The 100,688-nt window shown below is 68.6% G+C and carries 87 protein-coding genes and 1 tRNA gene; 54 read left to right on the top strand and 34 right to left on the bottom strand.

Annotation, left to right across the window (positions count from 1 at the left end; translation table 11 throughout):
* Nucleotides 1–154 precede the first annotated feature (154 nt).
* The 3 genes from AD72_RS11695 to AD72_RS11685 are packed head-to-tail and all read right to left on the bottom strand — an operon-like array spanning nt 155 to nt 2,688.
* Nucleotides 155–589 (bottom strand): contact-dependent growth inhibition system immunity protein, encoded by a 435-nt coding sequence (locus AD72_RS11695; protein ID WP_037345456.1) that lies wholly within the window; start codon nt 587–589, stop codon nt 155–157.
* A gap of 6 nt (nt 590–595) precedes the next feature.
* Nucleotides 596–1,759 (bottom strand): o-succinylbenzoate--CoA ligase, encoded by a 1,164-nt coding sequence (gene menE, locus AD72_RS11690; protein WP_031466497.1) that lies wholly within the window; start codon nt 1,757–1,759, stop codon nt 596–598.
* A gap of 26 nt (nt 1,760–1,785) precedes the next feature.
* The gene (locus tag AD72_RS11685) at nt 1,786–2,688 is read right to left on the bottom strand and encodes a 1,4-dihydroxy-2-naphthoyl-CoA synthase (protein WP_031466496.1); all 903 of its coding nucleotides are present in this window, start codon (nt 2,686–2,688) and stop codon (nt 1,786–1,788) included.
* Nucleotides 2,689–2,706: 18 nt separating this feature from the next.
* Between AD72_RS11685 and menD the strand changes: the two genes are divergently transcribed.
* Complete coding sequence (menD, locus tag AD72_RS11680; protein ID WP_231644795.1) at nt 2,707–4,440, top strand: 2-succinyl-5-enolpyruvyl-6-hydroxy-3-cyclohexene-1-carboxylic-acid synthase; 1,734 nt, start codon at nt 2,707–2,709, stop codon at nt 4,438–4,440.
* On the opposite strand, the gene AD72_RS11675 is transcribed toward menD, so the two are convergent.
* Nucleotides 4,430–5,449 carry a cation diffusion facilitator family transporter gene (locus AD72_RS11675; protein ID WP_031466494.1) on the bottom strand — a complete coding sequence of 340 codons (1,020 nt, stop codon included), beginning with the start codon at nt 5,447–5,449 and terminating at the stop codon, nt 4,430–4,432. The genes menD and AD72_RS11675 overlap by 11 nt on opposite strands.
* A gap of 108 nt (nt 5,450–5,557) precedes the next feature.
* Here AD72_RS11675 and AD72_RS11670 point away from each other — a divergent pair, with 108 nt between their 5' ends.
* From AD72_RS11670 to AD72_RS11655, 4 genes are all read left to right on the top strand, one after another.
* Nucleotides 5,558–5,932 carry an ArsR/SmtB family transcription factor gene (locus AD72_RS11670; protein WP_031466493.1) on the top strand — a complete coding sequence of 125 codons (375 nt, stop codon included), beginning with the start codon at nt 5,558–5,560 and terminating at the stop codon, nt 5,930–5,932.
* Nucleotides 5,933–6,029: 97 nt separating this feature from the next.
* Nucleotides 6,030–7,535 (top strand): M1 family metallopeptidase, encoded by a 1,506-nt coding sequence (locus AD72_RS11665; RefSeq protein ID WP_051898514.1) that lies wholly within the window; start codon nt 6,030–6,032, stop codon nt 7,533–7,535.
* 34 nt (nt 7,536–7,569) lie between these two features.
* Nucleotides 7,570–8,439 (top strand): 1,4-dihydroxy-2-naphthoate polyprenyltransferase, encoded by an 870-nt coding sequence (locus AD72_RS11660; protein ID WP_031466491.1) that lies wholly within the window; start codon nt 7,570–7,572, stop codon nt 8,437–8,439.
* A 47-nt stretch (nt 8,440–8,486) separates the two neighbouring features.
* Nucleotides 8,487–8,921 carry a VOC family protein gene (locus AD72_RS11655; protein ID WP_031466490.1) on the top strand — a complete coding sequence of 145 codons (435 nt, stop codon included), beginning with the start codon at nt 8,487–8,489 and terminating at the stop codon, nt 8,919–8,921.
* Nucleotides 8,922–8,925: 4 nt separating this feature from the next.
* Here the strand turns inward: AD72_RS11655 and AD72_RS11650 are convergent, their stop codons facing one another.
* The 7 genes from AD72_RS11650 to AD72_RS11620 all read right to left on the bottom strand — a co-directional run bounded on the left by AD72_RS11650 (nt 8,926) and on the right by AD72_RS11620 (nt 18,665).
* On the bottom strand, nt 8,926–11,649 hold the full coding sequence (locus AD72_RS11650) for a LuxR C-terminal-related transcriptional regulator (RefSeq protein ID WP_031466489.1): 2,724 nt from the start codon (nt 11,647–11,649) through the stop codon (nt 8,926–8,928).
* Between the two features lie 152 nt (nt 11,650–11,801).
* A complete protein-coding gene (locus AD72_RS11645; RefSeq protein WP_031466488.1) occupies nt 11,802–14,174 on the bottom strand; it encodes a WXG100 family type VII secretion target in 2,373 nt (790 codons plus the stop codon).
* Between the two features lie 48 nt (nt 14,175–14,222).
* Nucleotides 14,223–14,717, bottom strand: coding sequence for a YbaB/EbfC family nucleoid-associated protein (locus AD72_RS11640; RefSeq protein ID WP_031466487.1), 495 nt, complete (start codon nt 14,715–14,717; stop codon nt 14,223–14,225).
* 31 nt (nt 14,718–14,748) lie between these two features.
* Nucleotides 14,749–15,537, bottom strand: coding sequence for an ESX secretion-associated protein EspG (locus tag AD72_RS11635; RefSeq protein WP_156365141.1), 789 nt, complete (start codon nt 15,535–15,537; stop codon nt 14,749–14,751).
* 18 nt (nt 15,538–15,555) lie between these two features.
* Nucleotides 15,556–17,172, bottom strand: coding sequence for a PPE domain-containing protein (locus AD72_RS38045; protein WP_031466485.1), 1,617 nt, complete (start codon nt 17,170–17,172; stop codon nt 15,556–15,558).
* Nucleotides 17,169–17,618, bottom strand: coding sequence for a hypothetical protein (locus AD72_RS11625; protein ID WP_156365140.1), 450 nt, complete (start codon nt 17,616–17,618; stop codon nt 17,169–17,171). The genes AD72_RS38045 and AD72_RS11625 overlap by 4 nt, the downstream gene beginning before the upstream one ends.
* A 165-nt stretch (nt 17,619–17,783) precedes the next feature.
* Complete coding sequence (locus AD72_RS11620; protein ID WP_031466483.1) at nt 17,784–18,665, bottom strand: class I SAM-dependent methyltransferase; 882 nt, start codon at nt 18,663–18,665, stop codon at nt 17,784–17,786.
* A 130-nt stretch (nt 18,666–18,795) separates the two neighbouring features.
* Here AD72_RS11620 and AD72_RS11615 point away from each other — a divergent pair, with 130 nt between their 5' ends.
* The 4 genes from AD72_RS11615 (at nt 18,796) to AD72_RS11600 (ending at nt 21,820) form a co-directional block, all read left to right on the top strand.
* Nucleotides 18,796–19,188 carry a hypothetical protein gene (locus AD72_RS11615; protein ID WP_031466482.1) on the top strand — a complete coding sequence of 131 codons (393 nt, stop codon included), beginning with the start codon at nt 18,796–18,798 and terminating at the stop codon, nt 19,186–19,188.
* Nucleotides 19,189–19,230: 42 nt separating this feature from the next.
* Nucleotides 19,231–20,463 (top strand): sensor histidine kinase, encoded by a 1,233-nt coding sequence (locus AD72_RS11610; protein ID WP_031466481.1) that lies wholly within the window; start codon nt 19,231–19,233, stop codon nt 20,461–20,463.
* Nucleotides 20,460–21,089: a response regulator gene (locus AD72_RS11605; protein WP_031466480.1), complete on the top strand. Its 630-nt coding sequence runs from the start codon at nt 20,460–20,462 to the stop codon at nt 21,087–21,089. Before AD72_RS11610 ends, AD72_RS11605 begins: the two co-directional genes overlap by 4 nt.
* Before the next feature lie 122 nt (nt 21,090–21,211).
* Nucleotides 21,212–21,820 (top strand): snapalysin family zinc-dependent metalloprotease, encoded by a 609-nt coding sequence (locus AD72_RS11600; RefSeq protein WP_425480763.1) that lies wholly within the window; start codon nt 21,212–21,214, stop codon nt 21,818–21,820.
* Nucleotides 21,821–21,875: 55 nt separating this feature from the next.
* On the opposite strand, the gene AD72_RS11595 is transcribed toward AD72_RS11600, so the two are convergent.
* A complete protein-coding gene (locus tag AD72_RS11595) occupies nt 21,876–22,298 on the bottom strand; it encodes a helix-turn-helix domain-containing protein (RefSeq protein WP_231644794.1) in 423 nt (140 codons plus the stop codon).
* A 111-nt stretch (nt 22,299–22,409) separates the two neighbouring features.
* Between AD72_RS11595 and AD72_RS11590 the strand changes: the two genes are divergently transcribed.
* A complete protein-coding gene (locus tag AD72_RS11590) occupies nt 22,410–23,243 on the top strand; it encodes a cytochrome P450 (RefSeq protein ID WP_031466477.1) in 834 nt (277 codons plus the stop codon).
* A 3-nt stretch (nt 23,244–23,246) separates the two neighbouring features.
* On the opposite strand, the gene AD72_RS11585 is transcribed toward AD72_RS11590, so the two are convergent.
* A complete protein-coding gene (locus tag AD72_RS11585; RefSeq protein ID WP_031466476.1) occupies nt 23,247–24,362 on the bottom strand; it encodes an FAD-dependent monooxygenase in 1,116 nt (371 codons plus the stop codon).
* A 125-nt stretch (nt 24,363–24,487) separates the two neighbouring features.
* On the opposite strand from AD72_RS11585, the gene AD72_RS11580 reads away from it, so the two are divergent.
* The gene (locus AD72_RS11580; protein WP_051898512.1) at nt 24,488–25,177 is read left to right on the top strand and encodes a GntR family transcriptional regulator; all 690 of its coding nucleotides are present in this window, start codon (nt 24,488–24,490) and stop codon (nt 25,175–25,177) included.
* Between the two features lie 85 nt (nt 25,178–25,262).
* On the opposite strand, the gene AD72_RS11575 is transcribed toward AD72_RS11580, so the two are convergent.
* The gene (locus AD72_RS11575) at nt 25,263–25,880 is read right to left on the bottom strand and encodes a hypothetical protein (protein WP_031466474.1); all 618 of its coding nucleotides are present in this window, start codon (nt 25,878–25,880) and stop codon (nt 25,263–25,265) included.
* A gap of 150 nt (nt 25,881–26,030) precedes the next feature.
* Between AD72_RS11575 and AD72_RS11570 the strand changes: the two genes are divergently transcribed.
* Nucleotides 26,031–26,513, top strand: coding sequence for a DUF6292 family protein (locus AD72_RS11570; RefSeq protein WP_051898511.1), 483 nt, complete (start codon nt 26,031–26,033; stop codon nt 26,511–26,513).
* A gap of 101 nt (nt 26,514–26,614) precedes the next feature.
* Nucleotides 26,615–27,151, top strand: coding sequence for a hypothetical protein (locus AD72_RS11565; RefSeq protein WP_031466472.1), 537 nt, complete (start codon nt 26,615–26,617; stop codon nt 27,149–27,151).
* Here AD72_RS11565 and AD72_RS11560 read toward each other — a convergent pair.
* Nucleotides 27,135–28,676 (bottom strand): ABC-F family ATP-binding cassette domain-containing protein, encoded by a 1,542-nt coding sequence (locus AD72_RS11560; protein ID WP_031466471.1) that lies wholly within the window; start codon nt 28,674–28,676, stop codon nt 27,135–27,137. The genes AD72_RS11565 and AD72_RS11560 overlap by 17 nt on opposite strands.
* A 107-nt stretch (nt 28,677–28,783) precedes the next feature.
* A complete protein-coding gene (locus tag AD72_RS11555) occupies nt 28,784–29,623 on the bottom strand; it encodes a S1 family peptidase (RefSeq protein WP_031466470.1) in 840 nt (279 codons plus the stop codon).
* A gap of 363 nt (nt 29,624–29,986) precedes the next feature.
* On the opposite strand from AD72_RS11555, the gene topA reads away from it, so the two are divergent.
* Genes topA through AD72_RS11530 form a run of 5 tightly spaced genes read left to right on the top strand, consistent with a single transcriptional unit; the run spans nt 29,987 to nt 36,751 of the window.
* A complete protein-coding gene (topA, locus tag AD72_RS11550; RefSeq protein WP_031466469.1) occupies nt 29,987–32,812 on the top strand; it encodes a type I DNA topoisomerase in 2,826 nt (941 codons plus the stop codon).
* A gap of 26 nt (nt 32,813–32,838) precedes the next feature.
* On the top strand, nt 32,839–33,348 hold the full coding sequence (locus tag AD72_RS11545) for a hypothetical protein (protein WP_031466468.1): 510 nt from the start codon (nt 32,839–32,841) through the stop codon (nt 33,346–33,348).
* Nucleotides 33,345–35,303 carry a bifunctional MFS transporter/dTMP kinase gene (locus AD72_RS11540; RefSeq protein WP_037345449.1) on the top strand — a complete coding sequence of 653 codons (1,959 nt, stop codon included), beginning with the start codon at nt 33,345–33,347 and terminating at the stop codon, nt 35,301–35,303. Before AD72_RS11545 ends, AD72_RS11540 begins: the two co-directional genes overlap by 4 nt.
* Nucleotides 35,275–36,456 (top strand): DNA polymerase III subunit delta', encoded by a 1,182-nt coding sequence (locus tag AD72_RS11535; protein WP_031466466.1) that lies wholly within the window; start codon nt 35,275–35,277, stop codon nt 36,454–36,456. The genes AD72_RS11540 and AD72_RS11535 overlap by 29 nt, the downstream gene beginning before the upstream one ends.
* Before the next feature lie 7 nt (nt 36,457–36,463).
* Complete coding sequence (locus AD72_RS11530) at nt 36,464–36,751, top strand: glutaredoxin family protein (protein WP_037345443.1); 288 nt, start codon at nt 36,464–36,466, stop codon at nt 36,749–36,751.
* On the opposite strand, the gene AD72_RS11525 is transcribed toward AD72_RS11530, so the two are convergent.
* Complete coding sequence (locus AD72_RS11525; protein WP_037345477.1) at nt 36,748–38,427, bottom strand: hypothetical protein; 1,680 nt, start codon at nt 38,425–38,427, stop codon at nt 36,748–36,750. The genes AD72_RS11530 and AD72_RS11525 overlap by 4 nt on opposite strands.
* A gap of 130 nt (nt 38,428–38,557) precedes the next feature.
* On the opposite strand from AD72_RS11525, the gene AD72_RS11520 reads away from it, so the two are divergent.
* The 3 genes from AD72_RS11520 to AD72_RS11510 all read left to right on the top strand — a co-directional run bounded on the left by AD72_RS11520 (nt 38,558) and on the right by AD72_RS11510 (nt 41,589).
* Nucleotides 38,558–38,634: transfer RNA gene (locus tag AD72_RS11520), tRNA-Thr, on the top strand.
* 440 nt (nt 38,635–39,074) lie between these two features.
* The gene (locus AD72_RS11515) at nt 39,075–40,190 is read left to right on the top strand and encodes an MFS transporter (RefSeq protein ID WP_051898510.1); all 1,116 of its coding nucleotides are present in this window, start codon (nt 39,075–39,077) and stop codon (nt 40,188–40,190) included.
* A 133-nt stretch (nt 40,191–40,323) separates the two neighbouring features.
* Nucleotides 40,324–41,589 (top strand): GGDEF domain-containing protein, encoded by a 1,266-nt coding sequence (locus AD72_RS11510; protein ID WP_156365139.1) that lies wholly within the window; start codon nt 40,324–40,326, stop codon nt 41,587–41,589.
* A 5-nt stretch (nt 41,590–41,594) separates the two neighbouring features.
* Here the strand turns inward: AD72_RS11510 and AD72_RS11505 are convergent, their stop codons facing one another.
* Nucleotides 41,595–42,383, bottom strand: coding sequence for a class I SAM-dependent methyltransferase (locus AD72_RS11505; protein ID WP_031466462.1), 789 nt, complete (start codon nt 42,381–42,383; stop codon nt 41,595–41,597).
* Between the two features lie 68 nt (nt 42,384–42,451).
* On the opposite strand from AD72_RS11505, the gene AD72_RS11500 reads away from it, so the two are divergent.
* The gene (locus tag AD72_RS11500) at nt 42,452–43,027 is read left to right on the top strand and encodes a TetR/AcrR family transcriptional regulator (protein ID WP_031466461.1); all 576 of its coding nucleotides are present in this window, start codon (nt 42,452–42,454) and stop codon (nt 43,025–43,027) included.
* Nucleotides 43,028–43,035: 8 nt separating this feature from the next.
* On the opposite strand, the gene AD72_RS11495 is transcribed toward AD72_RS11500, so the two are convergent.
* The 5 genes from AD72_RS11495 to AD72_RS11475 are packed head-to-tail and all read right to left on the bottom strand — an operon-like array spanning nt 43,036 to nt 49,066.
* The gene (locus tag AD72_RS11495) at nt 43,036–44,757 is read right to left on the bottom strand and encodes an acyl-CoA dehydrogenase family protein (protein ID WP_031466460.1); all 1,722 of its coding nucleotides are present in this window, start codon (nt 44,755–44,757) and stop codon (nt 43,036–43,038) included.
* Nucleotides 44,754–46,808 carry a beta-ketoacyl synthase N-terminal-like domain-containing protein gene (locus AD72_RS11490; RefSeq protein WP_082468884.1) on the bottom strand — a complete coding sequence of 685 codons (2,055 nt, stop codon included), beginning with the start codon at nt 46,806–46,808 and terminating at the stop codon, nt 44,754–44,756. Before AD72_RS11490 ends, AD72_RS11495 begins: the two co-directional genes overlap by 4 nt.
* A gap of 11 nt (nt 46,809–46,819) precedes the next feature.
* On the bottom strand, nt 46,820–47,584 hold the full coding sequence (locus tag AD72_RS11485; protein WP_031466458.1) for an SDR family NAD(P)-dependent oxidoreductase: 765 nt from the start codon (nt 47,582–47,584) through the stop codon (nt 46,820–46,822).
* 18 nt (nt 47,585–47,602) lie between these two features.
* Nucleotides 47,603–48,832 carry a beta-ketoacyl-[acyl-carrier-protein] synthase family protein gene (locus AD72_RS11480; protein ID WP_031466457.1) on the bottom strand — a complete coding sequence of 410 codons (1,230 nt, stop codon included), beginning with the start codon at nt 48,830–48,832 and terminating at the stop codon, nt 47,603–47,605.
* 3 nt (nt 48,833–48,835) lie between these two features.
* Nucleotides 48,836–49,066 carry an acyl carrier protein gene (locus tag AD72_RS11475; protein WP_031466456.1) on the bottom strand — a complete coding sequence of 77 codons (231 nt, stop codon included), beginning with the start codon at nt 49,064–49,066 and terminating at the stop codon, nt 48,836–48,838.
* A gap of 320 nt (nt 49,067–49,386) precedes the next feature.
* On the opposite strand from AD72_RS11475, the gene phoA reads away from it, so the two are divergent.
* The 3 genes from phoA to AD72_RS11460 all read left to right on the top strand — a co-directional run bounded on the left by phoA (nt 49,387) and on the right by AD72_RS11460 (nt 52,336).
* Nucleotides 49,387–50,730, top strand: coding sequence for an alkaline phosphatase (phoA, locus tag AD72_RS11470; RefSeq protein ID WP_425480762.1), 1,344 nt, complete (start codon nt 49,387–49,389; stop codon nt 50,728–50,730).
* 90 nt (nt 50,731–50,820) lie between these two features.
* A complete protein-coding gene (locus AD72_RS11465) occupies nt 50,821–51,642 on the top strand; it encodes an MBL fold metallo-hydrolase (RefSeq protein WP_031466454.1) in 822 nt (273 codons plus the stop codon).
* A complete protein-coding gene (locus tag AD72_RS11460) occupies nt 51,635–52,336 on the top strand; it encodes an ArsR/SmtB family transcription factor (RefSeq protein ID WP_037345436.1) in 702 nt (233 codons plus the stop codon). The genes AD72_RS11465 and AD72_RS11460 overlap by 8 nt, the downstream gene beginning before the upstream one ends.
* Before the next feature lie 5 nt (nt 52,337–52,341).
* Here AD72_RS11460 and AD72_RS11455 read toward each other — a convergent pair whose 3' ends face one another.
* Both AD72_RS11455 and AD72_RS11450 read right to left on the bottom strand, forming a co-directional pair.
* Entirely contained in the window at nt 52,342–53,814 is a 1,473-nt protein-coding gene (locus AD72_RS11455) for an amidohydrolase family protein (protein ID WP_031466452.1), read from the bottom strand.
* Nucleotides 53,804–55,093 carry an MFS transporter gene (locus AD72_RS11450; RefSeq protein ID WP_063890736.1) on the bottom strand — a complete coding sequence of 430 codons (1,290 nt, stop codon included), beginning with the start codon at nt 55,091–55,093 and terminating at the stop codon, nt 53,804–53,806. The genes AD72_RS11455 and AD72_RS11450 overlap by 11 nt, the downstream gene beginning before the upstream one ends.
* 62 nt (nt 55,094–55,155) lie before the next feature.
* Here AD72_RS11450 and AD72_RS11445 point away from each other — a divergent pair, with 62 nt between their 5' ends.
* From AD72_RS11445 to AD72_RS11425, 5 genes are read left to right on the top strand one after another with little or no spacing between them, the layout of a single operon-like run.
* Complete coding sequence (locus tag AD72_RS11445; RefSeq protein ID WP_051898508.1) at nt 55,156–56,190, top strand: Lrp/AsnC family transcriptional regulator; 1,035 nt, start codon at nt 55,156–55,158, stop codon at nt 56,188–56,190.
* Between the two features lie 13 nt (nt 56,191–56,203).
* The gene (locus AD72_RS11440) at nt 56,204–56,902 is read left to right on the top strand and encodes a dienelactone hydrolase family protein (RefSeq protein ID WP_031466449.1); all 699 of its coding nucleotides are present in this window, start codon (nt 56,204–56,206) and stop codon (nt 56,900–56,902) included.
* Between the two features lie 10 nt (nt 56,903–56,912).
* Nucleotides 56,913–58,841: an FUSC family protein gene (locus AD72_RS11435; RefSeq protein ID WP_037345433.1), complete on the top strand. Its 1,929-nt coding sequence runs from the start codon at nt 56,913–56,915 to the stop codon at nt 58,839–58,841.
* A gap of 11 nt (nt 58,842–58,852) precedes the next feature.
* Nucleotides 58,853–59,896, top strand: coding sequence for an alpha/beta fold hydrolase (locus AD72_RS11430; RefSeq protein ID WP_031466447.1), 1,044 nt, complete (start codon nt 58,853–58,855; stop codon nt 59,894–59,896).
* A 56-nt stretch (nt 59,897–59,952) separates the two neighbouring features.
* Entirely contained in the window at nt 59,953–61,095 is a 1,143-nt protein-coding gene (locus AD72_RS11425; protein ID WP_082468881.1) for a DUF222 domain-containing protein, read from the top strand.
* A gap of 308 nt (nt 61,096–61,403) precedes the next feature.
* Here AD72_RS11425 and AD72_RS11420 read toward each other — a convergent pair whose 3' ends face one another.
* Together AD72_RS11420 and AD72_RS11415 are read right to left on the bottom strand one after the other, a co-directional pair.
* The gene (locus AD72_RS11420) at nt 61,404–62,414 is read right to left on the bottom strand and encodes a serine hydrolase domain-containing protein (RefSeq protein WP_031466445.1); all 1,011 of its coding nucleotides are present in this window, start codon (nt 62,412–62,414) and stop codon (nt 61,404–61,406) included.
* Complete coding sequence (locus tag AD72_RS11415; RefSeq protein ID WP_031466444.1) at nt 62,411–63,223, bottom strand: IclR family transcriptional regulator; 813 nt, start codon at nt 63,221–63,223, stop codon at nt 62,411–62,413. Before AD72_RS11415 ends, AD72_RS11420 begins: the two co-directional genes overlap by 4 nt.
* A 97-nt stretch (nt 63,224–63,320) precedes the next feature.
* On the opposite strand from AD72_RS11415, the gene AD72_RS11410 reads away from it, so the two are divergent.
* From AD72_RS11410 to AD72_RS11390, 5 genes are read left to right on the top strand one after another with little or no spacing between them, the layout of a single operon-like run.
* Nucleotides 63,321–64,853, top strand: coding sequence for an ABC transporter substrate-binding protein (locus AD72_RS11410; RefSeq protein ID WP_031466443.1), 1,533 nt, complete (start codon nt 63,321–63,323; stop codon nt 64,851–64,853).
* Nucleotides 64,850–65,776 carry an ABC transporter permease gene (locus AD72_RS11405; RefSeq protein ID WP_031466442.1) on the top strand — a complete coding sequence of 309 codons (927 nt, stop codon included), beginning with the start codon at nt 64,850–64,852 and terminating at the stop codon, nt 65,774–65,776. The genes AD72_RS11410 and AD72_RS11405 overlap by 4 nt, the downstream gene beginning before the upstream one ends.
* Entirely contained in the window at nt 65,773–66,642 is an 870-nt protein-coding gene (locus AD72_RS11400; RefSeq protein ID WP_031466441.1) for an ABC transporter permease, read from the top strand. Before AD72_RS11405 ends, AD72_RS11400 begins: the two co-directional genes overlap by 4 nt.
* Entirely contained in the window at nt 66,639–67,439 is an 801-nt protein-coding gene (locus AD72_RS11395) for an ATP-binding cassette domain-containing protein (protein WP_051898505.1), read from the top strand. Before AD72_RS11400 ends, AD72_RS11395 begins: the two co-directional genes overlap by 4 nt.
* Entirely contained in the window at nt 67,436–68,227 is a 792-nt protein-coding gene (locus AD72_RS11390; RefSeq protein ID WP_031466439.1) for an ATP-binding cassette domain-containing protein, read from the top strand. The genes AD72_RS11395 and AD72_RS11390 overlap by 4 nt, the downstream gene beginning before the upstream one ends.
* On the opposite strand, the gene AD72_RS11385 is transcribed toward AD72_RS11390, so the two are convergent.
* Complete coding sequence (locus tag AD72_RS11385) at nt 68,224–69,123, bottom strand: ROK family protein (protein ID WP_031466438.1); 900 nt, start codon at nt 69,121–69,123, stop codon at nt 68,224–68,226. The genes AD72_RS11390 and AD72_RS11385 overlap by 4 nt on opposite strands.
* A 36-nt stretch (nt 69,124–69,159) precedes the next feature.
* Here AD72_RS11385 and AD72_RS11380 point away from each other — a divergent pair, with 36 nt between their 5' ends.
* Together AD72_RS11380 and AD72_RS11375 are read left to right on the top strand one after the other, a co-directional pair.
* Complete coding sequence (locus AD72_RS11380) at nt 69,160–69,894, top strand: creatininase family protein (RefSeq protein ID WP_231644792.1); 735 nt, start codon at nt 69,160–69,162, stop codon at nt 69,892–69,894.
* 10 nt (nt 69,895–69,904) lie between these two features.
* Nucleotides 69,905–71,014, top strand: coding sequence for a mandelate racemase/muconate lactonizing enzyme family protein (locus AD72_RS11375; RefSeq protein ID WP_031466436.1), 1,110 nt, complete (start codon nt 69,905–69,907; stop codon nt 71,012–71,014).
* 4 nt (nt 71,015–71,018) lie between these two features.
* On the opposite strand, the gene AD72_RS11370 is transcribed toward AD72_RS11375, so the two are convergent.
* The gene (locus AD72_RS11370; protein WP_031466435.1) at nt 71,019–71,594 is read right to left on the bottom strand and encodes a TetR/AcrR family transcriptional regulator; all 576 of its coding nucleotides are present in this window, start codon (nt 71,592–71,594) and stop codon (nt 71,019–71,021) included.
* 90 nt (nt 71,595–71,684) lie between these two features.
* On the opposite strand from AD72_RS11370, the gene AD72_RS11365 reads away from it, so the two are divergent.
* Complete coding sequence (locus tag AD72_RS11365; RefSeq protein WP_031466434.1) at nt 71,685–72,737, top strand: alpha/beta hydrolase; 1,053 nt, start codon at nt 71,685–71,687, stop codon at nt 72,735–72,737.
* A gap of 13 nt (nt 72,738–72,750) precedes the next feature.
* On the opposite strand, the gene AD72_RS11360 is transcribed toward AD72_RS11365, so the two are convergent.
* Both AD72_RS11360 and AD72_RS11355 read right to left on the bottom strand, forming a co-directional pair.
* Nucleotides 72,751–73,140 (bottom strand): aminoglycoside phosphotransferase family protein, encoded by a 390-nt coding sequence (locus tag AD72_RS11360; protein WP_051898504.1) that lies wholly within the window; start codon nt 73,138–73,140, stop codon nt 72,751–72,753.
* 32 nt (nt 73,141–73,172) lie between these two features.
* Nucleotides 73,173–73,538, bottom strand: coding sequence for an aminoglycoside phosphotransferase family protein (locus AD72_RS11355; protein ID WP_082468878.1), 366 nt, complete (start codon nt 73,536–73,538; stop codon nt 73,173–73,175).
* Between the two features lie 539 nt (nt 73,539–74,077).
* Between AD72_RS11355 and AD72_RS11350 the strand changes: the two genes are divergently transcribed.
* From AD72_RS11350 to AD72_RS11325, 6 genes are read left to right on the top strand one after another with little or no spacing between them, the layout of a single operon-like run.
* Complete coding sequence (locus AD72_RS11350; protein WP_082468877.1) at nt 74,078–80,716, top strand: type I polyketide synthase; 6,639 nt, start codon at nt 74,078–74,080, stop codon at nt 80,714–80,716.
* Nucleotides 80,717–80,724: 8 nt separating this feature from the next.
* Entirely contained in the window at nt 80,725–84,852 is a 4,128-nt protein-coding gene (locus AD72_RS11345; RefSeq protein WP_051898502.1) for a type I polyketide synthase, read from the top strand.
* A gap of 27 nt (nt 84,853–84,879) precedes the next feature.
* The gene (locus AD72_RS11340; protein WP_031466431.1) at nt 84,880–85,194 is read left to right on the top strand and encodes an acyl carrier protein; all 315 of its coding nucleotides are present in this window, start codon (nt 84,880–84,882) and stop codon (nt 85,192–85,194) included.
* A gap of 3 nt (nt 85,195–85,197) precedes the next feature.
* Nucleotides 85,198–86,040, top strand: a complete 843-nt coding sequence (locus AD72_RS11335; RefSeq protein ID WP_031466430.1) for an alpha/beta fold hydrolase — start codon at nt 85,198–85,200, stop codon at nt 86,038–86,040.
* On the top strand, nt 86,037–87,209 hold the full coding sequence (locus AD72_RS11330; RefSeq protein ID WP_031466429.1) for a glycosyltransferase: 1,173 nt from the start codon (nt 86,037–86,039) through the stop codon (nt 87,207–87,209). Before AD72_RS11335 ends, AD72_RS11330 begins: the two co-directional genes overlap by 4 nt.
* Nucleotides 87,206–88,273, top strand: a complete 1,068-nt coding sequence (locus tag AD72_RS11325; protein WP_031466428.1) for a class I SAM-dependent methyltransferase — start codon at nt 87,206–87,208, stop codon at nt 88,271–88,273. The genes AD72_RS11330 and AD72_RS11325 overlap by 4 nt, the downstream gene beginning before the upstream one ends.
* Before the next feature lie 58 nt (nt 88,274–88,331).
* Here AD72_RS11325 and AD72_RS11320 read toward each other — a convergent pair whose 3' ends face one another.
* Nucleotides 88,332–89,213, bottom strand: a complete 882-nt coding sequence (locus tag AD72_RS11320) for a MurR/RpiR family transcriptional regulator (protein ID WP_037345429.1) — start codon at nt 89,211–89,213, stop codon at nt 88,332–88,334.
* A gap of 145 nt (nt 89,214–89,358) precedes the next feature.
* On the opposite strand from AD72_RS11320, the gene AD72_RS11315 reads away from it, so the two are divergent.
* From AD72_RS11315 to AD72_RS11275, 9 genes are all read left to right on the top strand, one after another.
* Nucleotides 89,359–90,132: an amino acid ABC transporter ATP-binding protein gene (locus AD72_RS11315; RefSeq protein WP_031466426.1), complete on the top strand. Its 774-nt coding sequence runs from the start codon at nt 89,359–89,361 to the stop codon at nt 90,130–90,132.
* On the top strand, nt 90,129–91,055 hold the full coding sequence (locus tag AD72_RS11310; protein WP_031466425.1) for a transporter substrate-binding domain-containing protein: 927 nt from the start codon (nt 90,129–90,131) through the stop codon (nt 91,053–91,055). Before AD72_RS11315 ends, AD72_RS11310 begins: the two co-directional genes overlap by 4 nt.
* A gap of 11 nt (nt 91,056–91,066) precedes the next feature.
* Nucleotides 91,067–91,705 (top strand): amino acid ABC transporter permease, encoded by a 639-nt coding sequence (locus AD72_RS11305; RefSeq protein WP_051898501.1) that lies wholly within the window; start codon nt 91,067–91,069, stop codon nt 91,703–91,705.
* Complete coding sequence (locus AD72_RS11300) at nt 91,702–92,526, top strand: amino acid ABC transporter permease (RefSeq protein WP_031466423.1); 825 nt, start codon at nt 91,702–91,704, stop codon at nt 92,524–92,526. The genes AD72_RS11305 and AD72_RS11300 overlap by 4 nt, the downstream gene beginning before the upstream one ends.
* A gap of 8 nt (nt 92,527–92,534) precedes the next feature.
* Nucleotides 92,535–94,016, top strand: a complete 1,482-nt coding sequence (locus AD72_RS11295) for a serine hydrolase domain-containing protein (protein WP_051898500.1) — start codon at nt 92,535–92,537, stop codon at nt 94,014–94,016.
* Complete coding sequence (locus AD72_RS11290; protein ID WP_051898499.1) at nt 94,013–94,855, top strand: alpha/beta hydrolase family protein; 843 nt, start codon at nt 94,013–94,015, stop codon at nt 94,853–94,855. The genes AD72_RS11295 and AD72_RS11290 overlap by 4 nt, the downstream gene beginning before the upstream one ends.
* The gene (gene menC / locus AD72_RS11285; RefSeq protein WP_031466420.1) at nt 94,852–95,958 is read left to right on the top strand and encodes an o-succinylbenzoate synthase; all 1,107 of its coding nucleotides are present in this window, start codon (nt 94,852–94,854) and stop codon (nt 95,956–95,958) included. Before AD72_RS11290 ends, menC begins: the two co-directional genes overlap by 4 nt.
* A 98-nt stretch (nt 95,959–96,056) precedes the next feature.
* Nucleotides 96,057–96,344: a putative quinol monooxygenase gene (locus AD72_RS11280; RefSeq protein ID WP_031466419.1), complete on the top strand. Its 288-nt coding sequence runs from the start codon at nt 96,057–96,059 to the stop codon at nt 96,342–96,344.
* A gap of 18 nt (nt 96,345–96,362) precedes the next feature.
* On the top strand, nt 96,363–96,833 hold the full coding sequence (locus tag AD72_RS11275) for a GNAT family N-acetyltransferase (RefSeq protein WP_031466418.1): 471 nt from the start codon (nt 96,363–96,365) through the stop codon (nt 96,831–96,833).
* A 311-nt stretch (nt 96,834–97,144) separates the two neighbouring features.
* Here AD72_RS11275 and AD72_RS11270 read toward each other — a convergent pair whose 3' ends face one another.
* Both AD72_RS11270 and AD72_RS11265 read right to left on the bottom strand, forming a co-directional pair.
* Nucleotides 97,145–98,164, bottom strand: a complete 1,020-nt coding sequence (locus AD72_RS11270) for a hypothetical protein (protein ID WP_156365137.1) — start codon at nt 98,162–98,164, stop codon at nt 97,145–97,147.
* A complete protein-coding gene (locus tag AD72_RS11265) occupies nt 98,161–98,628 on the bottom strand; it encodes a hypothetical protein (RefSeq protein WP_156365136.1) in 468 nt (155 codons plus the stop codon). Before AD72_RS11265 ends, AD72_RS11270 begins: the two co-directional genes overlap by 4 nt.
* A gap of 537 nt (nt 98,629–99,165) precedes the next feature.
* Here AD72_RS11265 and AD72_RS11260 point away from each other — a divergent pair.
* Complete coding sequence (locus AD72_RS11260) at nt 99,166–100,368, top strand: MFS transporter (protein ID WP_231644790.1); 1,203 nt, start codon at nt 99,166–99,168, stop codon at nt 100,366–100,368.
* The last annotated feature ends 320 nt before the right edge of the window (nt 100,369–100,688 follow it).

Raw genomic sequence — 100,688 nt, 5'->3', positions numbered from 1 at the left:
CACGGCCTGCTCGCTGAGCCGATCAAGCAACTCCCGATTCGACAACATCGCCGAACACTCCCCAGCGTTCATGACATCTATAATACCGCAGTACGCCATGATTTCCCAGGAACAGCACCAAGAATCGCCTCAACGGAGTAACGCGGCAAGGCCATCATGTCCACAGCCGGGCTGCCCTCTTCCGGAAATCCACGATCTCGTCCAGGAGCCCTGACACGGCGAACTCGTCGGCACGCAGCAACTCCTCGGCCAGATCGATGACCGGACACAGACGTTCGAGCTGTTCCGGGTGTGTTTTCCAGTACTCGTCCGGGGTCCGCAGCACGGAATGCAGTACGTCGCCGGGATAGAAATCGCCTTCGCAGAGCGGATTCTCCGCGAGCCGGTCGAGCGCACGCGGCAGGAGGGCGGCGATTCCGACTCGCTGACCGAGCAGTATTCGCAAAGCTTCGTCATCGAGTCGATCGACGGGCAACCGACGGAGGCGGTGCACGGTGCTGATCAGCATCGTGGTGTCCTCCGGCGGATCACCCCAGTCGTCCCGCTCGATTTCTTGGAGGCTGCGCGGTTCCGGCGCCAGCTCACCCATCCACGCTCAGCTTTCGCCCATGGCCTCACGGACCGCGCCGCGGTCGACTTTTCCGGGGCCGCGCATCGGGAAAGTCGGCAGTCGCTCGAAGCGTTTCGGTACGGCGGCCTTGCCGAGTTCGGCGCGCACGGCGGCGGCGAGCTTGGCCTCGTCGGGCCCGCCGACCCCGCTGGCGGGCACGATCGCGGCGACGACGGCCTCTCCCCAGTGTTCATCGGGCATCCCGACGACGCAGGCCTGGGCGACCGAGGGCTGGGCGAGCAGCACCCGTTCGATGAGCGCGGGAGCGAGTTTGACCCCGCCGGAGTTGATCATGTCGTCGGCACGGCCGAGCACTTCGAGCCGTTCACCGTCGAACCGGCCGAGATCCCCGGTCCGGAACCAACCGTCCACAAAGGACTCGGCGGTGTGTTCGGGTGCGCGCCGGTAGCCGTGCGCGAGCACGCTCCCGGACACCTCGATCACCCCGATCCCATCGCTTTCCCCGGCGAGCCGCACGCCGACCCCGTCGAGCGGGATCCCGTCGTAGACGCAACCGCTCGCGGTCTCGCTCATGCCGTAGGCGGCGACCACCCGCACCCCGGCGTCGACGGCCCTGGCCCGCAGGCTCGGCGAGGTCGCCGCGCCGCCGAGCACGATGGCGTCGAACCCGCGCAGCGCCTCGCAGGCGGCCCCGTCCTCGAGCAGTTTGGCCAGCTGGGTGGGCACCAGCGCGGTGTAGTGCCGCCCCGGCTCGTTGAGCACTCCCGCGGCAGCGGCGGTGAACGCCTCCGGGACGAAGCCGCCGCGGGTCTCCACGATCCCCGGTTCGGTGTCCGCAAGCAGGGCGCGCACGAGCACCTGCACCCCGCCGATGTAGCAGGCGGGGGTGGCGAGCAGCCAGTGGCCGTCCCCGCCGAGCCGCTCGTGGGTCGCGGTGGCCGAGGCCCGCAGCGCCGTGGCGGAGAGCAGCACCCCCTTGGGCTCACCGGTCGATCCGGATGTGGCGATCAGGACCGCGGTTTCCGGTTCGACGGGATCCTCGGGCGCCATGGCCGCGCGCAGTGCGGCGCAGCTGGGGTCGGTGCCCGCGAGCGGGAGCACGGTTTCCCCGTCGTTCAGCGCGGCGTGCAGGGCCTCGGTCAGTTCGAGTACGGGTTCGGGCGACCCATCGAGAACGATCTCGCGCACGGTTGTCTCTCAGCTTGTCGTAGGGCTCAGTAGTAGTACGGGAACGCCGACCAGTCGGGCGAGCGCTTCTCCAGGAAGGCATCCCGCCCCTCGACCGCCTCGTCGGTCATGTAGGCCAGCCGTGTCGTTTCACCGGCGAACAGCTGCTGGCCGACGAGCCCGTCGTCGATCGCATTGAACGCGTATTTCAACATGCGTTGCGCTGTCGGGGATTTCCCGTTCACCTCGCGCGCCCACTGCAGCGCCGTTTGCTCCAATTCCGCATGCGGGACGACGGCGTTCACCGCGCCCATTTCGTGCGCCTGCCGCGCCGTGTACTCCCGGCCGAGGAAGAAAATCTCGCGGGCGAATTTCTGCCCCACCTGACGGGCGAGATAGGCGGAACCGAATCCACCGTCGAAGGAGCCCACATCGGCATCGGTCTGTTTGAATCGCGCGTGTTCCTCGGAAGCGATGGTCAGATCCGCGACCACATGCAGCGAATGCCCGCCGCCGGCCGCCCAGCCGGGCACGACGGCGATCACCACCTTGGGCATGAACCGGATCAGCCGCTGGCATTCCAGGATGTGCAGCCGCCCGGCGCGGGCCTTGTCCACGGTCTCCGCGGTCTCCCCGGAGGCGTACTGATAACCGGTGCGGCCACGGATACGCTGGTCACCGCCGGAGCAGAAGGCCCAGCCCCCGTCCCGTGGGGACGGCCCGTTCCCGGTGAGCAGCACACAACCGACGTCGGCGGAGGTGCGGGCGTGTTCGAGTGCGGTGTACAGCTCGTCGACCGTGTGCGGGCGGAACGCATTGCGCACCTCGGGCCGGTTGAATGCGATGCGCGCCACTCCAGGCTCGACACTGCGGTGATAGGTGATATCGGTGAATGCGAAATTGTCGACTGGCGCCCAGCGTGACGGGTCGAACAGCTCGGAGACCTCCATAACTGGGAGGATAGAACCATGAGTCTGAACCCGTCGACGGCGCAGGCACGAGTCATCGTCGACGAACTGATCCGCTGCGGAATCGGTGACGTCGTACTGTGTCCCGGATCCCGTAATGCCCCGCTCTCCTTCGCACTGCACGACGCGGAGCGGGCCGGCCGGATCCGGCTGCACGTGCGCATCGACGAGCGCAGCGCGGGCTTCCTCGCGCTCGGCCTCTCCCGTGGGTTCGGCCACGGACCGGTTCGCACCGGACGAGTGGCGCTGACCTGCACTTCCGGTACCGCGCTCGCCAATCTGCACCCCGCGGTCCTGGAAGCGGCGCACTCCGGGGAACCACTGGTACTGCTCACCGCGGACCGTCCCGCCGAGCTCGTCGGCAGCGGGGCGAACCAGACCACCCAGCAGCACGGGCTTTTCGCCCCGCACGTACGCACGGTGGATTTTCCGCTCGCCGAACACAAATCCGGGCAGAACAAGGTGTGGCGCGGAATACTGTGTCGAACTCTTGCCGGGGCGAGGGGTCCGCTGCACCTGAACATTCCGTTCCGCGAGCCACTGGTCCCCGAGGAGGGGGACTGGCCGGAATCCCTCGAGGGCCGCGCGGACGGGGCGCCGTGGACCGCGATCACCACCCGCGGGGCACCCGATTCGGGGGGAACCGAACTGCTGCGCGCGTGTTCGAGCAAGACGCTGGTGATCGTCGGGGACGCGCCCTGGCACGCCGCTTCGGCCGCAGGCGAGGTGGCCCGGCGGATGGACTGGCCGCTGCTGGTCGAACCGCCAGGGGTCGGTCCGCGGCACGCCATCTCCTCGGCCTCGCTGATCCTCAACAGCGTGGCCGAGCTGCCCGCGAAACTGCAGCCGGAGACGATCGTGCTCGTCGGGCGGCCCACGCTGTCCCGAGGGGTGAACCGGCTGCTGCGCTCCGGCCCGCCGGTGCACCTGGTGTGCACCCCGGAACAGTGGGCGGACGCGCAGTATCTGGCCGAATCGGCCACGGAGCACCTCGACCCGTCCGCGATCGCCGAACTCACCGAGGCCGAGGTGGATGTGCGCGCCGGCGGCCAGTGGAGTGCACAGTGGCGCAAGGAGAATTCCCGCGTCACCGAGGTCATCAAATCCTGGTTGGCACATTGCACCTGGCCGAGCGGGGCGCACGTGGCACTCGATCTGCTCGCCGCGCTGCCCTCCCCGGCGACCATGTTCCTGGGTTCCTCCAACGCGATCCGGGATGTCGACCTGGTCGCCGAGCGCCGGGGCGACCTGACCGTGCTGGCGAACCGCGGACTGGCCGGGATCGACGGGAACGTGTCCACGGCCATCGGGGCCAGCCTCGCGGTCGCCGCCAAACGCGGGCGCGCGGTCCCCGGTTACGCCTTCCTCGGTGACCTGACCTTCCTGCACGACGTGAACGGGCTGCAGCGCGCGCCCGGCGAACCCGAGCCGGATCTGACGATCGTGGTCAACAATGACGACGGCGGCGGCATCTTCGGCCTGCTCGAACAGGGCCAGCCCGAGTACACCGAGTCCTTCGAGCGCGTGTTCGGTACCGCGCACCGGGCCGATATCGGCGCGCTGTGCGCCGGATACGGGGTGCGCCACACCATCGCGCAGGACCGCGCGACGTTCGCCGAGGCCGTGCGCCCCGCCCCCGGGCTGCGGGTGATCGAGGTGCGCACCGATCGCGAGCGGCTGCGCGCCGAGCGGGCCCGGCTGCGCGCGGGAGTGGCCGCCGCGCTCAACGAATAGCGGCTCCGTGGTACTCGGCCCCGCCGGGATGGGCGTGGATGAGGGCCCGGCCGAGCCGCGGCAGGGTGCCGAGGAGCCGATGCTCCGCCTCGTGCGCGATCGTGTGGGCCGCGACGAGACTGAGTCCGGGGTCCACGTCGAGTTCGGATTCGGCGTGCAGGGTGTGCCCGACCCAGCGCAACCGAATGGCGTCGACGCCGCGCACACCCGGGGTCCCGGCGAGCGCCCGCTCGGCGGTGTCCACCAGCTCCGGATCGACGGCATCGAGCATGCGGGAGAACACCTCCCTTGCCGCTCCCCAGAGCACGGTCAGGATCGCGACCGTGATCAGCAGGCCGACGACCGGATCGGCCCAGCGCCAGCCCGACCAGGATCCCGCGGCGGCGAGCAGCACGGCGAGGCTGGTGAATCCGTCGGTGCGCGCGTGCAGGCCGTCGGCGACCAGGGCGGCGGAACCGATCCGGCGGCCGACGGTGATCCGGTACCGGGCGACGAGCTCGTTGCCCAGGAATCCGATGCCCCCGGCCGCCGCGACCCAGCCGATATCGGTCATCTCCCGCGGGTTCAGTAGCCGGTCGATCGCGGTCCACGCCGCCAGTACCGCGGAGGCCAGCATGACGAGCAGGATCACCAGCCCGGCGAGGTCTTCGCTACGGCCGAGCCCGTAGGTGAATCGCCGCGTAGCCGCCCTGCGCCCGAGCAGGAACGCGATCGCGAGCGGCACCGCGGTCAGGGCATCGGCGAAGTTGTGCAGCGTGTCGCCGAGCAACGCCACCGAACCGCTGACCGCCACGACGGCCAGCTGCGCGATCGCGGTGACCAGCAGACCGGCGAACGACACCCACAGCGCCCGCATCCCCCGCGCGCTGGCTTCCAGGGTGGAATCCACGAGCTCGGTGCTGTCGTGGCTGTGCGGGGTCACCGCGTGCGCGAGCCGCCGCCGGATCCGGGACAGTCCGCCACCGCCGTGGTCGTGACCATGGCCGTGGCCGTGCTGGTGTTCGGTCATGGCGGAGACTCCTGCCGGTTCCGGATGAATACCTGGCCGAGCTTAGCAGCTTATCTGCGTATACATGCAGATAAGCATCCAATAGAGCAGGCGGGTAGGCTGATCCGCATGCACACCAGCCAGCCGGAGTTCCCGATGCCCGCGGACGAACAGGTCCAGTTGGCGGCCGAATCGTTCCGCATGCTGGCCGACCCGACGCGCATCAAGGTGCTGTGGGCCCTGCTGCACGGTGAGTCCTCGGTGGCCTGTCTGGCCGAATTGGCCGGCGCCGCACCGGCGGCGATCAGCCAGCACTTGGCGAAGCTACGACTGGCCGGCCTGGTCACCGGCCGCCGCGAAGGGACCTTCGTCTACTACTCGGCCGCCAACGAACATGTGCGGCGGCTGCTCTCCCAGGCACTGTTTCACGCCGACCACGTCGACCGCGGCATCCTCTCGGACAGCACGCCGCACACCCATACGCCCGGGCCGTCTTCACGGTGAATGGCAAGGGTTCCCAGATACTGCGATGCCCGCCGAACGGCGCTGTTCGAAACCGTCCGTGCTGACTAGCGTGCCCTCCATAATGAATGGAGGGTTCATGTTCAAGGCAGGAAGAGCCGCGGCGACCACGATCGGTGCCGTCTGCGCGGTCGCATTGTTCGCCGGTAACGCGGCCGCCGCGGGTTCACCGGGTGGGTCGAGCATCGGTGACTCGTACTATCCGAACGACGGCAACACCGGTTACGACGTCGGGCATTACGATCTCCGCTTGAATTACCAGCCCAAGGGGGACCAGCTCGCCGGGACGGCGACCATTCTGCTGACCCCGACCACGGACCTCTCCTCGTTCTCTCTCGATTTCGGGCTGCAGACCGATTCGGTGCTCGTGGACAACGCGAAAGCGGAATTCGCCAAGAAGGACGCGAAACTGCGCATCACCCCGAAGACCGATCTGCCGAAGGGCAAACAGGTCACCGTGGTGGTGCGCTATCACGGTGTGCCCTCGCAGGTGTCGATCAACGGGGAAAAGGACTGGGTGGCCGGTCCGGACGGGGCACTTGCCGCACAGGAACCGCACATGGCCGCGTTCTGGTACCCGGTCAACGACCATCCCCGGGACAAGGCGAGCTACGACATCTCCGTCGCGGTCCCCAAGGGACTGCAGGCGATCAGCAACGGCGATCTGGTCGGCGAGTCCAACCCGACCGCGGACACCACCCGGTACAGCTGGCGCCAGCCCAAACCACAGGCCCCCTATCTGACCCTGCTCGCGATCGGGAAATACGAGATCGACAAGGGCAAGACCCCGGGCGGGCTGCCGTTCATCACGGCGTACCAGAAAACCCTCGGCGATTCGCTGAACGCGGCCAAGGCGAGTGTGCAGCGCACTCCCGAGGTGCTCGATTTCGAGGCGCGGAATTTCGGGAAGTACCCGTTCGAGGCGCAGGGCGGCGTGGTTTCCAGTCAGCTGAGTTTTTCCCTGGAAACCCAGACCCGGCCCATCTACGGGGCGAAGAATTTCGCGAAGGGAACGAATCTCGGCCTGATCGCGCACGAGAACGCGCACCAGTGGTTCGGGGATTCCACCTCGGTACACGACTGGCGCAATATCTGGCTCAACGAGGGCTTCGCCACCTACGCTTCGTGGCTGTGGTCCGAGCACTCCGGTGAGGGGACCACCCAGCAGCTGATGGACTCGCTGTACGCGGAAACCCCGGCGGGCGACAAGAAGTGGGACATCCTGCCCGGGAACCCGGGGCCGGACAACCAGTTCGACAGCTTCGCCGTCTACGACCGGAGCGCGATGGCCGTGCAGGCGCTGCGCAATGTGGTCGGGGACAAGGCGTTCTTCGCGATCCTGCACGCCTGGACCGCGAAACTGCGGTACAGCACCGGAACGATCCCGCAGTTCACCGCGCTCGCCGAGCAGATCTCCGGGAAACCGGTCAAGCGGCTGCTCGACACCTGGCTGTTCACCGCGGGCAAACCGGCGCACACCGCACAGAACGGGTTCCCCGCGACACAGCGAGTGAGCACGCAGGCGCCGAAATCCCTTCCGCAGATCGAGCGGAACAACCGGCTGCTCGCGAGCCAGCACCACTGATCCGGTCGCCGCGCCGTAGAGCAGAATGGGCGGTATGGCAACAACGGCGCAGTGGGTTGAGGGTGCGCGGCTGCGTACCCTGCCGAACGCGATCGCCCCAGTGCTCGTGGGCACCGGGGCCGCGGTCGGTATCGGCGGTTTCCAGTGGTGGGCGGCGTTGTGCGCGCTGATCGTCTCGCTCGCGCTGATCGTCGGGGTCAACTTCGCGAACGACTACTCCGACGGGGTGCGCGGCACCGATGACGAGCGGGTCGGCCCGCTGCGGCTGGTCGGTTCCGGCGCGGCGAGCGCGAACACCGTGCGTGCGGCGGCATTCACCAGTTTCGGGATCGCCGCGGTCGCCGGGCTGGTGCTGGTGATCGGCACCGGGCAGTGGTGGCTGCTCGCGGTGGGCGCGGTGTGCATCCTCGCCGCCTGGTTCTACACCGGCGGTTCGCATCCCTATGGCTACGCGGGCTTCGGGGAACCGGCCGTGTTCCTGTTCTTCGGCCTCGTCGCGGTGCTCGGCACCCAGTACGTGCAGGCCGGGCGGATCAGCTGGCCCGCCATCCTGTGCGCGGTCGCGGTCGGCTCCTTCTCCGCGGGTGTGCTCATCGCCAACAACCTGCGCGATGTGCACACCGATCCGGACTCCGGCAAGGTCACCCTCGCCGTCCGGCTCGGCGCCGAGCGCACCCGGATCGCCTATGTGATCGTGGTCGTCGCGCCACTGGTGATCAGCGTGGTGCTCGCGCCATGGCACCCCTTCGTGCTGCTCGGCCTGTTCGCCGCGGTCCTGGTGGCGCGCGGCGTGCGCACCGTGGCCTCGGGCACCGAGGGACCCGCGCTGATCCCGGTGCTCAAGGACACCGGGCTGGCCATGCTCGCGTGGTCGGTGCTGACCGGAGTCGGCCTGGCCCTCTAGCGGAAAACCACTAGGTACCGGCGATCGCGCGCGTCTATGGTGGGCCGGTGACATCGGTCAAACAGGTACAGATCACCTTCGACTGCGCGGAGCCCGAACGCGTCGCCCGGTTCTGGTGCGAGGTGCTGGGATATGTCGTCCCGCCGCCCCCGGAGGGGTTCGCCGACTGGGGCGAGTTCAATCGCGCGCTGCCGCCGGAACGCCAGGATTCCGCGTTCGTCTGCGTCGATCCCACCGGCGCCGGTCCACGCCTGTTCTTCCAGCGCGTTCCCGAAGGCAAGACCGTCAAGAACCGGGTACACCTCGATGTGCGCGCCGGAACCGGGCTCGAAGGCGCGGAACGCCTCGCCACACTCGAGGCCGAATGCGCGCGGCTGGTCGCACTCGGCGCGACCCGGCTGTACCTACTGCCCGCCGATGGCGAAGAGGAATCCTGCCTCGTGATGCAGGACGTCGAGGGCAACGAGTTCTGCCTGGACTGAGCCTTCAGTTCGCCCGCGGTTCGGGGACCGCGTTCGGCAGCAGCCGCACCGCGAGCTGGGTGCGTGAGTGCACCCCGAGTTTGCGGTACACGGCCTGCACGTGGCTTTCCACGGTGCGCACGGAGACGAACAGCGCGGCGGCGACCTCCCGGTTGCTGGCCCCGGTCACCACGAGTTCGGCGACCCGGCGTTCGGCGGCGGTGAGTTCCCGGGAGTCGCGCACGGAGGCGAGCCTGGCGAGCTCGGCCTCACCCTGCCTGATGAGCGGGACATCGCCGATCTCGGTGAGCAGTCCGGTGGCGCGTTTGAGGGTTTCCCGCGCGGACCGGCGGGCCCGTTTGCGCCTGCGCACTCTGCCGAGTTCGAGCAGGCTGCGCGCGTACGCGGGGCGGAACGGGCTGTCCCGCAGCTCGGTAACGGATTCGGTGAGCAGTTTCTCGGCCGCTTCGAGGTCTCCCTCTGCGGCGCGCAACATGCCGTGCAGCCTGGAGCGCACCCCGGGAAGCACGACCCGTTCGGCGAATTTCCCGGCCTCGGCGAACCGCCCGGCCCCGATGAGCGCCTCGGTGAACTCGGTGTCGATGGCGAGCTCGGTGATCGGGTCGAGTTTGCCGAGCCACGGCACGAGTCGGGCCGCCGCGGCGAGCGCTTCGGTGGCATCGGCCCAGCGCAGTTCGCGGTTGGCGGCCATTCCGGTGAGGGTGTGCGTGTACACCTGGCGGTAGTGCTGGTCGCCGTGCCCGGAACCGGCCTGTTCGGCGAGATAGCCGTGCAGCGCGGCGATCCGGCCCTCGGTGATCAGCAGTCGTCCCTTGGCGGCGAGCAGTACCGGCGGGGTGCCGTCCCCGAACGGGCGGGTGTCGAGCTCGCGGAGCAGTTCGGCGGCCCGCTCGGTGTCCCCGAGCACGAGCTCGTTCGCGGCGAGCTGCACCCGGTACTGCGCGGCGAGGTAGTCCTCCCCGCGTTCGGTCGCGGTGGCCAGGCGGGTGCGGAAGGCGTCCCTCGTCCGTACCGGATCGAGCCCGATCCGCAGGCAGTACGCGGTGCGTACGGTGGTCGCGTGCTCCCCGTATCCGGCGGCGAGCAATCCCTTGCGCACCTGTTCGTGCCGCTCGGCGATCTCCGGATCGGGCTCCAGTCCGCGGCGCACCCGCTGCTCGACGAGTTCGCCGAGCGCCCGGTACAGCGCGGTATCGGCGAGCCCGGTGGAATCGAGCACCGAGACGGCGTGTTCGGCCATGGTCCGGGACTGGCCGGGGAAGAAGTCCGGGTCCGCGCCGATCCCGTCGACAACGGCGAGCCGCAGCGGATCCTCGCGCATGGCCGCGCGCAGTTCCCCGATCACCTCGGCGGTGATCTGGTTTCCCCTGATCAGCGTGGTCGCCTCGATGAGCAGGGGCAGCCCGCGATCGAGCAGGCCGATGGGCAGTTCGGTGAACTCCACCGCCGCCAGCAGTTCGCACACCCGGTTGAAGGCACCGATGGAGAACTGCATGGCCGCGGTTTCCACCAGCCACACCGCGGTCTGCAGGTGCGCGGGCACATGGGCGAGCGCGCGTTCGGCGATGCGCGCGGCGGTCCCGATCTCCCCGCGCGCCCGCGCCCGCCGCGCCACACCCATCAGCGCGTCCGCGGTGCGCTCGTCCGCCCCGGGTTCGGCGGACAGCTGCAGATGCCGCGCCTGCTCGACGGGTTCCTCGACCACACCGGCCAGGCGCGCGTGCAGCTGCCGTCGCGCTCCCGGGGCCAGTTCCACCAGTGCGGCACTGCCCAGCATCGGGTGGCTCGGCTGCAGTTCCCCGTCCCGCTCCACAATGGCCAGTTCGGTGCTCGCCGCGTCGATCGCTTGCTGTGGTTGACATTCCCCGTCCAGCGCGCGCCGCACCTGATCCACCCGGGCCCGCCCGAACGCGGCGGTCGTGGCGAGTACATCCCGCGCGGGTTCACTGAGCCCGCCGAGCCAGGCGCGCACCTTGGCGGTGATGGATCGCGGTAGCGTGCCCGGTTCGCGCATCTCCAGTGCCCAGCCGGGATTGCCCCCGGTTTCCGCGCGCAACCGCTCGATGTCCGCGCCGTCCAGTTCGATTCCGTTGTCCCGCAACAGGTTCCCGAACTCCTGCGGGCCGAGCCCGTGCAGCTCCACCCGGCGCGCCCAGCTGAACGGGAGCGCGGTGGTGTGCGCGCCGAACGGTGCCGGGTACACCAGACCGGTGCCGAGCAGCGCGACCGGTGCCTCGCTGATCCGGCGCAGCCCGTAACCGAGCGCGAGCACCGATTCGGCGTCCATCCAGTGCACATCGTCGATGGCGAGCAGCAGCGGGCCACGGGCGGCCAGTTCGCGCAGCAGCATCGCGATCCCGGTGACCACGGCGAGCTGGCGCGGTTCGGCCGGCGCGCTGCTGCGCAGGAACACCACCTCGACCGCGGCGCGCTGGAGCTCCGGCAGGGTGGCGAGCAGTTCCTCGTCGACCACCTCGCCGAGCAGATCGTTGAGGCTCCCGTAGGCCATGCCCGATTCCGGGGCGGCCGCGGAGGTGCGCAGCACGGTGCGCCCGAGCGAACGCGCGTGCGCCACCGCCTCGTCGAGCAGCGTGGTCTTGCCGATGCCCGCTTCACCGGTGATCAGCAGCGGTGTGTCCGGCCAGTCCCCCTCGGCGAACGCCCGCAGCTCGGCGCGCTTGGCGATGCGTCCGGCAGGCTCGGGAATCTCCCTGCCGGAAACGGGCATGCTCTCACTCCGTGGATGGGCGTTATTTCGCAACGCTCACTTTACCGAGAAAGCCGTCCCCGGGTGGGCCGGGCTTGACCTCGGTCACGGTCATAGCGGAAGGATGCCTGTTATGAGCCTATCTGGCTGATTCGCCCCGTTTCCTGGTCGAGCTAACCTTGCTGCTTCTTCTTCGGCGGACGTTCCCCGATCACCGGCGGCGGCAGGTGTTCGTCCTCGGCGGCGAACAGCTCGGAACTGCGCGGCATCAGCTTGTTGCCCTTGTGCTCCTTGTCGCCGCCCTGGCCGCCGCCTGCGCCGCCACCCATACCGCCGCCACCCATCGGGGCACCGCCGGTCTGGCCGCCGCCGGAACCGCCGCCGGGACCACCGGCTCCCGGGGCACCACCCTGGTTGGGCATGCCCTGCGCCGGTGTCGGGCTGGCCCCGCTGACCGGCCCCTGGCCCGGGGTTTGCGCGTCGACCTGCTGACCGGTCGGCGCGCTGCCGCCTCCGGTCGCACCGCCACCGGCACTGCCCGCGTCGTAGCCCTGCGCCGAAGGCATCGTGTGCTGCGCCGAGCTGACGTGCGTGGGCGAAAGCCCGTGCTTCATCGGCTCGGAATGCGTCGGCGAAAGCCCGTGATGGCTGGGATGCACCACCGGACCATGGCCGCCTTCGGCCGGATTGTGCAGCGGGTTGTGGTCGGAGGGCATCACCGGCCCTGGCCCCATCGGGATGTGCGGCAGCTTCGGCTCCGGCGCATCCGGGATGTGCGGGGTGTACGGCGCGGGCTCCTGCGGTTTGGACGGCCGCACCGGACCGGGCCCGCCATCGGGCACCTGCGGCGAACCGTGGTGCTGCGGGGTCAGCGGATCCGAGCCCTGCGGGGGCGGAGCGATCGGTGGCTTGGGTGGTTCCGGGGCGTCCGGGATCACCGGCTTGTAGGGCGCCGGTTTCTGCGGACGGCCACCCGCGGGACCGCCACCGCCACCGGGACCACCGCCGCCCGGTCCACCCATCGGCGGCATCGGTGGCTGAGGTGGTGGCGGGGTCGGCGGGTTGGCGCCGCCGGGCGACTGGCCCGGTCCGGTCGGCGGGATGTTCACGCCCTGCGGCGTCGGGGTGTCCGGAATGTTCGGCACGTAGCCCTGCGCCGAAACGCCCTGCTGCGGACCGTTGCCGAGGTTCGGCGGAGCGCCGGGGGACTGTGGCGGCGAAACCGGTGGTGGCTGCATCCCGGGCGGTTGCCCGGCGGGATCGCCCTGCCCCTGGCCGAATCCGGCGTACTGGTACTGCTGCCCGCCGCCCGGAGCACCCTGCACTCCCGGAGGGGGCGCGCCCTGATCGCCGCCGCCCTGGAAACCCTGATAGCCGTACTGGGCCGCCGCTCCGCCCGGGGCCTGCGGGGGTACCGGCGCACCGCCGCCACCGCCTTGGAAACCCTGGTAAGCGGGGCCACCGACCGGGGCGCCGCCGTTCTGCAGCGCGGGATCCTGACCGCCACCGCCGCCTTGGAAGCCCTGGTAGCCGTACTGGGTCGCGGGCCCGCCGCCGTTCTGCAGTGCCGGATCCTGACCGCCGCCACCCTGGAAACCCTGGTAGCCGTACTGCGGCCCGGGCCCGCCGCCGTTCTGGAAGGCGACGTCCTGGGCGTCCCCGCCCTGGAAGCCTTGATAGGTGTTGTCCACGGGCGGTCCCCCGCCGTCCTGCAGCTGGACGGAACCGTCACCGCCCTGGAAACCCTGATAGCTGGTGCCGGATTCGCCGCCCGGGGCGCCGTTCAGATCCGGCTCGGAGTCACTGCTGTTGAACCGTTCCGTGGCGCTGGCCAGCTCCTGCACGATCGAGACCAGGGTCTCCAGCCGCTCCGCCATCCGCGCGAGTGCCGCGGCGAGCTTGGCGATCTTCGCGGCGAGCTCGGCAGCCTTGGCCGCGGCCCTGCCGACCGCGACCCCGATGTAGATCGCCTCGGAGGCACCGAAGGTGATCGGCATCGCCGCCGCTGCCGCGATCGCGCCCTCGATCAGCTGCGAGATCAGGCTGCTGATCGCTTCCTTGACGATGTCGTGCATCGCGGTGACCAGTCCACCGGAGATGGAGGTGACCGATCCGCAGGCCTCGACCGCATTGCTCAGGGTGCGCAGTTCCTCGCCGAACTGGTCCATGCTCGAACCGAAGGCCTCGGAGGCGTCTCCGGACCACTGCGAGCGCACATCGCTGACATCGGAGTCATTGGTGTCGGCGAGCTCACCGAGCTGCTGGGAGAGCTGCTTGAGCTGGTCCACACTGGACTGCACGGCGTTCGCGTCACCGAGCAGTTTGTCCAGCGGCTCCTTGAGGAAGCTGATGTGGTCGAGCAGCCAGCCGACCCCGGCACTGAGCACCGAGCCGAGTGGATCGGCCATCGAGGAGGCGATATCGGCGACCTGGGAGACGTCGTCGATCACCTGACCGACGACATCCGGGCCCTCACCGCGCGCGCCCTGCTTGACCTCGTCGATCTTGCTGTTGTGCTGCGCGGTGGCGCCGCCGCCCTTAGCCATTCCGGCCTCCCCGATCGGTTATCCCACAAGGCTTCTCGTGTGCCCGGTTCACCATGGCGCGTTGTCTTCCTCGTCCTCGTCGTCCTCGACCACGCGCGGGCGCACGGGAGGCGCCGCGGCCGGGGGCGGTGCCGCCTCCTCCGCCTCGACCTCGGTGTTCACCCCGAAATCGGCGTTGTCCGCGTCGAGTTCGGCGAGTTCCTCCTCGTCCAGCGGAGGCTGGTAGCTCACGAACCGCGCCATGGCCTCGCCCTCGATGCCGAACTCGGTCATCGCCTGGGTGGCCTGTTCCGCTGCCTGGCGCTGGGCCGTGTGCACCGTCTTCATCACGAGCGCGCTGAGCTGGGTCGGGGTGTGTTCGCTGATGTCCTTGACGAACTCGATGCTGTGCAGCGCACCACTCGCGCCGACCTCCACGCGCACCGAACCGTCCGGTGAGCTGGCCCGGCCACTTGCCGTGCTGAGGTTCTCGGTCAGGGTTTCCGAGCGCTTCTGCAGATCCTGCATGCGCGCGGTGAAATCCTTGCTCCAGTTGTCTTCCACGGATTGACTCCTCTGGGTCTCAGGCTGCGGTTCAGGCGGCTTCGGCCACGGCTTCTTCGATCCGGCGCGCGATGCGGTTCGCATCGGCCGGGGTGATGCTCACCCATTCCCCGTCGTTGATCATCAGATAGCGGCCGGATTTCGTGTCGAAGAACGAGAGCACCATGCCCTCTCTGCTCTGCGTGCCGCGCCGGGGCAGCCGGGTGGACACCCCGAACTGCCCGCCGCGGACCCGTTCCTCGGCGATGGCGCAGACCCGGACCGCGTCCATCGCGGAAAGGCCGTAGCGCTGCAGTATCCGCGTCGCCTCGTCCTCCTGCCCCATGGCGAACGGATCCGGTGGCGCCTCCCCGGATTCGGCCTCGGCGATCTCCAGGAAAGCCCGCAACGGCACGGGAAAACTCTGCCCGGGACCGGCCGGGGTCTCCGGGAACAGGGACAGCAGCACCGTGCCCAGCGGCAGATCGATCGAGCGGACGATCACCTCCCCCGCGTCGATCATCACCAGCAGGCAGTGATCCCCGTCGTGCGCGGCCACCGCGCGCACCACGCCGCCGTCGAAGGCGAGCACATCCACGAGATGGCGCGCCGAGGACACCTCGGAGAGCAGCCTGGCCAGCGTGCCGTCGATCCCGTCCGGATCGGCGAAGCCTTTGCCCACAAGGGATTCCCTGGCCTGTTCGAACAGTTCGGCGCGCTCGGCCATGGTCTTGCCGTGGCGCACCAGTTCGACCGGGTAGGGCATTTCCCCGATTCCGAGCTCTTCGCACACGTAATCGTATTCGAGGAAGGAGAGCACGTACTCCACACCGCGAGGCACCAGGAACTCCTTTACCGATCAGGCATTCGGCGCCGGCGGGCGCTTCTTCTTGGGGGTTCCGCCGATCACCGGGGGCGGCAACCGATCGGCTTCGGGTACGGCGAACACGTCGTCTTCTTCCTGCAGGTACCCCTTGCGCTTGTGCTCGGCATCCCGTTCACCGCGCGCGCCGCCGGTACCGGGCGCACCGGCCCCGGTTCCCTTGCCCGAACCGCTGCCCTGCGCAGAGTTCGCCTGACCGCCCGGTTCGGAGACGCCACCGCCGCGTGCCCCGGTCCGCTGCCCGGGTTCGAGCGCTTCCCGCGCGCCCCCGTTCGCGGCGGAACCGCCTCGCGCCACTCCCTCACGCGGAGCGTTCGCCGTGCGCGCCCCTTCTTCTCCCGGTGGCACCGCGCCGGGACGGCCGCCCGGCCGGGGCGCTCCGCCACGCGAACCCGGACCGCTCTCCGAGCTACCGGGCCCGGTTCCGGACGTGCCCGGCCGGGGTCCGTATCCGGGCCGCGGGCCGGAACCCGGGCGCGGACCGTACCCGGGGCGGGGACCGGAGCCCGGCTCGCCGGGACGCGGTCCGTAACCGGGGCGTGGGCCGGAACCCGGGCGCGGTCCGTAACCGGGGCGCGGTCCGGAACCGGGCCCTCCGGGACGGGGACCGCCGCTGGGACCGGTTCCTCCTGGGCCGGGCAGCATCGGCCCCGGCCCCCCGAAGGACGGTCGCGGCGCCGGATTCGGTTGTTGCGGGCCGGGTCCGGCAGGTGGCGTCCCGGTCGGCGGTGCGGTACCGGTCGTCGGGGTTCCCGAGGTGGTCGTGGTGCCCTGCGGGCCACTGCCCTGTCCGGGCTGCGGGTTCGGATCGGGGGCCTGATTCGGGTTCGGATTCGGTTCCGCGCCCGGTCCGGCCGGTGGCTGGTGCGCCGCGGGCGCGGCGGGGTCACCGTGCTGCCGCGGGGTAGGAGCGGCGGGTCCGGTGTTCGGCGGCGCGGACTGCGCGGAGAGCGGGGTGCCCGCCTGCCGCGCCTCCTTGTGCACCACCGGGCGCGGCGGGATGTACTGCGGCACCGTGGAATCGACGTGTTTGGAGCTCTCCTCCATGGTGTTCATGACGTCGACGGCCTGCTGGTGCGCGGTGTTCGCCTGCTGCACCTTCGCGTGCATATCGGTCAGCCCACCCGCGAGGTCACCGATCCCGCCACCGCCGAAGGGCTGGGCGAGCTGCTCGTAGTTCACGTTGACCGGCTCGGGCATCTTGGCGCGCGCGGTGGCCACGATCTCGGCCTGTTTGCGGACGGGTTTGGCCATCGCGACCGAGGTGCGCGCGGCCTGGTTGCCCCAGTTGATCAGCTCGTCGATCGCGAACCGGGCCGACTCCGCCGAGGACCCCTTCCAGTTCTCGGTGTGCTTGCGCACGGTCGAGGCGAGCGAATCCATGTGGTCGGTGATCTCGTTGCCGAGCTTCTCCCACTCCACCGCGCGGTCATAGGCCTGCTGCGGGTCGCTGTTCTGGTGCACGCCGTTGTACAGCTCGGCGTGCGACATCGCGGCCCAGTTGCCCTGCTGGTTGACCACCCGGTCGGGGCCGACCACGATCGATTCGAGCAGATGACCCCAGAAGCCCTGATTGCCTTCGGGATCGGTCATGCCTGTTCACCCACGTTCGGCACCTTGTTCAGCATCGCGCGGTTCTGGTCCTCGGCACCCGCGTAACCGTCGAGCACCGCCTGCAGCGCGGCGACCGCGTCCCCGACCGAGTCCCGGTACTGCGCGAGCACCGCAACGAGGGCGGTCTCGGTGCCGTCGGCGCGGCCGGAGAATTTCCCGGACATCGCCTCGCCGACCCACTGCGCGCCGAACGGAAGCGGTGCGGCGAGCTGCTTCCCCCGCTCGATCCAGTCGTTGATCCGGTCCATCTGCGCGGAAAGGGTCCGGTGCAGCGCGCGGCCGTCCTCAAGGTCGATGCGCAGGTGTCCCGATTCCGCCTCGGCACGCATCTGCTTGGTCCGCTGCTCGAGCGCCGACGCCGCCGAGGACAACCGGTCTATGGCGTCCTCGGCCGCCACAGTCCTCGACGAGCCCGGTTCAGCCATCACAGTCCTCCCCTGCCAGTCGTCACCATCAGTGATCGTAAGCAGGGTGCCAACCGCCCAGCATCGGAGAAACTACCGAGATCGCCGAGGCAGCCCCTCACGCCGGACCGCGCACGAACCGGGAAACTACGGAGATCCCAGTGTGCTGACCTGTGAGTTCATTACCTATCCGGTCAGCTCGAAGTGCCAGACCACGGTCACCGGACTGCCGTACCGCGCCGCGCTCGCGGCTTCCGGGACGAGCGCGGCGAGGCTCCACGGCCACAGTTCCCACGGGCCGAGCTCGGTCGCCGCCTCCGGAGCCGGTTCCGGATAGCCACGCGGCTCCACGCAGTCGAGCACCCCGAATCCCTGTGCGAGCGCGGCGCGCAGATAGTCCCCGGTCAGGTGCTGGTGTGCGGGCAACCGGCCGCGGGCACCCCGCTCATCGCGCACTTGGGGCACCAGAACGCGAAACACCGATTCCTGATGCAGATCGGAAATGATGAGCCGACCACCTTTCCGGAGCACCCGCGCGAATTCCGCGAACACGGGTTCGAGATCCGGAACGTGCACCAGGGCGAGCGCGCACACCACGGTGTCCACGGAATTTTCGGCCAGCGGAATTCCGTCCACCGAGCCGAGGTGGAATTCCGCTCCCGGAACACGCTTCCGCGCGTGTTCGAGCATTTCCGCGGAGCTGTCCACCCCGATCACCCGATGCCCGAGACCGGTGAGATGCTCGGCATAACGACCGGTTCCACAGGCCGCATCCAGCGCGGTTCCCGGATCCCGGTCGGCGAGGAAGCCGTGCACGATGGGCTCCTCGAAATCGAAGAGCGTATTCGGTTTCGCATCGTAGGTCTGCGACCAGATCCGGTAACCGGAATCGGAATCGACTCGTTCCACCGGAACCGCGGAATCGGCCAGCCGCTCATCGGCGAGCAGTTTCCGCACCTCGGCGATCCGGGCCTCGGTGAATTCCTTGTCGTATTCCCCGCCGAAAGAACGCAACAGGGCGATTCCCTCGATTCCCAGTAGATAAGCGAGTGGGTGCTCGTAGATCATGGGAGCACGGTAGCCAGCAACGCATCCCCGGACCACCGGATTTCCGCTGCCCACTCCACCGATCGGTGGAGCCGGGAAACCGGAGGATCGGTCGATGCGCGCACCCGCGCCGGGCAGCAGAATCGACGGCATGACCGAGATTCATCGTGCACTGCGCCTGCCGAAAGCGCTGGTGGGCACCTATCTCGCGATCAGCGTGCTCACCGTGATCGCGGCCGTGGTGCTGCGCGACAATCCGGCGCTGGTCACCGATGCGGTGTGGATTCGCACGATCATCGTGGTGCTGACCGGGGCCTTGATGCTGAGCTTCGCGGTCGGCGCGACCCGTGGTTCGGCGAAGTCCTACCTGCGACTGCGCGTCTCCTCGGCGGTCATGGTGGTCGCGATCGCGGTGCTCGTCGCGCTGCCGGGCTTTCTCCCGCTGTGGGTGCGGATCGAACAGGGAGTCTGCGGGCTGCTCCTGCTCGGCGTGGTCGTCCTGGTCAACGGCCAGCGCGTGCGCGGGCTGTTCGCGCGCACCTGAACTACATTGGCCGGGTAGCCGGGTTCGGGGAGGAGTGGCGCGATGCGATCTTGGGAGGAGCACCGGCATCCCGTGATCACGGTGCTCCCGTGGGCACTGCTTGCCGCGCTCGCCGGGTTCACCGTTGCCGAGAAGCACGGGGAGCCGGGCTCGCTCGCCGTGGATCTCGGGCTGTGCGGACTGGCCGCGCTGTGGATGCTCGTCCTGTTCGCCCTGCGTCCCGCCTGGCGGCTGCGCCCGATCCTGATGACCGTGTTCGTGTCCGGCCTGCTCGTGATCATGGCGGCGCTCGTGGTCCGGGATCCGTGGTTCGGGGCGTTCGTGCCCGCCGCGTACGTCTACGCGTTCCGCCTGATTCCGTGGCCGTGGCAGCTTCCGCTGATCGCCGCGGTCGCGCTGATCGCAGGAACCGCGCAGGCCGCCGAGATCGACAAGAGCACCACACTCGGCATGCTGAGCTTTTTCGCCGTACTCCTGGTGAACGTGGTGCCGATGTGTGTGTTCGCCTGGCTGGTCTGGCTCAGCGCGCGGCGCAGCGCGGAACGGGAGAAGGCACTCGAGGACGTGCGCGAGGCCAACCTCCAGCTCGGGGCCACCCTCGCGGAGAACGAGCGGCTGCACGAACAACTGCTCGACAAGGCACGCGAAGCCGGAGTACACGACGAACGCCGACGCATGGCACGGGAAATCCACGACACGCTCGCTCAGGGACTCACCGGGATCATCGCCCAGCTGCGGGCCGCCGAACAGGTGCCGGAGAACCAGCGGGAGTGGCGCCGTCACCTGGCGTCGGCGACCGACCTGGCACGGGAAAGCCTCGCCGAGGCACGGCGTTCGGTGCACGCGCTGCGCCCGGAACCACTGCGCACCGCGCGGCTGGACGAGGCGCTCGCCGAGGTCACCGAACGGTGGTCGGCCCGCACCGGAATACCGGCCGAACTCACCACGACGGGCACCGCGCGAGCGCTCGGCGCCGATACCGAGACCGCGCTGCTGCGGGTGGCCCAGGAAGCGCTCGCGAACGTGGCCAGGCACGCGCGGGCGAACCGGGTCGGGGTCACCCTGTCGTATTTCGCCGAGGAGGTCGCCGTGGACGTGCTCGACGACGGCCGCGGTTTCGAACCGGGCGCCCGGAACGGGGAAACCGGATTCGGCCTTTCCGGGATGCGCCAACGAGTCGAGGGAGTCCGCGGCACACTGCAGGTGGAATCCAGGCCGGGTGCCGGGACCGGGATCTCCGCCCGGGTTCCGGCAGGTACAGAGGAGCGGTCGTGACCACAGCCATCACCCTGCTGATCGCCGACGACCACCCGGTCGTGCGGGACGGGTTGAGCAGCATGTTCGACCGTGATCCCGGGTTCACCGTGCTCGGCCAGGCCGCGGACGGCGCGGAGGCGGTGCGGCTGGCCAGCACGCTGCGCCCCGATGTGGTGCTGATGGACCTGCGCATGCCGGGAACCGACGGGATCACTGCCATCACCGAACTCGCGCGCGCCCGCGTTCCGGCGCGGGTATTGGTGCTCACCACCTACGACACCGACAACGACGTGCTTCCCGCGATCGAGGCGGGCGCGACCGGTTACCTGCTCAAGGACGCGCCGCGCGAGGAATTGCTGCGCGCGGTCCGGGCCGCGGCCGCGGGGGAGTCGGTGCTGTCCCCCTCGGTGGCCGCACGGCTGATGAACCGGGTGCGCGCCCCGGAGACCGGGCCGCTTTCCGCGCGCGAACGCGAAGTCCTCGGCCTGATCGCGCAGGGCAACACCAACCGCGAGGCCGCGGCGCGGCTGTTCATCACCGAGGCCACCATCAAGACCCATCTGCTCAACATCTACGCCAAGCTCGGGGTCGGTGATCGCGCCGCCGCGGTCGCCGTGGCCTACGAGCGCGGGCTGCTCGGCTGAGCGCCCACGGCACCGGCCGATCGGCGGGGCACTGGAAATGGCGCGTCAATCGGCGTGGGAGCGATTCTCCGGCAATTGTTAATGCGATTCACCCGACGAAAGTAAGTTGATGGTCACGCTTCGTGTCAATATTCTCGATCGTCACGCAGACTGATTTACCGGACCATTCTGGAGTGACTATCATGCGCTTCCGCAGAACCGCGTTCACCGCCGCCACGGTCGCAGCAATCGCGATTCCGGTATCCATCGGTGCGCCGATGGCTTCCGCGGCCTCCCCCTCGGTCAAGGAAGTCACCATCACTTACAACGTTTCCGCCGCACCGACTTATGCTTCGGTGATCCGCGAAGGTGTCTCGCACTGGGGCGCGCTGCACAATGTGCGTTTCTCCGAGTCCTCGGGCGGCGCGATGCTGAACTACCACGAAGGAAATTTTCAGCAGGGCTCCTACTACACCGGGAACGGGCACGGCAACGGTGATATCTACATCGACAACCGGCAGGCCCAGCAGTTCGACCAGACGCGTATCACCGCGCACGAGACCGGGCACGATCTCGGCCTTCCGGACGACTACCAGGGTCCGTGTTCGGAACTGATGTCCGGCGGCGGCCCCGGGCCGAGCTGCACCAACAGTTACCCGAATCAGCAGGAGCTCGCCCAGGCGGACGCCAACTTCGCGAACGGGATCACGAACGGCGCCCGGGATCGTAAGATCGTCGTCGTCGGCTTCTGAGCCCGAACCCGCCCGAGATCACGGAAACCCGCGGCACCGCTCCCCGGAATACCGGTCAGTCCCCGAGTATTCCGGGGAGCACCTCGTCGATCAGCCGAAGCACTTCGGCGGTCGTCGCCGGAGCACCGAACAACACGATCTTCAGCCGGTCACGTCCGGGATCGTGCACCGTCTGCACCTGCAGCGGATCGCCCTGCCCGCGCCCGGTGTTCACCGCGGTGAGCACGAGGGTGCCGATCCGGTCCGCGGCATCGGCGTCCACGCCTTCGAGCTGCACGATGCTGGACACCTCGACCGAGGAATCCGGCCGCGCACCGGTCCGGCCGGTCAGCGCCTCGAGGTCGGCGCGCGCGATCCGGTACTGCTTGCCGATGCGCACCGCCGCGAGTTTGCCCGAGCGGATGTAGGCGCGCACGGTACGCACATGCAGGCCGAGGCGTTCCGCGACCTGCTCGACCGAATACATTTCCTCCGTCATCGCCGTCCAATATAGGCACCCGGGTAACTGTTCCGTGGAGCAGAACGCGCGGTTGCCCCGGCGGCGTCCGCGCGGGCACGGTCGAGGCGATCCTGCGAAGGAGGCGCCGCCGTGCCCGGGCAGTCGACCATTCCCACCGCGGACGGAGCGGTTCCGGTCCTCGGTCACCTGATGCCGCTGCTGCGCGACCCGTGGACGTTTCTGCGCGCCCTTCCCGAACAGGGCGATCTGGTGCGAGTGCGGCTCGGGCCGGTGCACGCGGTCCTGGTGTGCGATCCGGGGCTGGCCACCCGGATGCTGGACGACCCGGCGTTCCGCGGGAGTGCGCCGGATCCGGGGGTACTGCGCTTTCCCGAGGCCGCGCGCCGGCGCAGCGCACGGATCGAGGAGGTGCTGGATTCCTGGTCCGCCGGGCAGATCATCGACGTGTTCCCGGAAATGCGGCGGATGGCCACCTCGGAGACGATCGCCGCCGCGGTGACCTCGGCGCTGTACCTGCTGACCCGCGATCACGAGGCCCGCGCCCGGATCCGCGCGGAGCTCAACGCGGTGCTCGCCGGGCGCGTGGCACGCGATACCGATCTGCCGTACCTGGAGCACACCGGAAGGACGGCCGGGAAGACGCTGCGGCTGTGGTCGCCCGGCTGGTTCGTGTCCCGGATCGCGGAGACCGGCACCCGGCTCGGCGGCTACCCGGTCCCCGCGCACACCCGGCTGCTCTACAGCCCCGCGCTGCTGCAGCACCGGATGAATCTCGATCCGGACAGCACACCGCGCCACCGGGACACACCCGAGACCACGCTCGTGCTGGCCTCGGTGCTCGCGCGCTGGTCCCCGAAGCCGATGTCCGCGATCCCGCCGCGCCCGCGCCTGACCCGGGCTCCGCGTCCGGACGGACTGCGGATGCGGCTGCGCCCGGCACCCGTTACGGTGCCGCACCGCTGAAGCTCAGCCGAGCTTGGGCGGCCACTGCCGGTTGCGCTCCTCGATCGCTTCCCAGCTCGCTGGGACGACCCGGTCGCGCGCCTCGGGGACCCCGTCCTGAGCGACGGCCACCAGCGGGCGCATCACTTCCTCGTAGCGGCCGAACGCCTTCTCCAGCTCACCGGCGCAGCTCGCCCATTCGGCGGCCAGGATGTCCGCGCCGATCATGGCAAGCGGGGTTCCCTGGCCGGAGAAGAACGACGGGGCGAAGGCCGAGTCGCCGAGCAGCACCACGCGTCCACGGGACCAGCCGTCCAGGTGGATCTGGCTGGCCGAGTCGAAGTAGAAGTCCTCGGACTTCTTCAGCACCTCGAGCATTTCGGGAACCTTCCAGCCACGCACCTCGGCGTAGGCGTCCAGCACGATCCGCCGCTGCTGCTCCACATCGTGGTAGTCGTGCGGGATTTCCGGGGACAGGAAGGTGAAACCGCCGCCCGTCCAGCTCGGGTAGTCACTGACGAGGGCCGAACGGCCGGGCTCACTGTACACATAGGACTCACCATCGGCGCCGAGTTCGTCCGGGAGGGAGAGGATCCCGTAGTACACGCCGAGATGGCGCCGGTACCGGTCCTCCGGCCCGAACACCAGTCGCCGGGTGTTGGAGTGGATCCCGTCCGCCCCGATCAGCAACTCGTAGCTGCCCGTGCGACCGCTGGCGAACCGAACTTCCACGGCCGCACCGGTATCGGTCAGCTCCTGGATCGAATCCTCGAACACGAAGGTGACCTCGGGATCGATCGATCCGTACAGGATGTCGATGAGGTCCTCGCGGAACAGCTCCAGATCGTCCGAGCTCAGCTGCGGGAGCTCGGTGGGCAGCGTGCCGACCCTGGCCCCTTCCGCGTTCACGAGATGAGTGAACGCCGTCCGCTGTGCCGCACCGGTCTCGTGCGCGACCAGCGCGTCCCGGATGCCCATCCTGGCCGCCACCTCCAGGGCGTCGCCACGCACGTCGATCGGCGCCCCGTGCCTGCGCAATTCCGGCGCCCGCTCCACGACGGTGACCTCGGCGCCGTGCGCGGCGAACCGCTGCGCCGCGCTCAGGCCCGCGATGCTGGCCCCGCTGATCAGGATGCCCATGGCGATCACTCCTCTCGAGAAATTGCATGCAATCAACTTCAGTGTGCATGAAATCTTGCCCGTGTTCGACTATCGATGATGTGATCTCCGTCCGGCACCGAACGAACGGCGAATGGGAGGCGGCAATGGCGGAAAGCGGCCACACCCCGCAGGTCGTCGAAGAGCTGACGGTCTCGCTCGGCGACCGGATCGCCAACGGGGAGATCCCGCTCGGCGGCTGGATCCGCCAGGCGAAGGTGGCCGCGGAACACAACGTGAGCCGGACCCCGGTGAGCCTCGCGCTGAACCGGCTCGAGGCGATCGGCGTCCTGGAGCGGGTGCCCAATCGCGGATTCCGGGTCCGTTTCCCCTCTTATCGGGAGATCATGGAAGTGGTCGAGGTGCGCGAGCTGCTGGAAGGGCGCGCCGTCGCGCTCGCCGCGGAACGGATCACCGAGGCGCAGTTGCGGCAACTGCGGGACTCGGTCACCGAGCTCCGCGAGGTCGTGCGGATGATCCGGGACGGCGAGGATCCCGAGGCCGCGGCCGCGCAGTGGCAGCACTCCTACGGGAGCTTCCACCGCACGATCTTCGAGGCGGCGGGCAACAGTCAGCTACAGGGGATCTCCGATGCCCTCTACCGCAAGGTGCCGCGCGGCATCACCTGGCGGGCGCTGCAGAACGATCCGCGCATGCTCACCCGGATCGCCGACGAGTGCGAACACATCGCCACGGCCATCGACAACCGCGACGCGATCTCGGCACAGGAACTGACCGTGGCGCACATCGAGGCGGTCCGCGACTTCACCCTGGCCCACCTGCCGTCCCCGGACTGAGCCGTGCCGGTTCCGGGGTGAACCATGCCGCCCCGGAACGGTCCTCGCACGGGCGGCGCATCGGCGCGTCTGCGGGGCCGGGCCCTCACGGCGAACCGGGCTGGTTGCGTTGCCTGCGGCCGTTGACGGTGTCCCGGCGGAGCTGACCGGCGTGGTTGGTGAGGTCTTCGATTTCACGCGCCAGCTCGGTGTGCTCGGTCAGATAGGGCCGCGTTTCGGCCAACGGGGTGAGGAGATCGGCGGGATCGTCGCTGCCCAGGGCCGCTCCGAGCAGATCGGCGCGGGCGCGCCCCTGCTCACCGAGTCCGTCGAGCGCGTTGACCTGACCGGCGATCGAGCGCAGCAGGCCGGCGTTGTCCCGGGCCCAGGCGTGCACGGCTCGATCTCCCGCGCGTTTCTCGCGTCGTTCCGTGACACGTGCCTCGCGATTGGTTTCACCGGTGCCCGTGGGCTGGACACGAAGGTAGCGTCGTTCGGCGGCCTGCCTGCTGGCCACACCGAGGGCGGGGGCGAGCTCGACCCAGCTGGCCCCGCGATCCCGGGCGGCCCTGATCAGTTCCGGCTCCCAGCGGCCGAGGTGTTCCCGCAAAGCGCGCAGCCGGATCAGCGCTTCGAACAGCCGCGGAGTGGACGCCCCGCCACTTTCGGCGGCCGCAAGCGTTTCCGCGATCGAGCTCGCCAGCTCCGCCGGATCGTCATCCATACTCGTCATCCTCCTGACGACGATCTACTTGTCGTCATGACGATGACATGCTACAGATGGAGACGCAAGCACAGGCGAGGGCCCACCGCCCGACCAGAGAGCCGTGATCATCGGATAACAGCACGCGAACCGGAAAGGGTTGTTCGGAAAGTGAACCTCTCGATCCATCCTCCGCTGAATCACCGTCACCCCGCTCATCGGGCATTACGCCAGTACCTCGCGGACGTCGCCGCCGAATTCGGCATCGGGCTGGAATCGGCCACCATCGAGGAACACGCACCCGTCTCGGCGTATCTGGCACTGGACATCCACCTCGGCGCCCAGTCCTCCGGATTCGCCGCACTGCTCTGGGACGAAGAACGCGGATGGGCCCTGGCGGCCGAATCCGCCGATGGCCGCACGCTCACCCCGATCGCGCAGCTCGACAGCGACACGATCGCGCCCGGCCCCACGGAGGTCGCCGCCTTCGTGCGCAGCGCAAGCCGCGCCGTACGGCGGGAACACGGCAGACCGCCGAACCGGATCCGTCGCGCCAACGGTGCCGATGCCCTGCTCGCCGAACTCGACGGCTACCTTCCCGCCGAACAGTTCCCCCGCATCACACCACTTCCCGGGCTGCTCGCGGTGTCGTGAACGCCCGTCCGGCGGCGAGACCGCGCTGGGCCGGGCGAGCAGGGAACGCCGCTCCGAAAGCTTGACTGATCGAACGTATGTTCTAAGCTGCCCGCGTGCAGATGTCGTTGTTCTCCGCGGAGGCCAACCCACCGCGCCCCGCCGATCTGGCCGGGGTGCTGTGCGGGGCGGGCACCGCGGAGCTGTTCGGCAAGGGCACGGCGGGCCGGTTGTCGGTCCCGGTGGATCAGCGCTGGCGGCTCTCCGCGCTGCGCGCCGAGTTCGCGGCCCGCGGGGTGACCAGCGCGAACGACGGAGACAAGCGTTTGCGCACCCCGTTTCGCACCGATCTGGCCACCCTCGCGGCCAGCTGGTGCGAGGGCGCGCACAAGTCCGTCCCCGACCAGTTCCGGCTGGACGGGGCCGCGCTGCGGCTGTGGGCGCTGGCCGCGGGCGCGGAGACCGAGCGCGGCTACCGGCTCACCCTGGACCCCGAGGCGCCGCAGACCCACGAACCATTGGCGGCCGCGCTGCGTGAGCTCGGCGTCGGCAGCCGCCCGGTGCACCAGCAGGACGGCAATCCGGCGCTGCTGGTGCAGGGCAGGCGGCGGCTCGAACGGTTCCGCGAGCTGATCGGCGCGCTCAGCCCGAATCGCTGACCCGGCCCGCGCGCACGCACCACCGCCGGGTCACCCCGATGTCCTCGAGGAACGCCTCGTCGTGACTGGCCACGAGCAGCGCGCCGCGGAACCCGGCCAGCGCCTCGGTCAGCTGCTCCACGCTGGCCAGGTCCAGGTTGTTGGTCGGCTCGTCGAGCAGCAGCAACCGGGGCGCGGGCTCGGTGAGCAGCAGGCAGGCCATGGCCAACCGGAAGCGTTGCCCACCGGAGAGCGCGGCCGCGGGCAGTTCCACCGTGCCCCCGCGCAGGTGGAACCGGGCCAGTCCGGCGCGCGCCTGCCGCGGGCTCAGCTCCGGGACCGCCCGCCGCAGGGTGTCCAGCACGCTCGGTCCACTCGACACCTGCGCCTCGGGCAACTCCAGCCGCTGCGCCAGGTACCCGGCAGGCACCGGAACACCGGCAGCGAGGATCGCGCGCAGCAGCGTGGTCTTCCCGGAGCCGTTCGGGCCGAGCACCGCGATCCGTTCGGGCCCGCGTACCAGCAGCCCGCCATGCCGGAGCACGACCTGCCCGCTGGGCACCTGCGTCTCGGGCAGGTCGACGCGGATGCGCTCCTGCTCGCGCACCCCCGATTTGGCGCGATCCAGCTCGGATTCGGCCTCGGCGAGCTTGCCCTCCTGCATGATCCGGTGCTTGCCCGCGGACACCTGCGCCTCCTGGGCGCGCAGCTTCATGATCACCTTCGGCCTGCGCTTGTTCACGAAATCCGCATGGGCATACCGCTGCCTGCGGGCCAGCTTCGTGCGAGCCTCGATGAGCTGGCGTTTCTCCCGGCGCACCTCGGCCCTGGCATCGCGCACCCTGCGCCGCGCGGCCTCCTGCTCGGCCTCGACGGCCGCTCGGTAATCGGTGAACGTCCCGGCGAAGGTGCGTAACCGCCCCGCGCGCAGTTCGGCGATCCGGTCCACCCGGTCCAGCAGTTCCCGGTCATGACTGACCACCAGCAGCACCCCCGGCCACTCGGCGACCGCGGTATAGAGCCGTTCCCGTGCCTCCCGGTCCAGGTTGTTGGTGGGCTCGTCGAGCAGGGTGATCGCGGGACGGCGCAGCAGCAGGCCCGCGATCCCGGCGAGCACCGTCTCCCCACCGGAGAGGGTGGCCACGGTCCGGTCCAGCTCGGCGGGCACCCCGAACTCGCGCAGCATCGCCGCGGCGCGTTCCTCGACCTCCCAGTCCTCCCCGAGCTCCCCGAGCGCACCGGCATCACCGCGCTCGACCGCCCGCAGCGCCGCGCGTTTCCCGGCGATACCGAGCAGTTCGGCGAGGGTGGCCGCGGGATGCGGTTCCTGGGGCAGCTGACCGACATCGCCCGCCACGCGCACCGAGCCCGAACCGGGCGTCAACTGACCGGCGATCAACCGCAGCAGGGTGGTCTTCCCGGAACCGTTCTCCCCGATCAGGCCGGTGCGCCCGGAGCCGAAGGCGGCATCGAGCTCGTGCAGCACCCGGGTCCCGTCCGGCCAGGCGAACCCCAGCCGGGAACAGACGACAGCATTCGTAGACATGACAAACCTCCGCGAAAACGTGCGATTCGGCGCGTTGTTCAGCGGAGGTTGTCCATGCCCTGCAGGCTACGTCCGCCGCGGCGCGGACGCATCCGGTTTTTCCCGGCTCAGCCGGCGTGCGGTTTGGTCAGCGTGCAGCCCTGCTTCGACAGGTTCAGCTTGGATCCCTCGAAGCATTTCGGCAGCGCATCGGTCTGCTGGCCGTAGTTCTGGCCCTTGTGCACCGTGATGTTGCCCTGCTTGTCGACCTCGCACGGGTTGTTCAGGGTGCAGCGCTGCCCGTCGTCATTGCCGGTGTTGTTGATCCCGACCATGCTGGTGCCGTCCGCGGCGATGATCGGCGAGCCCGAGGTGCCGTGCTTGGTGGTGCACTCCTTGGTGTAGCGAATGGAGTTCTTCCAGGTCCAGTCCGCCTCCTTGAGCTGGGGCACGAACCCGTCCACCGAGCAGTTCCACTTCTCGGTGAAGTACCCGGAGGCCACGGTGATCGGGTCACCCTGCTTGGCCTGGTTCGCGGACAGATTCAGCGGCTCGATCCCGGTCTGGGACTTGATCTGGTCGTAGGTCTTGTCCAGCGAGTACAGCGAGACATCGGTATCGGTCATGGTGGCGTACACCAGAGTGGTGGCCTTCAGCGTCGCCTTCTGCGCGCCCGAGGCGTCGAGCAGCCCGAAACTCCGGGCATCGGGCTTGTTGACCAGCGCCACCCCCGGTTTGAGCGCATCGATGTCGTAGCAGTGCCCGTTGGAGATGGCCAGCGCCTTGTCCGTGCCCTTCGACTCGGGCATGCGCACCAGCGCGCCCGAGCAGTTGGACAGCTTCAGCGTGGCGTGGAAGTCGGGCGCGGCGCTCGGGCCGGTCGCGGCACCCGCGGGAACGGCGAGGGCGAGCGCGAAGCCGGTACCGGCCAGCACCGCGGTCGCCGTGGCGAGCAGGCGTTTCAGCATGAAGAAGCCTCCTGATCTACACATGGGGTGCACTTATCATGCGCTGTCCGGCACCGTGCGTCGTTCGTTCACTCTTCACGGTTAATTCGAAGGCGGTTTGCTGTGATTTCGGTCACGCCTCCGCAGGGCTGTGCTTGACGAACGGCGTTAACGCGAGTGAGCGCTGCCACGAAACGTGGGTAGCATCCGTGACCGGGACGTTTACTGTGTCGCGGTGGCATCGGCCGACTGGGGCGACGCGGCACCGAGGGGCAACCCGAATCGGTGACACACCGGGTCGTCCGAATGAGGTCGGCTCCGCGTGTTCGACTGGACCGGGTGCACACTGGCGTGCCGGAGGACCATACGGAAAGCAGGGGAGCTGTGGCAGGGACCAAGAGCGAGGCCGGTACCCGGCGACTCGTGATCGTCGAGTCACCGACGAAGGCGCGCAAGATCGCCCCGTATCTCGGCAACGGGTACATCGTGGACTCGTCCGCGGGTCACATCCGGGATCTGCCACGCGGTGCCGCGGACGTGCCCGCCAAGTACAAGGGCGAGTCCTGGGCGCGGCTCGGGGTCGACGTGGACAACGACTTCGCCCCGCTCTACATCGTCACCCCGGACAAGAAGTCCAAGGTCACCGAGCTCAAGGGGCTGCTCAAAGAGGCCGACGAGCTCTACCTCGCCACCGACCCCGACCGCGAGGGCGAGGCGATCGCCTGGCACCTGCTGGAGACGCTCAAGCCCAAGATCCCGGTCCGCCGCATGGTGTTCCACGAGGTCACCGAGGGCGCGATCCGCGCGGCGGCGGAGAACACCCGCGAGCTGGACAACGACCTGGTCGACGCGCAGGAGACCCGCCGCATCCTGGACCGGCTCTACGGCTACGAGGTCTCCCCGGTGCTGTGGAAGAAGGTCATGCCGAAGCTCTCGGCGGGCCGGGTGCAGTCCGTGGCCACCCGCATCGTGGTGCAGCGCGAACGCGAGCGGATCGCGTTCGTCTCGGCCAACTACTGGGACATCGCCGCGCAGCTCGACGCGGGCGCCGAGGCCGAGCCGCGCAACTTCGGGGCCCGGCTGGTCTCCATCGACGGGCAGAAGCTCGCCACCGGGCGGGACTTCGACGAGCGCGGCCAGCTCAAGGGCGAGGCAAGGGTGCTCGACGAGGCGGGCGCGCGCACCCTCGCCGAGGCGCTCACCGGGGCGGCGCTGCAGGTCTCCAGCGTCGAGTCGAAGCCGTACACCCGCAAGCCGTACGCGCCGTTCATGACCTCGACCCTGCAGCAGGAGGCGGGCCGCAAGCTGCGGTTCTCCAGTGATCGCACCATGTCGATCGCGCAGCGGCTGTACGAGAACGGCTACATCACCTATATGCGTACCGACTCCACGAACCTCTCGGAGACGGCGCTGACCGCGGCCCGTTCCCAGGCGCTGGAGCTCTACGGCAAGGACTACGTGCCGAACTCCCCGCGCCAGTACGCCAAGAAGGTGAAGAACGCGCAGGAGGCGCACGAGGCGATCCGTCCGGCGGGCGAGGCGTTCCGCACTCCCGGCCAGGTCGCCAAGGAACTGTCCCCGGACGAGTTCCGCCTCTACGAGCTGATCTGGCAGCGCACCATCGCCTCGCAGATGTCCGATGCGCGCGGGAACACCACCTCGGTGCGCATCACCGGGACCGCGAGCACCGGTGAGCAGTGCACCTTCGCCGCTTCCGGGCGCACCATCACCTTCCCCGGCTTCCTCAAGGCCTACGTGGAATCGGTGGACACCGAGGCGGGCGGCGAGGCCGACGACAAGCAGTCCCGGCTGCCCCAGCTCGCCGAGGGCGCCGCGGTCACCGCGACCGAGCTCACCCCGGACGGGCACAGCACCAACCCGCCCGCCCGCTACAGCGAGCCGAGCCTGGTCGGCAAGCTCCAGGAGCTCGGGATCGGGCGCCCCTCGACCTACGCGAGCATCATCAAGACCATCCAGGACCGCGGTTACGTGTGGAAGAAGGGTTCCGCGCTCGTGCCGAGCTGGGTCGCCTTCTCCGTGGTCGCGCTGCTCGAGCGGCACTTCGAGCGGCTGGTGGACTACGACTTCACCGCGGCCATGGAAGACGAGCTGGACACCATCGCCACCGGCTCGCAGCGCGGCGTGAACTGGCTGAACTCCTTCTACTTCGGCGGCGAGACCGGACCGGCCGGTTCGATCAGCCGCTCCGGCGGGCTGAAGAAGCTGGTGGGTACCGGGGTCGAGGACATCGACGCCCGGGAGATCAACTCCATCCCGATGCTCACCGACGAGGCCGGGCGCACCATCTACGTCCGGGTCGGCCGGTATGGCGCCTACCTGGAGCGGGACGGGGACGACGGCAACGCGCAGCGGGCGAACCTGACCGACGACCTTGCCCCCGACGAGCTGACCACCGAGATCGCCGAGAAGCTCTTCGCCACCCCGATGGAGGGGCGGACGCTGGGCACCGATCCGGTCACCGGGCACGAGATCGTGGCCAAGGAGGGCCGGTTCGGTCCATACGTGACCGAGATCCTGCCCGAACCGGCCGAGCCGGAGGAAGCTCCCAAGAAGGGCACCAAGAAGGCCGCGAAGCCGAAACCGCGCACGGGATCGCTGTTCAAGTCGATGAGTGTGTCCACGGTGACCCTGGACGAGGCGCTGAAGCTGCTCTCGCTGCCCCGCGTGGTGGGCACCGATCCGGACACCGGTGAGGAGGTCACCGCGCAGAACGGCCGCTACGGCCCTTATCTGAAGCGGGGCACCGACTCACGCTCGCTCACCGACGAGGAGCAGATCTTCACCGTCACCCTCGAGGAGGCGAAGAAGATCTACGCCGAGCCCAAGCGCCGTGGGCGCCAGGCAGCGGCGAAACCACCGCTCAAGGAGCTCGGCGAGGACCCGGCGACCGGTAAGCCCATGGTGGTCAAGGACGGCAGGTTCGGCCCCTACGTCACCGACGGCGAGTACAACGCCTCGCTGCGCCGCTCGGACACGGTGGAGGATTTCACCGCGGAACGGGCCGCCGAACTGCTCGCGGAGAAGCGCGCCAAGGGCCCCGCGCCCAAGAAGCGCTCCACCGCGAAGAAGTCGACCACCACCAAGTCGAGCACGAGCAAATCGGGCACGGGCAAGTCCACCGCGAGCAAGTCCACGGCGGCCAAGTCCACCGCGAAGTCCAAGGCGACCTCCTCGAAGTCCAGCTCCTGAGCCGGACTGGCGTTAGGCTTGGATTCGTGACGGACCCGCACGTGGCCGAGGACTACGACTCCCCGTTCGGACCGGACGGGACTGCTGCGCCACCGCCCGGTCTGCGTTTCGCCGACCCGTTGGCCGGGCTGGTCACCAGCAACGAGTATCAGGACACCCGCGAGGATTCGTACGGCCGGTACACCGACACCGGCTTGCCCGACCCGAAGTCGTTGCAGGCGACGGTGGAGGCCAAGCTCGCCGAACAGAAGCGCAGGGCGCGCGAAGAGGCCGAGCAGGCGGGGCCGGTGTTCGCCCCCGCCGAGCAGGCCGATGAGACCGAGAAGCCGCGCCAGCGCAGGCCCGCCCGGCCCCAGACCAGGGCCGCGCAGCCGCAACAGCAGCAACGGCGCCCACAGCAGCGCGGTCAGCAACAACAGCGGAACCAGCAGCAGAAGAAGAAGTCCGGCGCTGCGGGCTGCATCATCCCGCTGATCATTTTCGTGATCATCATCCTGTTCAACTTCTACGACAAGATCAGAGCGCTCTTCGAGTGAGCGTGACCGCGGGGCAAGCCACATCCACGACAAGGCGGGTACGCAGTGTGCTCGCCATCAAGCCGTTCCGCAGGCTGCTCGCCTCCTCGTATCTGTGCAGCGTCGGGGACTGGCTGGGGTTCCTCGCCCTCTCCGGGCTGGCCAGCCAGCTGCTGCACGGTTATTTCGCGCAGAACTTCGCGTTCGCCGGGGTAGTGCTCACCAACCTGCTGCCCGGGCTGATCTTCGCTCCCATCGGCGGGGTGCTCGCGGACCGCTTCGACCGGCGCACCGTCATGGTGGTCACCGATCTGGTGCGCTGTGCCCTGTTCGTCTCGATCCCGCTGGTCGGCACGGTGTGGTGGCTGTTCGGGGCGAACTTCCTGGTCGGCTGCATGTCCATGCTCTGGGTGCCCGCCAAGGACTCCAGCGTGCCGAACCTGATGCGCCACCGCGCCCAGATCGAGACGGCGAACCAGGTCGGGCTCGTGGTCACCTACGGCTGCGCGGTGCTCACCGGTGCCCTGCTCTACGCCGTGCTCTCCGGGATCTACACCTCGCTGCGGGTCGGCCAGTCGCCGATGGAGATCAGCGGGCTGATCGTGATGATCAGCGGCTGCTGCTACGCGGTGAGCGCGATCATCATCCGCACCCGCATCCCGGAGATCTCCGGGCGCACCGGAAGGCGCGAGCGCACCGGGGACGGCGAGGGATTCCTGCGGATGCTGCGCGAGGGGCTGCGCATCGCCGGGGCCACCCCGCTGATCCGCGGGCTGCTGCTGGGCATGGTCGGCGCCTTCGCCGCGGCCGGTGCGGTGATCGGGACCGCGCGGCAGTACGCGCAGAGCCTGCTCTCCGGGGAGTCGGTGCTCGGGGTGCTGTTCGTGACCCTGTTCTGCGGGCTGGCCACCGGGATGGTGCTCGCCCCGCGGATCGCGCACCGGATGACGCACAACCGGCTGTTCGGGGTGGCGATCGTGGTGGCCGGGCTCGCCCTTGCCGCGTCCGCGATCTCCCCGCACCTGGTGATGTCGCTGATCACGGTGTACATCGTGGGCGCCGCGGCCGGGATCGCCTTCCTCACCGGGATCACGATCATCGGCGCGCAGGTCGAGGACGAGGTGCGCGGCCGGGTCAACTCGGTCTATCAGTCGCTGATGAAGGTCATGCTCTTCGGCTCGACGGTGGCATCGCCGATCCTGGTCGGGCTCACCCAGCAGCACCGGATCGAGCTGTTCGGCCGGGAGATGATCATGGACGGCACCCGTCCGGTGCTCGGTGGCGCCGGGTTGCTCGCCGCGCTGTTCGGGGTGATCGCCTACCGGCAGATGGGCGACCGGTCTACCGAGTCCATCCTGGCGAACCTGGTGCGCATGGTGCGCGGGCGCGGGGCACGCACCAGCGGGCTGCTGCTGACCGTCGAGGGTGGCGGGGACGCGCTGGTGACCGAGCAGGCCACGCGCATCGCCGAGTGGCTGCGCGCCCGCGGCATGACCACCGTGTTCGTCGGGGACCACGAACAGCGCGCAGGCACCATCGCCGAGACCGCGCAGCTGCGCTCCGCCAAGGCACGGGCACTGCTGGCCGCCGCGGTCCGCGCGGAGGCGGGCGAGCGGGAGATCCGGCCCGCGCTGCAGCAGGGCGCGGCCGTGGTCACCGTGCGGTTCGCCGAGACCGGAGAACGCGAACTGGACGCGCTCACCGACTGGGCGACCGAGCGACTGCGCCCGGACGTCACCGTGCTGCTGGACAACGCCACGGAGACCGGTGCGGAGAATCCATGGCGGGTTTCCACGACCGTCGCCGAGCTCGCGGCCGCCGACCCGGACCGGTACGTGGTGGTGGACGCCGAACAGGAACCGGAGGCGCTCACCGCGGAGATCACCGGCAGGCTCGAAGCGCTCCTTGGTACAACTGAAGAAGACGAACGTGGGAGGAGCGAGGGCAGTGACGAACCGGACCGGCGTCTGGGTTGATCTCGTCGGGCAGACCGAGGCCGTCGCGGAACTGTCCGCGGCCGCGAGCGCCGCGGCGAACGGCACCGGCGGCATGACCCATGCCTGGCTGTTCACCGGCCCACCGGGATCGGGGCGCTCGGTGGTCGCCCGGTCCTTCGCCGCCGCACTGCAGTGCACCGAGGGCGAGGGCTGCGGGGAATGCTCCGGCTGTCACACCGCGATCGCCGGAACCCACGCCGATGTGCACATCGTGGAACCTGAGGGGCTGTCCATCCCGGTCGCCCAGATGCGCTCGCTCGTGCAGCTCGCCGCCCGGCGCCCCTCGGCGGGACACTGGCAGGTGGTGATCATCTCCGATGCCGACCGGCTCACCGAGGGCGCGGCGAACGCACTGCTCAAGGCCGTGGAGGAGCCACCGGACCGCACCGTGTTCCTGTTGTGCGCCCCCTCCGACCATCCCGATGATGTCTCGGTGACCATTCGCTCCCGGTGCCGGGTGATCAATCTGCGCACCCCGCCCGCCGAGGCCATCGCCGAAGTGCTCACCAACCGGGACGGCATCGACCCGGAGACCGCGAGCTGGGCCGGTTCGGTGTGCGGCGGGCACATCGGGCGGGCGCGGCGGCTCGCCAAGGACCCCGAAGTCCGCGAACGGCGGGAATCCGTGCTGCGCATCCCCGGCTCGCTGCGCAGGCCCGCCGATGTGTTCGCCTGCGTGGACCAGCTCGTCGGCGCCGCCGAGTCCGAGGCCAGCAGCATGAGTGCGGCCCGGGACGACGCGGAGAAGGCCGCGCTGCGCACCGCCATGGGCGCGGGCGGTTCCGGAAAGGGCACCGCCGCCGCCGAACGGTCCGCCAAGAGCGCCGAACGCGACCTGGAGAAGCGGCAGAAATCCCGCGCCACCCGGGCCCAGCGGGACAGCCTCGACCTCGCGCTCGTCGACCTCGCCGGGTTCTACCGGGATGTGCTCGCCACCAAGGCCACCGGCGCACACGTCACGCTCAACCACCCCGACCGGGCCCGCGACTCCGCGGCGCTGGCCGGGCAGCTGAGCGCGGCGGGCGCGCTGCGCAGGATCGAGGCCATCCTCGACTGCCGGGAAGCCATCGAACTCAACGTCAAACCGCGGATCGCCGTCGAGGCGATGCTCACCACCCTGCAGAGAGGATGATCCGCACGTGACCATTCAGTACTACTGGCGGCCCGGCTGCCCGTTCTGCATGATGCTCACCCCGAAGATCCGCGGGCTCGGTGTCCCGGTCGAGGAGCACAACATCTGGGAAGATCCCGAGGCCGCCGCGCAGGTGCGCGCGGTCGCCGACGGGAACGAGACCGTGCCCACCGTGATCATCGGGGAGCGCGCCATGGTCAACCCGAGCATCGGCCAGGTCCGCTCCGCGCTCGCCGAGGCGGACCCCGAGTTCACCCCGAAGCCCAGCCTCTGGCAGCGGATCACCGGCAGCTAGCGCTTGGCCCTGCGGCGCGGCAGCGCGGCCATCAGCACCGCGCCCGCGAGCAGCAGACCGGTGCCCGTCCAGAACAGCGGCACCGATTCATAGGCGCCATTGGTGTAGGCGAGCTGCTTGGCCTGCGGCTTCGGTTTGGCGGGCGCGCCACCGCTCGGTTTCGCCGCCCCGCCACCGGGGTTCGTGGTGCCGCACTCCACCCCGCCCGTCGGCGCGTAGGCGCGGGCCACCTGCTTCCCGAGCGTCGCCGTAGCCAGTGACTTCGGGCCGTCCTTCAGCTTGAGCAGATCGAGCGGAAGGATGTCCAGGCTGGCCATGTTCGCGCTCGCACCGAGCTGGTACCCGGAGAACGGTGCCCCGCCCTTGCCCTTCGTCTGCACCTGACCGCTCTGCTTGAAATCCCCGACCTTGAGCCGCAGCAGGCCGAGATCCAGGGAGAACCCGTTGCCGCCCTTGTCATCGAGGAACTTCGCGGCCTCGCCGAGCACCGGGACATTGCGCATCTGATCCAGGTTCATCCCGAACTTCTGCGTGAACTCCTGCTTCACGTTCGGCGGGATCAGGTTCGGCAGCGGAAGCGCGAGCGGCGCCTGGAAGGGGTGCCGCGCGTCCACCTTGATCGGCGGCAGGAACGGCAGCTGCACCTCCAGCATCGGGGCCGTGTACTCCACCTTCGAGGTGTCCTTCTTGCCCGTCGAGGTCACCGTCAGCTTCGGCTGGCTGGCGATCTTGATCTTGGTCTGGATCGGCAGGCCCTTGAACAGGGTCACATCGGCGAACTGGAACGTCGTCGCCGAGCGGACCGCCTTGTTCTTCGTGCCCGGCATGTCCACCAGCTTCACCTGAGACCGCGAGCTGATCAGGTTCGGCGCGCTGATCAGCGAGATCCCCGGGTCGCCATCCTTGAGCTGATCGCCCTGACTCGCCTTCGGAGTCAGCACGGACAGCGCCTGCTTCGGGTCGATGCCACCCTTGGCCGGGTCCGTGCTCACCGCCTTGCGCACCTGATCCGGCAGTGCCGCCAGCTTGCTCGGGTTCAGCACATCCGCGAGCGGACCCGAGCTGCCCGGCAGATTCAGGTTCACCGCGGACAGATTCGCCACCGAGGTCGAGGAGTCCGAGATCGGGCCGTCCGTGCACGGGCCGAGCGTGGGCGAATAGCGCGCATTCGCCGAGCCCTGCAGCAGGCCCACGTTCAGCAGCGGATTCTTCGGCAGCTGCAGACCACCGTGCACCGCCTGCGGATTGTCCGGAAGCGCGGTCTGGCTCAGCGCACCGGGCAGCCGCGGCGAATTCCCCCCGAACGCGAAGCCCAGCGGCGAGGACTCCGCGATCGAACGCTCATAGTTCAGATACGACTCCGAGTTCACCTGCGCACTCGAGGTGCCGAGGCCCGCCTCCAACAGCGGTTGCTTCGGCAGCTGGTCACCCATGCCCGGCATGATCGTCGTGGTGTCCACCAGACCGGGGAGCACCTGCAGATCACCGACCGCCGCGCCCGCGTCCCCGACCGCGTGGCCCAGCGGTTGCGGACCCTGCGTACCCACCACCGGCGGATCGGCCGGATCCACCGGGTGCGGGACCGGAGTCGTCGGGATCGACACATCGGCCGCCGCGGGCAATGCCGTCAGCGAGCACACCAGCACCACCGCCGGCACCGACAGAGCTCTCGGCAAGCGTCCCCTCATCTGCAGTAATCCTCCTCCGCGTGCACAGGGCGACATCGACGCACCCCGCGTCACATCCGAAGTAACGAGCAGGGGCCGCAAGAGTGACGGCGATCATATGAGTACACTCAGCGGTGCTGCCGCCTTAGCTCAGTCGGCCAGAGCGACGCACTCGTAATGCGTAGGTCGGGGGTTCGATTCCCCCAGGCGGCTCCACACACGACCAGGCCCTTTCCGGAATCCGGGAAGGGCCTGAGTCGTGACGTTCGGAAACGTACGAATTTCCGATCGCGAGATTTCGGCCGAGCCCTCGACGATCGATGTGGAACGGTTCTTACACCTTTTCGGAATTCTGAGGACCAGCACGTAACAGAATCCGGCAATACGGGCGAACCGCACCTTGTTTCCACACGTCTCGCGGCTACCGGTGCGGCTTAAACCGAATAGAGCAATTGCTGAGACCGTTTGGCCCGTCTCCAGCGGGCGTACCGCTGAAATGCGCTGGTGCACGAAATCGCATGCTGTTGTTCGCACTGCTGTCCGGCTAGGCTGTCCGCGAGCGGCTGCTACTTACCGTGGGGGTTATGGCGCGTTCGGTCGCCACGCGGTGTTCGGCTGCTGGATCGTGCTTTGATCTGGAGCGGGAGTGATGGGGCATGGCGGCAACGATGCTGGGGGTGTTCGCCCGCCGCGAGTTCCGTGGATTGTGGACCGCAGAGCTGCTGTCGACCTTCGGGGATCAGATGGCACGGGTGGCGTTGTCGGTCCTGGTGTACGGACGCACCGGCTCGGCCCTGCTGACCGGGGTGGCATACGCGGCAACCTTCGTCCCGACGCTGATATCGGGCATGTTCCTCGGGCGGATCGCGGACCGTTGGCCCCGTCGCCGGGTGCTGATCGTGGCCGATCTGGTCCGGGCGGTCCTGGCCTCGGTGATGGCGATTCCCGGCATGGCATGGGCCTGGTTGATCGGATTGATCGCGGTGATCACCGCGATCGGACCGGTGTTCAAAGCAGCTCAGACAGCGATCACGGCCGAGGTGCTTCCCGATGAGTCCGAGTTCAAACTGGCACAGGGGCTCCGGTTCGGCACGGTGCAACTCGGTCAGCTCGGCGGGTTCGCGGTCGGCGGGGTGATCGCGTTGAGTGATCCCGCGCTCGGCTTGTTGATCAACGCCGCGACGTTCCTCGCCTCGGCGGCCTGCCTGACCCTGCTGCGTGCCCGCCCCACTCCGGACACCGGGCAGGGCAAGGCGCCGAGCGTGCGGGCCTTGGTGGCCTCGTCCCCGGTCGTGCGGGCGTTGTTGGGTGTATCGCTGATCCTTGTCCCGTTGATCGTTCCCGAGGCCGTGGCTGTGCCACTGGCATACGAACTCGGTGAGCCGTCCGCATCGGGCTGGATTCTGGCGGCGGCTCCGCTCGGTTCAGTGGTCGGCGTGTTGCCACTGCGCTGGCCGGTGCTTGCCGAACGTGATCGGCAGGTGATGGTTCCCGCGGCCGCGGCAGGTGGGGTCCCACTGTTGCTGTGCGGGCTGCCGCTCCCGTTACCTCTGGTGGTGGCGCTGCTCGCGCTCTCGGGCGGTGCCCTCATGGTCGCCATGACGGTGACGACCAACCTGGTGACCCTCGCGGTTCCGGACCGGGTCCGCGGTGCGATCGGCGGCCTGTGGAACGCGGTCATCTCGATCACCCAGGGGGTAGGCGCCGCGCTCGGTGGCGCGATCGCGGGCGCGAGCACCGCGGCGATATGGACAGGGCGGGCACCATCGTGATCGCCGTCGCCGGCTTGGCTTGGTACCGCACCGAGAACCGCGGCAAGGCCGATGATGTTGCCGAGTCACCGAGGGTTACGGAGGTCGAGGAAGGCAGAGCGTCGTGACCAGCCCGCATCTCGGTCTCGCGACGATGGACCGGTGGCGCGCATCGGTCCTGCTGGCCGTCATTGTCTCGGCCCCGGCCGCCGCGACCGTATCCGCGGTGATCGCCTTGCCCAGCCGCGAGCAATGGCTCTCGTTCGCGATACTGGCCGGACTGGGATTGATCCAGGAAGAGACGTGCACCGCGGTGGAGCGAACCCGCCGCCTATTCGCCGTGCCCATGCCCGTCACGATGACCTCGGTGTGGATGATGGCGGCCGCGCTCACCCTGCCGGTCTCGCTGATCACGGCGCTGAGTTTCGTCCTGTACGGGCACACCTTCGTCAGGTCCTGGCGTGGCACGGAACCGGTGGTGGCCAACCGGGCGGCGTACACCGCCGCGATCGTCACCTGGTCCGCGGCCGCCGCCCACCTCGCGCTGTTCCTCGGCGCCGGGTCGATCGAGCGTTTCGATGTGGCCCAGCCACGGAATACCCTCCTGGCAATCCTCGCGGTCGCCGTCTACATGGTCGCCAATCTGGTCGGAGCGGCGGCCGGGCTCGCCATCCGCGGCGAGTACCGATTCCTGGACATGATCAAACGTCCTGGTGGAACCAACCTGGTTGCCTGCAACCTCATCCTCGGTGTCCTGACCGGCATGCTGCTTCTCGAACGGAGCTGGTTCCTCGCCGGTGTGGCGCTCGTGGCGATCGCGCTGCATCGGGCCTCGCTGACCCGCCAGGTCGAGGACCAGGCGGCCACCGATCCGAAAACCGGTGTCCGCAACAGCGCCGCATGGCAACTCGAAGCCACCCGTGAACTGACCCGTGCCCGACGCCAGGCCGGCCAGTGCTCGATCCTGATGATCGACCTCGATCACTTCAAACAGATAAACGACACCTACGGTCACCCGGCCGGTGATCGTGTGCTGTGGCAACTCGGGCATGTGCTGCGCGCCAACGCACGTGCCGAGGACATCCCGGCACGTTTCGGCGGCGAGGAATTCGTCGTCCTGCTCCCGAAGGTCGGTGCCCCGGAAGCCGCCGCGATCGCGCACCGGCTCCGCGCCGCGATCGCGGCCATGACCGTCGAGGCCACCGACACCCTCGATCAGGCGGTACACATCACCAACCGCACCGCATCGATCGGTATTGCCACCTACCCTGACGATGGAGACACTGTCGAAGCCATACTGGCGCGTGCTGACCACTGGTGTTATGTCGCGAAGCAACACGGACGCAACCGGGTGGCGGGCGGCAGCGCGCCGCCTTATTCGGTCGCCGGCGAAGAAGGGCAACGCGATGAGCTGGGGTAGCCAGATCAGGCCCGCTGCGCGGCGACCACCACGGTGGCGTACTGCACGGTGAAACGGCCACCAGCGGCGTCCAGCACGGCACCGATGCGATCGAGCAGTTCGGCGCGCTCTGCGGCGAGTAGCAGGGTGGCGCTGCCGAATGTCGGCAGCACGTCCAGCCATTCTTCGGTGCTGTACTCCTTTTCCCAGGCGAAGCGCCATCGCTGTGGTTCGCCGAACGCTCCGCTGTGCCGCATGCCTTCGGCGGCTTTGGTGCACAGTTCGCCGTAGGGGTCCTCGCCGCAGGTGGCAATCCGGTTGATCGGCGATTCGGGTAGCACGCTGCGATAGACCTCGGCCATGGCCGCGCCGATCTCGGCTTCGGCTTCGAAGGCGTTCCAGAATACGGCGAGCAGTCCGCCCGGCCCGAGCACGCGCGCGGCCTTCTCCGCACCCGCGACCGGGTCCACCCAGTGCCAGGTCTGCCCGGCGACCACGGTGTCGAAGGTCCGCGCACGGGGTTCCCATTCTTCGAACTTCGCCACCTCGACGGCGACCCCGCTGCTCCTGGCGAACTCCGCCATCCGTTCGTCTGGCTCGACACCGAGGATTTCGGCACCGGTCCGTTCGAGCTGGCGGGCCACGATCCCGGTTCCGGTGCCGACATCGAGCACCTTCGCACCCGGGCTCTCGGCGCGGACCCGTTCGATCAAGGCGCCGGGATAGCGCGGCCGGGTCCGGTCGTAGCGTTCGGCCTCGGCTCCGAAGGACTCGGCGACCAGCCGGTATTCATGCGACTCCGGTAAAGTGGGCATGCGCCCACATTAGTGGGCGCATGCCCACTCGTCGACCGAGGTTCGCGAGGAGCGAAGGAGGCCGAACCGTGCCGACCGGGGTGGCCATGCGGGATGTCCGCGAGCAGCTGTTCGAGGCCGCCGAGCGGATCCTGCTGCGGTCCGGGCCGAGCGCGTTGACCAGCAGGGCGCTCACCGAGGAGGCGGGCTGCGCGAAAGGGGTGCTGCACCGGCATTTCGCCGATTTCGACGCGTTCCTTGCCGAGCTCGTGCTGGACCGCAGGGACCGGATGACCACCGAGGCCGCGACGCTGAGCGCGCGGGCGGGCAGCGGCACGGTGGCCGGTAACCTCGCCGATTTCCTCGGTGCCGTGTTCGGTCCGGTGGCGATGGGCATCCTCGCCCTGGTGAGTTTCCGGGACGAGCTGCGGGCGCGCCTGCGTCAAAGCTGGCCGTCCGGTGTACCGCTGCTGACCGACGCGGCCACCATGACCGCCGACTACCTGAGCGCGGAACAGGCGATCGGCAGGGTCGGCGTGGAGGCCGAGGTGACTACGGTGGCTCCGATGCTGATCGGTGCCGTCCATCTGCTGTTCGCCGACCGGGAGGCGGGCCCGCCGGACACCGAGTCGGTACGGAGGACGATCACGAGCATGCTCCGCTGACCCTGCCGTCAGTGCAGGAGCGCGGAAAGGCTCTGCACGTAGTCGCCGCGCCCGATGAACGCGTCGACTCGCCCCGGTGGGACGGCGAGCCCATCGATGAGCGAATCGAGCCTGTGGAGAAGTTGTCCACAGGCTGCGGTGTGTTCGGTGTGCAGGCTGTCGAGGTCGCCGCACCGCATGGTGCCGTTGTTGAGGTGCCAATCCGCCGATTCGAGCAGCACGTCGATGCCGTACACCCGGCGCACCGTCCACAGCAGGTCCCGCCAGGTTCGTTCGGCGGTTTCCCAAGCCGTTTCGAGTTCTTCCAGAATCCGGCGCTGCAGGTGGACCCGGGCGAGCGTTTCGATACCGGGCAGGTCCGCGTCCGGATCCGCGCGGTTGCACAGCTGCTCGGCGAGCGTGCGTTCGCGCAGGCGCACGTACGGCAGGGCGGGAAACGGTTCGCGTTCGACGGTTGTGGATACCGTGGCTGTGGATATCTCGGTCCTGTCCACAAGCTGGTTGCCGACCTCGAGCAACAGCAGCCGAGTGTCGCCGCCCGCGCTGTGGAAGCTGTGCGCCATGCCTTCGTATCCGATGATCCGGTTGGCGTGCAGCACCCCGTGTAACCCGCACAGGCGCCGACCGGTGGCGCCGACGGTCTCGAGCGTGTCCGCGGCGGCCACCTTGGCCAGCGTCCGGTCGTGACCGGCGGTAAGCCACGGCGCATGCCCGGCATCGACGGAGGTACCGGCCGGGCCCGCACCGGTGTTCCGCTCGGCGATGAAGTCGCGGCGCACCTTGCCGACGTAGTACCCGGTGGCGTAGGTGCGCGCGAGCATCGAGGCCAGCTCGCCGCTGTGGGTGGGAAAGTCGAGTACCGGCTTGCCCTCCCGACCGACCCGCCGTTGCCCGCAGTACCGGGCCACGGTGCTCGCCGTGGCCCGGGTGGCCGCCGAAAGCGCGACGGCGGCCGCGACCACGGCGGCATTCACCCCGCCGAGCGAGCGGGCAAGCCGCTGTTGCGCGGAAAGGGGATCGCGGAAACCGTCCTCGGTCAGCGAGGCATTGTCGGAAAGCCAGTGATCGAACGGGATTTCTGCCTGTTGGAAGCGGATCAGCGCGTAGTCGAGCGGAACGGGCCCGCTTCCGGGCAACCGGGCCGTGCTCGCCCGCGGGTGCGGGAACCGGAACGCGAAGGCATGTGTTCCGTGGTCGGTGTCCCCGTCGAGCAGCCTGGCGTTCACGACGGCGGTGCGCGCGACCGCGGGCCACCCGACATTGCCCATGATCTTCAGCGCGGCATCATCGGGAGTGTGCAAGGTGAACCGGCCGGTTTCCCGGTGATAGCGGGCCTCGGTCCGAACATTGACCTGAGACCCGCCGCACCCGAGTTCGGTGACCAGAATCGTGCCGGGGGCCCGCATGGCGTCGAGTTCGGCGAGCAGTCGCTCGAGTTCCGCTCCCGGATGGCCGCATTCCAGCAGGGCGGTCGTCGCCACTCCATAGTGGACCATCGCGGCGTGCATGACCGCCGGATCGACGGTACCCGCCCACTCCATCCCGGCGAGCATCCGATGTGGATCGCCGTGGATTTCGGTCGCGGGTCCGAGTGCCCGTCCGAACGCCTGCAGCCGGGTATAGGTGGTGTTGATGCCCGTGCGGTTCCGGTCGAATTCCGGCCTGTCCAGCAATTCGTCGAGCTCGGCCCAGATGGCGAGCCGATCCCGCAGCATCGGGTCGACGGTCATGACACGAGCACCTCGGTGTACCAGTAGCGGCGAAGATTCCAGCGGCGCCGGGAAATGCGCGCACGGGCGGACTTCTGGTCCGGTGCCTCGGCGAGGATGGCGTGGGCGTTCGCCCCGGAGAGGCCGAACGAGGAGACGGCGGCACGGCGTTCCCCGATGTCCGGCCAGGGCTCGACGCACGGTGGCACGTGCAGGGCGGAGTTTTCCCAATCGATGGCCGGTACCGGTGTTCCCTGGTGCAGAGAAGGCGGAATCCATCCGTGCCGGAGCGCGAGCACGGTCTTGATCAGTCCGGCGAGGCCCGCAACGGGTTCGAGGTGTCCGATATTGGTTTTCACCGAGCCGACCAGACAGGGTTGCGGGTTCCCGCCGTACACCTCGTGCAGCGCACCGAGTTCGATCTCGTCGCCGCGTTTGGTTCCCGGTCCGTGGGCCTCGACATACCCGATGTCGCCGGGGCGGCGTCCGGCATCCGCGAGTGCGGCGCGCATCATGCGGATCTGCCCGGATCGGCTGGTGGCCACGATATTGGCCCCGGAGCGGCCGTTGGCATTGATGGCCGACCCCTCGATGACGGCGTGTATCGGATCGTTGTCCCGCATGGCCTCGCTGAGCCGTTTGAGCACGAGCACCGCGACACCTTCGGCACGCGCGTACCCGTCGGCCTCGGTACCGGCGAAGGCCGAACGTCCGTTCGGGGACAGGGTCTTGGCCAGTCCGAGTGTCGGCCCGGAAGCCGGATCGAGGATCAGATGGGTCCCTCCGGCCAGCGCGGTGTCCGCTTCGCCGTCGCGCAGCGCCTGACAGGCCGCGTGCACGGCGGTCAGGGATGCCGAACACGAGGTGTCGAGCACGATGCTCGGGCCCTGGAAGTCGAAGAAATGCGAGACCCGTCCGGCGAGGAAACTCTTGAGCCCGCCGCCGGAAAGGGAGTACATGTTCGGATTCACCGCGGAATTGGCCAGCTCCCAGTAATCGGAGTGGCTTTCCCCGACCCAGACCCCGGTGCGCGCTCCGGCGAGCTCGCCCGCCGAGAGCCCCGCATCGTCGATCGCTTCCTGGGTGACCATGAGCAGCAATCGCAGCCTCGGATCGGAGCGATGTGCCTCCCGGCTGGTGAATCCGAAGTGAGCGGCATCGAATCCCTCGACATCACTGAGGAATCCGCCGTATCGCATGACCGGATCGCGGCTATCGGTGCACCGCCCGCTCGGTACCGGTACCACCGCATCCTCGCCGTCGCGGAGCAGCCGCCAGAACGCGTCCGGATCCCCGGCTCCTGGCAGGCGGCAGGCCATGCCGACCACGGCGACCGGATCGGTGGACCGCGCGGCCGCACCACCGTCCCGCGCGACGATCTCGGCGATCCGGGTGCCGCATTCGGTCACGGTGAAATGACCCGCGTCGAGCAGGTGCAGCGACACCTCCTCGCTCGTGCTCTCCCGCCAGTGCAGAATGTCCCCGAAATCGAACAGCGGATCCCGGGTTCCGCAGATCGCGGTGATCGGACAGGAAAGGAGCTGCCCGGAAGGGCGATAGGTGCCGATCGCGGTCGCATCGGCGCGCACCACATCGACGTTGGCGCGAATGGCTTCGCGGGCCGATTCCGGCGCTCCGCCGAGCGCGATGACTTCCTCGACCACGTCCGCATCGGCCAGGCCGTGCAAGGAGGAGAAGCGGCGCGGCGGAAGGTGGGGCGGTGGCGCGGAAACGGCGAACAATCGCGCGGGACCGGGAAGTCCGCGCTCGGCAAGGGTACCGGCGACCGCATGGGCCAGCCAGGCTCCCATGGAATGACCGAGGAAACAGTAGTTCCCGGTGAGCAGTGGAATGACCTCGTCGACGATACCCTCGGCCAGTTCGGCAAGGGAGCGGACGAGTGGTTCACCGGCACGATCCCCGCGCCCGGGCAAGGCCAGCGGTAGCACTTCGATTCCCGGGATATGCCAGCGATCAAACAGGGCGGGCGGCGCTCCGGAATACGGGAAGCACAACAGTCTGCGTGCCGCTTCGGGGTTGGGCTGATACCGCAGCCAGGCAGTGGAAGACACAGGAAACCTTTCTAGAACTGGCTGAAACCGCCGTCGAGGCTGAACGCCGTGCCGGAGATCGCGCCGGACTGCGCGGACACCAGGGTGGCGACGAGTACCGCGACCTCGGCCGGTTCCACCATGCGCCCGAGATCGCCGGTGTAGTGGGCGGCTGCCTCGCCGAAATCGGCCCCGCTGTTCTCGATAGCGTTCCGCAGCGCACCGGAAACCATTTCGGTGTCGGTGATTCCGGGGCAGACGGCGTTCACCGTGACACCGCGCGCGGTGACCTCCTTCGCGAGGGTCTTGGTGTAGCCGATCAGCGCGTGCTTGGCCGTGGTGTAGCCGACCAACCCCGCGACACCGGTCTTGCCCGCCAGCGAGGACATGTTGATGATCCGACCGTAGCCGCGCGGCAGCATGTGCGGCAGTGCCGCGCGACAGGCCAGGAAAGCGGAGTTGACGTTGAGATCGAAGGCACGGGTGAGCGCCTCGTCGTCCTGCTGTTCCACCAGCCTGCCGTCATCGGTAACGCCACCCGCGCTGTTGATGAGCACATCGATCCGCCGGTGCTCGTCGACGGTCTCCTCGATCAGGCCCACGATCTGCCGCGGATCGGTGACGTCACAAGGGATGTAGCGGGCACGTTCCCCGGATCCGAGCCGGGCGACCGCCTTGCGGCCGCGCTCGGCGGATCGGCCGGACATGACGACCGTGGCACCCTCCTCGTGTAGCTTTTCGGCGCAGGCGAGGCCGATCCCCGCGGTACCTCCGGTAATGACAGCGATCTGTCCCATCGCTTCCTCTCTGCCGTCTCAGGTGGTGAAGACCAGGACAGCGTTGTGGCCGCCGAACCCGAAACTGTTCGACAGCGCGGTATCGAATCGAGTGCGGCGAACCCTCTTGGTCACGAGATCGAGCCCCTGCGCCCGGTCACAAGGGTTTTCCAGATTCGCCGTCGGCGGGATCGCCTGGGCACGCAGGGCGAGCGCGGTGTACGCGGCTTCGATCGCCCCCGCCGCACCGAGTGTGTGCCCGGTGACTCCCTTCGGCGCGGTCACCATCGCTTCCGGGAGCAGTTCGGCGAGCACCGCGGCCTCGATGGCATCGCCGGTCGGTGTCGAGGTCGCGTGCGCGTTGACGTGCGCGACCTCCTCCGGGGCGAGTCCGGCATCGTGGCAGGCGGCCCGGATCGCCGCGCGCGCCCCATGGCCCTTCGGATGCGGGGCGGTGACGTGGTACGCATCGGAACTGGCCCCGTAACCGGCTAGCTTCGCGAACGGCTCGGCACCACGCGCCCGCGCATCCTCGATCCGTTCGAGCACAAGGATTCCCGCCCCTTCGGCCATCACGAAGCCATCGTGTTCGCGATCGAACGGACGGCAGGCGGCGGACGGTTCCCGGTCCACGCCCCGGGCCAGGGCACGGATCTTGTTGAACCCGGCGATCTGCAGCGGGGTCACGCCCGCATCGGTACCGCCACAGACCACGATGTCCGCCATACCCGAACGCAACAGCCCGGCCCCGATCCCGATCGCGGTCGCCCCCGAGGCGCAGGCCGTAGAGGCGACCATCGTCGGCCCGGTCGCCCGCAGTTCGATGGAGAGGATTCCGGCGACCATGTTCACCAGGCCCTTGGGCAGAAAGCGTGCGTTCACCGCGTCCGCGCCACTGTTCAGCAGTGCGGCGTGGTTTTCCTCGAACGTCTGCGTTCCACCGAACGCGGTCCCGATGACCACGGCCACCCTGGCTTCCGCGATGACCTCCGGGGACAGCCGAGCCTCATTGACCGCGGCACGTGCGGCCACCAGGGCCAGCTGGGTGCTCCTGTCGTACTGCCTGGCGACCCGGCGCCCGAGCAGCCGGTCGGCATCGAAGGAATCCGGCACGGTGCTGGCGAGGCCGACCGGTGCGTCGTCCAGCTTCTCGGTCAACCGCGCGGTCGGCTGGGCCGAGCACAGCCAGGTCCAGTTCGCCGCACGGCCCAGTCCCGCCGGAGTGACCAGTCCAATCCCGGTGATCGAAACAGCTGAATTCCCCGCCATCAGCTACGCGTCCACTTTGGCTGTGACAGCGCTTATCACCTGGGAAACGGTGTTCTTTGTCGTGAGCTCTTCATCGTCCATCGCGATTCCGAACTTCCCTTTGATAATATCGATCAGCTCGATCGTCCCTACCGAGTCCACGCCCATATCGTCGAGTGTCCGGCCGAGTTCTATTTCCTCGACATCGAACTCTTCCCGAAGAATAGTAGTGAGTTCCCCTGCAACATCCGGCATATGACCACCTATCGAATAATCATTTCGAAAACCATCGTGACCTGGCACTTATTTCATGTCCACCACGCGTTCCGCGCGACGGAACGACAATCATCGGCGCGGTGGAATTCGGACTGCGACGGCCACCCGGCCGTGGTGTCGTAACAGACCGTGTACGTGCGGCTCGACCTGGTGTTTTCGCGCGCTGTTCACCGGCCCGTGGCGCATCGGCCACCGAAATGCCCGATTCAGCACAGGTGCGCGGTAGATGCTTCGGCGCGGAGAACAATCCGATAGCGGAGGTTTTGATGACAGTGTCGATTCGCCGACGGTGGATAGCCGTGGCGGCGGTCGGATTCGCGGTCGCGGTCGGGGCACCGGTCGCCATCGCGCAGACCGGTGCGAACGGGCCACAGCTCAAGGCATCGACCGGGGACCGGACCAGCGAGGTGCGGCAGGCGATCCAGGGCGGCAAGGCGAAGAACGTGATCCTGTTCCTCGGCGACGGGATGGGGGATTCGGAGATCACCAGCGCGCGCAACTACGCACGCGGGGCCGCGGGCAGGCTGAACATGGACGAGCTGCCGCTCACCGGTTCCTACACGACTTACTCGGTGCAGCGCAACGATCCGTCCACTCCGGACTATGTCACCGATTCCGCCGCGTCCGGCACCGGTTGGGCGACCGGTCAGAAGACCTACAACGGTGCGATTTCCGTTGACGCGTACGGGAATCCTCAGCCTAGCGTGCTGGAACTGGCCAAGCGCAACGGTTACCGGACCGGGGACGTGACCACCGCCGAGGTGCAGGACGCCACCCCCGCGGTGCTCGGCTCGCACGTGGTGGACCGGGACTGCAAGGGGCCGGACGAGACGAGCAAGAAGTGCGCGGCCAACGCCAAGGAAAATGGCGGTGCCGGTTCGATCGCCGAGCAGCTCGTCCAGACCCGCCCCGATGTGCTGCTCGGCGGCGGCTCCGAGTACTTCGACCAGCAGGTCAAGGCCGGAAAGTTCAAGGGCAAGACCGTGCTCGATCAGGCCAAGGCGGCCGGATACCAGACCGCGAGCACCGGCAAGGAACTCGAGAAGGCTCCCAAGGACAAGCCGGTGCTCGGCCTGTTCGCCAAGAACGACCTCGAACAGCAGTGGTCCGGCCCGGCCGCGAAGGTCGGCGGCACGAAACCCAGCAAGTGCGAGCCGAACAAGAAGCTGCCTTCCGGCCAGCCGAGTCTCGCGGACATGACTCGCAAGGCGATCGGCAATCTGGAGAGCAAGAAGGGCTTCTTCCTTCAGGTCGAGGGCGCGAGCATCGACAAGCGCGACCACGCCGCCGATCCGTGCGGCCAGATCGGGGAAACGGTCGGCTTCGACGACGCGGTGGCCGCGGGTATGGCGTACGCGCGCAGCCACAAGGACACCCTGGTCCTCGTCACCGCCGACCACGGGCACAGCAGCCAGATCATCCCGAACGACGCCAAGAGCCCGGGGCAAACGGCAACCCTGATCACCAAGGAGGGGGCGCCGATGACGATCAACTACGCCACCAACACCCCTGGTGAATCGCAGGAGCACACCGGCACCCAGGTGCGCGTCGCCGGGTACGGACCGCAGGCGGCCAACATCACCGGGCTGACCAACCAGACCGACATGTTCTCCACCATGCGCCGGGCGCTGGCCCTGCACTGAGCCGAGCCGCTCGGCGCTCATACCTCCTTGCCAACGATCTAACGATCATTTAATCTAACGATCGTTAGATCGTTGGTCTTGGAGGTAGTCATGGCGGTCTGGATCTGTCCCACCTGCGGCGCGCACCATCCCGAGAGTGAGCGCCCGCCGGAGACCTGCACGGTGTGCGCGGACGAGCGGCAATGGGTTCCGCCTTCCGGTCAGCGGTGGACGACCATGGCGGAGCTCACGGATGCGGGCTACACCACGGAGATCGCGGAGCTGGAGCCGGGCCTGACCGGGATCGGGGTCACTCCGGGCATCGGGGTCGGCCAACGCGGTGTGCTGGTCCGCACGGAGCAGGGCAATCTGCTGTGGGATCCGCCGGCGTTCCTGGACGAGCAGGCGATCACGGCGGTCCGGGAGGCCGGTGGCCTGCGGGCCGTGAGTTCGAGTCACCCGCACATGTACGGCGCGATGGCGGACTGGGCCCGGAAGTTCGACGCGGAGGCGCTGCTCCCGGAGGCGGACACGCGCTGGATCCAGCGCCCGATTCCCGCGCTGCGCCCGTGGTCGGACACGCTTTCCCCGTTGCCGGGTGTGCACCTGGTGCGCACCGGCGGGCATTTCCCGGGAAGCGCGGTGCTGCACTGGACGGGAGCCGACGGCGCGGGCGTGCTGCTCTGCGGGGACACGCTATTCGTGACGCCCGGCGAGGACCGGGTCTCGTTCATCTGGAGCGCACCGAACCATCTGCCGCTCCCCGAACGCGGGGTGCGCGCGATCGTGGACGCGCTGGAACCGTATTCCTTCGAGCGCATCTACGGCGGCTGGTGGTCCCCGGCGATCCGGGCGAACGCGAAGAAGGTCCTCGCCGACTCGGCGCGGCGCTATCTCGAATTCCTCCGTGGCACGGTGGACATCGATGGCTGAGTTTCCCGAGGAACCGATCTACGCCCAGCTCGCCCGCATCGGCAAGGCGATCGCGAACCCGGTCCGGTTGCGGCTGCTCGATCTGCTCGATGACCGGGAGCGCACCGTGGAGGAGATCGCCGAGGAGTCGGGGATCGCGGTGAAGAACACCTCCGCGCAGTTGCAGCAGTTGCGCGCGGCGAATCTGGTCGCGGCGCGCAAGGAGGGCAAGCGGGTGTACTACCGGCTCGCCGGCGATTCGGTCCCCGGTTTCCTCGACACGGTGCAACGGTTCGCCCAGGAGCGGCTGGCGGATCTGCGCGACGCGGTCGCCGAACAACTCGGTGATCCGGAGGAGACGCGCCCGGTGGACACCGCGGAGCTGGCCGCACGCCTGGACGATCCCGGGGTCCTGGTCCTGGATGTGCGCAGTGAGCGGGAGTACGCGGCCGGGCACATTCCCGGCGCGCTCTCCATGCCGTTCGACCAGCTGCGCGAACGACTCGGCACGCTTTCTCCCGATCTGGAGATCGTGGCCTACTGCGGCGGTCCGTACTGCGTGGTTTCCCCGAACGCGGCGCGGCTGCTGCGCGAGCGCGGTTACCACGCGCGCCCGCTGGACGGCGGGTTCACCCGGTGGCGGCGCGCGACCGGGGACCAGGTGCGGCAGCCGGGCGGCACCGTGCACGAACCGGACGGTGCCGCCCCTCACTGAACCGCTCAGCACCCCCTCCCGGTGACCGGTTTGCCCGCGGTGGAATCCACCCGCACCTCCCCGTCGGTGACCACCCGTTCGCCGCCGACGAGCAGGTGCCGCACTCCCTCGGAGGGGGCGAGTGTGTCGTAATCCCCGCGCTGGGCAATGGTTTCCGGGTCGAAGACGACGATGTCCGCGTCCGCGCCGACCTGGATCCGGCCCTTCTCGCGCATGGCGGGCGCGGCCTCGGCGAGGAACTGGGCGGGCAGCAGGGTGCAGCGGCGCACCGCCTCGGTCAGGCTGAGCACCTCGAGTTCGCGCACCAGCCAGCCGAAGGTGTGCGCGAAGCAACTGGTGGACCGCGGGTGCACCATGGCGGAATCCGGGAACGGCCATTCGTCGTGCAGCTTCGGTTTTCCGGGCACGTTCGGCGGGGCCGCGTCCGAGGCGATCGCGGAATCCGGCAGCAGCAGGGAACGCAGCAGCACCTCGCGGTCCGCCTCGTCCCGCTCGTCCGCCCACTTCATGATCACCTGGCCGCCGGGATCGGTGGACCGGAGTTCGGCCAGCCGCGCGGCATCGGCGACCCATTCCCCGGTCGGCAGGTAGCGCACCATGTCCGGGGTCATCCCCATCCGGTGCAGTTTCTCCGGGGCGAGGAAGTCCGCGCCGATCACCGTGGACCCGGAACCGTAGGGATAGGCCTCGGTGGTGATCCGGACCCCCTCGGCCTTCGCGTGCTCCACCGCACCCGCGATGGTGTCGATCATCCGGTTGGAGGTGCTGTTCAGGTGGCACATGTGCATGTGTGCCCCGGTTCCGCTCGCCGCGGCGATCACCTCGAGCGCGCCCTCCAGTGAGGTACCCGGTTCCTCGGTGGAGATGAACCTGGTGTGCGTGAAGGTCGGCACCCCGAGCCGGGCGGCGAGTTCGGCGAGCGCGAAGTATTCGGCCCGCCCGCTGTCCGGGGCATAACCCACGAGCACGCCGATCCCGATCCCGCCCGCGGCGACCTCGGCCCGCACCGCGTCCAGGATCCGGCCCTGTTCGTAGCTGCTCGCGGGTCGTTTCCAGTTCGAAAGACCGTGATAGGCGCTGAACATCTCCAGCGGGCGCAATGGTTCCACGCCGTCCATCAGCACCATCCGGTTGAGCAACCAGGAGGCGGAGTAACCGAAGTTGATCGGCCGCCCTTCCTCGGCATCGAGCGCCAGTGAAGCGGCGACCGAGGCCGAGCCCGCTTCCAGGTCGAGCGCGGTGGTGACCCCGTCGAGGGCCTGCAAGGCGAGCCCGCCCCTGCTCTGCGCATGGCTGTGCAGATCGATGAATCCGGGGCACAGCACCAAACCTGCCGCTTCGATCGTGCGTGCCGCGGCCAGGGGTTCCGTGCTGATCGCGGTGATCTTCCCGCCGGTGACCCCGACATCGCGCACCGCGTCCAGCCCGGTTTCCGGGTCGATCACCCGGGCACCGCGGATCACCAGATCATGACTCATTCCGAACTCCCATCGATGCTGCTGTTTTCCCACTGCCGAACGAGGTGTCCCCCTTCGGCAAGAACAGTGCGATTCCCGCCGCCAGCAGGCCGCCGACCGCCAGCAGACCGAAGGAGGCGGTGAACGAGAAGGCATCGGCCACCGCGCCCATCCACAGCGGAGTGAGCACCGCCGCGAGCTGACCGCCGAAATTCACCACCCCCATCCCGAGACCCGCGTGCTCGGGCGGAAGAATCCGCATCGGCAACCCCATGAACGCCGCATAGCTGAGACCGTGCGCGATCAGGGCGAGCGTCTCGAACACGCTGAATCCCGTCGTCCCGCCCACGAGCACCATCAGGGCCAGCAGCGCAGCGCTCAGCAGTCCGAGGCCGACGAGATACCACCGCGCCCGGTGCACGAAGAACCGGTTGAACAGGAAACCGCCGAACAGCACGGCCACCGTTTCCCCGACCATCGGGATCGAGGTGAGCACCCCGGTCTCGGCAAGCGAAACGTGCTGGGCGCGCAGATAACTGGGCACCCAGGTGGTCAGCCCCATCATGATCACGTTCATCGCGAAGAACAGCGCGGCGAGCACCCACACCGGGCGGGAGGCGAACACCTGCCGCCGGGAAACCGGTTCGCTGCCCGGTGTACTGGCACTCAACCGGGCGGGCAGCGGGCGCGGCAGCACGGCCCACAGCAGGATTCCGAGCAACAGACCGCATCCGGCGATCCACAGGAACATGCTGCGCCAGCCGAGCGCGCCGAGCATGGGTGCGACCACCAGCGGGCCGAGCGCCGAACCGATCCCGGCAGCGGAGAGCATCAAGCCGGTGAGTCCTGCCCGCCGCTGCGGCGTGGTGCGCTGGGCGAGTGCCTTGAAGGCGGCGGCCGGGAAACAGCCCTGGGAGAGACCGAACAGGGTGCGCATCATCAGCAGCACGGCGACCGTGGCGGCCATCCCGGTCAGCGCGGTGAACACCGACCAGGCGAACAGGGTGATCAGCATCAGGGCGCGCCCGCCGAACCGGTCGGCGAGCAGCCCGGCCGGTAGTTGCACGGCCATGTAGGCCAGCGCGAACACGGTGACGAGCATCCCCTGCATCGTCTTGCTCAGCCCGAATTCCTCGCCGATCGAGGGCAGGGCCATGCTGATCGCGTACCGGTCGACGTAGTCGATGATCCAGGCGAGCAGCAGGACCACTCCGGTGACCACCGCGGTCCGCGCGATCCGGTGGGTGTCCCACTGTTCCCGCGTCCCCGTCGACTCTGTCGTCTCCGCCGACACCGTCATCACCTCGCCTCATCTCCGGTGCCGGTAGCGTGCACGGAATCCCGTACAGTTCCCGGGAAACGATGAATTTCTCCGAAACGGACACGGTGAACGAAGGAAAACTGCTCGAAGAGAGCGACCTTGCCCTGCTCGACGCGCTCCAGGTGAACCCGCGGGCGAGCTGGACGGCACTGGCCGAGGTGCTCGATCTCGCCCCGATCTCGCTGGCCCGGCGCTGGCAGCGGCTCACCGAGGAAGGGGCGGCGTGGACCACGGTCGCGCTCGGCCACACCCACGGCGGTGCGCTGGTCGAGTACGGCTGCCGCCCGGGAACGGCGGACCGGGTCGCGCAGCGCCTCGCCGCGCTGCCGCACCTGGTCACCGTCTGCGTGACGACCGGGGAACACCAGGTGTTCGGACTGCTCTCGGCGACGAGCCCGGCCTCGGCGACCCGGATGATCACCGAGTGCCCGCCCGAACTCGAGGATGTGCTCAGCGTGCGGATCTCGGTCTACACCAAGGTTTTCGGCGGGATCATCTGGCGGCTCGGGGTGATCAACCGGCGCCAGGCCGAGCACCTGCGCGATCCGCTCGGGGAACCACCGGCACGGCTGCGTCCGTTCGGGGCCGCCGATCGCGCGCTGTTTCTCGCGCTCACCGGGGACGGCCGGCGCAGTTACACGGAACTGGCCGAGGAGCTGAACACCTCGGCGCAGGCGGTGAAGCGCCGCCTCGATCGGTTGCGCCGCAACGGCGATATCGTGTTCCGCTGCGATCTGGCTCGCCCGCTGGCGGGATGGGAGTCGATGGCGATGTTCTGGCTCTCCGCGCCGACCACCGAACTGGACGCGATCGGCGCCCGGCTGGGCGCGTTCCCCGAGACCCGGCACTGTTCCTCGACGACCGGGACGGCGAACATGCTGCTGATCGCGAGCCTGCACGGGCCGGACCAGTTGGACGAGCTCGCGCTGCGGATCGCCCGCGAACATCCGGAGGTCGCGATCGTCGAACGCAAACTCATGCTGCGCCAGGTGAAGGTGTACGGGCGCATGCTGGACGGCAACGGCTGCTGTGTCCGGACGATCTCGGTCGACCCGTGGTACCAAGGGGAGCAGTAGGAAGGAGCTCGACGTGGCCAAGCAGGTACGAATCGGTGATCTCAACGCCCATCTGGCCGAACCCGAGGGCGGTTCGAGCGGGGGCATGCTGCTGCTCCCGATGATCGACGGCATCGGCGCCCGGGTCCGCACCTTCGCCGAGGACATCGCGAACGCCGGGGTCACCACGCTGTGCTGGGATGTGTTCCACGGCGCCAGCAGCGACACCCACGCGCACGAGGACCTGTTCGGGATGCTGGCCCAGCTGGACGACGCGACCGCGATCGGCGAGCAGCGCGCCCTGCTCGAGTACATGTTCGGCGAGCTCGGACTGCGCAAGGTCGGGGTGATCGGGTACTGCCTCGGCGGGCGGTTCGCGCTGCTGCTCGGCGCCGCGGACCAGCGAGTGGCGAACGTGATCGCCTACCACCCGACCGTGCCATCCGAGCCCGCGCCGAACCACAGCCTGGACCCGTTCGCCGAAGCCCGGCGGATCGGCGCCCCGGCGATGGTGCACTATCCGGGCCAGGACACGCTGGTTCCGCGGGAGAGCTTCGAACGGCTGCGCGAGGGGCTCGAATCGCGCGCCGAGGCGGACACGATCACCCACCTCTACCCGCTCGCCGAGCACGGTTTCTCCAACAACACCCGGCACGAGAACCCGGTCAACCTGGTCGCCTACGAGCGCTCCTGGCCGCAGACTTTGGAGTTCATCAAGCAGACCGTGCTTTAAGCTCGTAGCCGTGCAGAGCAGTGATGGCATCCCAGCGCACTGGCTTGTCCAGCTGCTCAAGCCGAAACGGGCCGGCGTCGATGTGAAGCGCTCGGTGCGGGCCGCGGTCGGTATCGCGGCCCCCATCGCGCTCGGTCTGCTGCTCGGGCAGCTCCAGCTCGGCATGCTCACCTCCAGCGGCGCGCTGTCCGCGACCATGGCCATGGCCCCCGGCTCCTACCGGTACCGGGCGCGGCGGCTGTGCGCGGTCGCGGGCTCTGCCACGGCCGGGATCCTGCTCGGCAGCTCGCTCGGCGGGTCCGGCTGGTGGACGGTACTGCTGGTCTGCCTGCTCGGGATCGTGTCCGCGATCGCCTCGGACGGCAGCGATATCTCCTCACTGGCCGGGCTGCAGTTCCTGGTGTTCGGCATCGTCGGCACCGCGCAGGCCCCGCTCGGCACGAATCCCTTCGTGGTCACCGGCTGCTTCGCGGTGGGGGCCGCGTGGGTATTGCTGCTGACCATCGGGGCTTGGCCGGTGCATCCGGTCGCCCCGGAACGGGCCATGGTCGCCGCGGTGTACCGGGGCGCGGCGAAACTGCTCGGCGCGATCGGCACCGAGCAGGCGCATCCGGCCCGTCAGGAACTCACCGCCGCGATGAACACCGCCTACGATGCGCTGCTGACCGTGCGTTCCCGGCTGCACGGCAGGGACCGCGCCTATCGCAGGCTGCTCGTGCTGCTCACCTCGGCGACCGCGATCACCGAGGCGAGCGTGGCCCTGTTGCACGCACGGCACCGCCCGCCGCGCGCGGTGATCGACGCGGTGCACGAGCTCGCCGACGCGATCGACGAGGACCGCGCGGCCGCGGACACCCGGCTGCCGGACAACCACGCGCGCCTGGTGCGGGCGCTGCAGTCCGGGATCACGAACGTACGCAGGCAACTGGTGCGCAGGGCCGATGCGGACAGGCGCCAGGCGCGCGATCGGCGGACCGCGCGGGCCTGGCTGATCGACCGGCTCACCCCCGGCCGGGAGACCTGGCTGTTCGCCCTGCGGCTCGCGCTGTGCCTCGCGCTCGCCGAGAGCCTCGGCCATCTGATCGGGCTGGAGCGGTCCTACTGGCTGGCGCTGACCACGGCGATCGTGCTGAAACCGGACTTCGGCTCGGTGTTCGCCCGCGCGGTACAGCGCGGCGGCGGGACCGTGGTCGGTGCGGCGCTCGGTTCGCTCGTGGTGCTCTGGGCACCACCCGGCTGGCTGCTCGTACTGCTCGTGCTGGTGATCGCGGCCATGCTGCCGATCGGCCAGGTACGCAACTACGGGATGTTCTCCACCTTCGTCACCCCGCTGGTGCTCGTGCAGCAGGACCTGTTGCACGGCGACAGCTGGGGCACCCTGTGGGCGCGGCTGATCCACACCGTGGCCGGCTGCGCGATCGTGCTCGTGTTCGGTTACCTGCTCTGGCCGGGCAGCAGGAGCCCGCGCCTCGGTGGCCGGATGACCGAGGTGATCCGGGCGCTTTCCACCTATCTGGAGCGCGCGCTGACCGGGGTTCCGCAGGGCTCGGCGGTACTGCGCAGGCGGGCCTACCGGGCACTCTCCGATCTGCGCGCCGAATTCCAGCGACTGCTCGCCGAACCCTCCAAGGCCGGCCGGCAGGTCGCCGCGTGGTGGCCCGCGGTGGTCGGGCTCGAGCGCGCGACCGATGCGGTGACCCGGTGTGCCGTGGAGATCCAGCACGGGGCCGCGCTGCCCGATCCCGAGGACGTGCAGCGCCTGGTCCGGGCGATGACCGCGCTGACCAGGCTGGTGGACCGGCCCGGGGACCGCGCGGAGTTCCCCGCCATGCCGGAAAGCGAGCAGCTGGCCGGTATCCGCACCGAGCTGTCGAATGTGCGCTCGGCACTGCGTGGGATCCAGCGCCGGGAAACAGGTAAGGTCCAGGCGAAGACCTAGGGAGTGCTGCCGTGCCGCTGATCGAGGATGTCCTCGCCTCGGGCACGAATCTGTTCGATTTCCTCGTCCGCGGCGGGCTCGCGGACACCAGGCGCACCCCGTCCACGGTCATCGCCGAAGGCCCCAAACAGACGGTGCACCGGTACACCGAGCAGGTGCCTGTCGAGGGACCGCCGGTGCTGCTGGTTCCCCCGCTCGGTGCGCCCGCGGTCTGCATGGATCTGCGCAGGGGCTGTTCGCTCGCCGAGCACCTGGTGCTCTCCGGGCGGCCGAGCTACCTCGTGGACTACGGCCCGATGGCGTTCGAGGACCGCGCGCACGGGCTCGAGTTCTGGATCCGGGATGTACTGCCCGCCGCGATCCGCGCCGTCTCCGAGGACCGCGGCGGAGAACCGGTGCAGCTGGTCGGCTGGTGCCTCGGCGGGCTGTTCAGTCTGTTGACCACCGCGGCCTTCCCCGAGCTTCCGGTGAGCGCGGTCGCGATGATCGCCAGCCCGGTCGACCTGTCCAAGGTGCGGCTCGCCGATCCGCTGCGGCTGCTCGGCAAGGTCACCGGGGGACAGATCGTCGGCACCGCGCTGCGCACCCTCGGAACCGTGCCCGCGAACCTCGTCAGCCTCGCGTTCAAGACCACCGCGCTCTCCACGTATCTGCGCAAACCGCTGACCGTGCTCAAATACAGCACCGACCGCGATGCGCTCGCCCACATCGAGGCCGTGGACGACATGATGCGCAATATGTACGGCTACCCCGGCCGGGCCATCGCGCAGGCCTATCACCGCTTGGTGCGCGCCAACGAACTCGCCACCGGACACGTCGAGGGGCCGACGCGCACCGTGCACCTCGCCGATGTACGGGTGCCGGTCATGAACATCGCGGGCGATTCCGATGTACTCGCCCCGGAAGCGGCCGCCCACCACGTGGTGCGGATCCTGCCTAACGCACCCGAGGTGCGCCTGCACACCGCGCCGGGCGGGCATCTCGGCGTGCTCACCGGTCGCACGGCGGCGGAAACGACCTGGACTTATTTGGATTCGTTCCTGGACGAAAGCTGATTCGCTTTCCCGTTCAATCTTCGGCGCGGTAGGATTTTCCGTGGTATCATGAATTCATGAGCACTGGGGTTGATGAGGATTCGCTTATCGAGGCGATCTGTGTATGTGACCGGGAGCGGGCGCGGTTGGACGCGATGACCGTGGACCGGGTGTATGCCTTGTGGTGCAGGCAAAAGCAGCGTTTCGGGGACCTGTTCACCGTGGAGTCGGTGATCGAGGAACTGCGGCTGGCGCGGAATGTGCCGCGCGGATGGTCCATCGACACCGTGGAAACCACGATCTTTCTCAGCGAACACATGCCCGGGGTTCTGGAATGCATGCACGCAGGCCAGGTTGATTTGTTTCACGCCTCGAAAATTCGGGAAGTGTTCGAATCCTTTCCCGAGGAACTCATCACCACCGCCGATACCCGGATCACCGAACGACTGCAGGACAAGGGACGCCCCCGGGACTGGGTGCGTTACCTACGACGCCTGGCCGATCGACTCGACCCGGCGGCGAAAGAAGTAAGGATCGCAGCCGCCCGTGCCGCACGGTATGTGTCGTTCCAGGACGACGAGGACGGCACCGGAACCCTGTTCGCCCGGCTCCCCAGCGAGGACCTGGCCGCCTGCGAAACCCGGATCGACGCGATCGCCCGATCACTACGCCACCAAGGCGACCCACGCACCCTCGACCAACTCCGCGCCGACACCATCACCGACCTGATCACCGGACGCAACCAGCACACCGGAGTAAGGGTCGTGGTCAACGTGCAAGTACCGCTCGGGGTAGCGCTGGACATGAGCGAGGAATACTGCCGTGTCACCGGCTACGGAGAGATTCCTGCCCACACCGCGCGGGCCATGCTTACCGACCCCCGCAACACGGTCCGCAAAATCCTCACCGACCCCGACACCGGCGTGATTCGCGGCCTCGGACGACGCAGATACCGACCCAGCACCCGCCAACGCGACTACATTCGGCTCCGCGACCACCACTGCAGAGTCCCCGGATGCTGCCGCCCCATCCAAGAGATCGACCACGCACAAGCATGGGCCGACAACGGCCACACCAACACGGCCGACCTCCAAGGACTCCGCAAACTCGACCACAAGTTGAAATCCGCACCCGGCTGGCACTACCGACTCGACCACCACACCAGCGAACTCGAAATCACCACACCCACCGGACGCACCTATCGAAGCGGTACGGAATAGAACTAGCTTTCGCGCCCGTTGACCCTCGTACGCCGGGGTGGTGCCGGGTGTTGAACGGCGACCATGCCCGTGCCCGGTTGAGGTTCGTCAGGGTTTGTTCCCGGTCGCCGCGGAGTAGCCAGGCGCGGGCCATGTCGATGCAGTGGTGGCCGACTCGCTCGGGTTTGGTTTTGTCGGCGAGGTCGATGTCGGTGCGCCCGGCCACGATGTTGTAGTAGGGCATCGCAGGCGGATCACTGCTACCGCACAGTCACCGACGAAACCGAATCAGCGGCGGCAGCCCTCGCACACCGAACCAGCCCCGCAACCTAAAGACCGACCGCGCATTCGTGAAACCGCCGACGCAACACCTCGATACCGGCCGGTTCCCTGCTCGGGTGCACACGATTGGTCAGCAGCACGAAATACCGGCCCAGCGCGGGATCCACCCAGATGCTGGTACCGGTGAATCCGGTGTGCCCGTAGGAGTCCCGCCCGAAGACTGTCCCCAGTGGACAGTCATGGTCGAATCCTTGCCAGCCAAGGCATCGGCGCAGGTTCAGCGTTTCGGTGTGACAGGCGGTCATTTCGGCGAAGGTGTCGGCGCCGAGCAGTTCGCCACCGCCGCGCACCAGCGCCATGCCGAGCCGTTCCAGATCCTCCAGGGTGCCGAACAGTCCGGCGTGCCCGCAGATCCCGCCGAGCACCACGGCGTTCTCGTCGTGCACCTCGCCGATGACCATCCGCTCGCGCCAGTGGCAGTACTCGGTAGCGACGGCCTCGGCGACCGGGCCGAACCGGGTGCCGTCCATACCCAGCGGCGCGCACACGTATTCCTCGACGAGATGGTCGAGGCGCCGCCCGGACGCGGCCTCGGCGAGAAACCCGAGCAGCATGAATCCCTGTGAGGAGTACTCGACCCCGGTACCCGGACTGCGGCGCAACGGAAGGGCGCGCAGCGCGTCGAGGAATCCCTCCCTGCTGGGATGATCGGCGAACAACCGCACCCCGCCGGGCAGTCCGGAGCTGTGCGCCAGCAGCTGGCGCACGGTCAGCTCCGCCTTGTCCCCGCCGGTGTACCCGGGAAGATGGCTGCCGAGGGTGTCCTCGAGCCCGAGTATTCCGCGTTCGACGAGCGCCATGACCGCGAGGCCGACGATGGGTTTGGTGACCGAGGCGAGGTCCCAGTTCTCGGTGCCGTCCACCGGAGCCCCGCCGTGTGCGCGATGTCCGAGCGAACCGCGGTCGATGGCGCCTTCCCCGTCCCCGACCGACCAGGCGGCCGCGGAGTACACCCGCTGTTCGGCCCCTTCCCGCAACAGGCTCGCCAGCTCGCTCATGAGCGCACCGAGCTCAGCCGCGGCCCCTGGCCACCCAGCGTCGCCGAGACCTCGTCGGCGGCGGCGCGCACCATGGGGCCGTACACCTCGATACTCTCCTCGTCCAGGGTGAACACCAGTCCGGACACGCTGATCGCACCGATGACCGCGCCGAGCCCATCGGTGACCGGGGCCGCGACGCAGCGGATGTCCGGTTCGTTCTGCCGGTCCTCGGTCAGGAATCCGCGCTCGTCCCATTCGGCGAGCGCGGCCCGGATCGCGTCCGGATCGGTGAGCGTGTGCTCGGTGCGCGCGGGAAGCGGTGCCGTGCCGAGGATCTCGGCGCGCTCGCTCTCCGGCAGCCGGGCCAGGATCGCGCGCCCGACCGCGGTGCAGTACAGCGGAATCTGGCCACCGACCCGCGAGGTCATCCGGTACGACTGGGCAGGCTCCACCTTGTCCACGTAGATCGCCTCGTTCCCGTGCCGCACCGCGTAGTGCACGGTATGCCCGGTGCGCCGCTGCAGTTCCTCGAGCACCGGCCGGGCGAACTGGTTGCCCCTGCTCCCCGCGAGCGCGGCCGCCGCCATCCCGAGGAACCGCGGGCCGACGTGATACGCGCCACCCTCGGTGCCGACCGCGAAGCCGGATTCGGCCATGGTGCGCAGCATCCGGTGCACGGTCGGCTTGGCGATCCCGGTCTCTCGCGCGAGTTCGGCGAGCCGGTGCGGACCGTCCCCGGAAGCGAGCGCGGCGAGCAGGTCGAGCGCCTTGTCCACCGATCCGCGGACCGGTTGCCCGTCTTCGGGGTTGTTGACAGCCCTTCGCATGCCGCCTAGCTTAACCAATCAGCGTTCCATCTGACGAAACGCTATGTCGGTGGATTGAATACTCGACGGACACAGCCCAACGACGGGAGGTACCGCGGTGACCGCTCGGCGGCAGTCCAGGCGCGAGGCACTGCGCCTCGGCGGTCTCGCCACGCTGGCCCCGCTGCTCGGCGCCTGCGGAGTGAGCGCGGCCGAGCCACGCGGCCGGGTGCTCCGGGTGTCCCAGCCGGACGAGGCCAAGACCCTCGACCCGCAGAAGCAGGGCGATATGCCCTCGATGAACGTGTTGATCAACATGTTCGACACGCTCACCACCAGGGGCACCGACAACCGGCTCGGTCCCGGGCTGGCGACCTCCTGGTCGGTGCTCGACGAGCAGACCTGGCGGTTCCACCTGCGCCCCGGGGTGCGGTTCCACAACGGCGAACCCTGCGATGCGCACGCCGTGCGGTACAGCCTCGACCGGTTGCGCGATCCCGCGACGCATTCACCGATCGTGGAGCTGCGCTATGTGGACGGCGCGACCGTGGTGGACCCGCTCACCGTGGATGTGCACACCAGCAAGCACGATCCGATCCTGCCCGCGAAGGTCTCGCTGTTCGGCGGGGTCGCCGTGCCACCGCGCTATCTGGACGAGGTCGGGCCGGAGCGGTTCGCCCGCGAACCCGTCGGCACGGGGCCGTTCCGCTTCGTGTCCTGGCAGCGCGATCACGAACTGCGGATGCGTGCGTTCCCCGGACACTGGTCGGGCCGCCCGAAACTGGACGAGCTGGTGTTCAAACCGATGCCCAATCCGGCATCCGCGCTCGCCGCGCTGCAAAGCGATGAGGTGGACATGGTCACCCAGCTCACCCCGGACGCGGCCCGCCAGCTCGCCGGATACGGCGGGGTGCGGATCGAGAACTTCCCCGGCATGCCCACCTATTATCTCTCGCTGAACACCCGCGAGGGCCCGCTCGCCGACCGCAGGGTGCGCCAGGCGCTCAATCACGCGGTCGATGTGCCGCTGCTGGTCAAAGCCGTGCTGGACGGGAAAGCGCGCGAGGTGCCGACCATGTTCCCGCGCGAGGCCAACGGATTCGATCCCGCGATTCCCGCCTATACCAGGGATATCCGGCGCGCCAGGCAATTGCTCGCCGAGGCCGGGTACCCGGACGGACTGGACACCACGCTCACCGCGTCCAATGTGGACTCCCAGGTCGCCGAAGCGATCGCCGGACTGCTCGTGCACGCAGGCGTGCGCGCCAAGGTCACCGTGCTGGATCCGAGCACCTACAAGAGCAGGCTCACCTCGAGCAATTCCGGCGCGCTCGGCCCGATCTACCTCGCCAAGAACACCGGGTGGACCGGGGACGCGGAAAGCCTTGTGCAGTCCAATATCCGCCACGACCGCAGGCAGAGCCGCTGGCACGATCCGCGCGCGGACCGGCTGATCGACATCGAGGAAAGCGCGGTCGATCCGAAGGCCAGGATGCGCGCGTTCACCGAACTGCAGTGGCTGCTGCACACCGAGGCACCGTTCGTCTTCCTGTTCCAGCTGGACAACATTCTCGCCCGCAACGACCGGCCACACTGGCGGCCCAACGCGGTCGGGGTGCTGGACATGGACAGCGCGGGGGTCACCGGATGAACCTGTTGCGCACCATCGCGGGCAAGATCGGCGGCGCACTGCTCGTACTGTTCTGCGTGGCCACCGTGGTGTTCTTCCTGGTCCGCATCTCCGGTGATCCGGTGAAGGTGCTGCTGCCCCCGGATGCCACCGTGGCACAGGAGGCGAGCCTGCGCGCCAGCCTCGGCCTGGATCGTCCCCTGTTCCTGCAATACCTGCACTATCTCGGCGGGATCCTGCGGTTCGACTTCGGCAACTCACTGTTCTACGACCAGCCGGTGAGCTCGGTACTCGCCGAACGACTCCCGGCGACCGTGGAGCTCGCCGCGGCCGCGCTGGTGATCGCACTGGTGCTCGCGATCCCGGCGGGCACCCTCGCCGCGCTGCGCCGGGGCAAGAGCTCGGACACCGGGGTGATGACCGGAGTCCTCATCGGACAGTCCACTCCGCCGTTCTGGGCGGGCATCCTGCTCATCCTGGTGTTCGCCGTCGGCCTGCAGGTGCTCCCCGCTTCCGGGTACGGCGGCATCGAACACCTGGTGCTGCCCGCGATCACGCTGGCCATCTACTCGGTCGCGATGATCGCCCGGCTGCTGCGTTCCTCGCTGATCGATGTGCTCGGCGCGGACTATATGCGCACCGCGCGGGCAAAAGGGCTCGGTGAACTCGGGGTGGTACTCGGCCACGGACTGCGCAACGCCGCCCTTCCCGTGGTCACCGTGATCGGCCTCGAGGTTGGCAGCCTGCTCGGCGGGGCGATCCTGACCGAGCAGGTGTTCTCCTGGCCCGGGGTCGGCAGGCTGACCGTGGAAGCCATCTCGAACCGGGATTTCCCGCTCGTGCAGGCGACCGTGCTGTTCTTCGCGGCCACCTTCGTGGTGGTGAACCTGCTCGTCGACCTTTCCTACACCTTCCTCGATCCGAGAGTGCGGGTGCGCGCATGAGCACCATGACCGCCAAGACCACCGGAACCTCGAACGCCACGCTGCGTGCGCTGGTCCGGAACAAACTCGCCCTTGCCGCGCTGATCCTGCTCGCCCTGTTCGTGCTCGCCGCCGTGTTCGCACCGCTGCTCGCGCCGTATGACCCGAACGCCCAGGATCTGTTGTCCCGCTTGCAACCACCCGGCACGGCAGGGCATTTCCTCGGTACCGACCAGCTCGGCAGGGATCTGACCTCCCGGCTGATCTACGGTTCCCGGATCTCGCTGCTCGTCGGCTGCAGCGCGGCGCTGCTCGCGGGCATCCTCGGGGCGCTGATCGGGCTCATCGCCGGATTCCGCGGCGGCTGGGTGGACAAGGTGCTGATGCGGATCGCCGACATCCAGCTCGCGTTCCCCTCGATCCTGCTCGCGCTGGCCATCGTCGGCTTCCTCGGATCCGGGCTGTGGTACGTGATCCTGGTGCTCGGTTTCACCGGCTGGGTGAACTACGCACGCGTGGTCCGCTCCGAGGTGCTTTCCTTGCGGTCGCGGGATTTCGTCACCGAAGCCCGCGCGATCGGGGTGCGCTCGGGCACCATCATGCGCCGCCACCTGCTGCCCAATGTGCTCGCCCCGCTCGCCACCATCGGCACCCTGCACGTGGCCTCGGCGATCGTGGCCGAGTCCTCGCTGAGCTATCTCGGCCTCGGCGTCCCGAAGACCACGGTCACCTGGGGATCGATGCTCTCCGATGGACAGCTCTATCTCGGCACCTCCTGGTGGATCGCGGTGTTCCCCGGTTGCGCGCTGATGCTGACCGCCCTGGCCATCAACATCGCCGGGGATGTCCTGCGCGATGTCGCCGATCCGAAGGCCTACCGCCGATGAATCCTTTACTGAACATCGAGAACCTGCGGGTGGACTTCCAGCTCGCCGACGGGACCGTGCATGCGGTGCGCGGCATCGACATCCACGTCGGCGCGGGCGAGATCGTCGCCGTGGTCGGGGAATCGGGCAGCGGCAAGTCCGCGACCGCGCTCTCGGTGCTGCGGCTGAACCCACAACCGCCGTGCGTGTACGCGGGCGGCTCCATCGAATTCGACGGGCGCTCACTACTCGACCTCGGGGAACGGGAACTGCGCACGGTGCGCGGCAATGAGATCGCGATGGTCTTCCAGGATCCGATGACCAGTCTGAATCCGGTGAAACGGGTGGACGCCCAGGTCGCCGAGGTACTGCGCAAACACAACGGGGCGAGCCGGGCCGAGGCACTGGCCGCGGTCCCCGAAGCGCTGGCCGAGGCGGGGATCAACAACCCCGGACAGCGCGCCCGCAAGTATCCGCACGAGCTCTCCGGCGGGCTGCGGCAGCGGGTGATGATCGCGATGGCGCTCATCGGGCGGCCCCGCCTGCTCATCGCCGACGAACCGACCACCGCACTGGATGTGACCGTGCAGGCCCGGATTCTCGATCTGCTGGCCGAACTGCGGGCCAACCACGGAATGGCGATCCTGCTGATCACCCACGATCTCGGGGTGGTCGCGGAACTCGCCGACCGGGTCGTGGTGATGCGCAACGGCATGGTGCTCGAATCCGGGGCGACCGAGCGGGTGTTCGAGGAACCGGAGGACGAGTACACCCGCCAGTTGCTCGCCGCGACCCCACGACTGGAGGCCTCCCCATGACCGAACTGGTGCGGATAACCGGTCTGGGCAAGGACTTCGGCGCCGACACCGTGCTCTCCGATGTCGATCTCACCGTGCATAGCGGGGAAACCCTGGCCATCGTCGGGGAATCGGGATCCGGCAAGACGACCCTGACCAGGCTGCTGCTCGCGCTGCTCGCACCGAGCCGGGGAACCGTGCACTTCGCGGGGAAGGACCTCGCCACCGTGGCGCCCGCGGAACTGCGGTCCCTGCGCAGGCGGATGCAGGTGGTGTTGCAGGATCCGTACTCCAGCATGAACCCGCGCATGCGGGTCACCGATATCATCGCCGAACCGCTCGTCACCCACGAACCGGAGCTGCGCGGCAGGCGGGCACGAGCAACGGTGCGCGAGCGGGTCGGCGAACTGCTCGAATCGGTCGGGCTCGACGCCGCCATGCAGGACCGGTACCCGCACGAGTTCTCCGGGGGACAACGGCAACGCATCTCCATCGCCCGCGCGATCGCGATCGAACCCGAACTCGTGGTACTCGACGAACCCACGAGCGCGCTCGATGTCTCGGTACAGGCACGCATCCTGGACCTGTTGGCCCGCCTGCAATCCGAACATGCGCTCACCTACGTCTTCGTCTCGCACAACCTGGCCGTGGTGCGCCGGATCGCCGACCGGGTCGCGGTACTGCGGGCGGGCGAGCTGGTGGAACTGGGCAGCGCGGAGCAGGTGTTCGGCGCGCCAGAGCATCCCTACACCGCCGAACTCCTCGCCGCCGTCCCCGGCCTGGACCCGCGCCGGAGGAGACGGTGCTAGTGCCCGGCAAGCACCAGTCCAGCTCCGCCGAGCAGGGCGCTGTGCTCGTATGCGCCGAACACCACACTCGGGCGTTCGGCGGTCGCGACCAGTCCCGCGCCCAACCGCGCCTCGATCCGCGCCCGGAACGGTTCACCCCCGGCGACCGCTTCGCCGTGCACGATGAACAAGCCGGGGGCGAACAACTGCTGGATGTTCACCAGGCCGAGCGCGATATTGTCCGCATACTCGTCCACAGTGGACTGGAACTCGCCGGGCTCGCGCAGCAGCCCGACCGGGTCACCGTGGAAACCGCGCGCGGCGGCGGCAGCGGTGAGCCAGTTCGTGGTGGCCAGCGTCTTCCAGCAGCCGCGCTCCCCGCAGGTGCACTCCAGTCCGCTCGCCGCGACCGTCATGTGCGCGCCGCTGCGCCCGCCCTGCGGGGCGAGCACCCTGCCCTCGTAGAGCACCCCCGCGCCGAGCACCGTTCCGGTGGACACCGAGGCGAAGGTGGCCCGGCCGCGCCCGGCGCCGAACCACCGGTCACCGAGCACCTGCAGCCGGGCCCGGTGTTCCACGGCGGCCGGGGCACCGAACCGCTCGGCGAGCTTCGCGGCCACCGGATACCCGTGCAGCGCGGGAACATCGTGCACCTCGAGCAGCACGCCCGCTTCAGCGTCCACCAGACCGGCAGCGGCGACCCCGATCCCGAGCAGCCGGTAACCGGCGAAGCAGTCCGCGCCCACCCGGTAGAGCGCGTCCTCGATCTCCGCGACGCCCGCTCGCGCCCCGAACTCGGCCCGCGCGGTGCGCTCCAGTTCCCCGGACCGGTGCAGCAGCGCCGCGGTGACCTGGCCGGGCACCAGTTCCACGGCACCGAGCCACGCCGCGGGCTCGGGTGCGGTGACCACATGCATCGGACCACCATGCCACGCTACGAAGAGGAGTCGACCGTGCCCAGTTTGACCACCATGACCTGGCGCGAGGTGCGGGCCGCAGCGGATGCGGACGGTATCGCGCTGTGTCCGATCGGTTCCCAGGAGCAGCATGCCGAAGCGCTGCCGATGGGCACCGACACCATGCTCGCCACCGCCTGCGTGGACCGCGCGCTCGACCTGCTCGGCGCCGAGGATCCGCAGGTGGTGCGCACCCCGGCGCTGCCGTTCGGGCACAGCCCGCACCACCTGTTCGCCGCCGCGGTCTCGCTGTCCGCGCCCACCCTGTCCGCGGTGCTCGCCGATCTGCTCGATTCCCTCGCCGAGAGCGGATTCCGGCGCATCCTGCTGGTCAACGGGCACGGCGGGAACGAGGAGATCATGCGGCTCGCGGTCAAACGGTTCGCCCTGCGCGCCGAGGTCGCCGTGGGTGCCTGCTCCTACTGGTCACTCGGCGAATCCCCGCAACACCCCGGGCACGCGGGCGAATTCGAGACCAGCCTGCTGCTCGCCGCGCACCCCGAACTCGTGCGGTCCCCGGTTCCCCCGCGCCCCCCGGTCGAGCCGCCCGCCCTGTTCGACCGGCCGCCCTATCCCGGGCTCACCGTGGAACGGCACGGCGAATGGGCCAGGGTCGGCGGGCAGACCGACGATCCGAGCGGTGCCGATCCGGAAACCGGTGCGCGCCTGCTCACCGAGCGGGCCACCGCACTCGCCGAAGCCATCCGCGCCTTCCACCACGCCACCGCCTAGGAGTACCCCTATGCAGATCACCGATGTCGACGTGTGGGTCGTCAACCTGCCGCTGACCAACCCGTTCACCAGTTCCTTCGAGACCAAGACCGGCGAGACCCGGACCATCGTGCGGATCCGCACCGACTCCGGGATCGAGGGCTGGGGCGAGACCATGTGGGGCCGCCCGGTCGCCGCGCTCGTCCGCAAGTTCGCCGAGGACCTGCGCGGCACCTCCCCCTTCGCGCTCGAGGCCTTCCACCGCAAGCAGCACATGGTGCCGTTCTTCCACGGCTACCTCGGCTACGCCGCCATCGCCGCGATCGACGTCGCCTGCTGGGATGTGATCGGCAAGGCGAGCGGGCAGTCCCTGCTGAACCTGCTCGGCGGACCGGTCCGCGAATCGGTGCCGATCACCGCACTGATCACCCGAGCCGACGGTTCCTCCCCGCACGCGATCGCCGAGCACGCCGAACGGGTCGTGGCCGAGGGCGGGTTCAGCGCCGTGAAGCTCAAGGGGACCACCGATGTGCCCGGCGATGTCGAGATCCTGCGCGCACTGCGGGAGAAACTGCCCGGGAGCCTGCTGCGCGTCGACCCCAACGCCGCCTGGTCCGTGCCCGACACCGTCCGCGCCGGGCGCGCCCTCGAAGAGCTCGACCTCGAATACCTCGAAGACCCCTGCGTCGGCATCGAGGGGATGAGCCAGGTACACGAGAAAGTCCGGATTCCGTTGTGCACCAACATGTGCGTCGTACGCTTCGAGGACTTCGCCCCCGCGGTGCGGATGCGCGCCGTCGACGTCATCCACGGCGATGTCTACAAATGGGGCGGGATCGCGGCCACCAAAGCCCTCGCCGCGCACTGCGAGACCTTCGGGCTCGGTATGAACCTGCACAGCGGCGGGGAACTAGGCATCGCCACCGCCGCCCACCTCGCCGTCGTGGCGAGCACCCCGGTGCTGTCCACCGCCATCGACTCCATGTACTACCTGCACGCCGACGACATCGTGGAACCGCTGCGCTTCGAATCCGGCGCACTGCACGTTCCCGATGGGCCCGGGCTCGGGGTCACCGTGGACGAGGACAAACTGCGCCGCTACGCGGAACTCAACGAACGCGAGGGCGATCTGACCGGATAACGGCTCAGCGGGCGCGCAACCCTTCCAGCACCAGATCTGCGAGCTGCTCGGGAAGATCCTCGGGTAACGGTTCCTTGGCGATCAGCACCCGGAAATGCAGCGGCGCGATCAGCATTTCCAGTGCGGCGCGCGGATTTACACCCTCGGGTAGTTCACCGCGGGCGATTCCGCGGTCGATCATGACCTGCGCCAGTTCGTAGCGCGTGGACCAGAACCGCGCGGACACCGCGTCTTCGGTCATCGCGGCGGTCGCGCGCAGCGCCGCGATGGACAGCGGGGTGCTCAGGTAGCTCGCCACGGAGCGGGCGAACGCGATGAGGTCGGTGCGGATCGAACCGGTGTCCGGGACCGGCACGTGCTCACTGCTGGAGGCCAGCAGGGTGTCCGCGATCAGGTTCTCCTTGGTGCGCCAGCGGCGGTACACCGAGGTCTCGTGCACCCCGGCCCGCGCCGCGACCTCCCCGATGCTCAGCTGTTCGGGACCGCGCTCCCGGATCACCGCACGGGTGGCCTCGTGCACGGCACTGCGCACGCGTGCGGCACGCCCTCCGGGACGCGTGCGGGGCTCGTCGTCACTCACCCCGGCACCCTAACGCAGGTTTCTTGCTTTACCAGTGAACCCGGCGTAGCGTCACTATCGCAGGAAACTTGCGTTAACGAGGAGCGTGTGATGTCCTACCAGTGGCCGCAGGACCCGGAGGAACTGTTCACCGAGCGGTATCCGCAGATGATCGCGGCGGGGCTGCCGGCCACCGAGGTGGACGCGGTGCGCGCCGCGATCACCGATATGTGGGCCGATGCCGCGGGCGGCTGGGTGCACGAATGGTCGCGGCTCGCCGCGGGATACGCCGGGGCCGGACGGCACCACCTGGCCGCGCTCGCCTACGGCTGGGCGAAATTCCCCACGCTCGCCGACGACCACAAACGCGCCGCCCTCGCCGCGCAGGTCGAGCAATATCGCCTTGCCGCACCGGGATTCCCCGTCGAATTCCAGCGCGAGGTCCTCGACCTGCCCTGTCGCGGTGGCCGCACGGCCGTTCCGGTGCACCTGCTCGCCCTGCCCGGCCTCGCGGCCGATGCCCCGGTGCTGCTCGCCAGCGGTGGAGTGGACAGCTGGAAAATGGATGTGCACAACGTGCTGGTCCAGTTCGCCGAGCGAGCACGGGTTCGGGTGCTGGCCTTCGACATCGCCGGTACCGGGGAATCCGAGGTACCCATGACTCCCGATGGTGGAGCGGAGATCGTCGACGGGCTGATCGCGCACGCCCGCGCCCTCGGCAACGGGCCGGTCGCGCATCTGGGCATCTCCATGGGCGGGTACTACTCGGCGCGTTCCGGTCTCAGCGGTCAGGTCGACGCGGCCATCGACCTCGGCGGCCCGGTCGAAGCGGCCTTCGCCAGGGACCGGGAAACGGTGTTCGGCATGTCCGACATCCTCGGCAACGCGCTCGGTTTCGACCATCGCCCCACCGATGCCGAGCTCGGCCGGTGCCTGCCGGAGTTCTCCCTGCGCTCATTGCTCGATCAGGACCGCAACGCGCCGATGCTGGTGCTCAACGGGGCCGAGGACGTGCACGTTCCGCGGCACGACACGCTGGTGTTCACCGATCGCCGCGACACCGAGGTCAACCTGGTCCCGGACACCGGGCACTGCGCGGTGTCCAAGGCCGCCGAGGTGTGGCCGAGCATGATCGACTGGCTCATCCGCACCCTGGACCGGTGATCCGGGGCCGGAGCTACGGCCGCAGCGTGGCGAGAGCACGCGCGATGCTCCGGCAGTTCTCGGCCACCCGCCCCTGCGTATACGTCCACTTGACGACGGCACCGGCGAAGGTCCATGCGCGGGCGCGATCCGCATCCAGCCGCTCGATCTCGATCAGGGCATCGAGGATGCGGTGGGTGCTGCTTTCCTCGAGCCGCCCCCACAGCAGCGGCGCCAGGCCGAACTCGCGGTCCCCGGCCACGATCAGCGGATCGATGACCAGCCACGGCTCCCGATCGGCGGCGAGCACGTTGTGATAATGCAGATCCTCGTTGATCAGGTAGGACTTCGCACCGGGCCCCAGCTCCCGGCAGACCCCGATCGCCTCGTCCCGGATCGGCTCCGGCAGGCCCGGCGCGTTCACCAGCTCCGCGATCCAGTTCGCCGCCTGCCGCTCTACCGTCCGTATGCCAGGCGGTGCCGGGCGGGACAACCGGGCACGCAGGCCACCGCCACGATCACCGCATCATCGATGGGCAACGCGTCGAGGTTCCGGGTGTGGTCGAGACGCTCCAGCAGCTGCACCGAACCATCGGAATCGTGTTCGTACAGCCGAACCGCACCGTCACCGTCCCAAAGGGACAGTGCAAGCCAGTCGTGCTCCGGCACCGGTGCCCGCGACGCCAAGCGCAGCATCGCGGGGGTTCCCTCATCGGTACGCACTGGTTGCACGATCGCGTTGTTCCCGTTGATCGGCTCGCCATCGAGCCGTAGCGACCACCGATGCAGGTAGATCCGCATCAGTTCTTGTGTGTCAGACATCGGTACCAATGATGGCAGGAGAACTTCGTCCGAACCGGCGGCGCGCAACGACTAGTGGAACACCTAGTAAAACCTCTGTGCAATTCAGATTCGGGACACCGAGCCGGTATTCCGGAGGCCCCATTCGTTGACGCCGCGACACTTTGGAGTGAGTACCCGAGAGTTCCCATCACACTCAGCTATCGAAGTACATTCGTGCCACCGGAGACGGGGCGCCCGGGCCCCCGAAGCGCGCTCCACTCGTTTACCAACAAGGCAGAATGGAAAATTCGGCAAACGATCGACGTCACACTATCGGTGTATTGTTCATTCAGCCTTTTTCCCCTTGCAATGGTTGCTGTCTACACGGCTTTTGGGGAGACAAACGATCGTGTCGTATCCATCAAACAATGGTGGTAGAGTCCGCTTTCCGCGTCACGTTGACTGGTAGCGTCGCCAACTGCGATCGATGAAACGGGGAGACTTCTTTGCCAGGCATATCCTCAAAGGGCGGGTTCGTCATTGGTATTTGCCCGTTCGGGCTACCGGATCCGCGATTTGTGGCAGCGGTGTGCGCAGCGGGCGAGCTGGGGGTGCTCGATCTCGGTGACGGCGGACGGCGTTCCAAGCGGGCGCTCGCGCAGGCGATTCGCTGGGCACCAGGCGCAATCGGCGTGCGCGTCTCGGGCGACTGCACTCTTTCGGTGGACGAATTCACCGCATTGTGCGACGCGAAAAGTGTGGACACGGTCGTACTCACCGCCGATGCGAACTGGCGTGCCGGGGAATTGACCGGCAGGCGGGTCCTGGTCGAGGTGGTCAGTCTGGCCGAAGCGGTGGCGGCTGTCGAGTCCGGCGCGGCCGGGCTCATCGCACGGGGCAGCGAGAGCGGCGGCAGGGCGGGCGAACTCAGCACCTTCGTGCTGCTCCAGCAACTGCTCGCGGACGAGCGGGTTTCCGTCGGAGTGTGGGCGGCGGGCGGTATCGGCCCGCACACCGCGGCCGCCGCGGTGCTCGGCGGTGCCGCCGGGGTGGTCCTGGACAGTCAGCTCGCCCTGCTCGCCGAGATGCGGCTGCCGGTCGCGGTCGCCAGGGCCCTGCGCACCATGGACGGTTCGGAACCGGTGATCGAGAACGGCAACCGGGTGCTGCGCAGCCAGGCGGCCGGGGAACCGATCGCGGTCGGCCAGGACGGTTGCCTCGCCGCCGGTTTCGCCCGCCGCCACCACGACATCGGCAGCGCGATCCGGGCGGTCCGCACGGCGATCGAGGAAGCGGCGCACCCGGATGCGGCGGAGGCGCTGCGCCCCGGCTCGGCGCTGAGCCGGGCACTCGGCACCCGGCTTCCGGTGGTACAGGGCCCGATGACCAGGGTCAGCGATGAAGCGGAATTCGCCGCCTCGGTCGCGGATCAGGGCGGGCTGCCGTGTATCGCGCTCGCGCTTTCCACCGCCGAACAGTCCCGCGCGATCCTGCGGCGCACCCGGGAACAGGTGGGCGACCGGCCTTGGGGCGTGGGGATCCTCGGCTTCGCCGACGAGCGAACCCGGACCGCGCAGCTCGAGGTCATCCGGGAACAGCGGCCGAGTCACGTGATCATCGCAGGCGGGCGGCCGACCCAGGCAGCCGCGATCGAGGACGCGGGCATCGCCACCTTCCTGCACGTTCCCTCGCCCGGGCTGCTGAGCCAGTTCCTCGCCGCGGGCGCGCGCAAGTTCGTCTTCGAGGGCGCCGAGTGCGGTGGGCACATCGGCCCGAAGAACAGCTTCACCCTGTGGGAAGCGCAACTCGCGGTGCTCGAGGAATTCCTGGCGCACAACGGGCAGCAGGCGAGTGAACTCCAGGTGCTGTTCGCCGGAGGGGTGCACGACGAGCGGTCCGCGGCGATGGTCGCCGCGCTGACCGCACCACTGACCGCGCGTGGAGTCGCGGTCGGCGTGCTGATGGGCACCGCCTATCTGTTCACCGAGGAAGCCGTGGCACACGGAGCGATCCGGCCGCTGTTCCAGCAGCAGGTGCTCGGCGCGGAACGGACCGATCTGCTGGAAACCGCACCCGGCCACGCGACCAGGTGCGTCAGCGGTCCGTTCACCGAAGACTTCCACGCGACCGAGGACGAACTACGGGAAAGCGGGGTCACCGGCCGCGAACTGTGGGAGCGGCTGGAGCAGTTGAACGTCGGACGGCTGCGGATCGCCAGCAAGGGCATCGAACGCCGCGGCGAACAGCTCGTCGAGGTCGACGAAGCGCGCCAGCGCAGCGAGGGCCTTTTCATGGCGGGCGAAGTCGCCCGGCTGCGCGCGGGTGTGACCACGATCGCCGAACTGCACGGCACGGTGACCGAACGGGCGGCCGCGTTCCTCGGCGAGCACGCGGCGCGGCTGCGGGAATCCCTCGGCGGTACGCCCGAATCCGGCGCGCCCGAGCCGGTGGACATCGCCGTCGTCGGGATGTCGGCGATGCTGCCCGGGGCCGCGGACCTGGACACCTTCTGGTCCAATGTGCTGCGCGGCGTGGACTCGATCACCGAGGTTCCCCAGGAACGCTGGGACCCGCGGATCTACTACTCGGAGAACGGCGAACCCGGCACCACGGCCTCGAAATGGGGCGGATTCCTTCCGGAGATCCCGTTCGATCCGCTCAGCTACGGGATCCCGCCCTCGGCGCTGGGCAGCATCGAGCCGGTGCAGCTGCTCGCGCTCGAGTCGGCGCGCAGGGCGCTCGCCGATGCGGGCTACGGCGACCGCGAATTCGACCGGAAACGGACCTCGGTGCTGTTCGGTGCCGAGGCGGGAAGCGATCTGTCCAACGCCTCCGTGCTGCGCACCGTGCTGCCCGCCTATCTCGGCGAGCTTCCGGAGGAGCTTGCCGGGCAACTGCCGGAGCTGACCGAGGACTCCTTCCCCGGTGCGCTGGCCAATGTCATCGCCGGGCGCATCGCGAACCGGCTCGATCTCGGCGGCACCAACTACACGGTGGACGCGGCCTGCGCCTCCTCGCTGGCCGCCGTGGACATCGCCTGCAAGGAACTCACCACGCACAGCAGCGACATGGTGCTGTGCGGCGGCGCGGATCTGCACAACGGCATCAACGACTATCTGCTGTTCTCCTCGGTACAGGCACTGTCGCCGACCGGGAAGTCGCGCACCTTCGACCAGTCCGCCGACGGCATCGCGCTCGGTGAGGGGGTTGCCTGCCTCGTGCTGAAACGGCTCGCCGATGCCGAACGCGACGGCGACCGGATCTACGCGGTCATCAAGGGGGTCGGCGGGGCCAGCGATGGCAAGTCCCTCGGGCTGACCGCGCCCCGCCCGGAAGGGCAGCGCGCCGCGCTGGAGCGCGCCTACCGCAACGCGGGCATCGATCCCTCCGAAGTCGAGCTGATCGAGGCGCACGGCACCGGAACCGTGGTCGGCGACCGCACCGAACTGGCCACGCTGACCGAGATGTTCACCGAGGCGGGCGCCCGGCCGGGCGGTTGTGTGCTCGGCTCGGTGAAATCGCAGATCGGGCACACCAAATGCGCGGCGGGCCTGGCCGGACTGGTCAAGACCGCACTCGCGCTGCACACCGGAATCCGCCCGCCGACGCTGAACCTCAGCGAGCCGACCCCGGCCTGGAAACCGGCGGAAAGCCCGTTCGCCTTCCATACCGAGGCGCGCCCATGGGCGACCGCGCCGAGCGAACGGGTCGCCGGAATCAGCGCGTTCGGGTTCGGCGGTACCAACTTCCACGTCGTACTGCGCGGTCACGAGGGCCCGCCGCCCGCGCACGCACTGCCGGACTGGCCGGCCGAACTGTTCGTGTTCCGCGGTGCGAGCGAGGAGGCAGCGCACCGTTCGGTGCGGCAACTGCTGGATCTGCTCGCGGCCGGGGAAACCGGGCGGCTCCGGGATTTCGCGCTGAACACCGCACTGCGTGCGGACGCACAGACCGCTCCGGTGCGGATCGCCGTGGTCGCCACCGATCCCGGCAACCTCACCGAGCTGCTGCACCGCGCGCTGGCCGGGGAGCACGACCCGGCGTCCGGTCTGTTCCGCGCCGAAGAGCAGCGACCCGAGGGGGACCTGGCCTTCCTCTTCCCCGGGCAGGGCAGCCAACGGGCAGGCATGCTCGCCGCGCTGTTCGTCGCCTTCCCCGAGCTGCACCGCTACCTGGAGCTCGGGGAGGAACTGGCCGAACTGCTGCACCCGGCGGCCGCCTTCGAAGCCGAGGGACGTGCGGCGCAGACGGAACGGATCACCGACACCAGGGTGGCGCAGCCGGTGCTCGGGATCACCGGGCTGGCGGTGCACGAACTGCTCGGCAGGGCCGGGATCACGCCCTCGGTCGTCGCCGGGCACAGCTACGGTGAACTGGTCGCGCTCACCGCGGCGGGCGCGATCGAGCCGGAATCCCTCGTGGCACTGAGCAAACGGCGCGCCGAGGCCATCCTGGACTCGGTCGGCGAGGAACCGGGCGCGATGGCCGCGGTCTCCGCGGCGAACCAGAAGGTCGCACTCTCGCTTGCCGAGTTCGGGCTCACCGAGCAGGTGGTGGTGGCCAACCACAACGCCCCGGAACAGACCGTGATCTCCGGACCGGCCGAGGCGATCGAGCAGGCGGTGCACCGGTTCCGGGAAAGCGGCCTCGGCGCCAAGCGCATCCCGGTCGCCTGCGCGTTCCACAGCCCGCTTGTCGCTGAGAGCGAACGGATCTTCGCCGCGACCCTGGCCGGGGAACCGGTGCACGAACCCGAGATCCCGGTGTACGCCAACCGGACCGCGACGGTCTACCCGGATCGCCCGGAGTCGGTCCGCGCCGAGCTGGCCGCGCAACTGGCCAATCCGGTGCGGTTCGTCGACCAGATCGAGTCGATGTACGCGGCCGGGGTGCGGGTGTTCGTCGAGACCGGACCCGGAGCGGTGCTCAGCGGTTTCGTGGCCAAGATCCTCAAGGACCGTCCACACCGGACGATCACCACCCAACCGGGCCGCCGCGGGGACATCACCGACCTGCTGTTCGCGCTCGCCCAGCTCGCCGTTGCCGGGGCCGAACCGCGCACCGCGTGGCTGGTGGACGGCCGCGGCGCGGTGGACCCGGAAACGGCAACCCGAACCAAGAATCCCCAGTGGACAGTCAATGGCCAGCTGGTGCGCAACGCCTCCGGGGAGATCCCGGCCGGTGCACTGGCCCCCGCACGCCGCATACAGGAGAACACCGTGTTTTCATCCCGCCCCTCCAACGGCGGTCCAGGCGATCCGGAAGCGCTGATCGCCGAATTCCTGCGCAGCAGCAGGGAAATGGTCAACGCACAACGGGATGTGCTGTTGAGCTACCTCGGCCCCGCCGCCGCACGGCCCGCCTTCGAGGCCGTCCCCGCGCCGAGCCAGGAACTGCCCGCGGTGGAGACCGTTCCGGCCCCGGCCGAACCCGCTCCCGAGCAGCACACCGAACCGCAACCGGCCGCCGATATCCCCGCCGTGGTGCTCGGCATCATCGCGGACCGTACCGGTTACCCCGCCGAGATGATCGAACCCGAACTCGATCTGGAAGCCGATCTCTCCATCGACTCCATCAAGCGCGCCGAGATCGCCGGTGAGATCGGCACCCGGCTCGGCATCCAGGGCACCCTGGCCGATGAGCAGATGGAGGAACTCACCAAGGCACGCAGCATCGCGGCCATCACGTCCTGGCTCACCGAACGGCTCGACGGCGCACCGGAAGCCGCGGAGCCGGTCACCGAGGAAGCCACCGCACCGGTGACGGGTGAGGCACCGCGCAGGTTCGAGCTGCGCCGGATACCGCTGACCGCCGCAGCCGGTGCACCGGACTCGGTGCAGGGCAAGCGCTTCCTGTTCGTGGGCGCGGACCATCTCGCCGAGGCGATCGGCGCCGAACTGGCCCGGCACGGCGCCGAGTTGCTGCGGGGCGCCGCGGACCGGGACCCCGGCGAACACGTCGACGGACTGATCCACGCCGGCACCCTGTCCGATGTGGACACCGAGACGTTTCCCGGGAGCTTTCCGCTGTACCGCACCGTATTGGGCAACGGTGCCCGGTGGCTGATCGCGCTCGCACCGGAAACCGGTGCCGGGCACTCGGCCGGGCTGCGTGGGTTTTTCCGTACCGTGGCGCGCGAATACCCGGACACCCTGGCCCGCCTGGTGGAACTCGATCCGGAAACGGCACCGGCCGAGCTGGCCACCTCCGTGCTGGACGAGCTGTGCCGTGCCGAACCGGCCCCCGTGGTGTGGCGCTCCGGCACGGATCGGTACGGACTGGAACCGGTCGAGGCCTCGCTGGGTGCCCTGGCCACCAACGGATCCGGGCCCGCGGGCACCGGGGTCAGCGAGGCACGGGCGATCGGCCTCGACCAGGATTCGGTGGTGCTGCTGTTCGGTGGCGGGCGCGGGATCACCGCCCGGTTCGCCGGTCTGCTCGCCGCGAGCAGCCAGTGCCGGATCCACCTTGCCGGGCGCACCCCGCTGCCGGAGGGACCCGAGGACCCCGCGATCGCCGCCGCGACCACCCCGGCCGAGCTGCGCAGCGCGGTGATCAAGAGCGGAGTACGCAGCCCGGCCGATGTCGAGCGCGAGGTGTCCGGAATCCTGGCCCAGCGCGAGGTTTCCGGCACCCTCGCCGAACTCCATGCGCTCGGCTCCGAGGTCGAGTACCACACCGTGGATGTCCGGGACGCCACCGCGGTGGCCGGCCTGCTCAAGCAGGTGCACGCGGAACACGGCAGGCTGGACGGAGTCGTGCACGCCGCCGGGGTGCTCGCCGACCGGCTGATCGCGGAGAAGGACCTCGAATCCTTCAGCCGGGTGTACGACACCAAGGTCGGTGGCGCCCGGGCCTTGCTCGACGAGCTGACCAGCCTGGACACCAAGCCCTCGTTCACCGTGTTCTTCGGCAGCATCGCCGCGGTGTACGGCAACCGGGGCCAGGCCGACTACGCGGCGGCCAACGACGCCCTGGAGACGATCGGCGCGAACTGGGCCGCACACACCGGAAACCGCGCGCTGACCGTCCACTGGGGACCGTGGGCGGCCACCGGTAACCACGACGGCATGGTGACTCCGGAGCTGATGCGCGAGTACGACAAGCGCGGCATCCGGCTGATCGACCCCGAGGAGGGCGTGCTCGCGCTGCTGCGCGAACTGGCCTGGGGCGAGCAGGGCAACAACGCGGTGGTGTACACCGCTTCGGGTTGGTGAGCCAGGAAATGACCGGTGTGGCCATCGTCGGTATGGCAGCACTCTTCCCGGGGTCCGGAAACCTGGACTCCTACTGGGCCAACCTGCGCGCCGGGGTAGACGCGATCACCGAGGTCCCCGCCGGCCGCTGGGACACCACCAAGCGCGAGCACCCCGAGGATGCGGCCGAACTGGTCTACTGCCGCCGCGGCGGGTTCATCGACGAACACGCCGAGGTGGATCTGACCAGATTCGGCATCATGCCGAACTCGGTTGCCGATACCGAGCCCGATCAGCTCATCGCGCTGCACGTCGCGGCGCAGGCCATCGAGGACAGCGGCGGCGAGAACCGGCTGCCCGATCGGGGCCGGATCGGCGTGGTTCTCGGCCGCGGCGGCTACATCGGCCCCAGCATGGCCCGGTACAACCAGCGCGTGCGCATCGCCGGACAGCTGGTGCACACCCTCGGCGAACTGCTTCCCGAGCTGAGCCCCGCCCAGCTCGACAAGGTGCGCGGGGCGTTCACCACGCAACTGGGTTCGAACCAGCCGGAATCGGCGATCGGGCTGATCCCCAACCTCGCCGCGTCCCGGCTCGCGAACCGGCTGGATCTCGGCGGACCCGCGTACACCGTGGACGCCGCCTGCGCCTCCTCGCTGGTCGCCGTGGACCAGGCGATCGGCGAGCTGCACAGCGGCCGCTGCGATCTGGTGCTCGCCGGCGGCATGCATCACTGCCACGACATCACGTTCTGGAGCGTGTTCGCCCAGCTCGGGGCGCTGTCCCGCAGCGAACGCATCCGGCCGTTCCACCGGGACGCGGACGGCATCCTCATCGGCGAGGGCACCGGGATGGTGGCGCTCAAACGGCTCGCCGACGCCGAACGGGACGGGGACCGGATCTACGCGGTGCTGCGCGGGAGCGGGGTTTCCAGCGACGGCAAGGGATCCAGCCTGCTCAACCCGGATCACGGCGGTCAGGTGCGGGCGGTGCGCCAGGCCTGGGAGCGCGCCGGGCTGGACCCCGCCGAGCCCGATTCGGTCGGACTGCTCGAGGCGCACGGCACCGCGACCCCGGCCGGGGACGGTACCGAACTGGCCACGCTCGCCACGGTGTTCGGCGCCGGAAATCCCGCGGTGATCGGTTCGGTGAAGTCGATGATCGGGCACACCATGCCAGCCGCGGGAATCGCGGGCCTGATCAAGGCCGCCCTCGCCGTGCACCACCGGACACTGCCGCCCACCCTGCACTGCACCGATCCGCACCCGCTCCTGGCCGAAACCCGGTTCCGGCCGACCGAAACCGCCCGGCCCTGGGAGGCGGACGGACCGCGCAGGGCCGCGGTGAACGCCTTCGGGTTCGGCGGCATCAACGCACACGTGGTGCTCGAGGAACACGCGCACACCCCGGCGCGGGCGAGCGGCACGGTCACCGAGCCGGAACAGGTGCTGCAGCTCGCCGCGTCGGATCCGCGCGCGCTCGCCGCACTGCTCGACCGCGAGGACACCGAGATTCGCGGCATGCCAACGGGTTCTGGCCCGAGCAGGTTGTCCATTGTGGACCCGACGAAGAGGCGGCTCGCGCTGGCCCGCAAGCTGCTCGGCCGCGAGGATGCCCGTTCCTGGCGCGGCCGCAACGATGTGTGGTTCTACCCAGCGCCACTGCTCGGCGATGGCGGGAAACTGGCCTATCTGTTCCCCGGGCTGGAAGCGGAGTTCACGCCGAACGTCGAGGATGTGGCGCGCCGCTTCGGGTTCACCTTCGACACGGGTGGCTCGCTGGTCGGGAACACCGGGCGGCACGGGCACGCGGTGGCCCAGCTCGGCCGGTCCCTGGACGGCGTGCTGCGCAGGATCGGGATCGCCCCGGACGGGGTTGCCGGGCACAGTATCGGCGAATGGACCGCGATGACCGCGAGCGGAATGCACCGCGCGGAGGCCATCGACGAATTCCTCGACACCTACGATCCCGACTCGCTGCAAATGCCCGATGTGGCCTTCGCGGCGATCGGCACCTCGGCCGAACGGGTGCGCGAAGCCCTCGCCGAACACCCGGGCATCACGCTGTCCCACGACAATGCCCCCAACCAGTCGATGGTGTGCGGACCGGCCGCGGAGGTGGAGGCCTTCGTGGCGGGATTCCGTGCGCGGCAGGTGATGTGCCAGGTATTGCCATTCCGCTCGGGCTTCCACACCCCGATGCTGGCGCCCTACCTCGACCCGATCCGGGAGAACGCCGACCGCCTGGAACTGCACCGGCCCAACGTGCCGATCTGGTCGGCGACCACCGCGGAACCGTATCCGGAATCCGCCGAGGCGGTGCGCGAACTGTTCGTCCGGCACCTGCTCGAACCGGTCCGGTTCCGGCAGCTGATCACCGCGATGTACCAGGCGGGGTACCGGGTGTTCGTGCAGGCCGGGACCGGGCAGCTCACCTCGCTGGTCACCGACACCCTGCAGGAGCACGACCACCTCGCGGTGGCGGCGAGCTCCGGGCGCCGGACCGGGATGGCCCAGCTGCGCAGGGTGACCGCCGCGGTGTGGGCCGCCGGTGGTCCGGACACCGTGGCAGCACTGGAATCCGCGGGCACCCGGCCACGGCACTCGATGCGGCTGAACCTCGGCAGCCCCACGGTTGCCCTCGACGATCCCACCCGGGACTCACTGCGTTCGCTGCTCGGTGCCCCGCGTGCCACCGGACTGTCCGAGTCGTCCGCATTGGACGCCGTGGCCGCGAGTTCCCCGATGGCCGCGGAATTCCGTGCCCTGCTGCACGAAACCGCGGACTCCGTCGGCACCGTGCTCGCGGCGCGGCAGCGCACCTCGCAGGCAAGGCTCCGGGAATTCGGCACGCGGTTACGGGTGTCCATCGAGGACATGCCGTACCTGCTCGATCACTGCTTCTTCCGGCAGCGGGCGGACTGGCCCGAACTCGCCGACCGGTTCCCGGTACTGCCCGCGACCACGATGATCGCGCACCTGATGCGGCTCGTCGAGCAGGCGGTACCCGGCCGCGTGGTGATCGGCCTGCGCGATGTCGTGCTGAACCGGTGGATCACGGCCCTTCCCGCGAGCGAGCTCCCGGTGACCGGCCGCCCCGTCGGGGACGACCTGATGGAGGTACGGATCGGCGAGCACGCGAGCCTGGTGGCCGAACTCGCCGAACGGCACCCCGCAGAATCCCCGGCCGCCTGGGCGATTCCCCCCGGGGAGCGCGCCCCGGAGATGACCGCGGCCGAGCTCTACACCAGGCGGTGGATGTTCCACGGCCCCCGGTTCCAGGGTGTGGTGGAACTGCTCGGGATCGGCGAACGGCATGCCCGGGCGGTGCTGATCACTCCGGAGGCGCCCGGCGCCCTGCTGGACAACGTCGGCCAGGTGCTCGGCTACTGGGTAGTGGCCACCCTGCCCAGCCGCGCCTCGGTCTTTCCCGCGCGGTTGAGCCGGATCCGGTTCCACGGCCCGCATCCCGAGCCCGGGAAACGGCTGCACTGCACCGTTCGGATCACCGCCGTCACCGACACCACGGTGGTCGCCGAGGCGCAGCTGTCCGTCGACGGCCGAGTATGGGCGGAGTTCGGCGACTGGACCGATCGCCGATTCGACAACTCTCCGCAGACGGTCGTGGTGGAACGCTGGCCCGAGCGCAACACGCTCTCCCTGCGCCAGAACGGTGGCTGGACACTGCTTTCCGAGCACTGGACGGATCTGGCCAGCCGCGAACTCGTGCTGCGCAACCATCTCGGCCTCGCCGAACGCGAGGAGTACGAAAACCTGTCACCGCGCGAACGGCGTGCCTGGCTGCTGCACCGGATCGCGATCAAGGATGCGGCCCGTATCTGGTTGTGGGACAACGGATGGGGCCCGCTGTATCCCGCCGAGATCGGGGCTCATGAGCACGCGGACGGCCATGCCGTGGTGTACGGGGTCTGCCGTGACCCGCTGCCCGAACTGGATGTCCGCGTGGCACACAGTGGGGAGGTCGCCGTGGCCATCGCCGGTCCGGCGGGCAGCGATCCGGGGATCGGCATCGAACCGGTCACCGATTCCGCGGCGGAGAGCCGATTCGCGCACGCGCACCCGGAATACGCGCGGGTCACCGATCCCTGGAGACCCGGCAACGACTATCTGGTCGCCTGGACCACCGACGAGGCATGAACACCCACATCTGAAAGGCAGGACGTCATGACCGAGAGCGAACTGGCCACGGTGGCCGACGAGCAGACGGTGCTCGCCGAGATCGCGGACATGCTGGCGCAGGTGCTGGAGGATATGGAGCTCACCGCGACCGAGGTCGGCATGGAGGACACCTTCCACGAGGACCTCGGCATGGAGAGCATCGACCTGGTGATGCTCGGCAACCTGCTCAGCGAACGGTACGGGGACCGGGTGAACTTCGCCGAGTTCGCCGCCGAGCTCGACCTCGAGGCGATCATCGCACTCACCGTCGGCGATCTGGTCACCTACATCGTGCGGCGGCTCGGCGGCGAGGAACACTGACCGATGCCGTTCGTCACCGCCAACGGTGCCCGCCTGCACGTGCAACGGCTGGCCGCGAAATCCACCGAGCCCGGCCCGGAGCAGCCGACCGTGGTGTTCATCCACGGCCTCGGCTGGGACAGCCTGGCCAGCTTCTACTTCACCCTCGGTGCGCCCGCCGCGTCCGCGGGTTGCCACGTGGTCACCTACGATCTGCGCGGTCACGGCAAAAGCGAGCGCCCGGCGCACGGCTACACCCTGGGGGACGCCGTCGCGGACCTCGCCGGGCTGCTGGACGAGCTGGCGATCACCGGGCCGGTGCACCTTGTCGGCAACTGTTTCGGTGGCACGGTCGCGTTCAGCTTCGCGCACCGCTACCCGGAGCGGGTCGCCAGCATGGTCGTCATCGAATCGGAGCCCGCGACCGAGGCCTGGTCGGTGAAACTGCGCGAACTGCTCGGCAACGCGACCGATCACCTGCTGCATCCCGAGGTGCTGAACTGGATCAGCGAGAACCGCGGCGCGCACACCGCCCGGCGCACTGTGGCCGCGGGCAAGATCTTCACCGCGACCACGATGGCCACCGAGATCCCGCGCGGTCCGCTGCTCGGCGAGGCGGAGCTCGCCACGATCGATTGCCCGGTACTGGCCATCTTCGGCAGCGAGTCGGATCTGGTCCAGGTGGCCGATCGGCTGCCGCGGCTGCTGCCCTCCTGCAAGGTGGCGATCATCGAGGGCCGGGATCACTCGGTGCTCGCCGAGGCCCCGCAATCGGTGCGCGAACTGATGGTGCCGTGGATCAGACGGCACCGGCCACAGCACAGCGCGGTGGGCGCGCCGGAAGCAGAAGGGGAGGGAGAGCGATGAGTCGTTTCCTTTTCGTGGTGCCCCCGCTGGTCGGGCACATCAACCCCACCGTCGGCGTGGCCGGTTGTCTCGCCGAAGCGGGACACGAGGTCGCCTGGGTCGGCGATGCGGAGATGGTGCGCACCCTGGCCGGGGACCGTCATCCGATCTACGACTGCAGCACCGCGGTCGTGCTCGGACAGCGCCCGCCACAGGTCCGGCACGTGGAAGCGCTCCGCTACCTGTGGGAGGGTTTCCTCATCCCGCTCGGCGAGGCCATGGTGCCCGGTGTGCTCGCGGCCGTCGAGGAGTTCGGCCCCGATGTGCTCGTGGTGGACCAGCAGGCCTTCGCCGGTGCGCTGGTCGCCGAACAGCTCGGCATTCCCTGGGTCACCTCGGCGACCACCTCCGCCGCGTTCGACGACCCGCTGATCGGCCTGCCCAAGATCGAAGCCTGGGTGCGCGATCAGCTCGACGGGTTGTGGGCCCGGTTCGGCCATGCCGAGCGGGTCATCGATCCACAGTTCTCCCCGACGCTGGTGCTCGCGTTCACCACCCGGGCGCTGCTCGGCCCGGAACACGTTCCCGAGCCTGCCGTGCGGTTCGTCGGGCCGTCCATCGCCGAACGCCCCGCGGACGCGGATTCTCCCTGGCACACCTGGAAAGACGAGCGTCCCGCGGTACTCGTCACGTTGGGCACCGCCAATGTGGACGCTGGCGGGGACTTCCTTTCCCGGTGCGCCACGGCGCTGGCCGAGCGCGATGTCCGGGCGGTGATCGTGGATCCGGGCGGCGTGCTCGGCCCGCAGCCGCCGCACGTGCTCGTCCGCGCGCACATTCCCCAGCTTTCCGTGCTGCCCCAGGTGGACGCGGTGGTCTGCCACGCGGGACACAACACGGTGTGCGAAACGCTGTGGCACGGGCTACCGCTCGTGCTCGCACCGATCCGGGACGATCAGCCGGTCGTCACCAAACAGGTCGTCGAGGCGGGCGCCGGAGTACGCCTGCGGTTCGCCAGGTCCGGAGCCGAACGGATCGGCGCGGCCATCGACGAGGTACTCACCGAACCGTCCTATCGGGACAGTGCGCTGCGCATCCGGGATTCGTTCCACACCGCGGGCGGAGCGCCTACCGCAGCAGCAGAACTGGCGGGAGTCGCCGCCAAGCTCAACGGAAGGATAGCGTCATGACGTCGAAAAAAGCCGAACACGCGGCCATGGTCGAAGAACTGCGGCCGGTGTATCGCGCTGACCTCGCGGACGGCACCGAGCGGTTCTTCGAGGCACGCAGGGAAACCTGCCCGTGGTGCGAATCCAGCCGGCTGCGCAGGCACGTGCGGTCCAACGACGTGGTCCAGCTCAAACCGGGCCGGTTCAACCTGGACCGCTGCACGGCATGCGGGCACATCTTCCAGAATCCGATGCTCAACGATGCCGGTCTCGAGTTCTACTACCGCGACTTCTACGACGGTCTCGGCGAGCAGGACATGAACTCGGTGTTCGAGCAGAACAAAAAGGGTTACCGGTCCCGCGCCGAGGCGGGCAAGACCGTCATGGATCCCGAGACCTGGCTGGATGTCGGAACCGGGCACGGGCATTTCCCGCAGGTCGCGAAGGAACTGTTCCCGAAAACCCGGTTCGACGGCCTCGACCTGAGCGACGGCGTCAAACTGGCCGAGGAAGCGGGCCGGATCGACAAGGGCTACTGCGGGGACATCACCGAACTGTCCGAACAGCTCGCCGACAGCTACGACGCGGTGAGCATGTTCCACTACCTCGAACACACCTCCGACCCGCGTGAGCACCTCGCGGCCGCGCTGCGGATGCTGCGCCCCGGCGGGCACCTCATCATCGAGGTACCCGATCCGGAATGCCGGTGGAACCGGTTCCTCGGCCGCTGGTGGCTGCCGTGGATGCAGCCGCAGCACCTGAACTTCGTCTCGATCGGGAACCTGCGCACCGCGCTCGCCGAACTCGGGGCCACCGTGGTCGTCGAACAGCGCGACGAATCCCGCAGCTGCGATGATCTGCCGCTTTCCCTGTGGCTGGCGCTGAACAACGCCACCCGCAGCGGCGAGAACGCGCCCTGGATCCCTGCCCCCTCGCGGGCGAGGAAACTGCTGCGCTCCGCAGCGATCATCGCCGCCATCCCGCTGTTCGCGCTGTCCGTCGTGGTGGACCGCGCCGTGATGAAACTGTTCAAGGACCGCGGATTCTCCAACGCCTACCGGGTCGTCGCCGCCAAGAACTCCTGATTCGCCGAACAGGAACTCGACTGGCCCGGCCGCGCACCAGGCTGGGCCAGTCGAGTATTCAGCGCTGTTTGCGCTTGGTGTCCCGCGCGCCTGGGGCCAGCTGCTCACGCAAACCGGTCAGCAGCTCGGAGGTCTGTTCGGCGCGCGCCTCATCGCGCCCGGCAACGGCGAGCAGCACGGCATCGGTGACCGTCATCGCGGCGAGGCATTCACCGGTGCTGCCGCTCGGCGCGTGCACGGCCTGCAGGCAGGCGCCGACGCGTTCGCGCAGCCGCGTCTCGAGCGAATCGGTGACCAGTACGACCGAGGCACCCACCGTTTCGGCATGGCCCAGCAGCACCTCGCATTCGGTCAGCATCCTGCCGGGCGCGTACAACACGATGCAGGCGTCCCCGGTAATCGCGAGCAGTTCGTCGGCGAGCAGGAATCCGGAACCGGAGATGTCGTGCGCGCGCAGGCCGAGCCGGTTGAGGCGTTTGGTCAGGTACCGCGCGGAGAGCGCCGAAACGCCCACCCCGAAGGCGAAGGTCTCGGCCGCCGCGGTGAGCCGTTCCACCGCCGCGGCCACATCCTCCCCGCTGACCAGGCGCAGGGTCTCCTGCAACCGCTCGACCGCCTCGGCGAAGACGTACCGCAGCGTCGAGTCGTGATCATCGCCGGTGTGCTCGATGCGCCTGCGCAGCCGCACCGAGGGACGGACCTCGTCGACCAGTGACCGTCCGACCTGCTGCTTGAGCTCGGGCAGTCCGTTGTAGCCGAGCGTGCGCGCGGTACGCACGACCGTCGCATCACTGGTCTCGGTGAGCCTGCCCAGCTGCTCGGCGGTCGCGAAGAGCGCGTCGTGCGCGTGTTCCCGCAGGTACTCGACGACCCGCAGCTCCGCGGGGGAGAGCGCGTCACGGTGGTTGTCCACGCGTTCGGCGAACGAGATCTCGTCCATCGCTTGAAAGTCTACACGACAACTATTGACAGTATCGTAGTTGTCACTACAGTACTTGTAGCGAGAACCCCAGCTACAAAACAATCCGTAGTTCTCACGACACAGTTCTCCCGACACTCCCCGGACCTGATGGGAATCGATGGCGATGACCACCACTGACACACAGCCACTCGTGCGACTCAACGGAGTCGGCAAGTCCTTCGGCGAGACCAAGGTGCTCGACGGGATCGATCTGGACATCGCACCCGGCGAAGTGGTGGTGGTGATCGGGCCGTCCGGCTCCGGCAAATCCACCCTGTGCCGCTGCATCAACCGCCTCGAGCCGATCGACGAGGGCACGATCGAGTTCGACGGGAAGACCCTGCCCGAGGAAGGCAACGCGCTCGCCGAACTGCGCGCCGATATCGGCATGGTCTTCCAGTCGTTCAACCTGTTCGCGCACAAGACGGTGCGCGAGAACGTCACGCTCGGCCCGATCCGGGTGCGCAAACGCGGCAAGCAGGAGGCGAACCAGCGCGCCGAGGAGCTGCTGGCCAGGGTGGGAGTCGCGGAACACGCGGACAAGCCCCCGGCGCGGCTTTCCGGTGGCCAGCAACAACGTGCGGCGATCGCGCGGGCACTGGCGATGGATCCGCGCGTGCTGCTGTTCGACGAGCCGACCAGCGCCCTCGACCCGGAGATGGTGCACGAGGTGCTCGATGTCATCACCGGACTCGCCGCCGAAGGCCGGACCATGGTCGTAGTGACCCACGAAATGGGTTTCGCGCGCCGGGTCGCCGACCGCGTGCTGTTCATGGCCGATGGCCGGATCGCCGAGTCCGGGAATCCCGAGGACTTCTTCGCGCACCCGAAAACCGAGCGCGCCAAGGATTTCCTGTCCAGGGTTCTCGAGCACACCGAAAGCAGGCCCGCCTCGTGAGCACGCGTTACCCCAACCGGCGCAGCGCCCTGTTCGCCCTCGGGGCACTGCCGCTGCTGGCCTCGTGCAGCGGAAGCGAAACCGAGCGCACCGCGGGCAATCCGCGCTATGCCACGATCGACCAGTCCAGCGCCATCGCGCACGGCCCGGTCGCCGGGCGGCTGCCGCGCACCCCGACCATCGACGAAATCCGGCAACGGGGTTATCTGCGCCAATCCGGTTCGCTGACCAATCCCGGTTTCGCGCTGGAGAACGTGAAAACCGGTGCGGTCACCGGATTCGACGCGGGTATCGCGCAGCTGCTCGCCAAGTACCTGCTCGGCAAGCCCGAGGTGGACACCGTTACCGGTGGTTCGGACACCCGCGAAGCCATGCTCGGCAACCATTCCGTGGACGTGGCCATCGGCACCTACACCATCAAGGAGAACCGCGCGCGGCTGGTGAACTTCGCGGGCCCGTACTACGTGGCGCATTCCGGGGTGCTCGTCGCCGCGGACAACCACGACATCCGGAAACTGAGCGATCTCGACGGCCGCAGGGTCGCCGTGCAACCGGGTGCCGCCGAGGAATCCCTGCGCAAGGAGGTCCCGGACGCCATCCCGGTGCTGTTCGAACAGTCCTCGCAGAACGCGTCCGCGGTGCGTCAGGGGCGAGTCGTCGCCTGGTCGGCGAACACCGCGCTGCTGCTCGGGAAATCCGTGATCGACAAGGAACTGCGGATGACCGATATCGCCTTCGGTTCCAGTCCGTTCGGGATCGGCACGCCCAAGGACGATCCGGTGTTCAAGTCGGTGGTCGTGGAGTTCCTGAACCGGATCATGGCCGACGGCACCTGGCGCAAGCTCTGGGAGTGCACGGTCGGCGTGCTGACTCCCGGCCCCGCGCCCCATCCACCCCGCGTCGGCTCGGTTCCCGGTTCCTGAAGGAGGCTTGCGTGTTCGGCTCATACGGCGAAGACCTGCTCGCGGGATTCGGTGAAACCGTTCTGGTCACCGTGACCGCTTTCCCGATCGCTTTCGCCATCGGCATCGTGCTCGCGGTGTTCCGGATCAGCCCGGTGCGCCCGCTGCGCATCGCGGGACGGCTCTACGTCGACGTGGTGCGCAACTCGCCGCTGCTGCTGATCGTGGTGCTGCTGATCTTCGGACTCCCGGACGCCGGGCTGCTGCTCCCGCTGTTCTGGTGCTTCGTGCTCGGTCTCGGCGGCTATTTCGGCGCCTATGTCTGCGAAACGGTCTGCTCCGGGATCCGCATCGTGGACCGCGGGCAGATCGAAGCGGCGCGCGCCATCGGCCTGCCGTTCCGCCGGGTGCTCACGGATGTGCTGCTGCCCCAGGCCTTGCGCGCCATGGTGCAGCCGCTGGGCACCATCCTGATCAACACCGCGCTCGGTTCGGCGCTCGGTGCCGCGGTCGGGATTTCCGAGCTCACCCTGGAAACGCGGTCGTTCAATCTGGACACCGCGCAGCCGGTGCTCGCCTTCCTGACCGCGGCCTGCGGATATCTGGCCATCAACCTGCTCGTCAGCCTCGGTGTCCGGCTGCTCGAGCGGAAAGCGCGGGTACTGCGATGAACAGCACTGCGAAGACCGGCACGGCGGACGACGCCCTGTTCGATCAGCTCGGCCCGCGGGCGCGCGCCCGCCTGCGGACGGTTTCGATCATCGCGACGGTTGTCCTGCTCGCCGTGGTCACCGGGATGCTCATCGCGCTCGGCGCCTCCGGACAGCTGGATCCGGACCGCTGGGCGATCCTGGTCGACGGCGACTATCTCGGGTTCCTGGCGACCGGGCTCGGGCTGACTCTGGTCGTCGGCCTGGTTTCCACGGCCCTTTCGGTGATCCTCGGGGTGCTGCTCGCGCTCGGCAGGATCAGCCGGTCGGCCTGGCTGCGGTTGCCGTGTGCCGGACTCATCGAGTTCTTCCGCGCCATGCCGCTGTTGCTGATCCTGTTCTTCATCATGTTCGCCATGCCGATGCTCGGCCTGCGGCTGCCGACCTTCTGGCAGCTGGTGCTCGCGATCGTGGCGCATGCCTCGGCGATCTTCGCGGAGATCGTGCGCGCCGGGATCCTGTCCATCGGCAGCGGACAGAGTGAGGCGGGCAAGGCGATCGGGCTGCGCCACCGCGAGGTCATGGGCCTGATCGTGCTGCCCCAGGCGACACGGGCACTGACCCCGGCGCTGATCACGCAGATGGTGCGCACCATCAAGGAATCCAGCCTCGGCTATGTGGTCGGGCTCAGCGAACTGCTGAACAACGGCAAGATCCTCAGCGAGTTCACCGGCAACTTCATCCAGTCCTTCATCGGCGTCGGGCTGTTCTACATCATCGTCAACATCGTCCTTTCCCGGGTCGCCGAACGGCTCACCTCCCGGGTAGGCAAGCACGCATAGGAGTATTCGTGACCTTCCAGTACGCGGCACCGTCCGAGGCGGGCGTCGACGGCGGTTCCGTGCTCGGTTTCCTCGCCGAACTCGAGCGGCGCGGGATGTCCCTGGACAGCCTGCTGATCTATCGGGGCGGCAAGCTCGCGCTCGAGCACTACTGGTGGCCCTACCGCGCCGATCTCCCGCACACCCTGCATTCGGCGACGAAGTCCTTCGTCGGGACCGCGGTCGGGTTCGCCCTCGCCGAGGGGCACATCCGGCTCGAGGACACCCTTGTCTCGTTCTTTCCCGAGAAGGTTCCGGAAACCGCGGGGAAGAACCTGCGCGCGATCACCGTCGCCGATCTGCTCACCATGCGCACCGGGCACCGCGTCGGCCTTTCCGGGAAGACCTGGCGGCTGCTGGAAACCAGCTGGGTCACCGATTTCCTCTCCCGGGAGGTCGAGACCGAACCGGGCAAGGCCTTCACCTACTCCAGCGCCAGCTCGCACATGCTCTCGGCGATCGTGCAGCGGGCCACCGGATCCAGTGTCGCCGAATACCTCGCCCCGCGCCTGTTCGAACCGCTCGGATTCTCCGGCCACAGCTGGGACACCGATCCGGAAGGGATCTGTTCCGGGGGCAACGGGTTGAGCCTGCGCAGCATCGATTTCCTGAAGTGGGGCGTGCTGCATCTGCGCGACGGCATGTGGAACGGCGAGCGGATCCTGCCGGAAGGCTGGGTGGACGAGGCCACCTTCTGGCACGTGGCGCAGGCCAATGCCGGCAGCTGGAACGGCGCCGAGTTCGTGCCCGGCGACGGCGGGGAGGAACGCGAGGGCTACGGCTACCAGATCTGGCTGACCGAACAGGGCGGCTCCCGTGCCTCCGGGATGTTCGGCCAGGATGTGTTCGTGTTCCCGCAGCACGACGCGGTGATCACCACGACCGGCAGCATCACCCACGGACTGCACCGCTACCTTTCCGGTCTGGTGCAGGAATTCCTGCTCCCCGCGTTCGAGAGCACCCCGTCCACGGCGAGCGACACCCAGCTGGCCGCCGCACTTGCCGAGGACAATCAGGAACCGATACTGCGCTCGGCCGATCCGGAACCGGAGCTGGCGAACACCCGGTTCAGCTGCGAACCGAACGAGGACGGACTGCGCACGATCGCCTTCACCGAGTCCGACGGCGTACTGACCGTGACGCTCACCGATGCACGCGGCAGTCATGAAGTCCACTGTGGACTGTCCAGTTGGGTGGAGTCGGAGAGCACGGTCACCTGCTGGCGGCTGCACCACTCCTATCAGCCCGAGCGGATGCGCGTACTCGGCGCGGCACACTGGCGCGAGCCACGGGTGCTCGTGCTCGACTGGTACTTCGTGGAGTCCCCGTTCCACGACACGATCACCGTGGAATTCCCCGAATCCGGCGGGCTGCGCTGGTCCCGCGAGGTGAACGTGAACAGCACCGAGACGGCCCGCCCGATGATCACCGCGCACCAGGACCGGCCGTGACCGGCCCACGGATCGAGGCCCGCTTCGCGCATTACCTGTACGGCAAGGCTCCCGGCTGGGCATTGCAAACCGATCAGCGGTTCAGCTACTACACCTATGTACCGCCACGCCTGGCCGGACAGCCCGGACCGGTCCCGATCGTGCTGGTGGTGCACGGAACCCTGCGGCAGCCGACGGTCTACCGGGATGCTTTCGCGGAGTTCGCCGAGGAGCACGGTTGTGTGGTGCTCGCCCCGCTTTTCCCGTGTGGCATCGAGGATCCCGATGACGTGGACAACTACAAACGCCTGGAGCTCCACGGGATCCGGTTCGATCTGCTGCTGATCCGGATGGTCGAGGAATTCGCCGGGCGGTACGGCTTCGAGCCGGGACCGTTGCTGCTGCACGGATTCTCCGGCGGCGCGCAGTTCGCGCACCGCTTCCTGCTGCTGCACGCCGAGCGGCTGACCGCGGTCTCCATCGGCGCACCCGGCGCGGTCACCCTGCTCGACGAGGAGCGCGACTGGTGGGTCGGCACCCGCGATCTCGCCGAGCGCTTCGGGAAAGCGGTGGATCCGGCCGCACTGCGCCGGGTCCGGGTGCTCACCGTGATCGGCGAGCAGGACCACGGCGGCGAAGAGGTGTGGGTGCCGGAGACCAGCAGGCACTGGATGCCGGAGGCCAACCGGGCGGGCGCCGACCGGCAGGAGCGATTGCTCGCCCTGAAACGGAATCTGACCGCGTACGGGGTCGAAGTCGAGCGCGGTGTGGTCCCCGGCGCCGGGCACAAGGGCTCCGCCATGCTGCCGGTGGTGCGCGATTTCTTCGCCCGAATTCTGACGGAAGGAAAACCCGAGTGAAGCTGGAAAGCCTCGAACTGCGCAAGATCGCCATCCCGCGGGTGAGCGCGTTCCGTACCTCCCGGGGAACGCAGTCGACCCACCACACGCTCCTGGTGCGGATGCGCATCGACGGCGTCGAGGGCTGGGGTGAGTGCGTCGCCGAGAACGAGCCGACGTACTCGCCGGAGTACCTCGGCGGTGCCGCCGATGTCATCGAACGCTGCCTGGCGCCCCGGCTCGCCGAGGCCGAGCAGCTGAGCCCGGCACAGGTCGCGCCGCTGCTCGCGGACTTCCGCGGGCATCCGATGGCCAAATCGGCGCTGGAGATGGCGGTGCTCGACGCGCGCCTGCGTGCCCTTGGTATCTCCTTCGGCGAATACCTCGGCGGGGTGCGCACCGCGGTGCCTTCCGGGGTCTCGGTCAGCATCGCCGAGAACACCGACGATCTGCTCGACGAGGTGGACGGTCACGTGGACGCCGGATACCGGCGAATCAAACTCAAGATCCAGCCAGGCTGGGACATCGAACCGGTACGCGCCGTGCGGAAACGCTTCGGGCCCGAACTCGCACTGCAGGTCGACGCCAATACCGCCTACCGTCCCGGCGACGAGCGGCACCTGGCCGCGCTCGACGAATTCGGCCTCGTGCTGATCGAACAACCGTACGAACCCGAGGACTTCCTCGGCCACGCCGAACTGGCCAGACGCATCGAAACCCCGATCTGCCTCGACGAGTCGATCGTCTCGGCGGGGACCGCGGCCACCGCCATCAGCCTCGGCGCCTGTTCGATCATCAACATCAAACCCGGCAGGGTCGGCGGCTACCTCGAAGCGCGCCGCATTCATGACACCGCGCTCGCGCACGGGGTGCGGGTCTGGTGCGGTGGCATGGCCGAGACCGGGCTCGGCAGGGCGGGCAACGCCGCACTGGCCTCCCTGCCCGGTTTCACCCTCGCCAACGACCTCTCCGCGAGCAGCCGGTACTACGCACGCGACATCACCGAGCCGAGGACCGTCGAGAACGGGTACATGGCCGTGCCACAGGGGCCCGGCCTCGGCGTCCAGGTGCGCGAGGACGTGCTCGCCGAATACACCGAATGGAGCAAGACGCTCGGCGACTGAGCACCGCTGCCGACGAGGAGTGCGGTGGCCGATGAGTTCGGCCACCGCCGCGAGTCCCCCTCCGTAACGGCCGATTCCGACCAACGGAGGAGCAGCACATGGTGATCGTCGCCGGGCACATCCTCGTCGCCCCGGGGGACCGCGAACCCTACCTCGCGGACTGCGCGCACATCGTCGAACAGGCGCGCCGCGCACCCGGGTGCCTCGACTTCACCATCACCGCCGATCTGGTGGACACCGGCCGCATCGACATATTCGAGCGGTGGGAATCGCAGGCCGCCCTCGAAGCGTTCCGGGGCAGCGGCCCCAGCGAGGAACAGAACGCGGCCATCCGTTCCGCCTCGGTGGCCGAGTACGAGGTCGTGCGGGAGCGCCCGCTGAGCTGAGCAAGCCAGAATGGTGCCATGAACGAGACCGTGATCCGGCCCGCCCGGGACGACGAGCTGCCGACCGTGGCCGAACTTCGCTGGCGCTGGCTCCTGGAACGAGAAGGAACACCGGTCACCGGGCACGACGAGTTCGTTCGGCTGCTCACCACCTGGGCACGCGAACACGCGGCATCACATCGGTGCCTGGTCGCCGTGCGCGAGAACACGATCATCGGGATGGCCTGGCTGGCGATCATCGCGCGGGTGCCGAACCCAAGGTCACCCGAACGCGCCTCGGGCGACATGCAGTGCGTCTACGTCGTCCCCGCGCACCGCGACAGCGGGACCGGGGCACAGCTCATGTCGACCGTCCGAGCTCTCGGACGCGAGCTCGGCCTCGAACGCGTCACCGTGCACTCCAGCGAACGCGCGGTCCCGGCCTACGTCCGCAACGGGTTCACCCCCGACCCGCGCCTGCTACACGCCTGGATCGAGGAGCCCCACTGACCTCGCCAGGCACGAAAAAACCGCTCCGACCGACGTCGGAGCGGTTGCGAAAACTGTGGCCAGGGGCGGGTTCGAACCGCCGACCTTCCGCTTTTCAGGTGTGGACCGTTAAGCGCTGTGCTCAGCTGGGAAAACCCAGCGTACCAGCGAGCGCTCCCGGCACAATTGTAGGGTCGCCGATCCGGCGTGTCGGAAGCCCCGGACCCGATGCCCACAGTTCCGCAGTAACAGTCAGCGACCATGCGTCGGGGCGAGTGCTACTCGCCCCGATAACGCACGAGGTGACGCGCCGGACCGTTTGATGCGGTTGTCTATCGCAGGTGACAGGCGCTGTTCACGGCGATCGCTGGTCGGCCCTCGGCCATTTTGGCAGCCCCTCGCCGGGTGACGCTCAGGTGGAGGTCGTCTTTCTGGAGGTGCAGTTCGGGGATGGCGTCCTTGACGGTGCTGCGCACGGTGAAGCCCAGCCGTTGCCCTTCTTGGGCGAACGCGGTCTGGATCACTTGCCAGCGGGCATCGGAGATACCCGCGTAAGCGCCTGTCGGGCGCTCGACGACCTCGAGTTCCGCGTAGTCGTTGAGCTGGATGGTCTGCGGGTTGATGGGATCGTTGAATTCGCACGTGGTGTGTGCCCAGTTCTCCTCCGGCATTTCCCACTTCCAATCCACGCCACCATCGACGGTGCGCAGTTGCTGAAGGACTCGCTGGTGCAGCGGTTCCAGCACGCGTTGTATGGCGGGAAAATGCGGACGCCGTTTCGTCTCGGCGATCCGCTGGAGTTCTCGCTGGTGGTATTCGCGTTCAAATTGTTGTTGCTCGCGGTCGAGCTGCTTCTCGTACTGCGCCGAGTTGTCATGTGCCGTACCGGAACCGATCCCGAGCGAGGTGATTCCCGCGGCGATCACCAAGAGCCAGGCAAGGCCATGCCAGGGCGCAGCCGCCCGCTGCTTACGGATCCAAATCTGCCCCGGCCCCAGAACCAGCAACAGTCCGACTGTCGCGGCGACTGGAGGGAGCCAGAGCACCAGTCCCTGGACCGCGGGCGAACAGATCGCGCCGGTGGTGGAAGCACCGCAGTTAAGTGAGTTGAACGCGGCGATCAATCCGATACCGAAACTGATCGGAATGGCTATCAGCAACAGCACGGAATCCACGACGAGCGCGATCCACCGCTCACGCTGGACTGTCCGGGCATCGGGACCATCGGACCCCTGGCCCAGGGTCGACGGTTGAGCGAGACCATCCGGCTCAGCATTGCCGTCCTCGTCCCGAGGTCCGCAGCGTTCAGCAGTCTCGGGCTCGCCGCTGGCGTCCGAATCCTCGCTGGTCATCGCGACCGTTGCCGACAAGCATCACGGACCTGATGGTCAGACAAGGTGCCCAGCGTCGACCCGAGCACCAGGTTGAGTACCAGCGAAGGCCACGCCTCCAACTTGAACGCCTGATACAGCGACACGATCGAGAGCAACGCCAGGATCCGCAACAGGATCCTGGCCCAGTTCGCGCGGCGCCGCTGCAGCACGATCGCCGCCGGAATCGCGAGAACGGTCTGCACCCCACTGATCCCCAGCAAGATCGCGGTCAGCGTGGGCTCCTGGATCACGATCGCGCCGTAAATAGCCGAGACGAGCCCGATCACCGAACCAACGATCCACACGACAACGCTGTAGGTGATGTATTTGCGAACCCGATCCGGATCCCAGCTCGGCGTGGTGCCACTGGACACCTGGCCGTGACGATCTTCGCTGCCCCCAGCAGGGCCCTGCGGCCAGTACGGGCCACCAGGATTTGACATGATCCCTCCCCGGTCATGTTGGTCATGGCAACCGGACGATAACTCACAGCGATAGCTGGCGGTGGCGGTTCTGCGCATCTGCCGGTCTTGCCGCCCTTGCAATCGGAAGTGCGGAGCCAAATGACAGCGCTTGAGCGCAGGCCCGTCAGCGGCGCCGGCCCCGCGAGGCTATGGCGATAGAGCACATTTCGCCTGAAACGGATAGACGCGTAGCACCGTTGAGGGAAAGATTGACCACTTATTTGTGGCAGATTTTCGCGATTTACACCGCGTAATGGCTACGCAACAGCTCTCGCGCACCCTGCGAAAGGTCATGCCGGGCAACGGTCTCGAGCACTTCGCGACAGCTCTCCCCAAGCATTCGCCCCTCCCCCGGTCGGGGTGGGCTGAACGGGCGATTCTCGGGATGTTGGTTGTTGACTATTTTGGTTGGCCAGCGGTGTTGGTTTCACTGTTTTAGGGTTGGGCGAATACGCTGAGCACAGATCGTTGAGGGGTGACGTGCGCTGGTCAAGAGGTGGACCGACGTATCGGTCTGTGCTGGCGGTGCGGGAGTTCCGGTTCCTGTGGCTCGCCGAGGTCTCCTCGGTTTGCGGAGATCAGCTGGGACGGATCGCCTTGTCGATCTTAGTGTTCTCCCGGACCGGTTCGGCAGCGTTGACGGGGTTGACGTACGGGTTGACGTTCTTGCCGACGCTGGTGGGAAGTGTGTTCCTGACGGGGTTGGCTGATCATTTCCGGCGTCGGAACGTGATGATCGCCTGCGATGGAGTGCGCGCGGTCTTGCTGGCGGCAGTGGCGATTCCGGGTGTGCCGCTGTGGTTGTTATGTGTGCTGGTCGCGGGATCAACCCTGTTCAATGGCCCGTTCAAAGCCGGTCAGCAGGCACTACTGCCGGAAGTACTGACCGGGGATCGATACATGCTGGGGGTGTCGTTGCGGCAGGTATCGATCCAGATCGCGCAGCTGTCCGGTTTCGCGCTCGGCGGGGCGCTGGTCTCGTTCCTGTCTCCGGCCGGCACGCTACTGGCGGATTCAGGGACCTTCGTGATCTCGGCCGTGCTGCTGGGATGCTTGGCATCGCGCCCGGTGCGACCGAGGGAAGGCGAGCGTGCGTTGAGCCCGCGCGGGCTCGGGCGCGGCGTCGCCGCGATCATGAGGGATCGCCGCTTGCTGGTGCTGGTCGCGGTGGGGGTGCTGAACGTGTTCCATATCGTCCCGGAAGGGATCGCTGCTCCGTACGCACACCAGCTTGGACTCGGACACTATGCCGTGACGCTCATTCTGGCTGCTGCTCCGTTCGGCGCCGTGATCGGTGCATTCGTCTTCGGCAGACTCGTACCGGCACGTCGGCAGGCAGGGCTGCTCGGGCCAGTCGCGGTGCTGGCGGGAGCGGTGCTGGTGCCGCTGTTCGTCCCGGTCGGTTTGGTGTGGTCGCTGGTGTTGTTCGCGATCAGCGGCGGACTGGCAACGATTTACACGATGTACTCAGGTGCCCTGACCGCGCAGTTGGCGCCTGAACCGAAACGGGGGCGGATCACCGGGGTCAACAGCGCTGTCCTGCACACCTCGAACGGATTGGGCCCGATGCTCGGCGGACTGCTCGCCGGGGCGCTCCTACCCAGCACCGCGGTCGCGATCGCGGGGGCCGTCAGCGTGGTCCTCGCCGTAATGATCGCCATGAGCTGGGCAAATGCCCGTCGCAGATCACCTATGCCCCAGGCTGCAGTGAGCGCATGAGGCATAGGGCAGCTGCGGAATCTGTGTTCGGTGTGGTTCAGTGCTCGGTCGACATGTCCACGACCTCATTCCTCGAACGGGTGAAAACGGGACTCATCGGCATGGTATCGGAATCCACCTTGACTTCCCACGTGTCTAGTCACGCCACCGCGAAAGCAAGCGGTGATCACGCATGAGCGCTCAGTCAAAACGGTTGCCATTGTGGACATGGTTTCGCGAGTGGTCACTGTGGCAACTGCGGCCAGTATTGATCGGCTGGTATCTGCTGGTCGATCTTGCCGCGATCGCGGTCATCGCTCTCGGCAAGATCGACCAGCAGA

Source organism: Sciscionella sediminilitoris, assembly GCF_000737195.2.
Classification (GTDB): domain Bacteria; phylum Actinomycetota; class Actinomycetes; order Mycobacteriales; family Pseudonocardiaceae; genus Sciscionella; species Sciscionella sediminilitoris.
The sequence above is the reverse complement of the archived record's forward strand: the minus strand, read 5'-3'. Positions and strand labels throughout refer to the sequence as shown.

What these genes read in the sequence shown, in the direction of transcription:
- AD72_RS11335 (WP_031466430.1), top strand. Translation starts at nt 85,198, where the DNA reads ATGCCGTTCGTCACCGCCAACGGTGCCCGCCTGCACGTGCAACGGCTG.
- AD72_RS11595 (WP_231644794.1), bottom strand. Translation starts at nt 22,298, where the DNA reads ATGACGGAGGAAATGTATTCGGTCGAGCAGGTCGCGGAACGCCTCGGC.
- AD72_RS11265 (WP_156365136.1), bottom strand. Translation starts at nt 98,628, where the DNA reads ATGTCAAATCCTGGTGGCCCGTACTGGCCGCAGGGCCCTGCTGGGGGC.
- AD72_RS11395 (WP_051898505.1), top strand. Translation starts at nt 66,639, where the DNA reads ATGAATCCTTTACTGAACATCGAGAACCTGCGGGTGGACTTCCAGCTC.
- AD72_RS11445 (WP_051898508.1), top strand. Translation starts at nt 55,156, where the DNA reads ATGAATTTCTCCGAAACGGACACGGTGAACGAAGGAAAACTGCTCGAA.
- AD72_RS11275 (WP_031466418.1), top strand. Translation starts at nt 96,363, where the DNA reads ATGAACGAGACCGTGATCCGGCCCGCCCGGGACGACGAGCTGCCGACC.
- AD72_RS11695 (WP_037345456.1), bottom strand. Translation starts at nt 589, where the DNA reads ATGGGTGAGCTGGCGCCGGAACCGCGCAGCCTCCAAGAAATCGAGCGG.
- AD72_RS11400 (WP_031466441.1), top strand. Translation starts at nt 65,773, where the DNA reads ATGAGCACCATGACCGCCAAGACCACCGGAACCTCGAACGCCACGCTG.
- AD72_RS11565 (WP_031466472.1), top strand. Translation starts at nt 26,615, where the DNA reads ATGTCGTTGTTCTCCGCGGAGGCCAACCCACCGCGCCCCGCCGATCTG.
- AD72_RS11645 (WP_031466488.1), bottom strand. Translation starts at nt 14,174, where the DNA reads ATGGCTAAGGGCGGCGGCGCCACCGCGCAGCACAACAGCAAGATCGAC.
- AD72_RS11580 (WP_051898512.1), top strand. Translation starts at nt 24,488, where the DNA reads ATGGCGGAAAGCGGCCACACCCCGCAGGTCGTCGAAGAGCTGACGGTC.
- AD72_RS11415 (WP_031466444.1), bottom strand. Translation starts at nt 63,223, where the DNA reads ATGCGAAGGGCTGTCAACAACCCCGAAGACGGGCAACCGGTCCGCGGA.
- AD72_RS11455 (WP_031466452.1), bottom strand. Translation starts at nt 53,814, where the DNA reads ATGAGTCATGATCTGGTGATCCGCGGTGCCCGGGTGATCGACCCGGAA.
- AD72_RS11270 (WP_156365137.1), bottom strand. Translation starts at nt 98,164, where the DNA reads ATGACCAGCGAGGATTCGGACGCCAGCGGCGAGCCCGAGACTGCTGAA.
- AD72_RS11615 (WP_031466482.1), top strand. Translation starts at nt 18,796, where the DNA reads ATGACCGAGATTCATCGTGCACTGCGCCTGCCGAAAGCGCTGGTGGGC.
- AD72_RS11375 (WP_031466436.1), top strand. Translation starts at nt 69,905, where the DNA reads ATGCAGATCACCGATGTCGACGTGTGGGTCGTCAACCTGCCGCTGACC.
- AD72_RS11555 (WP_031466470.1), bottom strand. Translation starts at nt 29,623, where the DNA reads ATGCTGAAACGCCTGCTCGCCACGGCGACCGCGGTGCTGGCCGGTACC.
- AD72_RS11560 (WP_031466471.1), bottom strand. Translation starts at nt 28,676, where the DNA reads ATGTCTACGAATGCTGTCGTCTGTTCCCGGCTGGGGTTCGCCTGGCCG.
- AD72_RS11355 (WP_082468878.1), bottom strand. Translation starts at nt 73,538, where the DNA reads ATGTCTGACACACAAGAACTGATGCGGATCTACCTGCATCGGTGGTCG.
- AD72_RS11365 (WP_031466434.1), top strand. Translation starts at nt 71,685, where the DNA reads ATGTCCTACCAGTGGCCGCAGGACCCGGAGGAACTGTTCACCGAGCGG.
- AD72_RS11405 (WP_031466442.1), top strand. Translation starts at nt 64,850, where the DNA reads ATGAACCTGTTGCGCACCATCGCGGGCAAGATCGGCGGCGCACTGCTC.
- AD72_RS11505 (WP_031466462.1), bottom strand. Translation starts at nt 42,383, where the DNA reads ATGCCCACTTTACCGGAGTCGCATGAATACCGGCTGGTCGCCGAGTCC.
- AD72_RS11650 (WP_031466489.1), bottom strand. Translation starts at nt 11,649, where the DNA reads ATGCCCGTTTCCGGCAGGGAGATTCCCGAGCCTGCCGGACGCATCGCC.
- AD72_RS11345 (WP_051898502.1), top strand. Translation starts at nt 80,725, where the DNA reads ATGACCGGTGTGGCCATCGTCGGTATGGCAGCACTCTTCCCGGGGTCC.
- menD (WP_231644795.1), top strand. Translation starts at nt 2,707, where the DNA reads ATGAGTCTGAACCCGTCGACGGCGCAGGCACGAGTCATCGTCGACGAA.
- AD72_RS11425 (WP_082468881.1), top strand. Translation starts at nt 59,953, where the DNA reads ATGAGCACTGGGGTTGATGAGGATTCGCTTATCGAGGCGATCTGTGTA.
- AD72_RS11280 (WP_031466419.1), top strand. Translation starts at nt 96,057, where the DNA reads ATGGTGATCGTCGCCGGGCACATCCTCGTCGCCCCGGGGGACCGCGAA.
- AD72_RS11670 (WP_031466493.1), top strand. Translation starts at nt 5,558, where the DNA reads ATGCACACCAGCCAGCCGGAGTTCCCGATGCCCGCGGACGAACAGGTC.
- AD72_RS11515 (WP_051898510.1), top strand. Translation starts at nt 39,075, where the DNA reads ATGGCGGCAACGATGCTGGGGGTGTTCGCCCGCCGCGAGTTCCGTGGA.
- AD72_RS11675 (WP_031466494.1), bottom strand. Translation starts at nt 5,449, where the DNA reads ATGACCGAACACCAGCACGGCCACGGCCATGGTCACGACCACGGCGGT.
- AD72_RS38045 (WP_031466485.1), bottom strand. Translation starts at nt 17,172, where the DNA reads ATGACCGATCCCGAAGGCAATCAGGGCTTCTGGGGTCATCTGCTCGAA.
- AD72_RS11300 (WP_031466423.1), top strand. Translation starts at nt 91,702, where the DNA reads ATGAACAGCACTGCGAAGACCGGCACGGCGGACGACGCCCTGTTCGAT.
- AD72_RS11685 (WP_031466496.1), bottom strand. Translation starts at nt 2,688, where the DNA reads ATGGAGGTCTCCGAGCTGTTCGACCCGTCACGCTGGGCGCCAGTCGAC.
- AD72_RS11315 (WP_031466426.1), top strand. Translation starts at nt 89,359, where the DNA reads ATGACCACCACTGACACACAGCCACTCGTGCGACTCAACGGAGTCGGC.
- AD72_RS11475 (WP_031466456.1), bottom strand. Translation starts at nt 49,066, where the DNA reads ATGCCGGATGTTGCAGGGGAACTCACTACTATTCTTCGGGAAGAGTTC.
- AD72_RS11450 (WP_063890736.1), bottom strand. Translation starts at nt 55,093, where the DNA reads ATGACGGTGTCGGCGGAGACGACAGAGTCGACGGGGACGCGGGAACAG.
- AD72_RS11575 (WP_031466474.1), bottom strand. Translation starts at nt 25,880, where the DNA reads ATGGATGACGATCCGGCGGAGCTGGCGAGCTCGATCGCGGAAACGCTT.
- AD72_RS11625 (WP_156365140.1), bottom strand. Translation starts at nt 17,618, where the DNA reads ATGGCTGAACCGGGCTCGTCGAGGACTGTGGCGGCCGAGGACGCCATA.
- AD72_RS11460 (WP_037345436.1), top strand. Translation starts at nt 51,635, where the DNA reads ATGGCTGAGTTTCCCGAGGAACCGATCTACGCCCAGCTCGCCCGCATC.
- AD72_RS11325 (WP_031466428.1), top strand. Translation starts at nt 87,206, where the DNA reads ATGACGTCGAAAAAAGCCGAACACGCGGCCATGGTCGAAGAACTGCGG.
- AD72_RS11510 (WP_156365139.1), top strand. Translation starts at nt 40,324, where the DNA reads ATGGACCGGTGGCGCGCATCGGTCCTGCTGGCCGTCATTGTCTCGGCC.
- AD72_RS11660 (WP_031466491.1), top strand. Translation starts at nt 7,570, where the DNA reads ATGGCAACAACGGCGCAGTGGGTTGAGGGTGCGCGGCTGCGTACCCTG.
- AD72_RS11320 (WP_037345429.1), bottom strand. Translation starts at nt 89,213, where the DNA reads ATGGACGAGATCTCGTTCGCCGAACGCGTGGACAACCACCGTGACGCG.
- AD72_RS11585 (WP_031466476.1), bottom strand. Translation starts at nt 24,362, where the DNA reads ATGGGCATCCTGATCAGCGGGGCCAGCATCGCGGGCCTGAGCGCGGCG.
- AD72_RS11465 (WP_031466454.1), top strand. Translation starts at nt 50,821, where the DNA reads ATGGCGGTCTGGATCTGTCCCACCTGCGGCGCGCACCATCCCGAGAGT.
- AD72_RS11610 (WP_031466481.1), top strand. Translation starts at nt 19,231, where the DNA reads ATGCGATCTTGGGAGGAGCACCGGCATCCCGTGATCACGGTGCTCCCG.
- AD72_RS11485 (WP_031466458.1), bottom strand. Translation starts at nt 47,584, where the DNA reads ATGGGACAGATCGCTGTCATTACCGGAGGTACCGCGGGGATCGGCCTC.
- AD72_RS11330 (WP_031466429.1), top strand. Translation starts at nt 86,037, where the DNA reads ATGAGTCGTTTCCTTTTCGTGGTGCCCCCGCTGGTCGGGCACATCAAC.
- AD72_RS11340 (WP_031466431.1), top strand. Translation starts at nt 84,880, where the DNA reads ATGACCGAGAGCGAACTGGCCACGGTGGCCGACGAGCAGACGGTGCTC.
- AD72_RS11480 (WP_031466457.1), bottom strand. Translation starts at nt 48,832, where the DNA reads ATGGCGGGGAATTCAGCTGTTTCGATCACCGGGATTGGACTGGTCACT.
- AD72_RS11420 (WP_031466445.1), bottom strand. Translation starts at nt 62,414, where the DNA reads ATGAGCGAGCTGGCGAGCCTGTTGCGGGAAGGGGCCGAACAGCGGGTG.
- AD72_RS11495 (WP_031466460.1), bottom strand. Translation starts at nt 44,757, where the DNA reads ATGACCGTCGACCCGATGCTGCGGGATCGGCTCGCCATCTGGGCCGAG.
- AD72_RS11620 (WP_031466483.1), bottom strand. Translation starts at nt 18,665, where the DNA reads ATGATCTACGAGCACCCACTCGCTTATCTACTGGGAATCGAGGGAATC.
- AD72_RS11390 (WP_031466439.1), top strand. Translation starts at nt 67,436, where the DNA reads ATGACCGAACTGGTGCGGATAACCGGTCTGGGCAAGGACTTCGGCGCC.
- AD72_RS11665 (WP_051898514.1), top strand. Translation starts at nt 6,030, where the DNA reads ATGTTCAAGGCAGGAAGAGCCGCGGCGACCACGATCGGTGCCGTCTGC.
- AD72_RS11385 (WP_031466438.1), bottom strand. Translation starts at nt 69,123, where the DNA reads ATGCATGTGGTCACCGCACCCGAGCCCGCGGCGTGGCTCGGTGCCGTG.